We start from the raw sequence: 115,343 nt of genomic DNA on the forward strand, positions 1-115,343 counted from the left end.
GAGGTTCTGGACTCTGGCACAGAGCTCGCAACGGACCCAGAAGATGTTTCTAGCCCCGGTTCCCCTCCCATTGGCGGCCCGCCTTAAATGGCGCGAGCCACAGAGGCAACTCGTGCCCTATGGGCAAAGATTGAAAGGGAATTCGGGCTGTTCAAGGATCCGCCGACTAAAAGCGGCGTCTCGAACGAGAATTCTGAAGACGTCGACGCACAAAAATTCATAACGTGCCGCGTGAGGTCCGAACACGTTCTTCCGGGGTTTCAATTTGAGCCAGACTCAGGAACAGTACGCGCAGTCATGGCCGGGTGAAGGCCGTTGCGCATACGGCTGGCTGGGACGATGAGGACCTGACAGTGGCTTTGCACACCCAGCCGGTATTTCCATGGCCACCGACCGGTTGATCATTGATGATCTGAGCATCGTTGATAAAGCGAAAGCAGTAGCCGAAATCCAATGGTAGTAGCAGCAGTCAAGACATGCCCACCTGGCCCATGGTGGCGTCAAGACGACCTGACCTCTATGCGTCCTTGCTACAACAGTGTCATATAGGCCAGAGGAGCTCAGGCCATCATGGCTCTTGATGCCGGTGTAAGGGAGCGGGGGCTTTCCTCCACAGGCTACTGCCACACACACAACAGTTTTGAGGCAACGACATAATCGCCCTTGGCGATGCCTGGCAGACCGGCGCCCAGCAATTGAGCGTGGAACAGCGCACCGCCTTCGCCAACGACCCGCTGAACCTCCAGTCCGTCGACGGGCCCACCAACCTGCAGAAGGGCGACGGCGACGCCGCCACCTGGCTGCCGCCGAACAAGAGCTTCCGCTGCGATTACGTCGCCCGGCAGATCTCCGTCAACGTCACTTTGGCAGATAGCTTCTGTTGGTACTGCCGGTCTGGGTAGTTGGTACTAGGATTCCGGGAACTTGGTACCGGCCCTTTGCTTGGCTGCTCGGGGCCGGCACCACGTCCTGGGTGGGGTCTATTCCCAGTGATCCGGTTGGGCACGGGCCCTGTCGTCGCGGAGCTGTCGCATGTCCACGTCGCCGAGGTTGAGTTGGCGGGCGTTGTTGGCCAGCCGGTTCACAATCGAGTCCGCGGCCACCCGGTCCGGTAGAGCCTCGACCCAATAGGCCGGGCCGGACTGCGAGGCGATGAGCGTGGGCAGGCGGTGTTCTCGGTTGGCCAGGACCGCGAAGAGGTCGTTCGCCGCTTCGGGGTCGATGCCCACGGTGAGGAAGTCATCGATGACCAGCAGATCCACGTCAGAGAGCTCGTTGAGGAGCTTCTGGTGGCCGATGCCGTCACCGCGGGCGATGACCAGCCGGCGGGCGAGGTCGTCCATCCGGGTGTAGGCGACGGTGTGTCCGCTCTGGCAGGCGGCGATCCCGATCGCGCAGGCCAGGTAGGTCTTGCCGCCACCGGTCGGCGAGATGACCAGCAGGTTCGTGGGGTCCTGGCGCCATTGGTGGGCGGCATAGCGCTTCATCCGCACCGGGGTGATCCCGCGTCCTTCCTGGTAGTTGATCTCGGCGACCGAGGCTTGCGGGATGGGGAACCTGGCGGCCCGGATGAGCTTGTCGATCCGGTGGGCCCGGCGCTGTTGGAGTGCGTCGTCCACTGCGGAGAGGAAGATCTGCTCGGGAGTGAACTCGTCATTGGCCTCGTCGGTGATCAGTTCCTCGAATCGCACGGCCAGGTGCGCGATGCGCAGGGTCCGGAATTTCTCGTGGTCCTCGCTGGTGAACATCAGCCCTGCCCTCCCTGGCCGCCACGCCGGTAGTGCTCGGCCGAGCGCACGTGCACCGCGGCCCCGCCGGGGTCGGCACCGCCGGCTGGTTTGCGGGTGGCCGCCGCCGGTGTGATTGTTCTGGGCTTCTTGGTGTCCGAGTCGATGGTGGCCATGATCCGCTTGATCGTGCTGTAGGTTCCCGGGCCCTGACCGGTGTCGAGCAGGACCTGGCAGGCTGCCTCCAGGCGGGCCTTGTTCCGCTTGCCCAGGGACTCCAGGATGTTCTGGCAGTCCAGATAGCCTTGGGCCTCCACGGCGTGTCGGTCGATGATCCCGGCGATGACCGCCTCGGTGGCCGGCCCGAAGCCCCGGGCCCGGTCCGTGAACCACCGCTTGGACCAGAGCCCGTCGATACCCCGGTGCCGGGTCGGGGCATGCGCGGCATCGGTGGAATATTGGCCCTTCCGGCCCTGCCGCCGGACGTGCTCGCAGACGACCTGGTCCCCGTCGAAGACGGTCACCGTCGTGGAGGTGACCCGGACCCGCAGCAGCTGTCCGGCGTAGGTGTAGGGCACCGAGTAATGCTGGGAATCGCAGCTGACGTGGTAATTCCGTCCGACCTTGAGCTGCTTCCATTCCACCGAGTCGAACCCGTCGGCCGGCAGCGCCTGGAGCAGGCCCGACTCATCGGCGGTGAAGCGTTCCCACCGGGTGCTGCCATCGGCCCGGGGGATCTGCTCGTTGATCTCGACCAGCCGGACCTCGATCGCCGCGTTCAGGGCCTGCACCGTGGTGAAGACCTCCTCGGCCAGATAACCGATCACCCGCTTGTTCACCACGTTCACCGCCGACTCGGCCGCAGCCTTGTCGCGGGGACGTTTCGCCCGGGCCGGCACGATCCCCGTCGCATAATGCTCCGCCAGCTGCTGGTACCGGGCATTGAGCACCCGGGCCGACTCGCCCCGCTTCGGCCGGTGGGTCGACGTCGCCGGATTATCCGGGACCACCAGCTGAGGGACCCCGCCATAGAACGAGAAGGCCGCCACGTGGGCGGCAATCCAGGATACCGATGTCATGTCCGTGTACCCATGGCAGAACACCACCCCGGAATACGGCAGCACCGCCACGAACAGGAAAACCGCGGTCACCTCCCCGGTGACCGCGTCCACCACCTCCAGGGTGTCCCCGGCCCAGTCCACCAGCATCGCCCGGCCCGGCTCGTGGTGCAGCGTCGCCACCACATCGCTCACCCGGGCATGCTCGGCGAACAAGGCGCAATACTGTGAATACCCGTACTTCTTCCCGCCGTTCGCGGCGCCCGAGGCCAGATACCTGCTCCAGGCCTGCTGGAGGGTGAAGTGCCGGTTCTCCCTCATCGAGGCCAGCACCCGATCGAAGTCCGGGCGCTCGTATGACTCCGTGACCCTCTTGCGGCCATCGGGAAACAACCGGGCGATCTCCTGCGGGGACATCGCCCCGATCTGTCCTGCGTTGAAGCCGTAGGCCGCAATCATCTTCTTCGCCGCGGCCACGTCACGGCGTGAACACCCCGCCCTCGCGACGATCTCGTCATAGCTGCGACCAGCAACGGCCAGGGTCATAATGGCCTTGAAATCGGCCATGCTGCCTCCTCACATAGGAAAAGGCGGCGCCCAGTGCACCGCCTCACCCACAGCGAAGCACCCACAAGCCACGACAGTACCAACTCACCGGAACCGCAGTACCAACAACCCAGAACGCCAGTACCAACTCACGCTATCTGCCATCACTTACAACCTGTGGGTCACCCAAGCCGAACATGACGCCATGGCACGCGTCCTGGGTGACTGCCCGAACGAGACGGCCCCCACCAACCAGAAGCCACCGGCAACACCTGAACCCACCCCTGCCGCCTCGGTCGCCACCGCCCAGGACGACGCACCTGCACCCGAATCACCGGCGCAGGTTCCGGTACCAGCACCTGCCGCGCCCGCGGTACCGGCACCGGCACCGGCTCCTGCAGCGCCAGCGGCACCCGCCCCGGCAGCTCCTGCGCCCGCCCCGGCTGCGCCAGCCCCGGTTCCTGGTGGAGGAGCGACGGCACTGTGCAAGGACGGATCGCTGTCCTACTCGGCAAACCACGGCGGCACATGCCCACACCACGGCGGTATCGCCGTCTGGTAAAATAGCCGCCCAGGTCCGCCATGGCAAGAACGCCCGACGACGCCTGCACACCTCACAGGCTGCGTCGGGCATGGCCGCGGGTCCCGCATGCCATGATGAAAGGGAGCGCGGGTCGGAAATGTCCCGAATGGGTCAGGACCAATAGGCTTCGATTAGGAACGCCGGGAGCCGACCGATCCGGCGGAGCATGTCCTGTTCACTGCTGTCCAGAGGGCAGCGAATCCCTGCGGATCAGGCTCGGATCGGTCATGGCTGGGTGACTACGGTGCCATGTCTGCAGCTAGGAAGCCGCCGCATTGAGCATCCCGACCTGCCGGGCGCTGCGGATCTCGACCGCGCAGCGAGCCAAGGCGCAGGGAGGCACTTCCGATCAATCAGCTGGGCACGAGAGAGGTTTGACTACTTGAAGCTCATCGATTTGCTGTGGGGACCGACAATCGGTCCTGACAGAGTTTCGTTATCTGGGGCCCAGGCAAGAAAATTCGAAGCCTGTACATAGTATGTGGCCGGCCATGGCGCACCAGGCGTGACCTGGGACGGATCCGGTGAGATCAGCAGGACGGATCCGACCCAGATGGGTTCCTCCAGAGCTTCCATCCATGCGCGCTGAAGGTGTCCGAAGCGGTTCCAAATAATGGTGATCCAAGCTCCGGTGGGTTCGAGGGCATCGATGCTGAGGACTGTGATTTCCGCCGTCGTCCGGTGAGCTCGCTTGGCCTCCTCGAAGTGGCTCCACCTTGCCTTGGCATCTGCCAGCCAATTGCGACGGCGGTGGGTCCGAATCAACCAGATGATGCTGACGATGAGGACGGAGGGCAGCACGGCAGCCCAGCCAAACATTTGGACTGCGTCTGGAGGCCAACTTACCGTCAGATTCTGTAAAACGAACACCGCGCATAGGGCAACCCCTGCACTGGTGAGAATCAGTGCGGGCGTCGCAACTTTCGGCTTGATGACTGGGTTTGAGACCATGGGATGCCTTCTTGCCCAGTTTAGAGCTGCCAACCGACATTGATAAGGTCCGCCTCGCCGTAGACGGAGTCTGCTCCCCAGAGGCCAGCCTGCTGAGGTTGGATGTGGTGTGGCGCTGTCCGGCTAATGAGGCGTTGGATGGGTTGGTACTGCGATGCCCGTTCCCATTCATGCTCACCGGGAACAGGCCCGAGGGGGAGGGGCGAGTCATCGATGCCCCATCTGTCTCGGTAGATGGCGACCCTGCCAATCATGGAAGGCGTGTAGTCCTGCGGCGACAGATCCTGCAGGAGATTTCGCTTCCACTCGGTGTCATGCATCAAGGCCGTCGCCGTGACCTTGGCAGCCCTGCGCAGGATCCGCTCCGATACCTGGTTGATCATGTCGGCGAGGTCAGGCCGATCAGTATGAACGGGCTGCGGAATGAGGGGCGGATCACTCGCGGGCATTGTGGACACAAAGCTGAGGAGCCGGGAATGAATTATCGAAGTCAGATCCCTGGCTGACCCGCTCGTTTCCAAAGCCTTGGCAACGGTCCGCTGGGCGCCTAGCCGACTGATCCCCGAGGATCGCCGCCATGCTGCCACGGTTGCACCCCAGGACGGGGCACGCTGCAACTCGTCGAACCTCGAAGGGAGGCGCGTCTTGAGAAACTCTTCCAGATCCTCGGCGGCAGCAATTTGCGCGAGGTAGTCGTATTCGGCGCTGAGCCGTTCCAGGCTATCGGCGCGTAGGTGCTCGGCCTCTCGCACTTCGTGGGCGGTCCGTTCGGCACCTTCGGCCTCCAACACTTCACCCAGGATCTCCCGCCACGATGCCTGAAGGGATGGATCCAGAGGTTCGTGAGCCGCGGGGTCGTTCTCGCTGATATACGCATAGTTTCCTCCACGGCCTCGAGTCATGCTCACGTACAGCAGCTCACGCGTCAGGCCGCCCTGAGTCACGACGGTATGGCCGGCGTCGACTGTGATCCCCTGGGAGCGGTGGGCCGTCGTCGCGTATCCCAACTCAACGGAAGCCTCAACGTAATCGCGCCGCAGCGAAACAGTCGCGCCGGTATCCCGTCGGACCGCCACAAGGGTGCCATCGCGCCTCCCGACGCGTATGACGTCGAGCAGGGTGCCGTTGCGGATGAAGTCACCGTTGCTGTCCGCAACAGTGCGGTCGTTGCGGCGCGCGATGACCGTGTCACCGCGACCAGCGCGCAGACCATCGCTTAGAAGAGTCGTGTGTTCGGCGTCCACAAGCCCTTGGATGACGCGGTCTGCTTGGGCGCGTTCGTTGAGCATGCTGACGGTGTCGTTGTCCGCGGCAATCAGGATGGACGACTTACCGGCCCGGATGTCCGATTGCCAGTCCAGGTATGCCTGATCGACCATGTCGATGTAAGTGCCGTGCCGAATACGCTGGCGCCGGTCGTAGTCGCTTATGGCCGCGAAGTCTCCGCCCCGCAGTTTCAGCGAGGCCTCCCGCTCCCAAGCGTTTTCGAAGCGCCAGATCGTACTCAGCCGCACCGCTTTGCCCTGACGATCAAACCAGCCGAGAACACCGCCGGCGTCGATGGCATCCAGCTGGGCCGGGTCACCCACCAGCAAGACCTTGGCCCCGGCGCCCCGGGCCTGTTGCACGAGCGCGGCGAGTTGAACGGTGGAGACCATGGAGGCTTCATCGACGACGACCAGCTGGCTCGGATGGAACCGCCATCGGTCGTGCTCGGCGGCCAAACGAGTCGCTTCCTGTGCCAACGCGGTCCTCGTAGCCACGGCGCTGCTCAGGCGCTTCTCCACGTCAAAGAAGCGCTCGGCCCGACGTATGGCCCCCTGACCGACCGACTCGTAGACCCACTTCGCGACATTCTCTGTCACCATGGACAGCCCCCGCCCAAGGACCTCGGCGCTCGCCGCCGCGGGTGCCAGCCCGATCACGCTGCCGGCACCGAACTGTTCCTCCCACGCGGCCTTGATCGCGCCGAGCGTGGTGGTTTTGCCTGTCCCGGCAGGCCCGACGACGGCGTCTAGCCGGTTGCCACTCAGCAGCACCTCAGCGGCGGCGGCCCGCTGGTCGGAGTGCAAACCGAACTTGCCGTGGTGTTTGTATGAGGCGAGTGCCTCCATGGCGACGGTCGCGCGGACGACCGGGGCGCCGTCGTCGTTCCTTGCCGTCATGACGGCCTCCTCGCAAGCGAGCGTGCCCGCGTCGGTGTAGAGACGCGACCCATGGAAGTCGAAGACGCTCTGTCCGCCGAGGCGCAGATCGGGGTGCGCGTCCGCGGGGACGCTGTATCGGTATTCGTTCAGCGGGACGGATTGGGCTTCAGCCGCGGTGGCAACGGCGTCGATCAGGGCGTGGCGGTCACCCGGCGTCTGGCAGCGTATCGCGGCGCAGACGCGTTCGGCCTCGCCCAGCAGATTCCAGCGGTTCCAAGTCGCGCGCTTGGCTGCCACCAGGTCCCGGGTCAGGGAAGCTACAGCCTCCACCCAGTCGGCGGCGAAGTCGGACGAGCGGAAAGGAGACGTTCGCGATCGTCGGATGGTGGATTCCAGCACGAGGCGGGGGTCGAAACCCTTGGACGAGGCCCTTTGGCGCCAATGAGCCGAGAGCTGATGGAGAGGGGCAATGGTTTCCGGCTTCGCGGTTCGCGTGGAGAGGGTTGCTTGTTGTCGGAGCTTGACGGTTTGCGTTGGGGTTGGTCTCGTGCCGCGGTTCTTGGTCCATTCGGCGACGAGGCGGTCGGTTTCCTGGTCGATGAGACGGGAGCGGTTGGAGAATTCGCGGACTAAGGCGTCGTCGATGCCCGTGAGCTGAGCGCTCGGATTGCGGGTGTTCGCTAGGGGATTGCGGATATCTGTATCGGTGCCGAGGTCCCGTTTGAGGGCATCGAAGAGGAGACCGTTGTAGTGCTCGCTGGCGGCGACGGTGGCCTTGTAGAGCGCCCGCGAATCGAGCGTGACCCAGGCGCCGTCCGTGATCCGTTGGACCCGGTTGGCGATGACGACGTGCGTGTGGAGTTGCGGGTCTCCCGAGCGTGATTCCCAGTGGTCGAACGCCGCGGCGATGACGCCGCGGGTGCCAACGTGGGCGACCCCATTGCGTCCGGCCCGGGTGTGGATGACCAGCTCTTCCAACCAGTCAAGTGTGGCGTCGATGGCGTCGTGGTGGGTTTCAAGGATCTGGTCCTGGAGGCGCCGCGGGCTCAGCGCCCATAGGACGGACACAGATTTAGGGACGCTGAAGGCTAGATCGAAGCCGGCGACGGCGCGGCGCACCTCGGTTTGTCCTTGTTTGGTTTCGACCACGGTCGGCTGGCCGTGTGAACGGCCCAGAGGAGCGCCCGTGTCCGGGTGGGTGGCACTGTCGAACATCGCCTTTGCGTCGGATTCGGTGACTGGATCCCCAGCTGTGCGGTTGATGCCGCTCAGGCCGGAGCCGAGCCAACGGCCTTGCGGTGTCCCGGCCTTCATGTAGTAGGTGGTCACGTCAGGGGGAGTGGCCGTTAGGTCGTCCATCATCGTGGTCTTCAAGAGGTATTTCAGGCCTGACTGTGCGGAGAGTCGGGCGATGGACATGGTCATCGCTGTTTCGTTTCTGTCTTTCGGGCGGCATTGATCCAACCGTGACTGCGGAACAGTTCCATAACGGTGTTGTCGAGTTCGGCGCCGGTGGCCTTGGCGAGAGCTAGTAGCCTGCTGGCGAGATAGACCAAGTCGTGGGCGCCGGCTTGCTGGATGGCCTTAAGGCGGCCGATCTCAGTTTGGAGGCTTTTGATGGTTGCGCGTTGCTCAGCATTCTCGGCTTCGAGGTGATCGACGGCGGCGGACTGGGAGCGGAGGTGGGCTTGAAGGAAATTTTGAGTCTGCTTGCTGGCGGCGAGATCGGCGATCAGTCTAGCTCCCAAGTTTCCAAGATCAGCTTCAGGTTCGATGACCCTGTCCCGGGCCGCAGCGAAAGGCAGGGCTGGACTCGCTCCGGCAGCCCAATTCCGCCGTCGACGGTCCCGCTTTCTGTTGGCACACCGGGCTGAGCAGAACCGCTGCGATATGCGCGACGGCTCGAATGTCGCCTTACACTCCGCGCAATTCTTCACACTCACGACCGTTCATCAGGGTGGACCCGAGCGACAACATGACTTCGCCGTGAGCCAGTACTCACGGCGATACTGGCGGAGGGGTCGTATTCTGCTGGGTCGAGTTCAGCGTTGCGCGATGTAGGCGTTCCAGTTCCGGGAGGAGAGTGCGGCCCAGCGGAGGGCGGTGGTCGTGGAGATGCCGAGCAGCTCTGCCAGGATGGGCGTCGGGATTTCGGCGGCGAGTTGGAACAGGGCTGCTTTGCGGGAGTTGTAGGGTTTGATGCCGCGGTCAACGAGTTGTCCGCGGATGTTTTCGGTGGCCAGGTGGTTGCCCGGGATCCCGCCCGGAAAGAGCCAGCGGCTGTTCCGGCTGGCGTAGGAGGCCTGGCCGCGCCGGTTCATGTGCTCGATGATGATCCGGTCGAGGGGTTCGGGCATGAGAATCGGCGTGCGCTCGAACGTGACGGTGACCTGGCCGTCGTCGGTGAGGGTGACTTGGTCCGCGTGCATGCGGCAGATCGTGGTCAGGGGCTGGGCGAACAGGAGCATGAACAGGCCGCCGATGCGGGTGTAATGGCGCATCGTTTGGTCGTGGAGCAGGGTCTGGACGTGGCCCCACCGTTCTTCCTCGCTCATCGTGACGGAGGAAAAGCGCCGGGGCTGCTTGGGGATACGCAGGCTGGTGTTGATGCCGCTGGTACGGACCCAGCCGATGAAGGCATGCTGTGATGTTTCGCTGCCTGGGTGGGTGATCAGGTAGCGTTCCAGATCGGCCTGGCCCATGCCGGTGAGCGTGGTGTCGTGGCGGGTCAGCCAGTCCAGGAATCGGGCCGCACCTTTGATCTGCGCACGGCCTTGCAGGACCATGGATTTGGTGAGTTCATCGCGCGCGGCCTTTTGCCGCAGGTGGCGCAGGACACGCCATTGGGCGAACCGCCGGACGATGTCCGCATCGGCTTTCGGGATGGTGTCCAGCTGGTCCTCAAGCCAGGGCAGCATCCGCTCGATCCTGGCCTCGTAGTGGGGGAGGACCCCGAGCGCGGTGAGGAAGTCGCGCAGGTAGTTGGTGGTCTTGTTCGAGGGCAGCAGTTGGAACGTTTTGTGGCTGATCTGCAGTTCGCCGGTCGCCATCCGGTGCAGGATTAGGGGTCCTTCGGAGCGGCGGAACCAGTAGAGCGTGGTCTGCGGGCGGTCCACGGTCATGAGCGCGTTGAACACCGGCTGCAGTTGCTGGTGGATCTGGGCGGTGTCCGGGTCGGTGAGCAGCTCGGTGGCACGCTCGGCGAGCGTGCAGGGGCCGCAGTTGCGCCCGTAGCAGTTGTCCTCCCGGCCGCAGCGCTGGCAGGAGTAGGTGGGCTTTTCTCCGGCACAGCCGGCGCAGATCTGCCTCTTCTGCCGGTCGTGGAACGCGAGCACCCGGTGTTGCTGGCAGCCCGGGCACGGCCCGGGGTTGCGTTGCAGCCGGGTGCGGCAGCCCTGGCAGATGTTTTTGCCTTGCACGCTGATGGCCGCGGGCCGGTTGATACCGCATCGCGAACACGGGGCGGGCGTCCGTGCGGGGCCGGTCACTGTGGCTCGTGGGGCCTGCGGATCCTCGCCCGGATCGGTCGGAGCTCACCGATGCCGGGCCCGGCCTCGCCGGCGACGTGGCGCAACTCGCGGACTTCCTCGATGCGGAACTCGAGCAGGTCAGCGGCGGTGCATCCGAGGATGTCGCAGAGCGCGGCGAGCAGCTCGATGTTGACCCGTTGCGGGGGCTTGGTCACCAACCGGTGGACGTATTGCCTGCTCAGGTGGACGTCCCGTTCTTCCAGCAGCGGGATCAGGTCGCTGGTCTGGAACAGGCCCTTGGCGGCCATGAGCTGGCGCAGGTTCCATTGCATGCTCAGTTTCCGTGCCATCTACGGCTCCTTTGTCGGGGTCGGGGTGTAAACGCGTTTCAATGCGGCCTGGAGGGCCTTGTTTTTGAAATCGTTGCTGACCGAGGTGTAGATCGCGGTGGTCGAGGCATAGGAATGGCCGACCTGTTCCTGGACGAAGCGTTCCGGGTAGCCAAACTCGATCAGATGCGTCACGTAGGAGTGCCGCAGGCAATGCAGCGTCAGCGCCTCATCCAGGCCTGCCTCGGCACGGAGCCGGCTGAACCGTTTGTCCAGGTGCTTGGCCGAGACCCGGCTCAGCCGCTCGCTCACCCAGAGCGCGGCATGGTTCCTCGGGCGCACGATCGGGCGGCCCTGCTCGACCCACTGCTTGAGACCCTCGATCGCCCAATCGAACTCGGGAACGGCCAGCACCGTGCGTCGCTTCGGGGTCCCGCCCTTGGACGATTTGCCGTGGCGGACGTGGATGGACCCGTAGGTTCCCCAGTGCGGCATGTGCGGATTCGGCCGCAGGTCCGCAACATCGAGCTGACACAACTCGTTGCGGCGCAACCCGAACGCGTAGGTCGTTTTGATCATCTGCGCATCCCGTAACGCGGCCAATGCGCCCTTGCGGCCCGAGCGTGCCACCTGCTCCACCCGGGTGTCCAGGAAATCGAACAGGTGCTGCAGCTCGTCATAGGTGAACGGACGCCGTTCCGGCCGGCCTTCGTAGTCATGCAGATGCGCGACGGTATTGAAGTCATGACATACCTGGGAGGGGATCTGCTCGAACCGGTCCGCGCATGCTTGGATCCACCCGTAGCGCCCGTCGATCAGATAGTCACAAAACAGCCGCAAGGTGAAGTGGTAGCCGCGAATCGTCGAGGGGGCCAGGCGGGCGCTGCCGGACATCAGCGAGACCGTGAAATCCTCGAGATCGCCGGCGGTCCACTCCCACGGATAGGAGCCGGAAAATTCCGTGAACCGCCGCAGCAACGCCATCCGGGGAGCAATCGTCGTATCTGCCAGCAAGCGGGACTTCTGCTGCCGCTCCCACCCGGTCAGCATCGCCTCGAACACGGCCATTTCCTCGTCAAGGTGGGTGATTCCGTCCACGAGGATCAACCGCGCCGATCCCGGAGCCTCGGTCACTCCTACCCCCAATGGTGTATACGTAAATCTTACGATGTCACCTTTAAGTTACCATGATCGAGGAAGGCCTATCACCGCGCGGGCCCCGCACCAGGACATAAGAGAATAGACCCCAGGCCCCGGTGCTGGGCTGTCACTTTTCCGTCTATAGGCGTGAGTCAGACCTTTGGTGCCAGAGGTGTAAACAAACGGGGAAGTTCCTTCCGCGTGCAGGGGGATGAGAATTGTAAACAAACGGGGAAGTTCCTTCCGCGTGCAGGGGGATGAGAATTGTGGTGCCGCTTGGAGACGTCTATTCACATTGGTGCGGGTGAGCCCGTAGAGGTGTATGATCCGGGGTTCGTGGGTGTGCCGGATTGTTGCGGGGCCTCCACGGGACTGTTGGCGGTTACGTACGTGGAGACCGTCCGCGATTCCAGTTCAGGAATGCTGTGGACCGCACCGATGGTGAGAAAGTGTGGGGTCTGGCGGTGCAAGCCGAAATCCTCGGTCGTGTGGTTGCTCTCATGAATGACGATCTTGCTGTCGTCCTCGACGCCACGCGAGAACTCGTATGAGATGTTGCCCGGCTTATTGCGGGTTCCAGCCGCCATGTTTTCAAGATGGCCGAGGACCTCATCTGTGGTTCCGGCCTTTGTCCGGTACCTGGCCACAACGTTGAACGTAGCTGGTCGTAGTAACTCCTTGTGTGGTTTGGGTCCGCCAACGGCTATTCTGGCCCCGGCGGGCATGGTTGGGCCCCGTTAGCAGTCCAGCGTCTATGCGATAGCTAATTGGTTTTCTTGCGTCCAGTTTTCCCAGTAGCGTTTCGGCGTCATGCCGTTCAGGGATCCGTGGGGCAGTTCTTCACACGCGCGGAAGCGCGCTAGGACGTCGGGATCGTGGCCGGCGATGACGGTGAGACCGCGTTCGCGGATTTCTTCCCGGATGATAGCGAATGCCTCGTACATCGCGGGCAGGTCGCTGATGGCGGTGAAGGGCATGTCGCGTTCGAACTCTTCGTAGAAGTGCACCGCGTCCGATGCCAGCAGCACTTACCCTTCCGAGGTGGGGATGTAGACGATGGCCTGTCCGGGCGTGTGCCCGCCACTTCCACCAGCCTGAGTCCTGGGGCCGGTGTCGTTTCGCCGGAGAACAGCTTGAGGCGTCCGTCGGCTTCCGCCAGGCAAAGCTGGTCGATTTCCTCTTCTTCGGAGTAGAAGTTCGGAGTAGAAGGAGAACTGAACGTGTCCGGCAGTGGGTGAGGTCCAGAACCGGTATTCGGCCTCGGCCATGTGAAAGCGTGCGTTGGGGAACAGCCTGAGGTTTCCGATGTGGTCGTAGTGGCCGTGCGTGATGATGACATCGTTGACGGCGGCCGGGTCTATGCCGAGCCGGGCGAGGGCATCGGCGGGGTGCAGCAGCAGGATCCGGCCACGTCGGCGGCCTGCTTCCTCACCAAACCCGGTGTCGACAACAACCGTTTCTTCCGGACTCTGAAGGATCCAGAAGTAGTAGTCCACGGTTGCTCCTCCGTCGCCTTCCCCGTTGAGTTCGCGGCGTGCCAGGTGTTCCTTCCTCCACGACGCCCGGAGTGTCGGAGGGACAACATGTTGGCAGGGGGCCAGCCGGTCGGCCGGTTTGTCAGGTGCCGGTTGCTGTTAGCGATCGGCACCTGTAGCGGAGTCGAAGACCCGCGCCTTGGGCGTTTCCTGATTGATCAGGGTCCATTCACCGAATTTTGATAGTATGTAAGGACAATCTATCAAAGGAGTATCGGTGCCTCTAGTTCGTATCGACGTCAACGCAGGACGCAGCCAGGAAGTCTTGCAGAGCCTCAGCCAGGGAATTCATGACGCCATCGTTGCTGAGTACGGAATTCCGGAGCGCGACTACTTCCATATCGTCTCCGAACACCCGGGTGGCCAGATCTTTGCCCAGGACGCTGGCCTCGGCTTTGAGCGGACCGGTGATGTGGTGATGATTCAGATATTCACCCAGGGTGGCCGGAGTCTCGAAGCCAAGCAATCTCTATTCGCCGCCATTGCAGCCCGACTGGGCGAACGTGGAGTCGGGGGCGAGAACGTCTTTATCGGTTATGTCGAAAACACTCCCGGCGACTGGTCGTTTGGGTTCGGCCGCTCGCAATATGTCACCGGAGAGCTGGCCATCCCCACGAAGTAGTCGATCCGGGGAGCCGCACGAACCTGAGGATGGACCTCATCCTTCAAAACTACTGGGCCCAGGCCTGGGTTCGTCTGAATATGTAATGACGTATATACAAAACAGTTCTAGACTGTAAAGGTCTTGTTTGTCCGGTGTGGGGCCAATGGAAACGCCTTCAGGCCCTTGTCGATAGGAGATAGATCTCATGAAGCTTGGTCTGGTTGGATTCGGTGTCGGCGGCCGTAGCTTTCATGCTCCGTATATCGAAGCCGCTGACGGAGTCGAGCTCGCTGGAATCGTGACCCGGTCCCGGGACCGTCGCGCACTGGCGACGGCGGAACATCCGGGTGTTCCGCTTTTCGAGTCCATGGCGGATTTGATCGACCACGGGGTTGATGCCCTGGTTATCACGACTCCCCCGGAGACTCGCAGGGAACTGGTCCTGGAAGCGATCGCCGCGGGAGTTCACGTTATCGCCGACAAGCCCTTTGCCCCGAGCGCTGAGGTCGGGCTCGAGTTGGTTGCTGCGGCGGAGGATGCTGGTGTCATCCTCAATGTCTTCCACAATCGCCGCTGGGATACGGACATCCGCACTCTCCGATCGGTCATCGACTCCGGTGCTTTGGGAGAAATCAACCGATTCGAATCCAGGTTCGACCAGGACCAGCCCGAATCCCTGACCGTGGGCCCCGCGGGAGGGTTGCTTCGTGATCTGGGTAGCCATCTTGTGGATCAGGCTCTCTGGCTTTTCGGTCCTGCAGCCACGGTGTACGCCTCTCTTGATTGGGTGAATCTACCGGAGGGTCGCACGGACTCAGGCTTCTTCGTGACCATCGCCCACCAATCCGGCGTCCGGTCCCACCTATCCAGTAACAAGACCAGTCATCTCGATGCTCGCGAACTGCGGGTCCTCGGGTCGGATGGAAGCTACGTCTCGGAACAGACTGACGTGCAGACGCGTGATATCTTCGCAGGAAAGCGGCCCGTGGATGATTTGGCTTCCTGGGGGTACGAGAATGAGGACCGCTGGGGAACACTGGCGACGGCATCAGGCTCAGTGCGGGTGCCATCCGAGCAGGGCGCCTATCATCACTACTATGAGCAATTCTCACTGGCCGTAGCCGGCAGGGCCCCCGAGCCGGTCCCCGCTTTGGAGGGAGTCCGGACCCTGCAGGTCCTGGACGCCGCCCGATTGAGCGATGCCGAATCCCGCTGCGTTCAGGTTCTCGAGTTCTGACCTAACGATGCTTCATCCTTTACCCTGTACCCGGGTGAACGGCGGGCTCTCACGGTTGACAGCCCTGTGGATCCGGAACAGTCCCACGACCGGAGACACGTCAGTAACACTTCCGTTGTTGTAGGACGCCACCGGCAAGGGCGAGGCGGCCGCGTCGGCGGCGGAACCGAAAACGACGGCGCAACGGAACTTCACGGACCCTGACGCCCGGATCATGAAGACCGCGGACGGTTCCTACCGCTACTGCTATAACGGGCAGGCCGTCGTTGATAAAGATCACCAGGTCATCGTTGCCACCGAGTTGAAGAACACCGCGGTGCATGTGCAGCAACTGGCCCCGATGGTCAAGCACACCCAAGACACCCTGAAGGCCACGCCCGGGAAGTGGAGCGCCGATGCAGGGTATTGCTCGGCATCCAACCTGGAACACGTCAAAGACCTTGAAGCCAGTGGCGCGACCGAATTCTTCATTTCCACCCGGCGGATGAACCACGGGCGCCCCGTCCCCGAATCACCCAGGGGCAGGATCCCGGCGAACGCCACCCTACCGAGCGGATGGCCCGGAAACTGAAAACGAAGAAGGGCCGGGCGGTCTACGCCCGTCGCAAAGCCATCGTGGAACCGGTCTTCGGACAGATCAACAGCCGTCAAGGCAAACATGTCCTGTTGCGCGGGCTGGAGAAGGCATCCGGGGAATGGAAGTTGATGGCCGGCTGCCACAACCTGCTCAAACTCTTCAGCTACGGCACCGCCACTGCCTGAACACGGCCGGGGAAGGTACCCGGGATCGAACCCGCACCACCGAACCGCTCCCAGTAGAAGCCTTCCCGGCTTTCTCCCACAAAAACGCCCAGAGGCCGGCCCCCATTCCAGAACAAGGAGACCGGCCCCTGGGCCGTCACGGTGCAAACCTGCGGAACCTCAAACCACTACCGACAGCGATGATCGTATTAGGTCGTTGGGCCGGTGTGACTCCACTACCGACTCAGGCACCTAGTGTTCCGTGTTAATGGCTTGTTTGCGCTTCATCTTGCCCAGGAGATGGTCCGATGATTTGGTCCAGGTGAATGGTTTGGCGTCCTGGTTGTAGTTCTCGATGTAGCGCTCCATGGTTTCTTCCAGCTCTTTCACGGAGCTGAATGCCCCGCGTTTGAGGCACTGTCGGGTGATGTCCCCGAAGAAGATCCCCACGATGTTCACCACCACCGCGGTTTCCGGCGGGGACATGTACAGGCCCACCACGCCCCCGAGCTTGGACTCAAGGGCGGGGTCGGTGGAGAATTTGAACGTCTCGATCCGGTGTGGCTGGATTTTCCAACGTCGCCAGATTCGGGCCACGGAGGGAAAAGAGATTCGGTGGCGTTCGGCCATGATGCGCGGACCAGTGCAAGATCCCCAGCTCGGCTGGCGGGTCCCCGTCGTTGGTCAGGGTGTCCGCGATAAGGGCGAGATCGTCGATCTCCCGGCCCGGGCGCTGGACATCGGACAGGGCCTCGATCCCGCCCTCGGCATAGCGGTTGCGCGACTTCAAAACCGTGGGCGCCGAAAACCCGGTGATCTTCTCAATCTGGATATTCGCCACCCGTCGGCAGCCAACAAGACCGTGCGCGCTCGCAGGGCCAGTGTCGTCGTGGTCGCTTTCCCACGCGTCTGCGCCTCCAAGGCTCCTCGGTCTCCGTCACGCAATTCCAAGGCCCTCGCCGGATAAACCGTGGATCAGGTCTGACAAACAATCAGACCAAAAGGGATCAGCGGCACGCCACGCTAGAGGGGCTTTCCTTCGCGGAAGCGGCGGACGCCCTCGGCGCCCTCAACGACGGCGGCGGTGAGTTCCTCGACGCTCGTGTCTTCGCGACGCACGTCAAGGATCTTGCTGCCGTGGTTCATTACGATGTGACGATCGCAGACCTGGAACGCGTGGTGCAGGTTGTGAGTGACGAGAACCGAGCTCACTCCCTCGCCCTTGAGCTGGGTGAGGTAGGCGAGCAGTGCCTCGGTGGCGCGGACCGCCAAGGCGGACGTCGGCTCGTCGAGGATGAGCAGGCTGCGCTTGAAATGCACGGCCCTCGCGATGGCTACCGCCTGGGCCTGGCCGCCCGAGAGGGATTGCACCAGTTGGCGGGAGCTCTTAATGCCCTCGATCGTGACGACGGTGTCCAGGATGTGGGTCGCGATCTTGTCCATTTCTTTGATCTTCATGAAACCGAGCTTGTTGGTGATCTCGCGGCCCATGAAGATGTTGCGACTTATCGACATTCCCGGTACCAGTGCTGAGTCCTGGAAGATCGTCTCGACACCAAGCTTCTCGGTGAGGGAACGGTTCACGTTGTCGTACTTCTCGCCGTCCCAGCTGTAGGAGCCGCTCGTTTTGGGCACGACTCCCGAGATGATCTTGACCAGCGTGGACTTGCCTGCGCCGTTGTCGCCGAGGAGGCCGACGACCTCGTTCTTGCCGATGTCGAATGAAACATCCTTGAGTACGGTGTTCTGGCCGTACCTCTTGGTGATCCCCTCGACCCGGAGGAGGTAGTCATCGGTTGTGGTTGCGGTCGTCATGATGCTTTGCCTTCCATGAGCTTGTTGAAGATTGCGGCGACGACAATGATGATGCCGACGAACAGCTGGATGTAGAAACCGGGAGCCTGCGCCAGGATGAGTCCGTTCTGAACGACCTGGATGAGAGCGGCCCCGATGACCATGCCGATCACGCTTCCGCGACCGCCGTTGAGCGAACATCCACCGACGACGGCGGCAGCGACGGCCATGAGTGTGAAGTCATTGGTGGTGCCGGGCTGAACCGAGGTGGTCTGGACGGCGATCAGGATGGAGGTGAAACCGACGAGCAGTCCAAATATGGCGAAGCTCATCAGCTTGACGAACACCGGGTTGATCGAGATCGCCTTGGCGGCCGCCTGATTGCCGCCGACAGCGAAGATGTGGTTGCCGCGACGGTGACGGTGGAGGAAGATCCAGGCCGCCAAGCCGATGACAATGAGCCAGACGAGCTGGGAGCGGAAGAAGCCGTAGTCTCCCGCAAATAGGGCGACGAGCGTGGTGTCCGTGCCCTGTCCCTCGGTGAGAGAGGGGCGATGGTTCCGTTGACGAAGATGGCCCCGCCCACCCAGAAGAACCCCATTCCCAAAGTCGCGATGAACGACGGGATGCGCGTGATGACCACGATGAGTCCGTTGAGAAGGGCGATGCCGATTGCGGTCAGCAGTGCGGCAGGGATACCCCAGCCCCAGCCGAAGGACTCGGAAGTGCGGATGAAGACGATCGCGGAAAAGCCGACGTTCGCGCCGAGCGACAAGTCAAATTCGCCGGCGACCATGAGGATTCCGGCGCCGATTCCCAGAATGCCGAAGACCGGCACGGCCTGAGAGATGACGGCCGAGAGGTTCTGCTGCGAGAGGAAGGGGAATGTAGTGGGCGAGGCCAGGCTCGCGATGGAAAAGGCCGCGATCAGTACGACGAAAATGATGCCGATTTCGAGGGCGCCACGGCCTCGGACATATTGGAGGTTGTCGACGGTCCGGGCGAGGAATCCGCCTGAACTCGCGGGGGCGGAGCGAACGTTGGCAATCGCCCCCGTCTCGAGCGGCGCCCCAAGGATGGATCCCTGCGGCTCGTTGGTTGTATGGGCCATGATGTGCTCTTTCCAGCGCGTGCCGTTGCTCTTGCAACGGGGCGCGCAGTTACCTAAGGAAGGGGTGAACGGGAAGGGGGCCGACCGGGGAAGTCCTCGGCCGGCCCCTGGTTGCTCGAGGAGACTCGAGGGATTAGTACCGAACTCCCTGGAGGTTTTTCGCCTCAAGGTTTCCGACGTTGTCTTTCGTGATGAGGGCATTTCCACCGGAGTTGATGTTTGCGGCTGAGAGGCCGAAGTCCAGGTTCAGGGTGCCCTGCATGACGGACTGGAAACCCTGCACGTAGCCCTGTTGGTCAGCTGTGCCGAGGATGCGGCCACTCTTGATACCGGCGATGACCTGCGGCGACGTGTCAAAGCCGATGATCGGCGCCGTGACGCCGGCTGCGTCTTCTGCTTTTACGAGCATGCGGTGCGGGGTTCCACCGAGAGGAACGATCGCTTTGACGTCCTTGTTCGCGACCAGCCACGAGGTCAGGATGTTCAGCGTGTCAGTCTCGGAGTCCTTCGTGGTCAGGAACGTTCCCTGGTTGAGGCCCGCGGCGGTCAACGCGTCGTTCACGCCGCCACCTCGTGCGACGGCGTAGGGCTGGTCGGCGTGCTCGGCGGGCAGGAGCACCTTGTCGCCGGGCTTGAGGTTGACCTGCGAGATGAGCGACTTGCCAATGATGTTGCCTACGGCGCGGAAGTCCTGGCCGACGAATCCGAGCACGCACTTGGTACCATCGGCGGGCGGCGGAACGTTGTAGGCCATGACGGGGATGCCGGCGGCCTTCGCGTCGCACGCTGCCTTGACCCAGGCCTCACCGGCGTTGAACGGCATGACGATCATCGCGGGTTTCGTGGCGATGGCGGTCTCGACCAGATCGACCATCTTAGTGTCGACCGAGGCAGCCGTCTGGTGAACCAGCTTGAGGTTGCCGATCTGGGCCGCATCCTTCGCGCCGGAGTAGATGTCGTTCCAGAATGGGTCAGTGGACGGGTCGTAGTAGGTCAGGAAGTAGACGGTGCGGTTCTTGGCGTTGCTGCCGAGGCCATCAGCTAGGCTCGACGAACTGGTCGAGGTGCTGGCGGACCCAGAGCATGCCGACAAGCCGAGGACGGCCACGGCAGCGATGGCCACGGCAGCCAGTCCGCTCTTCTTGAATGTAAGTTTCACTTCGTTGTGTCCCTTTCGTAGGAACCGGCCTGGGGAGGGTCCGGCTTTTAGCGTTGCTGCTGGAGCGAAGATGACAATCCGCGACAGACAAACGACTAAGTAAACGGTATTGCGTAGCCGATTTCGAATGCGGTCATGTGACCAAGAATAGTGAGCTAAGTCATAATGTCAATACATATGGAGGTTAAGATTGGCACGAGCCAGAAAATTTCCTTGGCACGCCCATATATGTCGTCAGCTTCATGTTCTTCCACCTTGTCCTGTCCCTGAAGCCGCCGGAGCCGCCGGGCAGTACTCCGCAATGCATGTCGCTGTCTTTCCGGAGACATTCAAACGTCCCCGCCCTGCCGCCTTCACCGCGGCGGCGATAGCCAGGACACCCGAAACACGCACGCCTGTCGCCCCGCGGTCCAGGAGATATAGCCTCGATAGGTGCCGGTAAACGACCTCGATTCCCGCCTCCTCAAGGGGGCGGGGCTCAATATCGTCAAGGCAACTGGCTGCGTGCGGAGACGATACCTCTTATAGGATCGGAACACGAGGGTTTAGCAGCAGGAACAGGGGTGGGCAAGATCGGCACAGAGCAACCAAGGCCGCTCGATCAGCGTCGCCGCGCTACAATGGCAGACGTTGCAGCGCACGTCGGTGTCTCCCGCCAGCTCGTCGGGCTTGCTTTCAGTAATGAACCGGGAGTAGCCGCCCAAACCCGCAAGCGCATCCTCGACGCCGCTGACGAACTCGGGTACAGACCCAATACGGCGGCCCGCTCGTTACGGAGTGCGTCGACGAAGACGATCGGCGTCATTTTCCACCCGAATGAGTCCGCACCGCTGGAAATCCTGGAGTGGATCTACGAGTATGGCCGCCGTGCCGGATACACGGTGATCGTCAGCACGGCTTCCCCTTCACGTGCAGAGCGGCGCGCAATCGACGAGCTGATCGGCTACCGGTGCGAGGCGCTGATCCTCATTTCCCCGCGCGAAGATCCTGACGTCCTGCGCTCAGCAACCGGCCATACCCCCGTCGTCGTGGTCGGTCGCGACATGCCGAACAGCGAATTCGATGTGGTACGTTCTCGGGGCGATGAGGGTATCGAGACGATCGTGCGCTACCTGGCCGACCTTGGTCACACGGACATGATCTACGTCCACGGCTCCGACATGTTCGATTCCGAGCTGCGTCTCGCGGGATACCGCAAAGCGATGTCGTCACTCGGGCTCGATGAACAGGTGCTTGAGGTACGCGGCGACTACACCGAGGAGTCCGGCGCAAGCGCCGCACGGCTGCTGCTCGAACGCGAACTGCTGCCGACGGCGATCGTCTGTAACAACGATCAGGCGGCCTTGGGGCTCTCGCATGTGCTGCAGCAGGCGGGGGTTTTGATTCCTGAGCATGTCTCGCTCACAGGTTACGACGACAGCCGAATCGCAAGCCTGTCTTTCCTGGACCTTACGACGGCCAGACAGGATCCCGAGGAAATCGGGGCTTCAGCGATCAGTGCCGCCGTGGCGCGGATCACTGGATCCGCCTCCAAGCCGACGCAGCGCTGGACAAGTGCGCCGCTCGTGGTCCGTGGGAGCACCGCACCGCCGTCTAGGTGAGGGGGTGCTCCCGCGATGTTGCGGTGGCGCCGTTCAAACGAACAGGGGAAGAGAGTGCGACCAGGTGACCGCGGCGTCGTTCGGCAGCGATCCGTCGGCCGCGTCATGGCGGCCGTATTCACCCACCCGCTCGGCACCGAGTTCGGTGAGGACACGGTCGATGTGTTCGCTGCCCTGGCTGTAGGTTTCATAGCTTGAATCGCCCAGCCCGAACATGGCGTACTTCACGCCGGAAAGATCGGGGCTTGCCGCGGAGAGCGCCCCGTGAAAGGGGCGGGCGCTCGTGGGCAGTTCGCCGTCGCCGTGGGTGGAGCAGATGATGATGTAGAAGTCCTCCGGAGAGAGCTCTGCCACATCGAAATCCGACAGGTCGGAAATGACGACCGCAGAGCCGCCGTTGAGCTCTTCGCCGATGTCTTCGGCGACCAGTTCCGCGTTGCCTGATTCCGTGCCGTAGAGAATGACTGTCTTGCTCATGCTGATTCCTCCATGTGTCGGGTGTTGCTAAGGTTGTGTGCCAGTAAGGCTGGAAGTCCGGGCTTGCCTGGAACCAATTGAGCGGTGTCCACCGCTTCAATGATCGCGTCGGCGACCATCTTGGAGTCCACCCGGTTTTGGGGGATGGTGCCACGAGGTCCGCGACGGAGCCAGCCGGCGCAGTACAGCCCTGGTGAGAGATATCCTTTGTCCAGTTCGCTCTCTGCTGACTCGTGGTGGCCGCGTCTTATCGGGGACGTGGTCAGCTCTTCGAATCCGATCGCGGTGAGAACTCCCTCGACGTCAAGCAACAAGGTCGAGTTTTCGTCTCCGGTTGAACGGAATGCGATGCTCTGGACCTTGTCTTGGCCGATGACGCGCTCGGGGGTCCAGCCGAAGTGGAAGTGCACGCTGCGGGCCGCGCGGGCCGGCGAGGCCTCGGCAATTTCGGCCACGGCGTCGCGCTTCGCGATCCCCTCGGCGTCGGCGGTTCCTTCATCAGCAAGGTCCTCGGCGACGAAGCTTACGTCCGGCAGCTTTGTCAGCTCCCGCAGCATCGCAAGGTCGAATTTCGCGTCATGGGCAGCCGAGCGGCCGACGATGTCGATGCGTTTGACGGATCCCGGCCCCAGCGCGCGGACGACGTCCTCGGCAACGCCGAGCTCGAGAAGCCGTTCCGGGGGAGTGAGGAGCAGCCTCACGAGGTCCATCGCGACATTGCCGTTGCCGACGATCGCGATGCGTTCCCCGCCCCTTAGGCCATCGACCTGCTCACCTGGGTGGCCGTTGATTAGGCGTGTGATGCGGCCTGCGCCGTGTACCCCCGGCAGGGTATCGCCGGGGACGCCGAGTGCGCGGTCGCCGTGCAGTCCGCTCGCGAGCACGACGATGTCGAAGGCATCCCGCAGCTCCTGGAGCATGAGCCCGTTGCCGATTTCCGTTTCGCCGATGAATCGCACGCCTTCGCGTTCGAACAGCCGGTCAAATTGGCGGGCGACGGCTTTGGTACCGAGGTGGTCCGGTGCGACCCCGAAGCGGACCAGCCCATAGGGGACCGGGAGGCGATCGAAGATCACGATCTCGGCTTCTTTCCAGCGCTTGCGCAGATACTGGGCGAGATAACATCCCGACGGGCCGCTCCCGACGATCGCGATCGTCGGGGACTGCGACGGAAGGTCTTTGATCTCGTTCATTCCGGCTGCTCCCTTGCAGATGTTGGCTGTAACTCCCCGGAGGGGTGAGCCGTTTCTAGCACGTGCTAGTAAATTGCTATGAGAAAACTCTAGCACGTGCTAGGGTTTCCGCAACACCTAAATTTGAGACCCGGCAACTGCCTTCATCTCGAGCCCTACTCGGTCAGGCTCCGGTTCCAATAGATATCGAAAGTGGGTTTACCAATGCCGTTAACTCGCGACACCTCAGAATCCCCGGTTCCCGGGCTCACATCCCCGGTTCCCGGGCTCACATGCCCGGTCACCGGCGCACAGCTCCCGCCTGACTCGCCCTTGGCTGCGGCATTCGGGGCCGAATCCACCGCGGCTGCGCCCATCACTGGACAGGGATCCCCCACCACAGCGGATTCCGCAGCCGAGGCACGCGGCGACGTGGTGAGCACCGAAGATCAGGATCCGGCGAAGCGGAACGGTCTCGGCACCGAAGCCAACGACGATCCCCAGACGATGCCCGGGGATCTGGCGGTGTTCTACGACCCGCTGTCCTTCTCGGCGTACGAGAACCCGTACGAACTGTACAAAGTACTGCGCGAGAAAGCTCCGGTCTACTTTAACGAACGCCGCAATCTTTGGGTGGTCTCCCGTTATGAGGACGTGCGGGAGATTCTGAAGAACCACCAGCAGTTCTCAAGCGCCCTGGGCAACGACATGGACGGTACGCACGATTCATATGGTGCCGGCAATATCGTGGCCTCCGATCAGCCCGAGCACACCTCCTTGCGCACTGCCGTCAGGCGGGTGTTCGCGGCCCGGGAGATTCTTGAGAAGGAAGATGGCCTCCGCGCTTTCGCCCGCGAGTTGCTCGGCAGACTCCACGATTCAGGCGGCGGTGACTTCGCCGAGGATGTTGCTCTGCCGCTGGCAATCGCAGGTGCGATCATGCTCGTCGGTCTGCCGAAAGGGGACGGGCCCTGGATCCATGACCACTTGCTGCAATCGATGGAACGCGTCGTCGGCCAGTACGGCATCCCCGAAGCCGCCGCCGCCTCCAACATTGAGGCGGAGGAACACATTGCCCGGTGGATGGAGGAACGCTATGAGCGGTTCAGGTCGGGTGAGGAGGACGCCAACTCGTCAGAGGCGATCGCGCAGATCTATCAGGCAGTTGGCAAGGGCAAGGTCGAATCGCAATATCAGGCTGGGCTTGCCCACCTGATCGAGTCGGCCGCCGTTGATGCGCCATCCGCTCTGGTCACCAACATCATCACCCACCTCGACAAGTTCCCGGCGTTCCACTCGTATCTTGCGAGCAACCCGGATCGCATCACGGACTTTCTCGAGGAACTGCTGCGCTATGACGCCCCCGCGCAGAACCTGTGCCGCCAGACAACCGAAGAGGTTTCGGTTGCAAACGTGACCATTCCCAAGGACTCGCGTGTGATGGTGCTACTCGCGTCAGCCAACCGCGATGAGAGCGTTTTTGCCCATGCGGACTTCTTTGATATCGACCGTGAAATCACGCCCAAGAACAAGATCATGACGTTTGGCGAGGGGATTCATGCCTGCATGGGCTCCCCGCTCGCCCGCTTGGTAGGCCGTATTCTGCTCGAAGAACTCGTGCAGGGCCCCGCGATCCGCGTCGTCGGCGTACCTGAGCGCTGGGCAAAGCAGATGGTCCGCGGCTTCTCCAAACTCCCGGTCAAGGTCATCGCCGTCGACCAACCTTAACCCCTTACCCAGCCCTAAGCCCTGACAAAGAAGACAAGGACCCACAACGCATGGAATATCGCACATTTGGCCGCACGGGATGGAAGGTCAGCGAGATCGCCTTTGGCGGCTGGCAGATCGGCGGGACGTGGGGTGAGGTCGACGATAATGAATCGGTCCGCACCCTGTTGTACGCCTACGAACAAGGAATCAACTTCGTCGACACCGCCGAACTTTATGGAGGAGGCCGCAGCGAACGCGTCATTGGTGAATCCCTGCGCCGGTGGAACGGCGACAAGATTTACGTCGCCACCAAGATCCAGCCCGTGCGTTGGCCCGATGCCGACGAGGACAACCCGGTGATGGCGGGCCGTTACCCCTCCTGGTACCTCCGCGAAGGGGTCGAGAAAGCGCTGCGGAACCTCGGCGTCGAGCGCCTGGACCTGCTGCAGCTGCACTGCTGGCTCGACGACGGTACAAGCTCGCTCGATTGGCTCGAGACCCTCAATGAACTTCGCCTCGAAGGCAAAATCGACCAAATCGGCGTCTCCATCCGCGACTACCGCCCCGACGAGGGAATCGCACTCGCCGAACTCGGCCTCGTCAGCTCCATCCAGGTCATCTTCAACATGTTCGAACAACGGCCCGCGGAGGCACTGTTCGCGGCGGCGGCGAAGACCAACACCGCGATCATCGCGCGCGTACCATTCGATTCGGGATCCCTATCGGGCACTTGGACCGAGGACACCTATGCATCGTGGGAGCCGGGTTCCGTGCCCGCCGAGCTGTTCAGGGGCGAACGCTTCGGTGAAACCTTGAAGAAGGTCAATGAGCTCAAACAACTCGTCGAACCGCACTACCCCTCGCTCGCGGAGGCCGCGATGCGCTATTCCCTCAGCGCACCCCAGGTGGCAACCGTGATCCCCGGCATGCGAAATCCACGGAATATCGACCGCAATGTTGCTTACTCCGATGGGCGCGGGTTTCCGGCCAGCCTGCTCGATGAGATTGCACCGTTTAACTGGCCCAGGAACTACTACAAGTGATCCAGTACCCACACGTACAGGCCGAGCTGCTCTCGGCCGCTGAACTTGAACACGCGGTGGGCAGCAAGCCGATCGCGTACGTTCCGCTCGGGGCATATGAGTTTCATGGGCCCCACTTGCCCATGGGTCTGGACGCGCTGAACGCCCACGGCGTCTGCCGCGTTGCGGCAGCCCGGAGCGGCGGCATCGTGCTGCCGCCCCTGTACTACGGCACGGGCGGCGGTCACATGGAGTACCCGTGGACCATCATGATCGCCGAGCAGGAGCCGATCCGGACGCTGTTGAACACGACGCTGGGGCGACTGCAGGACTTCGGTGTCCGGCTCGCGGTGCTGTTCAGCGGGCACTTCGCCGACGAGCAGCTTGAGATGATCGAACGTCTCGAGGCTGAATGGAACGACGCCGGCAACGCGATGCGTGTGATCGCAAGGGCGGTGAATATGCCGCTCGGTGCGGGCCTGCCCGTACCTGATCATGCCGGGGTGTTCGAGAGTTCATTGCTGTCGAACTTTGCACCTGAACTCGTCCATATCGACCGGCTGCCCTCCATCGAGGACGCGCCGTCGGCGGACCCCGGCGGGGACGAGAGCGGGCCGCACCGGCACGAGCCGCAGCATCCGCTCCGGGGAGTCTTCGGCGCTGACCCGCGTCGTCTCGACCCTGCTCAAAACCTGCGCTTGCTCGACGCCCTGGTCAGCCGGCTCGTCGCAGATGTGAACGAGGCATCTGCCTAGGCCGCCGGTCAAAGCCGGGACTGCACCGCCGAAGCCGGATTTCGACTCCATGAATCCGGTTTCGGCGGTGCAGTTCGTTCCGGGGCAGTCGCGGACTTCAGAGGAGAGGTCCGCTGAGAGCCACTGCCACACTTTCGGCACGAGGCGGCTCCAGAGCACCGAACGGGTCACAGTATGGTGCCGGTACCTGTAGCCGGAGCCGGGGCGAATTTTGGAATCGCGCCAGTACTCGGCGCCAGTGACTGACAAGGTTCTTCCCGAAGGGCGTCCTGATTGGGCTTGAGCACACGGACATGTCGTTCGCCGGGCCGGCCACGGAATCCGCGTCGCATCCCGTCACCGCTAAGTTACCGGCCCGGGCCTGAGACTGAACCTCTAGCCCGGAGCCCCGCCTGACGACGGCTACCCCGCATGCTTGTTCCCCTGCAAAGCACCCAAGGTGTGTCCACAGCCGCCGACTAGACCCATTCAGATCGGACAGGACGAGACGTCCGTGCAGTCCCTATTGCACCACATCCGCTCCCTGCACAGCTTTGCTCCAGCGGACCACGATCACGTCTTGGCTTGGTGTGTGGCGTTAGGTGTGGCGCTGCCATCCCTGGTACTTCTGGTCTTAGGACGCCCGGACCTCATCATCTACAGCGCCTTCGGCGCCCTGGCCGGAATGTACGGTCGCTCGGAGCCGCACCAGCTCAGGCTCCAACACCAAGGCCAGGCGGCCTTCCTGATCCTCTCCGGGATAGGGGTGGGAGTCTTCTCTCCGTCAACCACATTCATTTCTGGGCGTTTGTGATCACTGAGGCCGTTCTCGCCGGCGTCGGATCACTCTTCTCTGACAAGGGTGGGACTCAAACCCAACGGCCCCTTCTTCGGGATCCTGGCCTTGGGCGCCTGCGCCTCCATGCGGGCCGCTACGTGACCGCGGTGGGGACTGCCGGATCGATGGCGGCCCTCAGCGGAAGCGGCCACGCCCACTGGGCAATGGCCGCAGCAGCCGTACCCCTTGCGGACGGCGACATGCCCAACAGCATCTACCGGGGGATCCATCGCATTGTCGGCACACTCGGGGGCCTGGTCGTGGTCGCAATAGTGCTGTTCCCGTGGGAATTGTCGCTACTCAAGGCTTTCCCCGGCTATGAAGCCGCGATCTTGGCCCTTCTGGTGATCGTCCTTCAATTCACTACGGAACTGTTCATGGCCAGGCACTATGGCCTTGCCATGGTTTCCTTCACACCCGTGATCCTGATCGTGACCCAACTCGCGGCGCCCTCCGACCCCCACGTACTTGTCGCCGAGCGTGCCGTCGAAACCTTGCTAGGAGCCGTCATCGGGATCCTCACAGTGGTGCTGATCCACGGCTGGCGGCGACCCGCTTCCGGAATGTGAGCCCCGGAGTCAGCCGGTAATCCGCCCTCACGCACGGCGCCTACTACTCCAGACGTCCCCGGGTGGGCTTGCCATCAGTTATGCCGGCAGCAGCCGGGTAGCCGCAGTCAGGACATGGTGCTTGCCCGGATGGAGACACTCTCGCGGGTGGCCCGGGGAAATGTGGCGGCTAAAACGTGACTTCGAATTCATAGTGGCTGGCGAGAAAGGAATACCTGCCAAAGCCGACCGGGTTACCGATCTCGTCGAAGACAGTCCGCTCAAGCACAATCAGTGGCGCTCCCGCGTCGACCTTTAGTGCTTGAGCAATGCCGACGTTCGCGCCCACTGCTTTGATCTCGTGCGACGCCACGCTTACTTTTCCTTGCACATAAACGAGCATCGCTTCGGTGCCGTCTTCATAGGAGCTGGAGGGGTAGTGAGATCCGGCTTCGCTAAAGTTGTAGTCCTCAAAGATTGCGGTAGGCCTATCACTAATCATCTCCAGGCGGACCATGCACCACACGCGCCCCCCACTCGTCAGGCGAAGGCGTTCTTCCACGATCCGATCAGGGACCGTCTCACGGACGGACACGACCGAATGCGCCGGCTGGTTCGCCCTTTGTTCAATATGGCGGACAACGCGGAAGGCGCGTGAGCTGACTTTGCCTGCGACAAAGGTGCCGAGACCAGGCTTTCGGAGGAGAACGCCCTCTGAGCTAAGAATTTCCATTGCTCGACGCACAGTGTTAAGTGAGACATGGAAATCCTTGGCCAGACGTAGTTCTGGTCCGATGATGCTGCCTTCTTGAAAAGATCCCGATTGGACGGCGGTCCTGATCCGCTCGGCTAGCTGGTGATACAGCGGAACGGGCGAGGCGGCATCCACGGGGAGCAGACCGGGAGTTAGCACAGGATCATGTCCCGATGCCTTTGGGGGTTGGTACCTGCTTCAGGCAAGACCCCAAGGCTTCCATCGCGGTGACCGGGCTCGCGCCCGCTAAGCAACCCCAGGAGACGCAAAAGTGGGCGGTCCGCCGTCTGTGCCCGGGCGCCCTCCAGCCTTACTCGCAAGCCAACCCACTTTCGCTTCAGACAGATTTCCGGGGCCCGGTGAAGTCGAGGAGCTGATTCTTTACTTCTGGGGGAGGACTCGCCGAAGCGGAAGTCTCCTCGATCCGCTCGAAGCAGGTCGCTCATAGATTCGGGGGCCTGAAATGACTACAGACTAGCACGTGCAAGGTCTTGGGTGAATGGGGTATTCAATAAACCCTCTCGGGTCCAAAGGGCGACGCCAGGCTCCATTGCGCCCTCCTTGCGGCGCCATAAAGCAACACCCTCTGGTGACGGGTAGAGGTCACTTGGTACCCGGGGCCCCGCCGGATTCCAAGGCCTGGATTGGTAGATCCGTCAATGCCCGACCAGGCGCCTCACAAAACCGGCACGTGCCAGAAACTTTTGCAGAACCCCTTGCGCTTGCCAGCCCGGAGGCGTAGAAATGTCCTGACAATAAGTCTTAATTACAGTTCATCGAAGAGCGTCAGAACATCCCCCTTACCGGGAACGTACGGCCTTCCTGCACGGGACAGCGCAGTCCTCCACGGATGCGATGAGGCCCTTCGGACCGATTCAAGGCTCCCGTCCCAACCCGAAAGACATTCCACCCCATGCGCCACGCCGACACTATAGAAAGGTCCGCGATCACCGTGACCCACGAACTGCTCACCATCGGGCGCATCAGCGTTGATATCTACCCGAACGACATCGGTGTGGGGCTGGAGGATGTGCAGTCCTTCGGGAAGTATCTTGGCGGTTCGCCGTCCAATGTGGCTGTTGCCGCTGCCCGCCACGGTCGCCGTTCCGGCGTGATTACGCGCACGGGTGATGACCCTTTCGGCATTTACCTGCACCGCGAGCTGCGCAAGTTCAAGGTCGACGACGCGTTTGTCACCGCGGTGCCGGGCCTTCAGACCCCTGCCACGTTCTGCGCGATCCAGCCTCCGCACGACTTCCCGTTGTATTTCTACGGACGGTTCCCGACGGCGCCGGACCTGCAGATCAAGGCCGAGGAACTGGACTTGGCTGCCATCAAGGACGCCGGCATCTTCTGGTCTACCGTGACCGGTCTCTGCCAGGAACCGAGCCGTTCCGCCCACATCGCAGCGCATGAAGCCAGGCCGCGCACAGGCCTGAAGGAGGGCCAGTACACCATCCTGGACCTGGATTACCGGCCGATGTTCTGGGCTTCCGAGGACGAGGCCCGGGCCGAGGTTGCCAAGATCCTGCCGCACGTCACGGTGGCCATCGGCAATGACAAGGAATGTGCCGTCGCCGTGGGCGAGGGAACTCCGGACGAGCAGGCCGACCGCCTGCTGGCGGCCGGTGTCGAGATCGCGGTCGTCAAGCTCGGTCCCGAAGGTGTGATGGCCAAGACCCGTACCGAACGCGTTGTCTCGGCTCCGGTCCCCGTGGAGACTGTCAATGGCCTGGGTGCCGGCGATTCGTTCGGGGGTGCCTTCTGCCACGGACTGTTGTCCGGCTGGCCTTTGGCCCAGGTCTTGGACTACGCCAACGCCGCGGGGGCGATTGTCGCCTCCCGGCTTTCTTGCGCCGACGCGATGCCGACGCCAGGGGAAGTCACCTCGTTGCTCGCCGAACGCGGCCGCCTGACCCCGGCCGGCACCGAAGCAGCAGCTTCCCACGCAGCAGTTTCCGAAGGAGCAACACGTTGAGCTTCAATGATGACCCCCGCCGTTACGAGCACCTGAGTGCCATTCGGCTTGAAGATCCCGACGCCGTTGCCCGCGCCGCCGCTGCACGTCGCCGCCACCCGGGGCTGAAGTACGGGACGCAGAACTTCATCGTCGCGGCCGACCACCCGGCCCGCGGCGCCCTCAGCGTCGGTGCCGATCCGGTGGCCATGGCGGATCGCCGGACCCTGCTGGACCGTTTGCAGATCGCTTTGGCCAATCCCGCCGTCGACGGCGTGCTCGCGAGCCCGGACATCCTGGATGACCTGCTCCTGCTGGGTGCGCTCGAGGGCAAGCTCGTCTTCGGTTCGATGAACCGCGGCGGCCTCGCGGGGCTGGTCAACGAAATCGACGACCGCTTCACGGGCCACACCGCGGCTGCCCTGGATGCCCTTGGCGCCGATGGCGGCAAGATGCTCACCCGCATCTGCCTCGGGGATCCGGACACGGCGTCGATCCTGGAAGCCACGGCCAAGGCGGTGGATTCCCTCGCAGCGCGCAAGCTCATTGCGATGGTGGAGCCCTTCCTGTCCGTCCGGGAGGCAAACGGCAAGGTCCGTAACGACCTTTCCCCTGACTCCGTGATCAAGTCGGTCGCAATTGCGCAGGGCCTGGGTTCCACGAGCGCCTACACGTGGATGAAGCTGCCTGTCGTGGCCGAGATGGAACGTGTCATGGCGGCCACCACGCTGCCCACGGTTCTGTTGGGCGGGGATCCGGACGCAGGCCAGGATGAGGTCTTCGCCAGTTGGCAGGCCGCGCTTGCCTTGCCCGGGGTCCAAGGCTTGACCGTGGGACGGACCCTTTTGTATCCGGCCGACGGAGACGTGGCCGGTGCAGTGGCCACGGCCGCCTCGCTGCTGAAGTCACCTGCGAAAGTATCGGAATAGACCCATGGGGAAAAATATGTCAACGCGCAGAATGACGGTCGCCCAGGCGGTTGTCGAGTTCCTGTCCAAGCAGTACACGGTGGATTCCGTGGGCGGGAGTGAGTACCGGGAACGCCTGATTCCGGGCACTTTCGGGATCTTCGGCCACGGCAACGTCGCCGGTGTGGGCCAGGCACTCAAGCAGTACCAGCAGCTCGATCCGAGCATCATGCCGTATTACCAGGGCCGCAACGAGCAGGCCCAGTCGCACCAGGCCGTTGGCTACGCCCGGCACACGCGCCGTCGCCAGACCTTCGCGATCAGCACCTCGATCGGGCCCGGTTCCTCGAACCTGCTGACCGGCGCTGCGCTGGCCACCACCAACCGGCTGCCGGTCCTGCTGCTGCCGAGCGATACCTTCGCCACCCGTGCAGCTGACCCCGTGCTGCAGCAGCTCGAGCTGCCCTACGCCTACGACATCACGGTCAACGACGCCTTCCGTCCGCTGTCCAAGTTCTTCGACCGGGTGTCCCGTCCGGAGCAGTTGTTCTCGGCATTTCACCACGGCCTGCGCGTCCTGACGGACCCGGCCGAGACCGGCGCGGTGACCATTTCGCTGCCGCAGGATGTCCAGGCCGAGGCCTTGGATGTTCCGGCGGAGTTCCTCGCCGAGCGTGAGTGGCGGATCCGCCGGCCCGAAGCGGACGACGACGACATCCGCCGCGCCGCCGAGGCCATCCGTGCCGCCAAGCGTCCGCTCATCATCGCCGGCGGCGGCGTCCTGTACGCGTTCGCCAACGAGGAACTCGCCAAGTTCGCCGAACTGACCGGCATCCCGGTGGGCAACACCCAGGCCGGGGTCGGCGTCCTGCCGTGGGACCACCGGTTCTCGCTGGGAGCCATTGGCTCCACGGGCACGACGGCGGCGAACGCCATCGCGGCCGTTGCTGACGTGATCATCGGCATCGGTACCAGATATGAGGACTTTACGACGGCGTCGCGCACTGCTTTCCAGAACCCCGACGTGAAGTTCATCAACATCAACGTGGCCGCGATCGACGCCTACAAGCACGGCACCACGCTGCCGATCGTCGCGGACGCCCGCAAGGCCCTGGTCAAGCTGAACCAGGCCGTTGGCGGATACCGTGTGGGAGCGGACCTGGAGGAGAAGATCGCGGCGGAGAAGAAACGCTGGAACGCGATCGTGGACGAGGCCTTCGACACCCGCCACACGCCGCTGCCGGCGCAAAACGAGATCATCGGCGCTACCAGCCGGGCCATGGAAAAGCAGGACGTTGTCATCTGCGCCGCCGGTTCCCTGCCCGGCGACCTGCACAAGATGTGGCGCGTCCGGGACCCCTTCGGCTACCACGTGGAGTACGCCTACTCCTGCATGGGCTACGAGATCCCCGGCGGCCTGGGAGTCAAGCGTGCCGCCCTGGCGGAGGCAGCCGCGGGCGGCGAGAAGCGCGACGTCGTGGTCATGGTGGGGGACGGCTCCTACCTGATGATGCACACCGAACTGGTCACCGCCGTCGCCGAACGCATCAAACTGATCGTGGTCCTGATCCAGAACCATGGCTACGCCTCGATCGGTTCGCTTTCCGAGTCGCTGGGCTCGCAGCGCTTCGGCACGCAGTACCGGGTCCTGGACAAGGAACAGCACTCCTTCGACGCCGGCGCGAACCTGCCCATCGACCTGGCCCTTAACGCCGAGTCCCTCGGCGCGAAGGTGATCCGGATCGAACCGGGGGAGAAGGTCATCGCCGAACTCGAACAGGCCATCCGCGACGCGAAGGCGGCGCCGGAGGAGTCCGGGCCGATCGTCATCCACGTCGAATCGGACCTCTTGCTGGACGCGCCGAGCTCCGAGTCCTGGTGGGACGTTCCCGTCTCGCAGGTCTCCGAGCTCGAATCCACCCAGCAGGCCTACCAGACGTACACAGGCCACAAGAACCGCCAGCGCAAGCTGCTCGGCTAACCCCCTCAAGCTTTAGACCCCCTCAAAGCCACAGACAAGGAAGTCCGCACATGTCGACGACCACACTGACCACCATCAAGCATTTCATCAACGGTGTTGAAACCGCCGGCACCGGCGATCGCAGCCAGCCGGTCTACAACCCGGCCACCGGCGCAGTCTCCGCGGAGCTTCGGCTCGCGAACCGGGCCGATCTGGACGCCACTGTCGCGGCCGCCAAGGCCGCCAGCGAAAAGTGGGGAGATTTTTCCCTGGCCAAGCGCACCGCGGTGCTGTTCAAGTTCCGCGAACTCGTCGCCTCCCACGTTGACGAACTCGCGGCCCTGATCACGGCCGAGCACGGCAAGGTCATTTCCGATGCCAAGGGCGAGATCGGCCGTGGCCTGGAAGTCATCGAATTCGCCTGCGGCATCCCGCAGCTGCTCAAGGGCGACTACTCGGACCAGGTCTCCACCGGCATCGACGTGTTCTCCTTCCGCGAGCCCCTCGGCGTCGTCGCCGGCATCACCCCGTTCAACTTCCCGGTCATGGTGCCGCTGTGGATGGCACCCATGGCGATCGCCACCGGCAACGCGTTCATCCTCAAGCCCTCCGAACGGGACCCCTCCGCGTCCATGCTCCTGGCTAAGCTCTGGAAGGACGCCGGCCTGCCCGACGGCGTGTTCCAGGTCCTGCACGGCGACAAGGAAACCGTCGATGGCCTCCTGACCCACCCGGACGTGGACGGCATCTCCTTCGTCGGCTCCACCCCGATCGCCCGGTACGTCCACGAAACCGCGACCGCGCACGGCAAGCGGGTCCAGGCCCTGGGCGGCGCGAAGAACCATGCGATCATCATGCCCGACGCCGACCTGGACAACGCGGCCGACCACCTGGCCGCAGCCGCCTTCGGTTCCGCGGGCGAGCGCTGCATGGCCATCTCTGTCGCGGTCGCCGTCGGCGATGCCGCCGAGCTGCTGGTCAAGAAGGTCGAAGAGCGCGCCCTGGCCGTGAAGGTCAAGAACGGCACCGAGCCCGACGCCGAAATGGGCCCCGTCATCACCCCTGCCTCCAAGGAACGCATCGTGCGGATCGTCACCGAAGCCGAAGCCGCGGGCGCGGCGATGGTCGTAGACGGCCGCGACCTCGTGGTTCCCGGCCACGAAGAAGGGTTCTGGGTGGGCCCCACCGTCATCGACCACGTCAAGACCGGAATGACCGCCTACACCGAGGAAATCTTCGGGCCCGTCCTGGTGGTGGTGCGCGTGGAGGACCTGGATGAAGGCATCAAGCTCATCAACTCCAACCCCTACGGCAACGGCACCGCCATCTTCACCTCCTCCGGTGCCAACGCCCGCAAGTTCCAGCGCTCCGTCACGGTGGGCATGGTGGGCATCAACGTGCCCCTGCCGGTGCCCGTGGCCTACCACTCCTTCGGCGGCTGGAAGGCCTCCCTCTTCGGCGACAAGCACATCTACGGACCCGAAGGCGTGTCCTTCTACACCCGCGGCAAAGTGGTCACGTCCCGCTGGCCCGAACCCACCCACGCCTCCGGCGCCTCCTACAACTTCCCCTCCAACTGACCACCGGCCCGGCGAAAAAGACTCGAGAAAGACGACGCTGTCATGACTGAGGTAGAGAACAAGCTGATCATCGGCACCGCACCCGACTCGTGGGGCGTCTGGTTTCCGGATGACCCCCGGCAGACCCCGTGGGAGCGATTCCTGGACGAAGTGGCCGAGTCCGGCTACAAGTGGATCGAACTTGGTCCTTACGGCTACTTGCCGAATGACCCCGTCCGCCTCGCCGAGGAACTCAAGCAGCGGGACCTGAAGATCACGGCGGGAACGGTCTTCACGGCCTTCCACCGCGGGCTGGACCAGTGGGAAACAGCCTGGGAGCCGGCACGCAAGGTCGCTGAGCTGACGGCTGCCATGGGCGGCGAGCACATCGTGGTCATTCCGGCGATGTGGCGCGACGACGTCACCGGCGAGGCTGTGGAGAGCGGTCAGCTCACCGAGAAAGCCTGGTCCGACCTGTTCACGGGCCACAACCGCTTGGGCAAGGTGCTGCTGGAAGACTTCGGCCTCAAGCAGCAATTCCACTCCCACGCGGATTCCCATGTCGGCGCCCAGGCGGATATCGAGCACCTGCTCGCCGCCACTGACAGCAAGTATCTGAACCTGTGCCTGGACACCGGACACGCGGAATACTGCGGAGCGTCCAGCCTGGAGTTGATCAAGAACTACCCGGACCGCATCGGTTACCTGCACCTGAAGCAGATCAACCCGGATGTCCTGAGACAAGTCAATGAGGAGAACATGACCTGGGCGGCAGCCAACCTGGCCGGCGTCATGACCGAACCGCCGAACGGCCTTCCGGACCTGCGTGCAGTCATCGAGGCCGTTGAAGGACTTAATCGCCCGATCTTTGGCATTGTGGAACAGGACATGTACCCCGTGGCCTTCGACGTCCCCATGCCCATCGCCAAGCGCACCCGCAACTACCTGCTCTCGTGCGGCTCCCGCACTACCGTCAACTGACATCACCCCTGCAACTGCTCCACCAAAGGAAAGAACAATGACTCAGACCCTCCGCGTTGCCGTCATCGGCGCAGGCCGCATGGGCGCCGACCACATCAAGCGGCTCAGCACCCGCATCCACGGCGCCGAAGTAGCCGCCGTCGTCGACGTCGACCTCTCCCGCGCACAGGCCGCCATCGCAGGGATCGACGGCGCCGTGGCCCTCGCCAGTGCCGAAGAGGCCCTCAACAACGGCGACGTCAACGCCGTTCTGATTGCCACCCCGGGGTTCCTGCACGAGGAAATCCTCTACAAGGCGCTGGAGAAGGACTTCCCCATCCTCTGCGAAAAACCGCTCACCCCGGATGCCGAGAGTGCCTGGAAAGTTGTCAAGGCCGAAACGGCGCTCGGCCACAAGCGCATCCAGGTGGGCTTCATGCGCCGCTTCGACGCCGAATACGCCGCCCTGGGCTCGGTGATCCGCGACCATGAACTCGGCGAGCTGCTCATGCTGCACCACCAGCACCGCAACCCGACCACGCCGCCGGGCTTCACCAATGAGATGCTCATCAACGACTCCGTGGTCCACGAATTCGATGCCATCCGTTTCTTCACCGGTGAGGAAATCACGTCGGTCCAGGTCCGTCTGGGCAAGGCAACGCGCAACGCCCCGAGCGGCCAGCACGACCCCCAGCACGTCCTGATCGAGACCGAGTCCGGCGTCCTGGCCGACGTCGAAATCTACGTCAACGCCAAGTTCGGCTATGAAGTCGCGACCCAGGCGTCCTTCGAGGACGGCATCGTGAACATCGGTGGCGACGGCGGTCCTTACGTCCGCAGCGCTGGCCGCTGGGGCGGCAAGGTCACGCCCGGCTTCGAAGAGCGCTTCGGTGCCGCGTACGACGTCGAGGTCCAGGCTTGGGTGGACGCCGCCCGCCGTGGCGAAATCGGCGGTCCTACCGCCTGGGATGGGTACGCCACCGCCGCTTGCTGCGAAGCAGGCGTCGAGGCCCAGAAGTCGGGCGAGAAGGTCGCGGTCAAGCTGAACACCAAACCTGAACTGTACAAGTAATATCTCAGCGATCGCGAGGAAGGGTGGCTAGCCGGCAGCGCAGCGGCCGGCCACCCTTTTTCGCAGAATCACCACAAAGGAGTGACCATTGAAGATTGCCCTTGATCCCACCCCGTTCCACCACAGCCACAGCCTGCTGGAGTTTCCGCGGCTGGCCGCTGATCTCGGCTACAAATACCTCCAGCTGACCCCGCACGCCGACTTCATCCCGTTCTTCAACCACCCCAAGGCCGACGACGAGCTCGTGGGCCAGCTAAAGGAAGCCTGTAAGGATGCCGACGTCGAGATCGCCTCGGTGCTTCCCGTGCTGCGTTGGTCCGGGCCGGACGAAGACGCCCGCGAGGCTGCCGTTCGCTATTGGAAGCGTGCCATCCGGATCACGGTCGATCTCGGCGTGCAGACCATGAACACCGAATTCAGCGGTCGCCCGGAAAAGGCCGAGGAGTCCGAAAGGGCCTTCTACCGCTCCATGGAAGAGCTCCTTCCGATCATCGAGCGCGAGGGCCTGGACGTCCTCATCGACCCGCACCCGGACGACTTCGTGGAGGACGGCCTCGCCGCCCTGCGCGTCATCCGTGGCGTGAACTCGCCCAACATCGGCATGGTCTACGTTGCCTCCCACACCTTCCACATGGGCAACAAGCCGCTCGACATCATGCGGGCCGCGGGGGACAAGCTGCGCCTCGTCCACGTGTCTGACACGATGGACCACCACGCCTCCCACGGCCTGCGCTACATCACCAACCCGCCCGGCAACGCCATACGCGTGCACCAGCACCTGAAGATCGGCGACGGCGACGTCAACTGGGACGAGTTCTTCGGCGGACTGAAGGAAATCGGCTTCCTGGACAAGGGGAACACGGTCATGGTGTCCAGCGTCTTCGCCGAGGACGACAACGCCAACGAGGTCTCCCGGTACCAGCTGGAAACCATGGGCAAGTATCTGCAGAAGGTCGGCCGCTAACATCACTAGCCGTCTCCCTAGCGGATCGTTCTTTAACTGTTCGGAGCACCCTGATACCATCAAATCAAAGAAGTATGTCTTATCAATCAGACATGCCCCGCAGACGAGGTTGCTGCCCAGCGGTCTCGAGGACCGCAAGGGAAGGGCCCGTGATGAGCCAACTCAATCTCAGCATCGACCGTTCTTCGCCGGTGCCCTTGTACCACCAGGTGGTGCAAGGCATTGAGACGGCCATCCACACTGGTTTGTTGAAGCCCGGAAGCCGGCTGGACAACGAAGTGGATCTCGCCGCACGGCTGAACCTGTCGCGCCCCACGATGCGCATGGCCATGGATGAGCTGGTCCGTTCCGGCCTCCTGATCCGAAAGCGTGGCGTAGGCACGCAAGTGGTGTCCAGTCAGGTCCGGCGCCCGCTTGAGCTGTCCAGCCTTTTTGACGATCTCAGCAACAACGGCGGCAAACCTACTACGAAGGTGCTCACGTTCAACCACGTCCAAGCGGACGGCGCCACCAGGGAAGCCCTCCATCTTCCGGCTGGGGCCACCGCGTTTCACTTCACCAGATTGCGCAAGATCGACGGGAAACCCCTGGCGCTGATGGAAAATTGGGTCCGCGATGACATTACGGAAATCAACGCTGACCTTCTGGGCAGCCAGGGCCTGTATGGCATCCTTCGGAACGGCGGGGTGAATTTCCGGCTCGCTACCCAGCGCATGGGCGCAATGGTTGCCAATGAGTACCAGGCGCGGTTGCTGGAAACAACGATTGGTTCCGCACTGGTCACCATGGAGCGCACTGCCGTGGACGATAAAGGCCGGAACGTGGAGACAGGCCGGCACGTCTACCGTGCCGATTCCTACAGCTTCGAAATGACACTGGTTCAGCGCTGACTCCCTCAATGCCGGCCTGCTAACCACCGATCACCGAAATTTCGCTTGACCTTTTCGTACCTGACCTCGCGCGCTGTTTCTTATGTGACGCGCGTCACTTGCCTACCTGACAAAGGAGTCCTGATGGCAACTATCCAAGCCCACCGCGGAGCACCCCGCCCGGCACCGCTCCCGCACCTCACCGACGGGCCCCATCGCAAGCGACTAGGCCAGGTGGCCCTCACCGCGACGTTCGGCGGCCTGCTCTTTGGCTACGACACGGGTGTCATCAACGGCGCGCTCCAGCCGATGACCGCTGCGCTCGGCCTTACCCCGATCACCGAGGGCATAGTGACCAGTTCGCTCCTGTTTGGTGCTGCCGCCGGTGCAATCGGCGGCGGCCGGCTATCCGACGTCTGGGGCCGCCGAAAGACCATTATCCTTCTTGCCCTCATGTTCCTCGTGGGAACTCTCTCGTGCGTCTTCTCGCCGAACTTCGAGGTAATGGTCCTCGGCCGGATCATCCTCGGCCTAGCCGTTGGCGGTGCCTCCACCGTTGTACCCGTGTTCCTCGCCGAGCTTGCCCCCTACGAGATCCGCGGCTCGCTCGCGGGGCGCAACGAACTTATGATCGTCATCGGCCAGCTGGCCGCATTCGTCTTGAATGCGATCATCGGCAATGTGTGGGGAGAGTTCGGCGGTGTCTGGCGCATCATGCTCGCCGTCGCAGCCCTGCCCGCTCTCGCTCTGTTCTTCGGCATGCTGCGGATGCCGGAGTCCCCTCGCTGGCTCATCTCCCAAGGCCGCTCTCAGGAGGCCCTTGCCGTCCTCACCTCGATCCGTTCTCCTGAGCGGGCGGCTGCGGAGCTGGCCGACGTCAGGCACCTCGCCGACGAGGAGAAAGAAATCAAGTGGTCGGGCTGGAGTGCGCTTCGCAGCAAGTGGCTGCTGCGCATCCTGCTCGTAGGCATCGGCCTCGGCGTCGCCCAGCAGCTCACCGGCATCAACTCGATCATGTACTACGGCCAGTCCGTGCTCGTCGAGGCAGGCTTCAGCTCCAGCGCCGCGCTGGTCGCCAACATCGCTCCCGGAGTCATTGCAGTCATTGGCGGCCTGACCGCACTTCGACTCATGCAGACCATGAACCGCCGCAGAACCCTGCTGACAGGGTTCGCTCTGACCACCGTTTGCCATTTCCTCATCGGGATCGCCTCAATTGCCCTTCCCATCGGCAACCCGGCCCGTCCCTTCGTGATCCTCTTCCTCGTGGTCGCGTTCGTCGGATCCGTGCAGACTTTCCTCAACATCGCCGTGTGGGTCATGCTCTCCGAGATCTTTCCCCTTCACATCCGCGGGTTCGCGATCGGCGTCTCGGTCTTCTGCCTCTGGATCGCCAACGCTTTCCTGGGCCTTTATTTCCCCATTCTCGTCGCCGCCGTCGGCATCACGGGATCCTTCTTCCTGTTCGGCGTGGTCGGCCTCCTTGCCCTCGTGTTCATCTACACACAGGTCCCGGAGACCCGCGGGCGCACGCTCGAAGCGCTTGAGGAAGACGTCACCACCGGCACCATCTATCTCGCCCACAAGACGAAGTAGACGGATTCCGGCGGCATGCTGGGGCAGGCCCGCTAGTACTTGGCCGCGAGGGAGGGCTGCCGGGGGATTAGCACCATCTACGACTCCACGTCTTTCAACATGCGGGTTGCAGGATACTCCTACGCATACCGGTCATTCGAGTCAACGTGATTGTGGAAGCCCCGTGGCGGGAGGAGTAGCTCGGCTCCAGCCGCCGAACCGGGTGCCCGAGAACAATATGGAAGGCAGCGGTAATGAGTGCATCGCTGTGGATCCTGGCCGCTATCGCGATTGTTTCTTCATCGGCGGGATCGTGAAGGCTGTCGGCTTCGGTTATGGATTTGCCCCGATCCCGCTCGTGGTGGGCCGTGGTCCCGTTCTTCGTCGACCGCGGTCGAAGCGTTTGACAGCGTTCCCCACGCGATCGATTGTTCTACGTGCATGCTCCGGCAAGTCCTGAAAGGCGGAGGTGTCGCCGAGGCGATTATGTGATATACATCACATAATCGCTACTAGCACGTGCTAGATTTATTTGGCACGTGCTAGTAGTCTTTAAGTAACGAACAAGAGGTGAGTTCACATGAAGAACATCCAGCGCGTCCACGACCGGCGAATGCAGTGGGAGCGCACCCATCCAAAGCCAGAACCCAAGAAGGCCTGACATCTAGAGCGGCTCACGGGTCCCAAGCGCTCTCTGAATCGGCGTCTGGGTTGTGTGTTCATGTGAGTTTACAGAGCTCCCGGCGTGTCCGCCGGTCGAGTGATTGGCTATCAGGCCGGTCCGGCCGGTGGCCTGTTGCAGGACCTCGGCAGCCACCTCGTGGACCAGGCACTGTGGCTCTTCGGCCTGGCCGCCAGCTTCTACGCCAGCCTCGACTGGGGGGACATGGACGCCGGCCGCACCGACTCCGGCTTCTTTCTCACCGTCACGCACCGCAGCGGCGTGCGGTCCCACCTCTCAGCCACCAAGATCAACCGGCTCATCGCGCGGGAACTGCGGCTGCTCGGCTCCCGCGGAAGCTACGTCTCGCAACAAACTGACGTGCAGGCCCAGGCCGCCATCGCCGGTCGACGCCCGTGGACGATCCCGCTTCATGGGGGTACGAGGAAAAATCCCGCTGGGGAACGCTCACGACGGCGGCCGGCGCCACCCTCGTGCCGTCCGAACAGGGCGCCTACCACCAGTACTACGAGCAGCTCGCCCTGGCCGTTGCCGGGCACGGACCCCAGCCGGTCCCCGGCATCGAGCCCGTGCATACACTCGAAATCCTGGACGCCGCCCGGCTCAGCGATACCGAGTCCCGCACAGTGGACATCACGGCCCAATCGCCTAAAGTCCCTGTGGCCTCGGCCGCGCGGCGGGCCGGCCCGGGGAGAAGCTGACGCCCGCGTCGGCGAAGGTCGCCGCATAGGAATCCTGAACGTCCCGGACGGCAGCGGCGTACAGGTCGATCTTGTCTGCCCGGCGCAGGAAAGTCGCCACGCCCTCATTGAGGAGGTCACGGCCGCCGAGGCGCGAAGGCCAGCCCGAGGGGGCGGTCCTGGATGTAATGCTGCACAATGGAGGCCTTGGGGAAAATCAAGTAGGGTCCACTGGTGGGCCCAGTACTCCTGAAGCTGTCATAAGGTGCCAAACCCCACAGGCGTCGCCGTACTCGTGCCGCCAAATTTTGTCTAGTTCCTAGGGTCGGCCTTACGGATGTATTCGTAGACGGTTTGGCGGCTGATGCCGTACTCGCGGGCAAGGGCCGCTTTTGGCTCCCCCGCTGCGGCGCGCCGGACCAGGTCTGCCGCCCGTTCGGTGGTTAGGACTTTCTTCCGTCCCCGGTAGGCTCCGCGTCGTTTGGCCAGGGTTATCCCTTCTCTTTGGCGTTCACCGATTAGGGCACGCTCGAATTCCGCGAAGGCGCCCATGACGGAGAGCATGAGGTTTGCCAGGGGTGAGTCGTCCCCGGTGAAGGTGAGGTTTTCCTTTAGGAACTCGACGCGTACGCCCCGGCCGGTCAGTTTCTGCACCACGGATCGCAGGTCATCGAGGTTGCGTGCCAGCCGGTCCATGCTGTGCACGATCACGGTGTCCCCGTCGCGGGCGAACTTCAGGAGTTCTTCCAGCTGGGGCCGTTTCGTGTCCTTGCCCGATGCCTTGTCGGTGAACACCCGGCCCAGCTCGATGTCCTCGAGTTGACGCCGGGTGTTCTGATCCAGGCTGCTGACCCTGACGTATCCCAGACGCTGGCCGTTCACGCTACCTCCACGATCGAAACTGTCAGGATGAAATCTAAGACCCCCGCCAACGCATGTCAATAAATAGAAATACGGACTTCATTCTGACATGCGGCCGGAGATCATGCCTGACGTCAGTCTGGGGTGTACTTCAGGCCGAGTCCCGAGCACGATGCGGGGTGCCCGGGACCGCCGTCCGGGCGAAGGCTGAGGCCGCTGTTACGGCGCGGGGCCGTTACGAGGAAGGCCCCCGTCGTGGAACGAAAGCCTCCGTGCCCCGGGAAGCTCGCTGCCCACTCGACACCCGTCCGCCCGGACGGCATTCCGCCGGATATACCAGGGTCGCTGGGCCGGGTCGGCGGCTAAAGTGCCCCAGGTCCTAGCTGGCGTGGGAGGGCACCTGGGCGAAGCTGTTCGCCGCCACGATCGGGGCCGCGGCCCCAGAGGCGAGGAACCGCAGCACCTCGATCGCTGCGGCAGGATTTCCTGAGACAGTCGCGACCGCGCCGCCAAACACCGTTTCGATCGCGCAATCGGGCGGCAACACCCCGAGGATGCGGACACCGGGTTGGCCGACCAGTTCGCTGAGCTGCTGGAAGCCCAGATCGACCTCGCCCTCGGCGAGGGATCGGGCCACCGGAATGCCCGGGCGGGCCTGGACGAGCCGCCCCCGAGCTCCTCCACCATCCCCCAGCCCTCGATCATCTTCACGAGCGCGACGCCGCTGGGCCCGGTCGAGTAGCCGATCCGGCCCGCCTGCTGCAGTGCGACGCGCAGGCCCACGGCGTCGGGGAACGCGTACCCGCCGTCATGAGTCGCGGGCGCGTTGGAATCGGACGGGGCGGCCACCGCGACCTGGGAGAGCATGAGCGGTGTGACGGACCCGGCCAGGACGTGCCCGCCGTCGGCGAACCGCTGGAGCGCACCCTGGGCGAGGAACACGAGATCGAGCTGCTCGCCGTCTGCGACGCGCTGGGCAGCTGTCACGCCGCCGACTGACTCCAGTTTTACCTCAGGCAGGCCAGCCGCTACGGCCACCGAGTTCAGGTCGGCGAGCACGTGGCGGATGGCCATCGAGGAGATCGCCCTCATGGGGTGTTCTCGAAGGGCTCCGCATCGACCTCGCGGGACGCGGCCTCCGCGTAGCGCAACCCCGACACCGTGGAGGTTCCGATGAGCTCGCCCGCGCGGGCGAGCAGCCCGGCGTCGACCGTGAGGTCTGCGGCGGCCTGGTTCTCGCGGAAGTGGTCCACGCGTGTCGTCCCCGGGATTGGCACCACGTGGTCCCCGCGGGAGAGCACCCACGCGAGCGCGAGCTGTCCGGGGCTGCAGCCGGCCTCCGCGGCGAGTGTGCGCCACTGCGGCAGCAGGGACGCATTGGCGGGCCAGTGCTCTGGCTGGAACCGGGGCATGTTCCGGCGGATGTCCTTGGGCGCGAACTCGTCCGGGCCTCCGAGCCCGTCGCCGAGGAAGCCCCGCGCGAGCGGCGAGAACGCCACGAGCGCTGTCCCGCTCTCACGAGTGGCCTCGAGCATGCCGAGCTCCGGGTTGCGGCTCCACAGCGAGTACTCGTTCTGGACCGCGGCGATCGGGGCGACCGCCTGCGCCTCGCGCAGGCGGTCCATCGACACCTCCGAGAGGCCGATGGCGCCGATCTTGCCGCTGGCCACCATCTCGGCGAGTGCGCCAATGCTCTCCCCGATGGGCACCTGCTTATCCCAGCGGTGTAGGTAGTACAGGTCGATGCGATCTACCCCGAGACGCCCGAGCGACGCGTCCACCTGGGCGCGCAGGGTCTCGGGGCGCCCATCAATCCTCTTGACCCCGTCGACGATCGCCATGCCGCACTTGCTCGCGAGCAGCACCTCGTCGCGGCGGCCCGCGATGGCCTGCCCGACCAGTTCCTCGTTGCGGCCGCCGCCGTAGAGCGTGGCGGTGTCGAACATGCCCACGCCCTCGTCTAACGCCGTGCGCAAGAAGGCCAGGCCGGTCTCGACCGACGGCGGCACGCCGTAGGCGTGGCTGAGCGACATGCAGCCGAGACCGATCTTCGGCAGGCTCAGGGTCATCCGAGCTGCTCCTCGAGCGCACCGAGTACGCGGTAGCAGTCGATGACCTGGCGGATCGAGGAGTTCGGCTCACGACCCTCGCGGATCGCGCTGACAAACTCGCGGTCCTGCAGCTCGATACCGTTCATGCTCACGGCTACCTTCGACACGTCGATCTGCTCGTCCTTGCCGTTGTACAGGTCGTCGTATCGCGCGATGTAGGTCTCGGTGTCGCCGATGTAGCGGAAGAAGGTGCCAAACGGCCCGTCGTTGTTGAAAGACAGCGACAGTGTGCAGATCGCCCCGGTTTCGCTCTTGAGCTGAATTGACATGTCCATGGCGATGCCGAGCTCGGGGTGGATGGGGCCCTGGATGGCGTTCGCCTGCACGATCTTGCCGGCCTGGTAGGCGAACAGGTCGACGGTGTGGGCCGCGTGGTGCCACAGGAGGTGGTCTGTCCAGGAGCGGGCCTCGCCCTTGGCGTTGGTGTTGGTGCGGCGGAAGAAGTACGTCTGGACGTCCATCTGCTGGACATTGAACTCGCCGCCGAGGATACGGTTGTGCACGAGCTGGTGTGAGGGGTTGAAGCGGCGCGTGTGGCCTACCATCGCGATCCGGTCAGAGGCCTCGGCGGCGGCGAGGGTTGCCTCCGCGTCAGCGAGGGAGTCCGCGAGCGGGATCTCGACCTGCACGTGCTTGCCCGCCTTGAGTACCTCCTGGGTCTGCGAGGCGTGCAGGCCGGTCGGTGTGGCGAGGATGACGGCGTCGACGTCGTCGCGCTCGAGGACGCCGTCGAGCCCAACGACGGCGTTGGCGATGCCGTACTTGGCGGCTACCCTGTCCGCCTTCTCCTGCGAGGTGGCGCTAACGACCGTCACCTCGGCGTCATCGATGTTCTTCAGTCCGTCAAGATGCTTCATTCCGAAGGCGCCATTGGCGCCGACGACTGCGACGCGGGTCTTATTAGTCATTCGTTTCTCCTTTGAGTGAGGCTGTGGCAGTTCAGACGCTCACAGCCGGCTCGGCCAGCTGCGCGGTGGAGTCGGTGCACTGGGCGACGGGGTTCGAGATGACGAGGTGGCCGACGGCCGTATTCGACGCCGGCACGTGGTAGAACCGGTGGTCGACGGAGGGCGACCCGCCGCCGAACTGGTCGTCCATGGCACCGCGAGCGATCAGCCAGTCAACGAGCTCAATGCCCTCGGAGCCCGCCTCGTCGACGTACTCCATGTGGTCCCACGCGGTCAGGCCCAGAGGGTCGGCGATGAGATGATCGAGGAAGGCGTTGTCCCACTCCTCGTTGATGAGGCCGGCGCGCGGACCCTGGAGCTGGTGGCTCATGCCGCCGGTACCCCAGATCTGCACGTTGAGCTCCGGGCCGTCCCATTTGTCGAGGGCGCGGCGCAGAGCCTTGCCGAGCTCATAGCAGCGACGGCCGGAGGGCACCGGGTACTGCACCACGTTAACTGCCAGGGGGATAACCTTGCATGCCCATTCCTTGACGTCGCCGAAGACGAGCGAGAGCGGCACGGTGAGGCCGTGGTCCACGACCATCTCGTTCACGAGGGTCAGGTCGAAGTCGTCCTGGATGACCGACTGCGCGATGTGCGCGGCGAACTCCGGGTAGCCCTTGACGTCCGGAACCGGGCGGGGGCCGTAGCCCTCGTCCGCGATCGGGTACTCGGCGCCCGTGCCGAGCACGAAGGTCGGGATGATGGAGGAGTCGAACGCCGTAGCGTGGTCGTTGTAGACGAGGATGACGACGTCGGGCGTGTTCTCCTTGGCCCATTTGCGGGTCCACTCGTAGCCGTCGAAGACCTTCTTCCAGTACGGCTCCTCGGTCTTGCCGAGGTCCATCGCGGCACCGATAGCGGGCACGTGCGAGGTGAAGAGCGCCGAGGTGAACTTTGCCGGGGCGTTCTCGCGCATCGTCGCGGACTTCTCGCGTGGTGCCGGCGGCGTCCAGCCGTCGAGGTCCTTTGCACGGACGCCCTCTGCGCGACGTCCGCCCCCGATCATCATGTCGCGGTAGGCAGCTTCGGACATGCCGGTCATTGAGCCGGCCATCTGCTGGAAGCTGAGGCCGTGGGTAGCACCGATCTTGCTCAGGAAGTAGATGTTGCCGCCCTCGGCCATCATGGCGTTGAGGTCCATGTCGAGCACGGCCTGGCGCTGCTTGGGCGAGAGAGGCCATTCGTCGAGGTACGCCTCGCGGCCGGCCAGGTACCGCTCGCGGTTCTCGGGCTTCATCAGCGACATGGAGAACTGGTTCAGGTGGTAGCCCTTGCGGGCCATGTCGGCGTCGAAGATGATCGTGCCGGGAACGTTCTTGTAGGGCTTGTCGAGTGCCATGTCATGCTCCTTCGGGCCAGTAGAGGCGCTGGGGGTTGTCCACGAGCAGCGCCTGCTGGAGTTCCGCCGTCGTCGCGATCTGGGGGATGTAATCGACCAGAAGCCCGTCATCGGGCATGTGGTCCTTGAGGTTGGGGTGGGGCCAGTCGGTACCCCACAGGACGCGGTCGGGGAATTCCTCGACCACGCGGCGGGCAAACGGCACCACGTCGGTGTAGGCGTGCTGCTCGCCAGTCAGGGCCCGGGGCCCGGTGACGCTCAGCCGTTCGGGGCAGGAGACCTTGGTCCAGACGTTCGGGTTCTCGCGCATGAAGCGCAGGAACACTTCGAATTCCGGGCCGTCCGGGTCCTTTGTCACGTCAGGCCGGCCCATGTGGTCGACCACGACGTCAGTCTTGATGCCGGAGAAGAAATCGTAGAGGCCAGGCAGATCCCCGGCCTCGAAGTAGATTACGACGTGCCAGCCAAACGGCGCGATCTTCTCCACAATCTCCTCAAGCGAGTCCGTGGGGACCGCGTCAACGAGGCGCTTGACGAAGTTGAAGCGCACACCGCGGACACCGGCCTCGTGCAGCTCGTGGAGCTGCTCCTCCGTTACGTCCCGGCGGACGGTCGCGACGCCGCGTGCCTGCCTTCCGCTGCGACGCAGCGCGTCGACCAGCGCCCGGTTGTCGGCGCCATGGCAGGTCGCTTGGACGATCACGTTGCGCTCGAAGCCGAGGTGGTCGCGCAAGGCAAAGAGCTCATCAGCGGAGGCGTCGCAGGGGGTGTATTTGCGCTCCGGAGCGTAGGGGAATTCGGCGCCGGGGCCGAATACGTGGCAGTGCGCGTCGACCGCGCCCGCAGGCAGGCTGAAGGTGGGGTTGGAGGGGCCCTCGTACCAGTCGAGCCAGCCGGCGGTCTTGTCGAAGCCGCCCGTGGTCTTTCCGTTCGCCATGGTCAGTTCTCCACGTACTCGAGGCCGGCGGCGGCAAGCGGCTCGCGCATGCCGTAGAGGTCGAGGCCGAGGACGCCTTCGCGGAACTTCTGGCGCTTCGACTCCTCGTTGTCCTCGCGCGCCTGGCTGGCATCAGCGACAGCGGCGACGAGCTCGCGGGGCACGACCACGACGCCATCGATGTCCGCGACCACGACGTCGCCTGGGTTGACGAGCGCGTTTGCCACGACGACCGGGACATTTACCGAGCCCAGCGTGGCCTTGACCGTTCCCTTGGCGTTGATAGCACGGGAGAATACCGGAAAGTCCATCCTCTCGAGGTCGGCCACGTCGCGGACGCCGCCGTCGATGACGAGGCCCTTGCAGCCGCGCCCGGTAAGGGAGGTGGCGAGCAGCTCGCCGAAGAAGCCGTCCTCGCTCTCCGTGGTACAGCCGGCGACGATCACGTCCCCCTCCTGCACCTGCTCGGCGGCCGCGTGGAACATCCAGTTGTCGCCGGGCTGCAGCAGCACGGTAACCGCCGGCCCGCAGAGCTTGGCGCCGTTGTAGACGGGACGGATGTAGGGGCGCAGGAGGCCGACGCGGCCCATGGCCTCGTGGATCGTCGCGACCCCGAACTTTGATAGGCGTGCCACGTCCTCGGGGTCCGGGCGGCTGATGTTGGTGTGGATGAGTCCGAGGTTGTTCAGTCGCAATGTAGTTCCTTCTCTTAGAGCCCGCGGGCGGTCAGGGCGCGGTCAAGGCGCGGGTATACGCGGCGGGCATTGGCTTCGAAAATCTGCGCGCGCTGCGCGTCGGTCAGGCTCTCGCTGGCGTCGACGTACCGCTTCGTGTCGTCGAAGTAGTGGCCGGTGCGCGGATCGATGTCGCGGACGGCGCCGATCATCTCGCTGGCGAAGAGGATGTTGTCCGTGGGGATGACCTTGGTGAGCAGGTCGATCCCGGGCTGGTGGTAGACGCAGGTGTCAAAGAAGACGTTGTTGAGCAGGTGCTCTTCGAGCTCCGGCTTGCCGAGCGCCATGGCGAGGCCGCGGAACCGGCCCCAGTGGTAGGGCACCGCACCGCCGCCGTGCGGGATGACGAGCTTGAGTCCGGGGAAGTCGCGGAAGAGGTCGCCCTTGAGCAGCTGCATGAAGGCGGTCGTGTCGGCGTTCAGGTAGTGGTCGCCCGTGGTGTGGAACACCGGCTTGCAGGACGTACTGACGTGCACCATCGCCGGGATCTCGTACTCGACGAGCTTCTCGTAGATCGGGTACCAGGACCGGTCGGTCAGCGCCGGTGCGGTCCACTTGCCGCCGGACGGATCGGGGTTGAGGTTGACCGTGACGGCGCCGAGCTCCTCGACGGCCCGGGTCAGCTCGGCGACTGTGGTGGCCGGGTCCTCGGCCGGCGACTGCGGGAGCATGGCCCCCATGAGGAACCTGTCGGGGAAGAGTTCGCTGACCCGCGCGCAGAGGTCGTTGCAGATCCGCGCCCAGGTCTTGCTGACCTCGAGGTCGCCAATGTGGTGGGCCATGAACGAAGCGCGCGGGCTGAAGACGGTGATGTCGCTGGCCCGCTCGTTCATGAGCTTGAGCTGGTTGGCCTCGATCGTCTCGCGGATGTCATCGTCCGAGATCCGCAGCGTGGCCCGATCGGGTGCCAAACCCTGTCCTTCGGAGAAGGCGATCTGCAAATCGCGCCAGGCGCCGAGCTGGGCCGGGGCCGTCGTGTAGTGGCCGTGGATATCGATAATCAACGAGTGTCGTCCTTGTCACTAGGTAGTCACCTCAAGGGTAGGGAGGCCCGGTTCATAAAGTCGAATAGATTTTGAGCCAACGCCGCATAGATAGAATCAATCCATGACGATCACCGACCTCAACCAGTTGCGCACCTTCGTGGTGCTCTATGAGCTGCGGAGCGTCACCGCCGTCGCCGAGCGCCTCCACGTCACCCAGCCGACCGTGAGCTACACGCTTAAACGGCTTCGCGCGCGGTTCGGCGACGAGCTGTTCCGGCGCGAGGGGCGGGACATGGTGCCAACGGCCAAGGCTACCCAGCTGTTCGGCCCGCTCCACGAGGCCCTCGCGCAGATCCACGCGACTGTGAACGAGCCCGATAAGTTCGAGCCGGCCGAATTCAGCGGCGAGCTGGTGCTAGGGCTTACGTCGATCGGGGAGCAGACGTTCCTCCCGCCGATCATGACGGCGTTGGCCCGCCAGGGCGCACGGCCTCACCTGCAGGTGGAGAGGCTCGACTCGGACCAGGTCGAGGACGGGCTCACGCGGGGGATGATCGACCTGGCGATGACCGTCTCGATGCTCGGCGGCCCGGGGCTGTGGCGCTCATCGGTGCGCGAGGTCGAGTACGTGGCGCTCGTCTCGGGGGCGCACCCCTTGCCGGAGACCGGCCCTGACATGTTCGCGGGCCGTCACTTCCTGCGCGTCTCGGCCCGCGGCGGCCATATCTTCCCGCTGCAGCTGCTCACCGACCAGGGGCTCATGCAGCGCGTCGTGCTGACGGTGGAGGAGTACTCGACCGTGCCCGCGGTGCTCGAGGCAACGGACCTCGTGGTCCTGCTGCCGCGGCACGTAGCCCAGGTCTTCTGTGGATGGTTCTCCGGCCTGAGCATCGCCGACCTTCCGTGGCCGGGACACAGCACCCCGGTCTCGCTCTACACGCGCAGTGATGCGAGTCTGACGCCCGCGCAGCGCTGGTTCCGCTCGCTCGTCCTGGGCGCCGTTCGCGAGTAGGCGGGTCAGCTGTTGCGCTTGCGGTTCCAGCTGGCCTTCGCCGGAGCAAAGGGGCTGCGCACGTGGATCGACCACGAGGAGTGCGGGTGGATGGAGAGGATGCACCGCTCGTACCAGGCGCGCGCTTCCTCGGAGAGCTTCGGGACCACGGCGTCCTTGTCGACGTCGTCCTCCGGGCGCGGCCGCAGGGCCTTCCAGACCAGTTGAACCTCGGGCGCGCCGGTCGGGATGCCGCCCATGTCGAGCACCGCACGGTCCCAGGGCAGCTGCAGCCGGGGATCGCGCTTGTAGACCCAGGCGTGGGGCGTGCCGTCCTCCGCGTTGATCCGGAGCACCCATGCGTCCTTCTCGACGTCGCGGACGAGCACAGGGTGCACCTCTTCGCCCCCCTCTGCCTCGGCGAACGGCACGAGGTCCTCCTCGTTGCGCAGCGCCCACGCGTCGTAGCCCGCTGGGAGGCGTGCCACGAGCCGCGGCAGGTCGCCGTACACCACGCTCACATCGATGTTAGGACGTTCGCGGATGGGCTCCCCCAGCCAGCGGTCGAGGGCAACTCCGCCCGAGAGCCACCAGCGGACCGGTGATGCAGCGAGCACATCAGCCACGGCCTGCGGTGAAAGGGGATCCCAACTCGTCTCGGGAGTCGGCACGGAAGCAGCCATGCGATCAACGTTACTCACCTGCAGTCACCGAATTTCAATTCTTAGTTCTTCGAATTTTGAACATCGCCGCCGTGCTGGGCGTTTTCGTACCGCACTCCGGGCATTCCGGTCAGAGCCATGTCCCCCCGCACCTCGGGACGATATGGCTCTTCTTGCCGCATCCTGGCCAGCTTGGCTACCGCTGGGGAAGCCTTGCGGAGAGTTCGATGGCTGCTTCCCGGAGGACGGGCAAGTGCGTAAGCAGCTCTTCGAGGTCGATGCGGAACACATACAGGCTTGCGGCCGATACGGTCCGCCAGCATGCCGAACAGGGGCTGCGAGGCGATACCGAGGGCTGCTGTGGTGATATTCACGGCGAGCATGACGCTGCCGGGGACGAACTGGCTGTTGGTGGCATAGGAGAGGCTGAAGGCGGAGACGATAGAGGAGACGATAGAGGAGACGACGGCCCCGAGGCCAAAGACCATCACCTTCAGCACTGTCCGCCAGTTGTCACGGAACACCACGGGGTTGTCGTCGGCGGAATCACTGTGCAAGACCCACAAATCCGAGGTAAACAAGGAAGTGACTGGGTGATGGGCTGGGGTCACAGTTCGGGGATGCTCCCAGCTGCCCTGCCTACCCTTGAGTAGATCCCTCCGGCGACCATTCCGCCGTCGACCGGGATGTCGGTGCCGGTGATGTAGCTGGATTGCGGGCCCAGCAGGAACATGACCAGGTCAGCGACTTCCTCAGGGTGTGCGCCGCGGCCGAACGGCGTTGACTGTCGGCATTCTTCATAGAAGGCGGCTGCCTGCTCCTCGTCGTACACGGCGTTGGGCTTGCGGGTCATGTCGGAATCGACAAGGCCAGGGCAGATTGAGTTGACTCGGATCCGGCGTGAGGCCAGTTCGATTGCCGCTGCCTTGGTCACGCCGCGGAGGCCCCATTTGCTGGCACTGTAGGCGGCCCCGAAGTAGCCCACCAGTCCTGCGGAGGATGAAATGTTCACAATAGAGCCGCCGTCACTCATCACCGGCGCTAAGGCGCGGATGGCCAGGAACGAACCGGTCAGGTTGATGCCGATTAGCCGGTCCCACTCTTCGGGTTCAGTTTGGGTAAGGGTCTTGCGCAAGGTGATGCCGGCGTTGTTGACCAGCCCGTGGACCGGAACTTTCCGGGCAGCGATCTCAGCCTTCAGGTTGTCCCAGGCTTCTGCGCGGCGGATATCAGCTGTGTAAGGAACCAGTCTTGGCCGGTGTTCGCCTGCCGCGGTCTGCAGCCTGTCCCAGCTTTCATGGCTCAACGCCAGGACGTCGACGGCGAACACAGTTCCTCCGGCCTGCAGGATACGTGCAGTCTCCAGCGCGCCCATGCCACCGGCAGCCCCTGTGATCACCGCTGCTTTGCCCTTCCAGAAGGCGCCAGTGGGGTCAGAGTTGGATACGGGGTATGGCTGCTCAGAACTCTCTAGGCCGGGACAAGGCAGTGCCGCTGCAGGGCTGGGTGTGGCTGCGATGCTTGTTGTGGGGTACTCGGATGTCATTATCCGCGTCCTTTCGAAGAAATGAAGGGAATGGTTTGCTGGTAGGTTCGCCCGCGGCCAGATGCGGCACCAGGGCCGCCTTTCGTCCGGTCGACCGCAAGTTTCAGGCCCTGGGCATAACGATGCCGGGGCCGTCTTCAATCGTCCGGGATGGTTGATCATGAGCACGCCGGCGGTGAGGCCAACTGCCAGCCGCACAGCAGCGCGAAAAGATGCCAACCAGCTGCCGCTGACATCGTTCAGGACTTCGAAGAGCAGCGGCCCCAAGCAGTCCAGGGAATAGCCGACGCGTTGGGCGAAGCCGGACAGAGCTCTGGAATCGGCGGGGGTGCGGGTGTGTTTGTTGATCATCAAGAGGGCAAAAATTAGTGCCCTGGCCCGGTTCGGCCTTGATGACCCGGGAAGGGGGCACTGGTGGCAGGTGCCAGGAGCAGTCCTGCATAGCCGGCTGTGAACATCACAGTGAAGGACATGGCGATGGGAAACGACCGGAGCACCCGGGCGATGAGTTAGGACATGGCGAGGCTGGTGGGCAATCCGGTGATGGCGTAGAGGGCCAGCATGGAGCCTGTGGTCGCCGGTCTCATGCCCCGGTCGATGAGATCTGCCGGGAGCAGCTGACGTGCGACCCAGGGTGGGCGTGTTCGGGCGATGACGGCCACCTCAATCCATTCGCCTTCTGCGGGCGGCGGGACGTTTACGGTACGCGGAGGTCGGTCCAGTAGTGACGGGCGGGCACGCGATTCCCTGCGGCCCACCCGTCTTGACCGGTTCCTAGCGGACGGGGTTGCCCAGTTCTCGCAGGGGAGTTTTGTGGGTCTCTCGGGCCCACCACGCGCCCGCAACTGCAAAGACCGAAGAGGCTGCCACGATCCAGGCCGCGGGTGCCCAGTTGGCCTTCTCTGCCCCGACGAGGGCGGTTCCGAGCAGGGGAGTGAAGCCGGCGCAGACGATGCCGATCTGCAGCCCAATGGCCATGCCTGAGTAGCGGACCTTGACGTTGAAGAGTTCGGAGAACCAGGCAGGGTAGATGGCGTTGGACATCGCGTACGTTCCGGCTGTGATCAGGGTGCTGGCGAGGAAGATCATGGGGACGTTCCCGGTGGAGATGACGGAGAAGTACACGAAGATCATGGCGCCTGAGCCCAGGACGCCGGTGATGAAGACCGGGCGCCGGCCGAACCTGTCTGAAAGGCGGGCCATCAGAGGTTGGCTGGCCACCGCCAGGAGGTTTCCTACAATGCTGACCCACAGCATGGTGGACGCCGGCACTCCGACCGAGACGGCGTAGGCCAGGCCGAAGGACTGCATAAAGGTGTTGGTCACCGTTTCGAAGGACATGAGGGCGACTTGGAAGAACTGGGCCGGGTGGGTCTTGAACATCCGGGTGAAGGGGAGCTTGACCAGTTCGCCGTGCTCCTGCTTTTCCTCGAAGACTTCCGGCTCGTCGAGGGAGCGGCGGACGAGGAACGCGACGATGAGCACCAGGACCGAAAGCCAGAAGGGGATGCGCCAGCCCCAGGCCAGGCGTTCCGCTTCGCTCATGGCGGCTACCGGGAGGAAGGCCAGGGAGGCCAGGACGATGCCGGCCGAAACACCGCTCATGGCGAAACTGGCGAAGAATCCGCGGCGGCCTTCGGGGGCTTCTTCCGTGGACAGGGCCGAAGCGCCGGCTGTTTCAGCACCTGCAGAGAGTCCCTGCATGAGGCGAAGGAGCACCAGCAGCGCCGGCGCCCAGTAGCCTGCGGTGTTGAAGTCGGGCAGGACACCGATCAGGAAGGTGGAGGATCCCATCAGCACCAGGGTCATGACCAGGGTGTTCTTCCGGCCGATTTTGTCGCCCAGGTGCCCGAACACCACTGCACCGAAGGGGCGGGCGACGTAGGCGACGCCGAACGTGGCGAAGGAGGCCAGCAGGGCAATGGTGGTATCGCCGGCGGGAAAGAAGATCTTGGAGAAGACCAGTGACGCGGCGGTGGCGTAGATAAAGAAGTCGTAGTACTCCAGGGCGCCACCCAGGAAGGCGGCGAGGGCCGCCTTTTTGGCGCGTTTGAGGTGGCGTTCGTCCGTGGAGACCACGGTACCGGTGGTGAGGTTGGTCATTCTAGTGTCCTTCTTCGTTGAAAAGACGGGGGCTTCTGTGCCCGGAATGGTTGGTTGGTCACTCAGGCGAAGGACGGTGTGGCCGCCGCCTGCGGTGCCAGGGTTTGTGAAAGGTGCTCGCCCACGGCGAAGGCCCTGGTGATGGCTGAGCCGAGTGTCGCGCCGCCGCCGGGGTAGTTGTTGCGGAAGACCCCGGCGGAGACGTTGCCCGCAGCGTAAAGCCGGGGGATCGGTTGGCGGTGACGGTCCAGGACCTGGCCGTCTAAGTTGGTGTCCAGGCCGCCGGAGGTGCCCAGCGTCCCCGCGTATATCGGCACTGCGTAGAAAGGGCCGGTCGCCAGCGGTGCGAGGCAAGGGTTTGGTGCCACGCCGGCGTCGCCCAGGAAGCGGTCCTGCGGGGTGGATCCGCGGTGGAATTCGGTGTCCACGCCTGTTGCCGCGTCGGCATTGAAACGGGCTACCGTCTGCTCCAGTCCCGCCGGGTCGATCCCCAACGCCGTCGCGAGTTCCTTGAGAGTCTCCGCCTGCGTCATCCACTCCGCGGGAGTTCCGGGAGTGGAGCCGGCTACCGGGTACTTCGACATGTAGGTGGAGTCGAAGACGAGCCAGGCGGGATTGTTCTGCTGCCCCAGGGTGTGGGGGTCGATGGAGGCAAACAGCCGGGCGGCGTCATGGTAGTTGAGCGCCTCGTTGACGAAGCGTTTGCCGGCGGCGTTCACCGTGATGGATCCGGGCAGGGTCATTTCCACGTTGCCCATCCGTCCGGACTGGACGCCGTCGTACTGGTGGGCAGGAGTGCTGATCACCGGGACCCCCCAGACGGCGGTCATGTCAGCCACGCTGGCGCCGGCTTTGAGTCCGATTTCCAGCCCGTCGCCCTCGTTGGAGGGTGCGCTGATGGGGGTAACGGGGAACGGCAGGAATGACTTTCGGAGGCGGGCGTTCCACTCGAAGCCTCCGGAGGCAAGGACGACGGCGGCCGCTGCGATTGCTTTGGCGCCCTGGCCGGCGCCGATCGTCACCTTCCAGCCGTTGTTGGCCCCGCCCCCGATGACTGCCAAGTCCTGCAGCGGTGCAGCTGTGGCGATGTGCACGCCGCGGTCCAGTGCGCTGGCAAGCAGCCTGCCCACCAGAGCCCCGCCCATGGTCCGCACACCGGTGGCGGCCCTACTGGCGAGCAGTGCCGGATCGGCCGCCCGGCCGTTGAGTTCGTCGCGTTCGGTCATGGTCAGCAACGGAAAATACGACGACGGGCGGATGAGTTCCGCCATGCCGGGATAGTCCGCTGGGTCAAAGGCATCGTTGTCCAGCCCCCTGCCGCCGTTCACAGCACCGGCCCACTCCATGTGGTAATCGGGACGGGCGATGGGCGTCATGGACACCTTCGTGTTGTCCGTCAGGTATTCGACGGCGCGCGGGGCGGTGCTGACGTACCACTCGATTTCCCCGGGTGACATCACGTGGCCTGCAGCCGCCGTCAGGTACGCGATGGCATCGGCGTGGCTGTCCGCGTACCTGGCGCCGCGTGCAAGGTGGTTGTTCGGTGCCCACATCACGCCGCCGCCGGCCGCGGTGGTGCCGCCCAGCCGCGCAGCTTTCTCAGCCACCAGCACGCTGAGTCCGGCGTCGGCTGCCCGGACAGCTGCCACCAGCCCTGAAGCGCCGCTGCCCGCCACCACAACGTCGTAGGAATCGCTCAGTTTATCGATCGGGGTGGTCACGGTGTTCATGCCGAAACTTCCTGCTGGGATGATGCGGCTGCTCTGGCAGCCTGCGCGGCGGGCATGTCGATAACTATCTTGCCTACCTTCTCGGTGCGGTTTCCCATCAGGGCGTACGCCTGCGGCAGGTCCCTGAAGTCGAAGCGGTGGGTCATGAGCGCCCGGGCCTGGTCCGGGTGGCGCGCGAGCAACGCCAGGCCGTCGGGAATGAGGTTCAGGCTGTTGCGGCTGCCCATGATGTCGACCTCTTTGAAAGGAAGGTCTTTCATGGAAATGCTGGCGCTTCGCGGCGAAATTCCTACCTGGACTATGCGGCCGGCGCTGGCCACCAGTCGGACGGCGTTTTCAAACGAGGAGGGCACGCCGGTGGCCTCTATGACCAGAATGGGGCCGTTGCCATCCGTGAGGGCATTAAGCCGGGCAGCCTGCACGGTGTCAGGGAAGGTGGAGCGGGGATCGACGAGGAGAGTATCAGCGGCGCCGAAGGCCGTGGCGAGCTCCAGCCGGTCGGCTTCGGTGTCCGCGCAGACTACCGTGACTCCAAGATCCGTCAGGTACAGGGTTGCGAGCAGCCCGATGGGCCCGCTGCCGAGCACCAAGGCGGTTTCCCCAGCTGCCGGTCGGCCCCGGTTGACAGCCTGCATGGCGATGGAGGCGGGTTCGCCCATGGCAGCGATTTCGAGGGGAAGTTCCTCTGGAACAAGGCAGAGCTTTTCTATGGGGACGCTGAGCAGTTCCACCATGGCGCCATCAGAGTAGCAGCCGATGCAGCCAATGCTGAGGCAGACGTTGGGCCTGCCCAGCCGGCAGGGCTGGCACTGGCCGCAGTAAATCATGGGGCTGATGGCCACCCGGTCGCCGGCGCGAAAAACACTGTCATCCTCGCCAATGGTCTCCACGACGCCCGAGCATTCGTGGCCCTGGATGATCGGAAGTTCGGTGGGGTAGTCGTCTTCGAAGATATGCAGGTCGGTTCCGCAAAGGGCTACATGGTGCATACGGACCAGAGCGTGTCCGGGTTCCAGGGAAGGCTCTGCCACGTCTTCAAAGCTGATGGTTTCTTTGGCAGTGGTGCGTGCTGTCAGCATGGGATATCCAGGCCCTTTACTTATCGTTGGCGCCGAAAAAGATGTTCCACTGCCTGATGCTGCGTTCCTCCACCAGGTTGTTCTGGAAGAACGGGTCCTGGTTCATGAGGGCTTCTACCTCCGCTTTGGACTCACCCTTGATGAGCAGCAGGGCACCGGGTGCTTCGTCCGGGCCGAACGGGCCGCTCTTGACCAGTCGGCCGCCGTCGAACTGCGACTGCAGGAACTCGACATGGCGGGGGCGGTGCTGGTCGCGGCCAGCGGCGGTTCCATCTGCGTATGAATAGGTGACGGCGAAAGTAGGCATGGCAATTCCTCTGCATTGAGTCTGAAATTCAGGTGGAGACCTCACCTTGTATGAGGCCAGTCACACCGTCTTATCCAATGGTGAGGATCTAATTGAGACTTGTCCAATACCTACTGAGTCAATGACATTGTGCAATTTCTACATAGTGGCGGGGTGGGCGCAGAGTCGATTCTTATGATGCAGGCGTGGGAAGCACTTCTTCGGCCACCTGCAGGGCCAGTCTCAGCGCGGGGGACACTAGGGCGGGGTTCCAGGCAATACCGGATTCCAGCTCAGGTGCATGACCCGAGAGCGGAATGAACACTGTTCCGCCTGGCATGATCCCGGCAACGGAGTCAGGCATCAGGCTGACACCCACCCCGCCGGCGACGAGTGAGAGAGCGGTGTAGGGATCGGACACTTCCTGGACAACGCGCGTGCGGAACCCTGCAACAGTGCAGGCCGAAAAGATGGCTTCCCGCAAGGTGGAACCCTGAGCCTCGCGCATGGTAACGAAGCCGTCCTCAGCCAATTCGCTCAGGGCGACGGTCGGCCGGGCAGCGAGCGGGTGATCCACCGGCACGGTGGCCCCCAGCGGTTCTATCGCGATACGCCTGGTAGCAAGGGATGGCGCATCCACCGGCAGGCCAACGAATGACAGATCAAGGGAGCCGTTCCACAGATGGGCAAGGGCATCCTGGGTCAGAAGTCCGCCATGAAGGGTCAAATCCAAGTTTGGGTAACGAGACCGCAAAGCCCGCGTCAATGGCGGCAGCGTTTTGTGATTGAGCGCCCCTGAGAACCCAATGGCGAGATGGCCATAAACCGTTCCGGCCTCAGCGGTGGCAGCCCGGCGCGCAAGGTCCAGTTCTTCAATAATCTTCCGCGCATGGGGCAGGAGTGCAACCCCCGCCGTAGTCAGGGAAACGGCCCGTGTATTGCGTTCAAACAGCTCCGCACCCAGGTCCTTTTCCAGCTTTTTGATGGTCTGACTCAACGGCGACTGGGCCATGCGCAGGCGGCTGGCAGCCCGACCAAAGTGAAGCTCCTCCGCCACTGCCAAAAATGCCTCAATTTGCCGCAGTTCCATGTGCCTCCTCATCCGCCTGTTCCGGCCGTCGTCCCAAGGCTACTTCGCGCAGGCTGCCGGTCCCCTGTCGACCGCGAATGCTACTCAAACCGTGGACCACGATCACGTAACCCTTGACTGGGATGTGCAGCTGCGCCAGTACCTCCCGGCACCCCCGCTGCCAGGCACTAGATTGCCTCGGATTCCTCCAGACTGGTGGCTGCCCTGGCTGAGGCGGCGGCGTGGCGGGCGGCCTGCCAGCCGAAGGTCATGCCCGAGCCCACCTGCACGCCTGCCCCGGGGTACTCAGAGCCCATGACCGAGGCGGCGTCGTTTCCAGCGGCATACAGCCCGGCCACCGGTGTGCCGTGTGCGTCCAGTGCCTGCCCGTTTCTGTCGGTGATAACCCCGTAGGCGGTGGCGAGAGGTGTGGGCACCACGGCCATCGCATAATACGGAGCCTTCCGCAGCGGCCCGATGTTCGGGTTCGGCCCATGGTCCGGGTCCCCGGCCGCCTGGCCGAAGAGCTGCTCTCCCTTGTGGAAGTCCTCGTCCACACCGGTGGCGGCAAAGCCGTTATAGCGCTGCACGGTCGACTCCAAGCCCGAGGGGTCCACGCCGATTTGCGACGCCAAGCCGGCCAGGGTCTCTGCTTCGTAAAGGTAGCCGTCCTTGATGTAGCGCCGCAGTGCCACCCGCGGCAGGTGGGGCATCGTGATCATGCCCAGCCCGTATTTCGCCAGGGTCCGCGAATCCACGATCAACCAGGCGGGCACCGCAGCAGCATCCGGGGAGGCGAACATGGCCCGCACGAAGCGGTGGTAGGAACAGGATTCGTCCACGAAGCGCAAGCCGTGGGAGTCCACGGCGATCACGCCGGGGCGGGCACGGTCCCAGATGTGCGGGAACACCACGCGGGAACCGTCCCGTCGTCGTCCGATGGAGCTGGGGAACCACAGGGCGTTTTCCCCGTTGTCCCGCCCCAGGGCTGCACCGGCCGCCTTGGCCAAGGACAATGTGTCTCCGGTCGACCCTTCCCCCGCCCGCGAGAACTGAGGAATGGGGGTAGGCAGCATTTCCTCGCGCATTTCGGGGCTTTGGGCGAAGCCGCCCGCGGCGAGCACCACGCCCTGCCGCGAATGAATGCGCAGCCGCTTGCCGTTATGCACTACCACCGCACCGATGACGCGGTCTCCTTCTTTGAGCAGTTCTGTGGTTTGTGCACCGAAAAGGAATTCCGCGCCGCGCCTGCGAGATTCGTGGAACATCCGTGCCACAAGCCCGTGGCCCATCACTAGACGCGTGCCGCGCGGACGGGTGAGCCGGTCGAGCGCCCACCGCAGACCGAGTTGTGCAGCCAGCATCACGGCCTTGCCACGCTCGGCCAACGAGCCGTTGTAGAGCTTTAGCAAGGCGGACACGTCCGCGCGGCGCAACATCAGGGTCCCGCCCATGAGGGCGAATTCGGGCACCGGCGGACGGACACGTTCGAAGTCGGTTTTATCCAGCAGGCGCCCGTCGAAGGGGTCCGGTTCCAAGGCGCGTCCGGTCTTGCCGGTCTCGGGCAGTTCGGAGTGGTAGTCGACCACCGCGGGGGAGCGCCGGAAGGTGACTCCGAGGTCATGCATCGCGTCCAGCATCTTCGGTGCGGCGTCCAGGTAGGCGAGCCAGCCTTCACGCGGGGCCTTGCCCCCCACCACGGCATCCAGATAGCGAACGGCGCGGTCGTGGTCGTCCAGGGTTCCGTCTTCGCGCTGGAATCGGTTATTGGGGACCCAGCAGGTCCCGGCAGAGTAGGCGGTGGTTCCCCCAGGAATTCGGTTTTTTCCAAGACCAGGACTTCGGAGCCCTGGGCGGCGGCGGTCAATGTCGCTGAAAGCCCTGCCGCTCCGGTGCCGAGCACCAAGAGGTCGACTTCGCGATCCCATTTTTCCGTGAGGGGCGTTTTCATGGTTCTCCTTCGCGCACTTCTGCGTGCGTCACATGCTGTATGTCCTCCTCATTATGGGCGCAAGACAATGTAGCGTCCATGACTAATTAGGTTATTCATTGTGTGCAAAACAAGAATAGTCGAGGCCAGCGGGTAGAGGTCATCATGTCCTGGCAGCTCAAGCCGCTTCTTCAGTTCAATGCTGAGGTAAGGGTACATTTTGAAGACATGACAGAGATCCGCTGGCTGGAAGCGTTCGTTGCGGTTGCCGAAGAACTCCACTTCGGCCGTGCTGCGCAGCGGCTGCACACTTCGCAGTCGCCGCTGAGCCAGACGATCAGGAAGCTTGAGGGGGATCTGGGAAAGCGTCTCTTCGAGCGCAACACCCGGAGTGTGGCACTTACGCCGGCGGGGTATGCCCTCCTGCCGCGCGCATACCGTGTACTTCAGGAGATGCGCCTGGCGCGCGAGGCGGCCCAGGCCGAGGTTGAGGGAATCCGGGGCAACATCAGAATCGGATTCTCCGGTGCCGTGAACCACCTGACCCTCCCGCCACTGACCCGTGCCGTGCGCCGGCGTCACCCTGACATCAAGATGGATCTAACCAGCCGCGTGCGCACGGCGGACGGCTTGGCCAGTGTCGCGAACGGAACGCTGGACCTTGCCTTCGTGGGCCTTCCGGAAACTCCGGTCCCCAGGGTGATGACCCGACTGGTCGCAAGCGAGGAAATTGGCGCAGTGCTGCCGTTGGATCATCCGCTGGCGCAGGAAAGATCCATACCGTTGCAGGCTCTGGCGGGCGATGACTTCATCTCCCCGCCGCTGGACGGATCGTCCTCCATGACCGAAGTGATGCTCGCGTCCTGTATGGCGGCCCGGTTCCGCCCGCGCATTGTCCAGGAGTTATCGGACCCCTACATGGTGCTGACCTTCGTGGCCGCCGGTGTGGGGGTAACCCTTATGAGCAGCGGCATAGCCGGGATTATCCCTTCCGGTGCAATTTATGTGGCCTTGGAGCACCCGCAGCACTTCATGAATCACGCCATCGCGTGGTCCGAGGAAAATGACTCCTCAGTGCTCGCAGCTGTGCTCGCTGTCGTCGAGGAGATCTTTCCCGAGATCCCCAACTAACCCCGCCTCATATAGTCGAATCACAGCATAGTGCTAGATCATTTTAGTCGTGGACTAACTAAGTGATGGCAGCCACACTGGATGGAGAAGCCGCATAGCGCGGCAAACCGTTTCACACTCAGCCCGCCCCAAGGGCGCCCGAGACGGTCCCGTTACCTGAAGGGAACACCATGTCAGTGCCGACATTGGCGCCAGCACGACCCAAGAATAATGCGAAGATCGCAGCCGTTTCGGGATTTGTGGGCAGCGCACTTGAGTACTACGACTTTTTCATCTTCGGCTCCGCCGCAGCGCTGATATTCGGAAAGCTGTTCTTCGCCCCTGGTCCTTCGGCGATGCTGTTGTCCTTCGCAACAGTCGGCGTCGCCTATATCGCCCGTCCGCTCGGGGCTGTGATCTGCGGACACCTCGGTGATAAATTCGGCCGCAAGAAGGTCCTGCTGATCACCCTGCTGCTGATGGGCACCTCAACATTCCTCATTGGCTGCCTGCCCACGTACACCGACATAGGAATGGCAGCACCGATCCTCATCGTGGCTCTCCGGCTCCTTCAGGGACTCTCCGCCGGCGGCGAATCACCGGGGTCCAGCTCCCTCACCCTCGAGCACGCACCTGAGAGGAAGCGCGCCTTCTACACGAGTTGGACGATGAGCGGCATCATGTTCGGCATCGTGCTCTCCACGCTGGTGTTCATTCCCGTGGCGTCCATGCCCGAAGACCAGCTGTTCGCCTGGGGATGGCGTATCCCGTTCCTGGCCAGCGCTGTAGTGACCGTGATCGCGTTTGTGCTCCGTCGCCTCCTCGAAGAACCGGCAGTCTTCGCGGAAGTCAAAGAGCACCATGAAGTGGTTAAAGTCCCGATCCTCAGCCTGTTCCGGCACCACTGGGTCACCGTCCTCCGTGTCACCGCCATGTCGCTGTTCACCATCATCAACACCATCATCAACGTCTTTGCGCTGTCCTACGCCACCTCAGTGGTCGGCGTGGAGAAGGGGCTGATGCTGACAGTGATCGCGGTTGCCAACCTCGCCGCCGTGGCGATGGGCCCGCTGGCCGGCATGCTGTCAGACCGGATCGGCCGCAAACCCGTCTTCGTCACCGGGCTCGCGCTCCAGATCGGCATGATCTACGTGTTCTTCACGGCCCTCTCCGCTGACAATATCGCCCTGATCTTCATTACTGGCATCCTGCTGATCGGGCTCGCCTACACCGCCACCAACTCGATCTACCCGGCCTACTTCCCGGAGCAGTTCCCGGTAAAGGTCCGCTACTCCGGCATGGCCATCAGTCTCATGTTGGGCCTGCTCCTGGCAGGATTCGCCCCGGTCATTTCCGAGCTGCTGATCGGTGGCGACAAAGCCAACTGGGTTCCGGTTGCAACATTCGCCGCCGTAGCGTGCACCATCTCCGCCGTGGCCGCTCTGCTGGCACCCGAGACCTTCAAGACTCCGACGGCCCTGCTGGGACTGAAGAAATCCGACCCACGCCGCAACGCGGCGTCGCCCACTTCCGCTCCTGTCGACGCCGACGCCACCACGGCAAAGGCCCAGGCATGAGCCAGCAGACCATGCCTGGCACCTGGGCGTTCCGGCCGGGAGAAGCCGACATTAGCCACCGGTTTGTAGTTGGTTTGCTCGGTTCCGGCATCACTGCGTCCCTTACCCCGAGCCTGCACGAAGCCGAAGCCGACAGGCTGGGCATTGCCTACACGTACCGTGTCATCGATCTGGATATCATCGCGCAACCTGCCGAAAGGTCCGCGGCGCTGGTGCGGCATGCAGCGGACCTCGGGTTCGACGGCCTGAACGTCACCCACCCGAGCAAGCAACTGGTGCAGGACGGCCTGGACGAGCTTTCCTCCGAAGCCCGGATCCTCGGCGCCGTCAACACCATCACCTTTCACGACGGCAGGGCTGTGGGCCACAACACGGACCACACGGGTTTCACCGGCGGCCTCCGGGCTGGCCTCCCGTCGGCCGCGACTGAGTCCGTGGTGCAGATCGGGGCCGGGGGAGCCGGCGCTGCGGTCGCGTTCGGGCTGCTCAGCACCGGGACCCGGCACCTGGTCATCGCCGACATCGAACCGGCCCGGGCCGAGACCCTGGCCGCCCGGCTGGCCCCGCACTTTCCGGGCAGCCAGCTCTCCGTGGCCCGGACGGATGCTGTCGCCGGAAGCATCCGGGACGCCGACGGGTTGGTGAACTCCACACCGATCGGCATGACAGGCCACCCCGGCACCCCCGTGGATACCGATCTAATCCACTCCGGGCTGTGGGTAGCGGACGTGATCTACCGACCCCTCGAAACCGAACTGCTCAAGGCAGCCCGCGGCAAGGGCTGTGCCGTCCTCGACGGCGGACGCATGGTGGTGGGTCAGGCCGCCGCCGCCTTCGAACTTTTCACAGGAATCCCCGCCGACGCCGAGCACATGCTCGCCACGTTCCGACAGGCGGTCAACTAGCTATGGAGTCCCAAGCGCCAGGCACCATCGCCGACTCCCGCTGCCTGGTCGTGGGAGCAGCAAGCGGCATCGGGCTTGCGACGGCGGCACGCCTCAGAGCGTCCGGCGCCACGGTGGTCGGAGGGGACCTGCCCTCGTCCACCTGGCCCAGCGAATCAGGCACCCTATCACTCACCCTGGACGTCACCGACCCGGCATCGGTGGCTGCGGCCGTTTCTGCAGCGGCACGGGAGATGGGAGGGCTCGATGCAGTGGTGAACTGCGCCGGCATCCTAGGCCCCGTGGCCCCCGCAGCCGCCACATCGGTCGAAGACTTCGAACGCATCATGAAGATCAACCTGACAGGGGCGTTCATTGTCTCGCAAGCCGTCCTGCCGGGGATGGCCGAGACAGGGTACGGACGGCTGCTCCATATCTTCTCGACGGCGGGCAAGGAAGGTGTGGTCAATATGCCCGCCTACTCTGCGAGCAAGGCAGGGATCCTGGGCTTGGTCAAGTCACTCGCCAAGGAGTTCGCCACCTCCGGCGTCACCGTCAATGCCCTCGCCCCGGGCAATGTAGTGACCCCGCTTTTCGCTGAAGTGCCGAAAGAACAGCAGGCGGCCCAGGCCGCCAAGATCCCGATGGGCCGGTTCGGGACGCCCGCCGAAGCGGCCGCCCTCATCGAATTCATCGTTTCACCGGCGGCCTCCTACACCACGGGCTCCGTCTTCGATCTGTCCGGCGGCCGGGCTACCTACTAGGCCCCCGCACCAGCATTTGCCGGACTGCACGAAACTTTCCTACCAGCACTAGAAAGATGGCACCTGTTGATGATCACCCCATCACCTGTCACCTCCCGCCCCCTTCGCATCGGAATCGCAGGGTGCGGGGCAATCTCCCGCAACCACCTGGAGGCGTTCCGCGCCCTTGACGACGCGGTCATCGTGGGAGTCTGCGACATCGACCTCCAGCGCGCCCAGGACACCGCGGACGCCTGGGAAATCCCGGCAGCAGTCAACACGGTCCAGGAACTCCTGAACCTGGACCTGGACATCGTCTCGGTCTGCACCCCGCACCCCACCCACGAGGATGTGGTGCTGCAGGCCGCTGCTGCAGGAGTCCACGTACTCTGCGAAAAGCCCATCGCCACTGACCTGGCGTCCGCAGAGCACATGGTTACAGCCTGCGCCGACGCCGGCGTGAAACTGGGCGTCCTCTTCCAGCGCCGGTTCTGGCCGGCCGCCCAGCGGATCCGCGCCGCGATCGAGGACGGCACCCTGGGCCGTCCCATCATGGGCCAGTGCTCGGTGATGCTTCACCGCGACCCGGAGTACTATTCCCGCGACGCCTGGCGCGGCACCTGGGCCAGCGACGGAGGCGGGGTCCTCATGACCCAGGCCATCCACTACATCGACCTGCTGCAGTGGTTCATGGGAGACGTGGCCGAAGTCTACGGAAAGATCAGCACCTACAAACACGGCGAGCATATCGAAGTGGAAGATTCAGCGACGGCCATCATCACGTTCACCTCCGGGGCCATGGCCACGCTGGAAGCATCGACAGCGGTGTCCCCGAGCCTGGGCGTACAGATTCGGGTTACGGGGGAGAGCGGCGCATCGGGCTCTCTTACCGAGTTCCCTGAAGGCAGTGATGGACGCGTGGACCTGTGGGCCGTGTCCGGGTCAATCAGCACCGAGCCTGTGCACCCCGAGGGAGTTGACCCCAACGTCAGCCTCGCAACGATTAACAGCCAACTCGTCCCGCACCACACCGCCCAAGTCCGTGATTTTGTCCAGACCCTCAGGGACGGCAACGATCCGGCGGTCACAGGCCAGGACGCGACGAAGGCCCTGCGGATACTACTGGCGGTTTACGAATCATCCCGGTCCGGTCTGCCGGTCCGCTTCGACCAGTCATCTGAACGTACCGCTTCCCCCGCCCACGTCTCGGGCTGAGGGAGATTTATGGAGAACAACAAACATCACGCCGCCCGCCCTCAGACAACCCAACGGATCGCCGCCCTGTTGGCCTCGGACTCTACGGACAACAGGAAATTCGGCTTGAACGGAGCACAACGATGACACCCAACCAGCCCCGGCTCGTTGGCCTTGCCCAACTCTCACTGCTTACCACCGCCCCGCCGAACCTCGTCGGCATAGCCGCCCAGGCGGGCTTTGATTTCATCGGCGTCCGGGTCCGCCCCGTGACGCCCTCGGAACGGCCCTATAACCTGCAGCCGGGGTCACAGATGCTGAAGGAGACCTTGGCGCGGATGCAGGACACCGGGATCACGGTACGGGACATCGAATTCCTGCTGCTGGATGGCAGCGACCAGCGGGACGCCTGGCTGCGCATGATGGAAGCCGGCCAGGCCCTGGGCGCGAACTCCCTCACTGTTGCAGGAGCGGATCCGGACAGCGCCCGGCTGCTCAACACCTTAACGAACATGACCGAGGATGGCCGCAACTTCGGTATCACCCCTACCCTGGAAGCCATCTCCTATCAGCCCGTCGCGTCCCTCGCCCAAGCGGCGAAAATCGCCAGCGACGCCGGCTGCCAAATCGTCGTGGACGCGCTGCATTTCAACCGCTTCATCGGTGCTCGCGGCGCAGGACAGTGGAGCGAGCTTCGCGCCCACGCAGACATAGTGCCACTGCTTCAACTGTGCGACGGCCCGGCCGGCCGGCCAACCAGCCGCGAGGCGCTCGTCCTCGAATCCCGATCGGAGCGGGAGGTTCCCGGCGAGGGCGGGTTCGAGCTTGCGGAGGTGGTGGCCTCCCTTCCGGACGGTCTTCCGGTAAGTGCGGAAACACCGTCGGACCGACGCGTCGCTGAACTCGGTGAGCTCGGATGGGCACGGCGGCTCAAGTCCGGCGTTGACGCCGTGCTGGCAGATGCCGACACCCTGCGGAAATTACGGGCGCTCACCCCCGCGGGCACGAAATGAGCGCGACCACCGAGGAGAGAACGACGGCGGAACTGATGCCAGGTGTCCAAATCCCGCTCATCGGCCTGGGAACCTGGCCCATGATGGGTGAGAATGCAGCCGCCGCCGTCTCCCAGGCGATCACGAATGGTTACCGGCACATCGATACTGCCGAAAACTACGCCAACGAGACGGCGGTAGGAGAGGGAATCCGCCGCAGCGGAATTGAACGCAGGCAACTGTTCCTCGCCACTAAGTTCAACACCCAGTGGCACAGCAGGTCCCGCGTCCGCGAAGCGTTCGACAACTCGACCAGGCGGCTCGGCGTGGATTACCTTGACCTGTTCCTGGTGCACTGGCCCAACCCGGCGCAAGGACAATTCGTGGAAGCCTGCGAGGGGCTACAACAGTTGATGGAGGACGGGTGCATCCGGGCATGGGGTGTTTCCAACTTCAAGCCAGCACATCTTCAGCGAGTGCAGGCTGCCGGGATACCGGTCCCCCTGAACCAAATACAGGTCGACCCCGAACACGGCCAACCAGAACAACTTGCTTATCACCGCGAGCATGGGATCCTGACCGCCGCATATAGCCCACTGGGCCGCAACGGCGGCTTCCTCTCCCACCCAGCCATTACCGGCCCAGCCACGGACCTTGGCAAAACCCCGGCCCAGATCGTCCTGCGCTGGCATATCCAGCACGGCCGCGCCGCCATCCCCAAGTCGGCGAACAAACAACGCCAGCGTGAAAACCTGGACGTCTTCAACTTCGCCTTGACGCAGCCGCAGATCACTGCAATTAACGCGCTCGAGACCGGGACGCCACCCCGTCTGGACTCCGACACCTACTTCCACTGAGAAAGCTCTCTGACATGACTTCACCCTCGCAAACTCCTTCTAAACTCACGGATGTGGACTGTGACGTCCTCGTGATCGGTTCCGGTGCCGGCGGACTGTCCGCCGCCGTTACCGCCGCGTACCACGGACTGAACGTTGTGGTTGTCGAAAAGGCCGACGTCTGCGGCGGTGCCACCTCCTGGTCCGGCGGCTGGGTCTGGGCCCCCGGCAACCCCCTCGCGAAAGCCGACGGCGTCGAAGAAGACCGCGAACTTTTCCGCACCTACCTGCGCCACCGCCTTGGCCGGCACTACCAGGAAGACCGGGTGGACGCGTTTCTTGAGGCAGTTCCACACATGGTCGGCTTCTTCCATGACAAAACCAGCCTCCAGTTCGTGCCCGGAACCAAGATCAAGGACATCTACGGAGACACCCCTGGCGCAGGAACCGGGCACCGCTCCGTAGGGCCCAAGCCGATCAACGCGCGCCGAATCAAACCCGGGCTCCGAGCCAAAATGCGCCACCAGCTCTACGAAACCTCATTCCTGGGCATGGGCATCATGGCAGGGCCGGACCTTACCAAGTTTCTGTCCGCCTCCCAAGGTGACATTCGGGGCATCATCCACGCCGGGTGGCGGGTCGGACTCCACCTCCTGGACCTCCTCACCCACCGGCGAAACATGCAGCTGGTCAACGGCACCGCGCTCACCGGCCGACTGCTCAAATCAGCAGACGACCTGGCAGTGGATATCCGCGTCTCCACCCCGGCCAGACACCTGCTCACCGATGACGCAGGAAAGGTAACCGGCGCGGTCGTAAATTCTCCGGAAGGCGACCTCCAGATCAATGCATCCCGCGGCGTCGTCCTGGCCGCCGGCGGCTTCCCCAACGACATCTCCCGCCGCAGGGACCTGTTCCCCAAAAGCCCAACCGGCTGGGAGCACTGGACGCTCGCACCAAAGCAAACCACGGGGGACGGCATCACTATGGCCCAGGAAGTGGGTGCCCGCTTTGAGACCGATGTGGCGTCCCCTGCCGCCTGGTGCCCCGTCTCATTGGTACCGTATTGGAACGGACGCACGGGAACGTTCCCGCACATCATGGACCGGGCCAAGCCCGGCAGCATAGGGGTCCGCACGAACGGCAAGAGGTTCGTCAACGAAGCCAACGGCTACTATGATTACGTACAAGGCCTTCTGGCTGCCACTCCTGAGGGAGAACCCGTGGAGGCGTGGCAAATCGCCGACGCCGCGTTCGTCCGCAAGTTCCCGCTCGGCATGGCCAAGCCACTGCCCGTGCCGCTCTTCCCATACCTGCGCTCCGGGTACCTCAAGAAGGGCAACACCCTTGAGGAATTGGCCGCAGCCTGTGGCATCGACCCTCAGGGACTAGCCGCCACTGTCGCCTCATTCAACGACAACGCCCGCAAAGGCATCGACCCCGACTTCAACCGCGGCGCCACCGAATTCAACAGGTACGGCGGCGACCCAAAGAACGCTCCTAATCCCTCATTACGTCCGTTGGAAAAGGGCCCCTTCTACGCAGTAAAGATTGTCCCCGGTTCCTTTGGGACGTTTGCCGGGCTTGCGTCCGACTCGCGGGCGCGCGTTCTAGACACTGACGGCCATCCTATTGAAGGCCTTTACGTGGCTGGCAATGACCAGGCCTCAGTCATGGGCGGGCACTACCCGGCCGGTGGCATCAACCTTGGCCCCGCCCTCACATTCGGCTTCATCGCCGGACGCGACCTCGCAAACGCAACCCACTACGAAGACGACGACTCAGCGGCTGTATTGCAGGTCCCATAAGCCGACCTCCACCTCGTCGAGCCCCCCGCAACCGGACCACAACTAGCACCGTGTTATCCAGAGCTGAAGTGGGAGCCGATCGGATAGCTCCTTGGCCAGCAGCAGTTGTGGATAACCTGGGAAGAATTGCCCACCGGCATTTGTCGGGTTGGGTGTGTCCTAATCTGCAAATCTAAGACGGGGCCGAGCTGGCTTTGTGGCAGTCCCATCCATGCGTGGCAGGTCGTTGGCGGTAACACCGTTCGTGAGCCGGTGGATCGCGGGAAGGTGCACCAGCTCTGCATCCATTGCCTTAGTTTTCCAGGGCCGCGACTGACGGGGAAAATCGCATAGGTGACGTGACAAAATACAGCGTGCCTGAGGGAGTCGTCCCGGCTGAGCTGGGGATGACACCAAGCTTAGATGTCTTCGAGCATGCGGGGTTGGTTGATCATCAGAAGCCCGGCGGTGAGAGCCAGCAGACAAGCGCAGAGCAGGGCGAACGATGCTGTCCAGCCGCCGCTGAGGTCGTGCAGGAGTCCGAACAGCAACGGACCGAGGCCGGCGAGGGAGTAGCCCACGCCTTGGGCAAATCCTGAGAGGGCGCCGGAGCCGGCTGTTGTTCGGGTGCGTTTATTGATCATCAGGAGGGCATAGGAGTAGGTGCCTTGGCCAAGTCCGAACACGACGACCCAAAAGGGTGAGCTGGTCGCGGGCGCCAGGAGGAGTCCCGCGTACCCGATGGCGAACAACAGGGTGCAGAACATGCCGATGGGGAACGGCTGTCGCATCCTGGCTACGAGCAAGGGCACGACAAGGCTGGTGGGGAGTCCAATGATGGCGTAGAGGGCGAGCATGGAGCCGGCTTCTCCCGGCGTGGAACCGCGGTCAACAAGAACGGCCGGAAGCCAGGTGAAGATAGCGAACGTGTTGCTGGAACACCCGGCGAAGATCAGGGCGAGTCCCCAACCGACAGGTGATCTCCACGGACGGATTTTGGGTCCGGGGACGGGCCGTGAATTTCGGGTCAGGCGTTCCATGGCCGGTCGTTCTGCCCTGTGACGTAGGAGCACGATGATCCAGGGCAGCGCGGCTGCAGCGCCGACGAGTGACCAGACGCCAACTGCCACCCGCCAGCCTGCTGCCTCTGAAATGGGAACCGCCAGCTGTGGGGCCACGGCTGTGCTGATCGCAAACAGCGTGACGTACAGGGCGGTGAGGAGCCCAATCCTGTCTGGGAAGTACTTTTTGATCAACGGCGGCAGCACGATGTTGCCCAGGCCCAGCCCGATCATGGTCAGCAGGGAAAGCAACAGGAAGACGGCAACGCTCGTTCCCAGGGCCCTGCCCAGCTGTCCGGCAACGGCCAGTAGTATCGCGGCCAACATCAAAGGCTCAAGCCGGGCGCGCCGTAGAAACTGGGGTGTCAGGAACCCCATCAGGGCGAATCCTGCCGTCGGGAGCATCCCGACCATGCCGATGGAAACTGCATCGAACGGCAGGTCCGTGGTTACAAGCGCGATGATGGGTGAAACTCCTGCCACGGCGAGCCTGGCACTTAATGCCATGAGAAGGATGCCGAGGAACACCATCCCTCGGCCTGCAGTCAGCGGACGCTTTCCCGCGCGCTGATTCCGGGCCTCTGCTCTGTGGCGTGGGGTGCTCGTGATTGCGATGATGTCATCCTCGGTATTTATTTGGGACGTCTTTCCCCTTGCCGCGAACTGCAAACTGGATGCCCGGGGCCGGGGAACCGGTTTTGTTCGGTTCCCCGGCTTGTACCGCTGTTGGTGCGGCTTGTTCCTAGGGGACGGGGTTGCCCAGTTCACGCAGGGGGGTCTCGGATGTTTCCTTGGCCCAGAGTGCGCCGGCCACGGCCAGCAGCGAGGATGCTGCCACGATCCAGGCTGCCGGGCCCCAGTTGGCCTTGGTTGCGCCGACAAGTGCGGTGCCCAGGAGTGGGGTGAAGCCCGCGCAGAGGATTCCGATCTGGAGGCCGATGGCCATGCCGGTGTAGCGGACCTTGACGTTGAACAGTTCCGAGAACCATGCCGGGTAGATGGCGTTCGAGGCCGAGTATGTTCCGGCGGTGATCAGCGTGCTGACGAGGAAGATCATGGGGACATTGGCCGTGGAAATCACGAAGAAGTAGACGAAGATCATGATGCCGGAGCCCACGACGCCGGTGATGAACACCTTGCGCCGGCCGAAGCTGTCCGAGAGACGTGCCAGGAGGGGCTGGGTGGCGATGGCGATGACGTTGCCCAGGATGCTGACCCAGAGCATTGTGGCCGCGTCCACACCGACCGAGACTGCATAGGCCAGGCCGAAGGACTGCATGAAGGTGTTGGTCACCGTTTCGAAGGACATCAGGGCGACCTGGAAAAACTGGGCCGGGTGTGTGCTGAACATTTTGGCGAAGGGAAGTTTAACAATTTCGCCCTTGTCGTGCTTTTCCTCGAAGACCTCGGGCTCCTCCAGTGAGCGCCGGACCATGTACGCAACGAAAAGAACGATGATGGAGAGCCAGAACGGGATCCTCCAGCCCCATGCGAGGCGGTCCGCTTCGTTCATCGCGGCCACCGGCAGGAAGGCCAGGGAAGCGAGCACGATGCCGAAGGAAATACCGCTCATAGCGAAGCTGGCAAAGAACCCTCGGCGGCCCACAGGAGCTTCCTCGGTGGTCAGGGCCGAGGCTCCGGCCGTTTCTGCCCCTGCTGAGAGGCCTTGCATGAGCCGGAGCAGCACCAGCAGAGCGGGTGCCCAGTAACCGGCGGTGGTGAAGTCCGGCAGGACACCGATCAGGAACGTCGCTGCCCCCATCATGACCAAGGTCAGGACCAGGGTGGACTTTCGGCCCATCTTGTCCCCAAGGTGGCCAAAGAGCACCGCCCCGAAGGGCCGGGCCACGTAGGCGACGCCGAAAGTGGCGAATGAGGCCAGCAGGGCGGTAGTGGGATCGCCAGCGGGGAAGAAGATCTTGGAGAAGATCAGCGACGCCGCGGTGGCGTAGATGAAGAAGTCGTAGTACTCCAGGGCGCCACCGAGAAAAGCGGCAAGAGCCGCCTTCTTGGCGCGTTTAAGCCGACGATCGTCCGCGGAAATCGTCGGGCCGGCTGCAAGGTTGGTCATCGGGATGGTCCTTCCACGCTGAAAGACGTGCTTTGAGAGGATAGGGGGACTAGCTTGCTGTGCGTATAGCGAACAGCTGTGCGATATGCGACTATGGATGAGCATACTCCCTCGTGAGCTGACTCACAATCGTTTCCCGAAAGGTCCCGTCATAATGGAAAGCCCCCCAATTGGTGCCCGACTGTTCCTTATCGGGTCCGACGCTTCGCATGCCATGTCCGCCAGTCTGTGGAATCCGGTTCTGCAGGAACTGGGAAGCACTTGGCGTTACGAGGCCTGGGACGTACCGGCCGGGGCGAGTATGTCCGGTGTGCGCGCGAGGTTGCTTGAGGGCGACGTTGTGGCGGCCAACATCACCATGCCTCACAAGCAGTGGGCGGCGCGGGCTGCGGATACAGTTTCTGAGCCGGTGCGCCTCAGCGGTGCGGCGAATCTGCTCATCAACCGGGGAAGCGAACTGGCCGGGTTTAATACCGACGTCGCCGCCGTCGCAGCACTTCTGGGCGACCGTCCCCAGCGCCACGCCGTCATGCTGGGGGCCGGGGGAGCGGCCCGTGCCGCCCTGGCCGCACTGCGTGGCAGCGTTATGCGTGTCACCGTCGCAGACCGTGATACCCGTGCGGCGACTGAACTTGCCGCCTGTGCTGTTGGGCTGGGCATGGCAGCCGAGGCGCTTCCCTGGGCTGAAGCCCAGAGCCAGGCGCGGAACGCCTCACTCATCGTCAATGCAACCCCCGTTGGCAAAGGACCGGACGACGGCCCAGTGTGGGGCGACGGCGCACTGGCGGAGGACGCCGCGGTGTACGACTTTGTCTACGCCGGGCATGTCACCGCATCAATTGCCGCCGCTCGAGAGCAGGGACTCACCTGTGTGGACGGGTGGGACCATTTACAGGCCCAGGCTGCTGCGATGGTGCCGCTGCTCGGCCTGGCATCCGAAGCATGCCTGCTCCTCACACAAACACTGGCGCAAATCAGAGCACGCCACTGACCTGCAAGGCCCCTCCCGGTGAAGTAGAAGATTCCGCCGTGGATATGATCAAGACAGGCCGCCTCGGGAGTGACGCGGCACATCACGTGCACTGGAGGAGGCAGAACGTCCATGGAGGACAGCCCTGAATACTACGTCAAGTCCGTCGAAAAAGCCTTCGATGTCCTCCGCGCTTTTGACCCCGAACATCCCCGGCTCACCGTTACTCAAGTCGCTGCGCGATCCGATATGACCCGGGCGTCGGCGCGTCGGTTCCTCCTGACGTTGACGGATTTGGGGTACCTCCGCACAGACGGTGCCCTGTTCGAACTGACTCCTCGCTCACTGGAAATCGCTAACTCCTACCTTGCCAACCTGGCCCTGCCCCGCGTCGCAGAACGACACCTCAAATCCCTGGCCGCCGACCTCAATGAAACGACAGCCCTCTGCATCCTTGATGGACAAGACATCGTCTACGTCGCCTGCGTGCCCTCGCCACGTCTTCTCAGCGTTTCGATCAGCGTCGGCACCCGGTTCCCAGCCTGGGCCACCTCCATGGGACGCATCCTGCTGGCAGCACTGCCGGAGACCGAACTGGAAAGCTACCTCGAAGGCGTCAACCTTGAACGCCTCACCCAGCAGACCATTGGTAGCCCCGAAAAACTTCGGGAGGAAATAGAACTCGCCCGCAGCAGGGGATGGGCGATGGTGTCCCAGGAACTGGAAGACGGACTGCGCGGCGTCGCAGTACCCGTCAGGAGCGGCAACAAAACCTTGGCCGCGGTAAACGTCTCGCTTCAAACCCACCGCGCACCGGCAGACACCATCGAAAAAACCGTTGTCCCACACCTACAAGACGCCGCCCGCCACATAGGCCAAGACTACGGCGGCCGCACCCCCTGACAGCACAGCAGAGCACAAGGCCGAGATCCGCACCGAGCCAGCGAAGAACGCATCATCACCTCCGCGTGACTATGTCAACTCCTTTTGGCCCCGTCCCACCGGGGCCACCCACGCCTGTCAGAGTGACCATGGGAGGCTCACCTGCCCATATCCCGGGCGGGGCGGACGCGCTCGGACAGGCAGAATCAGGTACAGCACGGGGTTGGACCGAATCAAAATGTCAATGGTCTCTGGCAAACGTTGCGGCAAATGCTCCAGGGGCGGTGGCGAGCCAAATCTGGTTCGTTTGGCTGCTGTCCTCGGTTGGTAGTAGCGGTCGTCTTGGATAAGGGCTCGAGCTCGTAGAGCAAGCAGCGGCCCGCTGGGCCGAACGTGCCCGCAGTGAGTTACCACGGCGGGCACGTCTTGGCCGTCTTCCGCGCACCGCATCTTGGAGCGGCGGACAGAACGGGATGGATTACTTGGGATCCCCCTTGCTCACAGCGTTGTTGCGGCTAGGATTCACCGCCTGTGAGCTGTGATTTGCCTGGGGCATACCACCGGGTGTGGTCCGGTGTGTAGTGCTTGAGGCCAGCCCAGTCGTACTTATCATCGAATATTTGCACCGGAGGCGATTTAGTGAAGTTTGACGCGTCGTCCCTGCTTCCAGTGCCGTCATACTTGGCGATGGCCGGGTACGGGTATACCGGTCGTGTCTTAGCCACTGTCTTGTCGGTGGCGCTGGTTTGGTAATTCACGACGACTTTGTCGGGGTGGGTGCCCGTTTCTGTCCATTCCATCATCGAGGTCAAGTAGTCAGCGGTCGCCGGCGTCGGGCCGGCGCCGCAGTGGTAGACGCCCGGGACCATGTAGAACGTTAGGAACTTGTCGGCGTTCTCAGCACCCATGTAGTCACGGACCGCGTTGTAGTAGTTCAACGCCATATACGGGGAAGCTCCAGGGTCGGCAGCGCCGGTCCATATCAGCAGCTTTCCCCCACGGGCAGCGAATTTACTGAGATCGGGATTCGTTGGATCGTAAATGCCAGAGAGCTCGTTAAGCTTGTCGAACTCCTTCTTGGTGAACTCCAGGTTCTTGTACGTGATTCCCGTCGGGGCGTCAAAGCTGCTCATGTAGTTCGGAAAATCAAAAGACCACTGCGCGTCCCCTACCGTGGCGGGGGAAAGGATGACAGTAGGGTCGCTCGGAACCATTGACCCTATCCAGCCCAATTCCGATCCGTATGGCATGTCACCAGCAGAGAGGTGCATGCCCTTCGAATCGACCGGACCTGACCACAGCTTATTGACGACATCTGCTTGCCCGGCGGTAAGACATTCTGGGCCATCGGCCCCTTTGCAGATCAGGGTACGGGCATCAAGACTGCAGGCGCGCGGGTCCTGCACCATGTCGCCCTGCCCGCCGGCAAGGGTTCCGCAGGCGCTAAGGACGGACTGGTGCAAGGCGGGGATCTTGTCTGCAGTTAGGATGGCCCGTCCGGAGGGATCAGTGTTTACCCGCACGTTCCATGCGTGGTAAAAGGTGTTCGTGGCAACCTCGTCGATGACCGGCGCCCCGACGACGACACCGTCATAGTCGTCGGGGTAGCGCTGGACTTCCTGCAGTCCCTCACGTCCGCCATCCGAACAGCCAGCGAAATATGAGAACCGGGGGCCCTTATTGTAAAAGGCCTGAATCAGGGCTTTGGTGGCAAGGGTGGTCTTGTGCATCCCCTGGTAGGCGAAGTCAGCAACAGCTCCGGGATTGCCCACGGCCCATAGCCCATCGGCAAACAATGTCCCCGATTTGGTGTGCCCGAGATCGGTCGACGCGGTAACCATTTCACCCGAAGCCGCCGGCTCACATCCCTGAGTCGATGCCGGAGACGTCGCGGTCGAGACGCGGCCGCAGTAACCACCGCAACCGAGCATAAGGAAGCGCTGGGTCCAGCCGGAAATCGGCAGCTTCACTTCAAAACGTACCTGGGAACTGACATAGCCCTTGACGAGGCAGTAGTCCTGAGGATTAGTGTCGCTCTTTTGGACAACGGTCGCCGAATCAAGACGCGTCGGTGCGCCTTGAACGGCGGTGTAGTCTCCGGACAATAGATCGGTGCATGCTTTCTCAGCCGGAACAGCCGGAAGGCTTTGAATACCGGTCGTCATTGTAGCGGTCGAAACAGAGGAAGCTGACGCAATGCTTTGGTCTGCGGCTGCCGGAACAATACTTCCGGCTGCCGCAAGGCATAGTGTCGTGAAAAGAATTGTGCAACGGAATATATCTACAGGTCTAAACACCGGATATCTCCTTTTACTGGCGTTGCGGTGAACAAGGTGGCTCCTTTTCATAGTTCCGGCTAGAGGTTTTCCTGAGAGTCGCTCCCCATCAGGTGCTCGTGCATCATTTGAGGCGCACGAGCTCCAGGGTCGCCAGAAAGCGTTCCCGGGTGGCAGGGGGCCCCTGCAGGGGCGGCGGTGCTGGCGGCAGTCCAGGTCACCGCTTCTTGTGCAAGTGGCATTCTTTGGGGCCGCCAATTTGTCCTTCATCAGAAAGGTCGTCGTGGGCCTTTCCGCGATGAAGGGTGATAGTGAGCGCCACGGCAGTTGTGCGGTAAGCGCACACATGTGCGGATAGCGGTAGTTGCGAGCCTACTAGGCGGTGAGACAGATCACAACCATGGTCCATTGGCTGTAACAGCGAAAGGCCATACCGCCACAGCGGCGTAGCGCATACCGGAAGACCCGGGACCTACCTCGCCCGGGTTCACCAGCCCGTTCATTCAGGCAACCGCAAACGACATTTGACGTTGTCCTGTGCTAGATCACAGGGCTATCTCGGTGCTCAGTACCCCGCCTGCGGCCTTTCAGATGGACCGGTTGGGGTGATGCCTTCGGTGACGCTGCGGACTGTAACCCTTTGGTGTTCCAGGTCATCGACTAAAGCCAGCGGGTTGCCGCTGCGAAACCTTCATCTCGACGATGTAGGTCTGTCATGGTCATCCGTCTTTGTTGGACCATGGGGGCTTCACGTCCGGTGCTGGTCATGGAACAGGCGGTGGTGCGTGGGTAAGCTCTTGGGCTAATTTCAGGACGTTCTTGAGGGCGGGAGTCTCTGTGCCGGTCTTCCAGACGATGCTGTTCTGCACGATGTATTCCTCGGCCAGGGGCCGCATCACGAGTCCTTGGGCCGTGGTATGTCCGGCGCCAGTGGTCGCAAAGGCGAGACCGACTTTGGCATTGATGAGCGCGGAAAGTGTCATGCCGTCGGCTACTTCGATGATTTTTGCGGGGGAAAAGCCTGCACGGTCGCAGGCTTCCTCTGCCATGCTTCTGATGGTCCAACCCGGCGCCTGGAAAATCAGAACCAGAGTCTCATTCTTTAACGCCAGGGTTGGCACCTTGGCCAGGTGCGCCAGCGGATGGTCCTGCGGCATCAAAACGCCAAGGTGTCCGGGCCAAATTGTCCGCCAGCTGATGCCCTCTCCCCGGACTGGACCTCCCACCAGGCCGATGTCCAGATCCTGCTTTTCCACCTTTTTGATGACTTCAGGATTTCGCCTGGAGCTGTCAATAATGAGCTCCATATTCGGGTAGTGCCTGTCAACCGCGCGGACGAGGGTCACGAGATGGTCCGACGTGAATCCGGAGTTGAACCCTATCCGGATTTTACCGAATTCCCCCGTACCTGCGTTGCGGGCTTGGCCGCCGGCAGCTTCAATCGCCCGTAGTGCGGCGCGGCACGGCTCCAGGAATGCATCGCCGGCATCCGTGAGCCTGACAGTGCGCTTGTTGCGTTCGAACAGCTGAATGCCAAGGTGGCGTTCCAGGTGGAAGATCTGTTGACTTACGGCAGGCTGCGCGATGTGAAGCCGTTGAGCGGCCCGTCCGAAATTGAGCTCCTCCGCCACCGCGATAAACGCCTTCATCCATCGTATTTCCATCCGGCCTCCGTACGGCATCCCCCGACTGATAAGCGTAGGTTATTGCTCTGCTCGGTTTTTTGTCTTGGACACTTATCTTCGCATTGGTGAGGCTTATCTGTACAAGAGTGATGGATGACACATGAAGGCAGGAAAGCGTGAGCATGACAGCTACCACAGAACCCGGGCCGCTGAGCGATGGCAGTGCCGCCTTTCCGCATCCGGGCCCGGTCAGGGGATCCGGCGGTGAGATCCGGCACGAGAGCATCGTCTATTCGTGCGAAGCCGGTTACCGGCCACTCTTTTTGGATCTGCGCGTGCCAAAGTCAGCTACCTCTGACTACCCGTGCCCGCTGGTGATTTGGGTTCACGGCGGGGGCTGGATGCACGGCTCGCGCCGTCGGCAGGCCCCAAACCTACACCGGAACCGCGTGATTGAACGCATCGTTGAAGCGGGTTTTGCCGTAGCTCTGGTGGACTACCGTCTGGCCAAAGAAGCTGCCTTTCCCGCTCAAACTCTGGATTTGAAAGCTGCCGTACGGTGGCTGCGGGGGCACGCCTCCGAGTTCCACCTTGATCCCCGCCGGTTTGCCCTTTGGGGTGAATCCGCCGGCGCACACCTGGCGCTCATGGCCTCATTCTGCGACACGTTCGACGACGAGCGGAGCGGCGAGTTCCGTGGCGAATCCGAAGCGATACAGGCAGTCATTGACTGGTATGGCCCCGCAGACCTCACCACAGCTATCGGTACGACGGGGGCTGCCGACTCAGAAGAAACAGGTGCCTCGGGCGAACACCCGGTGGGGACACTCCTGGCAGGAAGCACTTGGACGGCGGAGGATCTGTCCCCGCTTCGCCATGTCCGCGCCGATGCTCCGCCAGTCTTCATCGCCCATGGCCGGGACGACCGGCAAGTGGACGTGGAGCAGAGCCGGCGCTTTCACGAAGCCCTCGTAAAAGCCGGGGCCACCACGGAATATCTGGAGACGGCAGGAGATCACGTCTTTGTAGGGGCGGAGGTACTTTCCGAGGTAACTGACAGCTCCCTGGACTTCCTGCGGAAGCACCTGGGTCCAGGCACCATCAGCGGTCTTGACCCGGCCATTATCGCAATGGAAAAGGCCATGGCCGATTCCGGAGACTACCCGATATTCGTTGATTCCCGGAGCAGCCCCGTGGACGCCGCCACGGCACGCGCCAGAGGAGTGCGCCTGCGTGATAGTTTTTATCCCCCGCAGTTCTTCGACGTTGAAGCCGTCACCGACGAGACGATCACGGGACCGGCCGGAGAAATCCGCATCCGGATCCAAAAGCCCTTGGGCGGCAGTGATGCCACGGTGATCTATTTTCATGGCGGAGGGTGGATCATCGGTGACCTCGATTCACACCAGGCCAATGCCAGCAGGATCGCCGCGCAGTCCAAAGCGCATGTCATTCAAGTGGATTACCGGCTGGCGCCGGAGCATCCCTTCCCCGCAGGAGTCGAGGACGTCCTCGCTGCCCTCGATTGGGTGATTACGAATATTGAACGGTTCGGCGGCAACCCGGCAAAGCTGGTGGTGGCAGGTGACAGCGCCGGCGGGAACTTGGCGGCCGTCGCTGCCCAGCACTGCAGGGAACAGGGCATCCGGTTGGCCGCCCAGTTCCTCATTTACCCCGCCACCGACCTGTCCGTCAGCATGGATGGCGGGGTTGAGAGCCAGTATCTAGGCCCAGAAGCGCCGTCTCTGGCTTCGAACCCGCGAGTGTCGCCGGCGTTGGCGGGGCGCCTGGATGGCTTGGCTCCCGCGGTCATCGGCGTCGGAGTCCACGACTTCCTGTACCAGGACAACGTCCGATACGCCCGAAAGCTGGCAGACGCTGGCGTAACTGTCGTTTTCCGACAGTACCCGACCCTGAATCACGGGTTCTTCAGCTATGGCAACGTCTCGACCGCCGCGGACAAGGCCGCTGAACAGATGTGCCAGGACCTGTACCGCATCCTGCATTCCTGACCTGCGCGGCCGGCGTTGCCCATGACTTCCGTTCCAGTTACTCAAAGAAGAGGAAAAATGAAACAGCACACATCCCTCCGGCTGCGCCGGGCAACTGCAGCCCTCGCCGCCCTCGCGGCCTCGGCCCTGGCGTTGTCCGGTTGCGGCGGAAGCGCAGGTTCTCCGGGCGGTACCTCTGGGGCCGGTAGTGGGCAGGTTCTGACCGTGTCCAATACCTTCGCTCCGATCAGCATGGATCCTGCCCTCAGCGGCAACGGTCGTGCCGGAACCATGCTCCAGCCTGCCTACGAACCACTTGTGCGCACCGGCGCCGATGGCAAACTTGAGCCAGCGCTTGCCGAGTCGTGGAACGTGGCACCGGACAATATGTCCGTGACCTTCAAACTGCGGGACAATGCGAAGTTCAGCGACGGCGAGCCCGTCACCGCTGAGGCAGCCAAGAAATCCATCGAATACTGGGTCTCGAAAAAGGGTCCCTTCGCTGTGAACCTGGCCACCCTGGAGTCCGTGACAGTGAACGGGGAATTCGAGTTCACCGTCAAAGTGAGCGCACCGAACCCGGATCTGGCCAGCATCTTCAACACCTACTGGCTTGCAGGAGATTTGATCAGTCCCAAAGCGCTGGCCACACCGGATGTCCTGGGCACCGAAACCCATGGCGCCGGCCCGTACGTGCTCGATACCGGCGCTACCATTACCGGCAAGTCCTACACCTACCTGCCAAATAAGAACTACTACGATCCGACCAAGATCCATTGGGACAAGGTTGTCATCAGTGTTTACGAGGACCAGAACTCCGCCGTCCAGGCCTTCAAGGCCGGCCAGCTAAAGGTCATGGTCAGCGACCCGATCACTGCCAATGCCAATAAGGCCGGCCTGGCCCAGGGAGCACGCATCGTCTCGGATCCGGTCCAGTGGACCGGTCTGATCATTAACGACCGCACCGGGGAAGTCAACAAACCCCTGGGGGACGTGAAGGTCCGACAGGCCATCAACTACGGCATTGACCGTTCTCTGGTGACTCAGGCCCTGTTCGGCGATTTCGGCACCCCTACCTCGCAACTGCAGGTCAAAGGCTTCACCGGCTATGACGAGACCAATGACAAGAAATACCCCTACGACCCGGAGAAGGCCAAAGCTTTGCTGGCCGAGGCCGGCTATCCGGGCGGAATCACCATCGATGTCGGCTATGTCAAAAACACGCTGAACTCTACACAGGCCCAAGCCATTGCCGGGCAGTTGGAAAAGATCGGCGTGAAGTTGAACATCACGGAGGTCCAGAACTTTGGTGAGCTGAATACCCGAATGGCACAGAAGAAATTCGGAGCGATCATCGCCCAATCGAACTCCGGAACGCCGTTCATGGCGAAGTTCCAGACCCTCGACCCGAACGGTTCCTACAACTACTACCACTCACAGGATCCGGAGCTGACAGCCCTGATTAACGCCGCGGCGGCCAAACCGGCCGCCGATTCCGAAGAAGCCTGGAAGAAGGTTCAGGGGCGGGTCGCCGACCTGGCCTGGTTCGCCATGACCTCTGCCCTGAATGTGAGCTACTTCGTGGCTCAAGGCGTGGACGTTCCGCAGCCTGGCCAGAGCCTGATCATCGACATGGCACTCGTCAAACCGGCCACCTAACGGGTCGCCACCCCTAACTTAGGCCGTGTGGGTTCCGGCCGCGAAGTCTGGCCGGAACCCACAGCACCGGCACCATATTTTCCCTGGCAGCCCGCTGCAGAGCCTGGCTTCCCGAAGGAGACACCACATGCTACGCCTGATACTCCATCGGCTTCTGTTGTCGATTCCACTGATTTTCGTTGTCACGTTCCTCACGTTCTTCCTTAACGCGCTGGCCCCTGGCGATCTGGCCCAGACGATACTTCAGGGCCAAGGTTCACCGGAGCAAGTCGCTGCGCTCCGGGCCCAGCTGGGCCTGGATGAGCCGCTGTTGTCCCAATACGGTGCCTGGGCAGGACAGGCGCTGCAGGGCAACCTCGGTAAGTCGATTTTCACGGGGGAAAGCGTGGCGCACCTGCTGAACAGCAGGATCGGGGTGACCTTGTCCATTATGGCCGGTGTTTTCGTCATCTGCCTGGTGGCGGGGGTTAGTCTCGGGGTGCTCAGTGCCTTGCGCGGCGGATTCATCGGTCGTTTCATCGATGTGTTGTCCCTGGGCGGCCTGGTCTTTCCTTCCTTCTGGGTGGCGCTGGTGTTCATCTCTTTCTTCGCCGTGACACTGCGCTGGTTCCCTGCCACCGGATATACCCCGTTTGCGGACTCTCCGACCAAATGGTTGGCGGGTTTGGTGCTGCCGGTCTTCGCAGTGGCCCTGCATTCCATCACAGGGGTGGCCAAGCAGACCCGTGACGCCATGTCAGATGTTCTGGCCCGTGACTTCATCCGCAGCCTGCGGGCATCCGGCTTGTCCTCCGGCACGATCATTTTCAAGCATGCGCTGCGCAACGCGTCGTTGCCGCTCGTCACCGTAATGGGCCTGGTCATGGTGGGTGCAATCACCGGCACGGTCTTTGTGGAGCAGATTTTCGTCTTGCCGGGGGTGGGCAGCCTCGCAGTCCAGGCCACACAGCAGTTCGACATCTACCTGCTGCAGGGCGTGACTTTGTACTTCACCGTCCTGACCATCCTGATCAATCTCATCGTCGACCTCAGCTACGGCTGGCTCAACCCCAAGGTGCGTGTGTAATGAGCGAAGCAACCCGCATGGAGGGAACGCTGTTCGCGGCCAAGCTGCCTGTTGTCCAGGACAAACCGTCCCGCTTCATGAACCGACTCTTCAAGAAACCCCTGGCCATCATTTCGATTGCATGGCTGATGATTGTTATCACCGCTGCTGTCCTGGCACCCACAATTGCTCCATTCGATCCACTGGAGCAGAACTTGTTGGACATCAAGAAATTACCGTCGGCGGTGCACTGGCTCGGCACTGACGCTTTCGGCCGCGATGTGCTATCCCGGCTGCTGCACGGTTCGCTGCCGACGATCATTGGTATTTTCCAGGCAGTCGCCGTCGCCTGTGTGCTGGGATTCATTCTGGGCCTGGCCGCCGGCTACTACGGTGGGTGGCTGGATAAGACCATCGGCCAGATCACCGACCTGCTGATGGCCCTGCCAGGATTGGTCATCCTGCTCTCGATCCTGGCGGTCTTCAACCGTGACATGACGGCAGCAATGGTCACCATGGGCATCATGGGCTGCGCCGGCATCGCCCGGGTCATCCGCAGCTCAACCCTGAACGTGCGCGAAGAACTGTACATCGAGGCCGCGAAGATTTCAGGCCTGGGAGATAACGCGATTATCTTCCGGCACGTGGTGCCCCGCATCGTGGGACCCATGATCGTCCAGCTCTCAATGTTCGCTGCCATGGCCGTACTGACCCAGACCGGTATCAGCTTCCTGGGCCTGGGCGTCCAGCCCCCGGCACCTACCTGGGGAGGCATGGTGTACGAGGCGGCCGCCGCACTGAACGACTTTCCCTGGCTGCTGGTCCCGGCAGGAGCCACTATCGCAGTAACCGTCCTCGCCTTCGGGCTCCTCGGGGACGCAGCGCGGGACGCCGCTGCCGAGGGCTGGACCAGGACCGCCCGCCGGCGGTCCCGACGGACGAACACCCTGCACGCTGATGCCGCCACTGACGTGACCAAGTCCGCAGGCACGCCTGCTGTGCCGGAAGAACCTGCGTTCCTAACCGTACGCGGCCTGACGATAGTGGCCCAGAATGCCAGCGAAGAGCGGGTGCTTGTACAAAGCCTGGATTTGGATCTCGATCGAGGCGAGACCCTCGGCATCGTCGGGGAATCAGGCTCCGGCAAGACCCTCTCCAGCTTGGCGCTCATGGGGCTGTTGCCGCTGGGAACCCGGGTCACTGCAGGCACTATGGTGCTGGATGGGCGCACTTATGACCTAAGCCGGGTCGATATGCTGCGCGCGCTGCGCGGCGCCACCATCGGGATGATCTTTCAGGAACCCATGGCGGCCCTGGATCCGTGCTTTACCGTGGAGCACCATTTAGTCGAAGTGCTCCGCCGGCATACGAAGCTCTCCCGGACCGCGGCCAAGGCCCGTGCGGTGGAACTGCTTGAGCAGGTCAAGATCCCCAACCCTGCCGATGTCGCACAGCGCTACCCGCACCAGATTTCCGGAGGTATGGCGCAGCGGGTGGGCATTGCCCGCACGCTGGCCGCCAAGCCGAAGGTATTGCTGGCGGACGAGCCGACCACGGCCTTGGACGTGACGGTGCAGGCGGACATTTTGGACCTGCTCCGCGAACTGAGCACCACCGACAACATGGCCGTCATCCTGGTCACCCACGACTGGGGTGTGGTGGCTGACATCTGCGACCGCGCGCTCGTTCTGTATCACGGCGAAACTCTGGAATCCGCTCCGGTGCGGAAAATCTTCAGTCATCCGGAACACCCCTACACGAAGGCACTGCTGAAGGCGAACCCACACAACGCCGTCGTGGGCCAGCCGCTGCCCACCATCCAGGACTCTCTGGAAAACCTGCTGGCCGCCACGGGCGGACGCACCGAAGTGAAGGAGACCGTCGTATGACCGGGAGCGGAGACCAGAACATCCCACTGCTAGAAGTAAAGGACCTGCAGGTCATATACAAAACCCGTCGGCGCGAATTCCATGCCCTCAAGGGTGTGAGCTTGTCCATCGCCGCCGGTGAAACGGTTGGCTTGGTGGGCGAATCCGGCTCCGGGAAAACCACGATCGGCAAGGCGGTCCTGGGCCAGGTGCAGGTGACTGCCGGACAGGTCCTGTTCGACGGCGAGGAGATCACCACCGCCTCGCGCAGGCGCCGCCAGGAACTGGGGCGCGAACTGCAGGTCGTTTTCCAAGACCCGTACTCCTCGCTGAACCCCGCCCGGACCGTGGGCCAAACCCTTGCCGAACCACTGAGCCGTGACAAGTCGCTAGGACGCGACGCCGTTCGGCTTCGGATCGCGGATATCCTCAGGCGTGTCGGCATGCCCGAAGACACGGCCGAACGCTACCCCGGACAATTCTCCGGTGGCCAGCGCCAGCGCATCGCCATCGCCCGCGCCGTCATCGGCCGGCCCAGACTCGTGGTCTGCGACGAACCGGTTTCCGCCCTAGACCTCTCCGTTCAGGCCCAGGTACTGAACCTGCTCAACGAGCTCCAGCAGGATATGAAGCTGAGCATGCTCTTCATCTCCCACGACCTGACCGTGGTACGGCATGTTTCTCAACGCACCGTGGTCCTGTACCGGGGCGAAATCGTCGAAGAAGGCGATGCCCAACAAGTCCACGACCATCCGCGCCACCCCTATACCCGGGCCCTCATCGACGCCTCACCGGTGCCGGACCCGGACCTGCAACGCCACAAGCGCGAAGAACGCCGCGCCCGGCTCCACATGGAAGCATCAGCCTGAGAAGCCGCGCCCCATCGTGGCGCAACCTCGGTCTGACATCTTCGACGATTCTTGAGAGATTTTGAAAGAGAGCACTATTCATGGCATGGATCGACCTCCTAGGCAACGACATTCACTACACCGACACCGGATCAGGGGACCCCGTCGTCATGATCCATGGGCACGGCTCATCAGCGGCGTGCTGGGAACCCCACATCCAGGAGTTGTCCAAGCGGTACCGTGTGCTGGCATATGACAGCTATGACCACGGTTTCTCCTCCAATTCGCCCCGGAACGGTGGTGGCGGCCCCGACCGTGTCAACGAACTCGAGAACTTCCTCCGAAAACTTGGCATCGAACGTCCGGTCCTCATGGGGCAGTCCATGGGCGGCATGACGGTCCTGCGCTGGGCCATCCGGCACCCGGCTGAAGCGGAGGCCCTGGTGGTCTGTGGCATGGGCTGGCCCATAATGGCCAGGCCCGGCAACGTCATGAGCGCACTGGATGCCCAGGAGCGGATCTGGCTCAGCGTGGGTGAATCCTTTACTCCCGAATGGGTTGAAGCAAACCCGATGGAATATGAGCGCTACATCCGGATCCGGTCCACCGCAACGGCAATCGAAGCTGCCCGGCACCCCCGTCCCACGGATTTGTCCAAGACAGGCTGGGACCGCCAGGACCCGAAGGTTGAGGAAGGCCTGCGGGCTGTCGCCAGCGCGCTGCTGCTGTTCGTTGGGTCGAAGGAAGCCCCGGCCATCGCCGAGGGGGTGCACAACGTTCATTCACTGGTTCCGCACAGCAGGATGGTTGTCGCCGAGGGCGCCGCGCACAACGCCTACTACCAGCAGCGCGACCTGCTACTGAGGTCACTCGAGGAAATCCTTGCTGCCAAACCCTCCGTTCTCGACAGTACAACGCCTGTATAGGCCTACCGTGATGCCCAGAGCCAGGTATCCGGACCGGTCCTCAACCGCAGGCAGACCAAACGATGGACTTCGAAAGGGCGAGTGCATAAAAACCCACGGCAGGGGTGGGCGCCGGTTGGTGCTCATAGGCTCCAACGCGTCCAGGGACATGTCGCCTGCGTTGTGGAACTTCTCAAGCACCTCGGAAACGACTGGACGTATGAAGCATGGGACGTCCCCGCAAACAACGACATGTCAGCCATCCACGAAGGGATGCTGGCACCTGACGTTGTGGCAGCCAACGTCTGCTGTGCAGTGCATCGCGGGCCGTGTGTCCGCCTAAAGGAGGCGTACAACGCGATCGACGAGTGGATGGCGGCGAATCGTCGAGAGTCTGCCGGGTACTCCTGGGAGATTTACGGAGATCCAATGCCGGACCCAGCCCAAACTGAGCCGACAATCGTGCGCCTCCTTAAGTAGGAGTCAACGGGGGACAGCGCCGCCAATCCCTGTTGCCTGCTTGAATCCGGAATTCTACGGGTCGGTCTCCGACAGCAGTGCACGGAGACAGCCCGATGAACGGGCCGGGATTCTCTGACGGCCTGGGGCTAGTTTTGGTCCGCGGGGTAATCCCCAGCCGGTTATGGGACAGGGAGCAGAAACCCTAGGAGACTGCTGAACTAAGTGCTTTGTAGGGCTGGTCCGTGGCGTTCGCTGTCGGGCCAGCCCTTCCTTTTGTGGGTTGGGGTTTCTGGGGTTGAAGTATTTTGGGTGGTTCCGGGCTTTTGGTGCCTGTGGCCGGGTAGTGGGTGTTGTTTTGGCGGGCTGTGAGAGGCCTGGTCCTGGTTTCCGGTTCAAGCGATGGCCCAGGACCCCTGTTCGCTGGTGAGTCCGAGCTTCAGGAGGCGGCGGAGGTTCAGTCCGGCGATCCGTAGCTGGAGCCAGGCGTTGTTCCGGTTGATGCCGCGGTGGGGAACCCGTCGGTTGCCGCGGGTGAGCCATGCGATGGACCGTTCGACCATGGGCCGGTGGGTGCGGTAGTCGTCCTGGAAGGCCGGGTTCTTGGCGCGTTGGCGGTGTTGCCGTTGCAGCGCGTCATGTTCGTGGAGAACGATTTTGTGTCCTCGCGGTGAGGCGGTGCATCGGTGCCGGAGGGGGCAGCCTGTGCAGGCGGCGCCGAACGTGACCCGTCGTTTGGTGGTGATGTTGCGGGTGAGTCCGTGCGGGCAGGTCATGGTGCCGGCTGCTTCGTCGACGGTGAAGTCATCGAGGGTGAATCCGCCTTCGACTGCTGGGCGGAGGGGCCAGGGTTTGATCACCGGGGTGTGGCCGGTGCCGGCCAGAGCGGCGAGCATGTCCCCCGTGCCGTAGGCCGAGTCGGCCAGGACGTCCAGGCTGGTGCCGGCGATCGTGGAATCCATGCCGATCAGCCGGGCACCGACGGCCCCGTCGCTGTTTTCCGGGCCGGAGGCCTTGGTCAGTTCCGCGGCGGTGATCAGCCCGGTGTCGGGTTCGATCACGATGTGGGCCTTGTATCCGTCCTGCTGCCGGGACTGTGTCTTGTGCGCGTGCCGGGTGTCGGGGTCAACGGTGGAGATCATCCGGTCCGGGGCGACCTTCCGGGCGATCCGCCACCGCCCGTCGGTCCCGTCGGAGTCCTCGGCCGGTTCCACGTCCTGCCCGGCGACCAGGGCCAGCAGAGCGTAGGCATCAGCAGCCTTTCCGTCCAGCGTTTCGGGATCGACCGCGGCCAGCAACGCCAGGGCGTCGGTGACCAGCGCGGAGATCAGCCCGTCTTTGGCGTCCTGGTCATCCCAGGCGATTCCGGCTTACCCGTGCGGATGTAGTCATAGCCCGTGGCGTGGGCGGTCACGAGTTCTTGTCCGCCCGGGATGTCCCGGCCGAAGCGGCGGACCGCGGCGATCAGCTGCGTGATCGTGTCCTGCCTCGCGACCGCGTCATCCAGGACCGTTGAATCCACCGCTCTGCGGCGCTTGCCCGTCAAAGCCCCGGTTTCCGCGACGACTTTGGCGATGGCTTCCATGATCCGGTGCGGATCCGACGAGGCGGCCAGCCGCTTTCGCCAGTACGTCAACGTGCTCGGATGGAACGCGGTATCAGTCAGCCCGTACCCGCACGCGGCCTTCCACCTCAGATCGAAGGTCAGTGCATCGGCTGTTTCCCGGTCAGAGAGGCCCTGCAATGCCTGCAGCACCCGCACCGACCCGATGACCGGCGACGGAACCGACGGCCTGCCCCGCCGCGACGGAAACAGATCCTCCATCATCGAATCCGGAAACAACCGCCCCCGATGCTTGGCCAGAAAAGCGAAAACACTGCCCGGAGCCAACAACTCCCCGGCCAGTGCCTCCACATCCAAATACCCGCGTTGCGCGTCCTCGCGTCCCTGCATAAGACCAGTCTTAACCACCAGACCCATCAGTCCAGTCGACGCGCCCCACATCCGCCGATTAGTTCAGCAGTCTCCTAGGGCGGCGCGATATTCGCCGCGCACATCATGGTTTACCGGAGGTTGCCTCTCCGAATAGCCGCGTGGGACCGGCGCCAGCGCGGGGCCATCTGCGTCGCCGGTCGCTCATGATGTTCTCAGATCTCACCCTGACACTCTGAGGGCCATAAAACCGGCGCGGGGGGCCCGATAACCATCGAAACAGTCCGAAGAATCGGGATTCATTGGACCTCGCTCGTGGCAGGGATGGCTAAATCACCTCTCGCGGCGCGGCAGGTGGCTGAAGAAGATTTAGGGCTCGGGCGACGAGCGAATCCCGCCTGGTCAGGCGCCCCGACGTCAGATTGGGCTGTAGGTCAGCAAGGCAACGGCGACATGGAGCTGTGGAATCATGGTGGCCGCCGAGAAGCCTCACGGTACAGATCGATCTGCTAGCGGGCGAGATTTCAGCATTCGGTTCAGCATTCGGTGACGTTGACGGCGAGTCCGCCGCGCGAGGTTTCCTTGTACTTGCTCTTCATGTCCGCGCCGGTTTCGCACATGGTCTTGATGGCGGTGTCGAGGGAAACATGGTGGATCCCATCGCCGCGGAGGCTAATCCTGGCAGCGTTGATGGCTTTGTTGCTGGCCGCGGCGTTGCGCTCGATGCAGGGGATCTGGACGACTCCTCCCACGGGGTCGCACGTGAGGCCAAGGTTGTGTTCGATGCCTATTTCGGCGGCATTCTCCACTTGTTGTGGAGTACCGCCGAGGATTTCGCAGAGTGCGCCGGCCGCCATGGAGCAGGCTGAGCCGACTTCGCCTTGGCAGCCGACTTCAGCGCCGGAAGAGGCGTTGGTTTTGAACAGGGCGCCGATGGCTGCCGCGGTCAGGAGGAACCGGGCGACGTGTTCTTCCGGCCGAAACCTGAGCCGGTCTCCGGGTAGGGGTGCACGAAGCCGAGGGTGGCCCGGCCGTTTTCGTCGATGAGCCTGCCAAGGTGTTTGCTCATCCCGAAAACCACGCTTCGATCCACGATCCTGGCGCTGGGGACGGCTGCTTCCAGGGCTGCTTCGAACCGCATGACGTCGGTGAGCTCCCGCAGCCAAACGGCGACCACCATGTTGTACTGGCTTGCCACGGCCAGTGCCGTCCGGGCCTCGGGAATCCGTGCCATGAGCCCATGCATTTGCTCGATGTGTTTGGCCGGGGTGCGGACGAAGTACCAGGCATAGACGGGCCACCCGGTGCCGCTACGGGCCACGTCGGTCCGGATCCGCACTCTGCCCTCGGCGCGCATCCTGGCCAGGCCGTCAGCCACCCGCTGTTCGCTGAGCCCGTGTTCGGCAGCGATACGGCTGATGGGGCGGCGACCGTCCTCGATGAGGCAATGCATGAGGGCCATTTCCACATCGGGATGTACTGTCCGCGGCGCCCGCGCCCGGGGCGGCTTGGGCTTGGCGATCTTAGCCGCCTCCTGCGTCGAGAGGGCGCGCAGCCTCCAGTCGGAAGCTTCCATGATCAGTTCGGTGACCAGGTGCGTCTGGGTGTTCCGGACTCCTTCCAGTGCGCCGATTTGATTGGTCACCACATCCCAAACAGCCCTGGGGTTCTCTGCCAGCACCGTGGCTAGCAGGTCCCGCCCACCGGAGGTGTGGTCAAGGGTCATGACAGCGGGTAGTTGCGCCATCTGCTGTGCTACTTCGCCCGTGTGCTGGGGCATACAGGTGATATCCACCAACGCTGAAGCACCTGCGGGGAAAATTCCAGTTACCCACGCCAGACCACGCTCCCGAAGGGACTCCCAGCGGCGGGCAAGCGTCACGGCGTCGACGCCAATTACCGGGGCCAACTCACTCCACGATGCCCGGCCCTCGATCTGCAAAGCATGGATAATGCGCTCCTCAAGGGGACCGAGCATGTATTCCTTCATAAATGAAAGACTATCCTTAGAAAACTGCGACTTCATCGGTCGGAAACACGCTGCCGCCATGATTGTGTGATCCCGTTCACTACTCATTAATATCGGAGTGCATATGCGTTCACTTGCGCAGACCTCAAAGCCGGCTGGGGGAGTTGTTGGCTTCTTGGTCGTCATGGAGCTCGGCAGCGGTATCCTGCAGGGCTGGCTGAGTCCGCTGTTTTCCTCGATCGGACAGCATTACGGTGTGTCGGCCGCAGCCCTGAACTGGATCAGCGCGGCCTACCTGCTGTCGACGGTGCTGGTGGTCCCTTTGCTTTCGAAGCTGGGAGACATCTTCGGCCACAAGCGTCTCCTGATGATCTCCACAGCAATCGTTGCCGGGGCGTCGGTCCTGGTGGCGCTGGCGCCGAGCTACGAGCTGTTCCTCTTGGGCCGGGCCATCCAGGCGCCGTTGGCTGTCTTTCTTCCCCTTGAATTCGCAATCGTTCATCAGCGCAACTCGGAGCGTTCAGGCCGAAGCATCGGCAGGCTGGTAGCGGCCTTGACGTTGGGGGCGACGCTGGGCGGGTTGCTGTCCGGCTTTGTCCTCGACGCCACAGGCAGCCTCTCGGTAGCGCTGCTCATGCCGGCCATCTTCGTTGCCCTCTGCGTTCCAGGTGTCGCGATCTTCGTGAAGGAGAGCCCGCTGCGGACCCAGGGCCGGGTTGATTACCTCGGAGCACTACTGCTTGGCGGTGGCTTGGTCGCCGTACTGGGCAGCGCCTCCAATCTTGCGACATGGCCTCCGCTGGCCACAGCCGCAGCAATGCTCGTGGGCGGCATCCTGCTGGTGGCCTGGGTGGTGTCCGCCCGCCGCATCCAACATCCACTTGTGGACCTGAACATGCTGCTCCGCGGCGGCATTGGACTGCCGATCTTCGTCGCGTTCCTCTACGGCGCACAACTGTTTGGCGCCCAGGCACCCATCTCGGTCTACCTGCGCTCCGATCCTTCTACCCAAGGCTTTGGTTTCGGTGCGTCCGCGTCCACTGCCGGGCTGGTACTGAGCGTCCTCGCCGTATCCGCTTTCGTCGGAGCTTCGCTGGGTGACCTCGTTTCCAAAGTCTTGGGCGGTGCCCGCACCGTTGCCTTGGGCGGCCTGCTTGGGGCCATCGCCTTCGCGTTGATGATCCTGGTTCCGGGAAATCTGCTGACCTTCGGAGTGTGGCTCGCCATCTCCGGCCTCGGGTCGGGCCTCATCAGCAGCTCGCTGCCAACCCTGGTAGTCCAGCGCGCCAAGGCCGATTCCGTCGGCATCGCTTCCGGGCTCTACAACACTGCACGCACTGCCGCAGGCGGCGTTGCCGGAGCGCTCTTCGCTCTGCTGATGTCCGCCCTTTCAACACCCACAGCAACCGGCGCCCGCGCGGCCACGCAGTTTTCCTTCCACGCCGTGTGGTGGATCTGCGCCGGACTCTCCATCGCTTTCGCCGTCGCCGTCCTCTTCATCAAGCGCGCACAAGTCGACGCTCCAGCCGCCCAGCCGACCGCCGTTGTCGAAGCCCTCGAACCCATCAACTAACCGGATAAAGGAATACGATGACCATCTCCATGGACACCACGATCACCAGCCAGCAACTAACCGGATAAAGGAATACGATGACCATCTCCATGGACACCACGATCACCAGCCAGCAACTCCGCGAAATTGTAAGGACCTCCGTTGAGGACGCCGGGCCGTCACTCCTGGAACTCAGCCACAAGATCCATTCCCTGGCCGAGGTCTCCTGGGAAGAGCACCAATCAGCCTCGCTCGTTGCCACCTTCCTGCGTGAAAACGGCTTTGATGTTACCGAGGCCGCATACGGGGTACCCACTTCCGTCGAGGCCGTGTACGGCACCGGTGAGCTGACAGTCGTCGTCTGCGCCGAGTACGACGCACTGCCGGAAGTCGGCCACGCCTGCGGCCACAACATGATCGCCGCCGCAGGAGTCGGCGCCGCTCTGGCCCTCAAACCAGTGGCCGACGCCGCCGGAATGCGCATCAAGCTCCTGGGCACCCCGGCCGAAGAACACGGCGGAGGCAAAGTATCACTGCTACAGGCCGGCGCATGGGAAGACGCATCCTTCTCCCTCATGGTCCACGGTGCCACCGGCCCCGACCGCAGCGTCGCAGCCATGGGCGCCGCCGCCGTCGAACGATTTCAAGTGCAGTACAAAGGCAGCGAAGCCCACGCAGCCGGAGCACCAGACAAAGCCATCAACGCTGGAGCCGCCGCAAGCCTCGCCATGGTGAACATGGCCATGCTCCGCCAGCACCTCCCAGCGAACGCCAACATCAACGCCTTCATTTCCCACGGTGGAGGAGCCACCAACGTCATCGCCGGCGAAACCACACTTCAAGTGGAAGTCCGCGCCCGGGACATCGACGTATGGCGGGACCTCAAGCGCCGAGTGCTGGCATGCTTCGAAGGCGCCGCCATCGCCACCGGATGCACCTGGACGCACCACCAAACTGAACACCCCTACGCGCCGCTCAACACCCACGAAGGGCTGGGTAAGGCCTGGGACAGCAACATGGAGGAAATCGGCCGACCGGTCGACACGACCCCGATCTTCGGTGGCGGTTCCACGGACATGGGCAACGTCTCCCAAGTACTCCCTGCCCTGCACGGCATGGTCTCTGTCCGCAACAGCACCGCCGTGCCGCACCACCCAGACTTCACGGCGGCAGCATCGTCGCCCGAAGGCGACCAAATGGTTCTCGACGGCGCGACCGTCATGGCCCTGACCGTCTTGGACGCCGCCCTCGACCCGGCACTCCGGGCTGAACTGCTGGAATTGCAGGCCGCCCGCGAACCGGGCGCCACGACAAGCACATTGGAAGCGTGAGCTAAGGCTTCCCAGCCGGAGTTGCGACGCAGACGCAGGGCTAGGGCCGTTTCGATGATCTGCAGGGTTCCTTCTCCGAGGCCGATGATCTCGGTCAAGAGGTCTTCCCTTGACCGGGTGATCAGTTGTCCCACGGAATTAACTCCGCCGCGCAGGAGGGCATTTGCGGCCCGCGATGGCAGCGCCAGTTCAGTGATGGGACGAGCGCGGTTCAGTTCGCGTTCCCGGAGCATCCGGGCAGTCGGGCGCCTGTGGGTTGTCTTGACAGACGGGCCCGGCGGCAAGGCCCGGGATACTGACGGGGCGCCCGGATGTGTCGATGTGGCGTCGGGGCGCCCGGATATGTCGTGAGGGTCTGGTGTCATGGTGCTTCTCCAGGCGCGGTCGGGTGCGTCAGTGACTGCGGGGAGGTTCGTATGCACTGCGGGCTGGGGCGGCGCGCCGATGCGACCTTACACCGGCTACTGGGAGTGCGTTCGGGCTAACCTTCCGCGGCTCTGGACACCAGGTCTTCGAAGGCGCCGGTCTGGGCGTGTACGGGCCCACACCGCGAGGGTTTTGGTCTTGGATGCGCGGCAGCGTTCTTGGCGGATGTGACCAACCCTACAGAAGACCCGTCAACGCGAAAAGCAGTTCCGACGAAGACCATTGCCACAGCCTGCCCGGGGTACCGGTGGGTTGCCGCGGGGTGGGGCGGCGGGCTTCACGATCAGCCAGTGAAGTTTCAGGCGTCCGTGACCAGGATCATGGTGCGCCCGCGCCCGCCGCCGCTTGCGTGGGCGGGGCAAAAAATTACGTGGTTGAAACGCATCCGCAACAGCGCCGAGGGAGGCTTAGCGCATGGCCTGAGCTAAGAGTGCCTCAGCTGACAGGACCAGTGCGGGGGTGTGGGCCGGGGTGCTGCGTACTGCCAGGGGAAGGAGGGACCAGCGGTGATAAGGAAAAAGACGCCGGTCAGGGCGGGCCGGCCGCCGAGTTGGGGTGTGAAGTGTGCGGGCGGTTGCCGGAACCGCCTAAACACCGGCTTACCCTGGCGAGTATCGCAACGATGGTCCCTCTGGAACTGGTCGTGAACACCTTGGCGGTGAACACGGAGTTGCCGTTCGCGGTGAAGGTCCTGGTGTTGACCGTGGCTACGAGCCTGCTGGGCATCTGGGTGGCGGAGCCTTCCGTGCGGCGGCTCCTGCGCGGATGGCTGCACGCGCCGGCGCTGCGCCACCGCAGGCGCCTGACGGAGGCGCCGGCTCTCTGGCGCGCCCGGACCTACCTTGACGATCAGCCCGGCGCCCTGGAACGGGTGACCGGCGCCCTTGCACACCGGGGCGTCAATATCCTTAGCATCCATGTGCACCTCCTTCAGGACGGGGTCCTGGACGAACTTATCCTCTCGGCTCCGGACGGTCTCACCGAAAGGCGGCTGCTCGCCGCCCTGCAGAGCGGTGGCGGCCGGGAGTCCAGGGTCTGGCCGACGACCGCCCTCGCCCTTGCTGACGGTCAGACCAGGGCTTTGTCTCTGGCCGCCCATCTCGTGGCAAACACGGATGAACTTCCGCTCACCGTCGCTGAGCATCTCGGCGCCACGGTCCTTACCGACGCCCCGCAGCGGCCCGGGCAGCCAACAGCCGAGATTCCGGGCACAGTGTTGAAAATCCCTTCATCCAGGGGTCCGCTCTTCTTTTTCCGGGCTGCCGAGCCGTTCACCCCGGCAGAGTCCGCCCGGGCGCACCGGCTCGCGGAACTCGCCGAAGTCGTCGAACTCACCGCGCTGGCCAAAGAACGCCCCGCAGCCAAGGCGCGTACCTGACCACGCTCTGTGCTCGGTGATAGGGGAGGGGCACCCTGACAGGTTTTCTCAGTTCAACCGTATGAAGGGGCCAGTGATGAGGGTAGGACTTATCAGGGCGTTGACGACCTCGGACCGGCGGATACTTCACGCGCACGCGGACCTGCTGGCCGGAAGTTTCGGGTTTGACGTGCTCACCCGTTGTATCCCGGACCAGCCGTTCGGAGTATACGATGATGCCTCATCCCGGACCGCGGCCCCGAAAGTGGCGGCCCTGGCCCAGCAGATGGCAGGCGGGGTTGATGCGTTGATCATCAGTTGCTGCGCCGACCCGGGGCTGACCGAAACACGGGCCGTCCTCGATATACCTGTCATTGGCGCCGGGTCCGCCGCGGCGGCTGCAGCCCTGGCATTCGGGGGCCGGGCAGGGGTCCTTGGCCTAACACACCAGGCGCCGGGCCCGATCGCTGAAGCCCTCGGGGAGACCATGCTGCTCATCGATGGACCCGACAGTTCCGGGATCCCCGAGGGGTTTCTCACTCCCACGGGGATCTTCGATGCCTTGGCCCAGGCGCACATGCTCGTTGACGCCGGCGCGGAACTTATCGTCCCAGGCAGCACCGGGCTGTCGAGCATCGGGATGACCGCCGTCCTCCGGGACAGGCTCGGGGTGCCGGTCATCGATCCGGTCACCGCGGCCGGATCTGTCCTCCTTTCCGGAGCGGCCGCCCGAACAATGCAACTGGTCTGAAAACACGACCCCGCGCACGTAACGCGCATGACCATGAACCCGCACTGCTCCAGGTCCACCCGGCCGGTGCCCCCTGGGCCCCTGAGTACACCCGTACCCGTTGGTCTCCTATACAAGAAAATGACGTCAAAGAAACAGGACGGCAACACCGGTGGAGCATCCTAATCTCAACGTGCAAAGAAGGGAGCCAGCCGTGGCTGCAACCGAGGAATCAACCATCCGGACGTGCGAGGATCTACGCTACGGCGACGAAATTGAGGCGTGGCATGAGGGCAGGCTCTTACACAGAGGAACGGTGAGCCAGACCTTGCCCACCATGGGAAATGTTCTGGATCCTGTGCTCCAGAACCGGGACGCGCAAACTCGTAGATGTGGAAGCATCCGAGATCATCCGGATCTCCGCTCCCACAAACCCGGGTCCTGGCAGACTTGAAAGGGCGCTGGCCGGGTGACCCGGAACGCGCCGCCGGCCCGCATCAGGGCAAGCACCGACCAGAAATCCGAACACCTCAAGAGTATGTACCAGAAACAAGGCCTGCAGCCCGTCCCGGAGCGACCTCGCCGTCTCCTTGTGAATGCGATTGCCGGGCTGGCAGGGATGATGGCCGGATCTCTATACGCAGGAGATCCACCATGAACACCGTCCTGGGCAGACCGGCCGGCTTCCTCCCGGCATCGAAATGGCCCACACTTGTGCACAAAAGAGATTTCTCTCCTACATCGGCGGAAGGCGGGTCAGGTGGCGGCCTCTTTGATCTCACTTGCAGCACTCGTTGGGCCCCAGGACCTCAAACCCGCAGCCCATGCCCTGCGGAACATCAAAGCCACGGACCTGCCCCCACTCGCGGAACTCTATGTCCACTCCTACGGCGACGGAACATCCCCTCGGGACAGGGAAAAAGCCGCGCACAGGATCAGCGCCGTCCTCAAAGGCTCCCACGGAACCCTCATCCCGCAGGCCTCCCTGCTAACTGCCGACGCGGAAGGCCGTATCATCGCCGCCATCCTCACCACGGCGCGGGACTTTGGAACAGCCGGACCTGGCACGGCTTTCATCGCAGAACTTTTCACCGACCCCGATCACCGCAGACAGGGCCTCGCAGAAGAACTCCTCAACCACGCCCTGCAGGCCCTTCACGATACGGGCCACCGAACCGTGGCCGTCACCGTTGACAGCACCAACGCTGCCGCCGTCGCCCTCTACCTCTCCCGGGACTTCCGCCGCCCCACCCAGCCCGCAGAGAACAACTAACCACCCTTCCCCTCCACACGGATGAAGACCTGCATGAGCAGGACTTCATCGACCTCACCGACCGTCTGACCTCACAGGAAACCGGCATCGTCCCCGCACCCTCGCTGCCCCTGCCTGGACGAGCAGTGCGATTTAACCGCTACCTGAAGTAACAGTCACAGACAGTTGCTTGCCGGCGCCGTCAGGCGGGGGTGCACTGCAACTACGGGTTCAGGTTTTCGGGATTGAGTACAGCGGCCTGGCCGTCGGTGAAGAACCCGTCGCCGGTTGGGTTGTGTCCCTGCTGGGCGTCCACGACGTGCACCAAGTGGGGCTGTGCCACTTTCAGCGATTGCAGGATGTATGCCCTTTCCGCGTCGATATTCGGGTCGATGTGGTGGGTTGGCAATCCTGATTTCGTTCCTATCCCGATGCCGCGGTCGAAGCTGGCCGTGGCGACCCACACGGGTTGGCCGCCGATGGTGAAATTGGTTCTCCAGATCCTTGTGTGGTGCCGCTGTACGAGGGTGTTGGCGTCGGTGGGTTTTTCGAATGCCACTGTCTCGGGCCGGGCATCCAGATAGGACGGCGTGACCGGAGCGGTGAGGTACTGCTCGTTGCGTACTGCGACGAGGATGGAACGCAGGGTGTTGCCCAGGGTCGAGGGGTCGGCTTTGTACCATCCGGCCCTTTTGAACAGGTCCTCGATCTGCTGCTGGCTGCCGAGGTAGATGAAGTTTATCGGTTCCATTCTGGCCCCGGTCAACGTTTCGCTGTAGATGGGCAACTGCCTGATGGCGGCCGCGTCCAACGCAGGCAACGCCTGGGCTGTCTCCTGACGTTCAAGGACGGTCAGGGGCGTGAGCTGGGCGCCGAATATTCCGGCGAACAGCAAGGGAGCGGCAACGGCGATTAACAGCGGCTGTTTGACCGCGGCGCTGAGTCTCACCGGTTGGACCAGGTGCAACCGGTCGTTGATCTCCAACGGTGTGATGATGCCGGCGAGAAGAAACAAACCCAGGCCGAGACTGCCCAGGATGTCGCTGGGGTAGTGGACGCCCCCAAATATATCCGACTGATTCCGACCAGCAAGACGGCGGTTAGCGCTGCCAGGACGATCAGCAGCCTGGCTATGGAGGACTTGATGGCGCGGCACAGCAGGTAGGCGGTGAGTCCGCCTATGACGGTCGCTGTCAGGGTGTGTCCGCTGGGAAAACTGAAGCTGTTTCGGTCAGCAAGCCCAGGGAGCGGTCCGGCCGGGGCCGTGCGACGATCTGCTGGATCACCGTGGAGGTGGCGCGTTCCAGGCCAAAGGCGGCCGCCAGCAGGACCGGTACCCACCATTGCCGCCGCCGCCAGGACGCCAGGCTCAGGATGATGAGGAACACGATAACCGACGTCGAACTCGCGGCAAAGGTAACGAAAATGAAGAACGTGTTCTGTCCGTCGGTGCGGATGTCCGGCACGAGATTGAGGATCCGCTGGTCGATGCCGGCGAACGAGGTCTTCAGGACGACCGCTCGTGTGACGCTGATGAAAAGCCAGAGGGCCGCGGCCGCGGCCGCGGCGCCGATGGTTAGGACGAGCCCGGTTGGCCGTTTCATCGAGAGCCGGCGGCCGGCCCAGCCGACGAGGCGCGGGCGGCGTCGGCGGAGCCGTACGACGTAGGCGTTGGCCGAGACGCCTTCCCAGGCGGAGATCAGTATCGACCACGCGATTTGCAGCGGTGTGCGCAGGACCATGATCAGGCTGAAGACGAACAGGATACATGGCAAGGAGATGCAGTGTCTTCGCGGCGCGGCCATATTCAGCGAACGCTGCCCCGAGCGGGGTGGGTTTGCCGTCGCGGCCGAGCAGCACACCCATCGCCGTCGTTTTGGTGCCGTATCGATTGCGCCTCTTCATGAGCAGGTCCTTTGTCCGGTCGTTCCGATGGCGGTGCGGGAAGGATGATGAGGACCCTCCCCGCACCGCCGGGTGGCAGATTACGCACTGCCATGTCGGTGAACGCCTTCCACCTGATCGTGTCCGGCAACAATATGCTCACCGAAAGTCCGCCAGCGTCTGACGCAGGAGACCGAAGACTGCTGCTCTGGGCCGGCGAGACGCTCTCGGACCGCGGTTTCGCCTCGACAACCCCACCGGCAAGCTGCAGGCGGCGTGGAACGTCAAAGAAGAGTTGCGCGCTCCGCTGCGCACCGGCTCGATCCAGGACGCCCACGCCGCGAAGGACAGGCGCGGGGAACTCGTTGAAATAGCCGCCCGACCCAAGGCGACACGGCTCTGGCGCACTGTCTGCCGCTGGTGGAAGGAAATCGAGGCCCCGCTATCAAACACTTGAAACGGTCAGGACGCGGATTCGTCAATAGCCGGAACTACACCACCCGCATTATGCTCAGAAGCGCCGCCAGAACGGCGGCCTGAACATTCACCGCACGGTGGAATTCGCCACGAACCGCGGAGAACCGGCTTAGACGCTCTGCATTTCAAGTTCGTTTTGGTGGGCGCCGACTTTTGCACGGCGGATCGGTGGCGCCAGGACGTCGTCGGGGATCGGGCAAATATAAGGAGTTTCTGCCGTGATTGCGTCGAACTCAGATTTGGCGTGGGCAATCAGCGCAGGGTCGGACAATAGGGAGACAGCGGTTCCGGCCATCGCTTTTGCAGCATAGATCATGCCTTTGTGGGCTGCAGGCAACTTGCCTTGGGCGACGACTTGCCAGGTGTGGAACGGGGTGCCTAGGGCGAAGCCCGCAGCCATGATCTGAACGGTGGGCACTGACCAGCTGACGTCGCCAACATCGCTTGATCCGGTCAGTTGCAGGCGCGGCAGCGTGTCCGGGGCCGGTATTTCGTCGTGGAGGGCCTTTTCCTCGTTTGGGCTCCATCCGATGGAGGTCTTGGCGTTGCGTACTTCCCGGCGATCCAGTCCTGCAGTGAAACGGGCGGCGGTAGCCTGGTCCGCGGCGTCGAACGGTACGCCGCCGAGGGCCTTTACGTTCTGATATAGAACCTGTTCGAGGGCATCGTTGGGAAGAATTTCGGAGCACGCGCCGTCAAATTCGACAGTAAGTTCGGTTTCGGTCATTAGGGCAGCTCCCTGTGCCACCTTGAGCACCCGTTCGTAGAGGGCGCGCATTTGCTGCCCGTCCGTGGCCCGAATGATGTAGTACGCCGAGGCCTGGGGCTGCACGACGTTGGGGGATAGGCCGCCGGCGTCAGTGATGGCGTAGTGGATCCGTGCGGTGTCGGGCATGTGTTCCCGCAGGAAATTGGTGCCCACGTTCAGGAGTTCAACAGCGTCAAGCGCGCTGCGGCCCATGTGTGGTGATGCGCCAGCGTGCGCCGCGACACCTTTGTAGTGGAAGTACACCTGGGTGTAGGCCAGCATCAGGTTCTGTTTCCACAGGGTGCTGGCGAATGGGTGCCAGGTTATTGCGGTGTCGACCCCGGCGAAAGCCCGGCCTTTGACCATGAAGCTCTTGCCGGCCGCTGCTTCCTCAGCGGGGCACCCGTAGTACCGTACCCGGCCTGGCAGGCCGTTCTTTTCCAGATACCGGGCGGTGGCGACGGCCGCAAGCAGCGAGCCGGCGCCCAGCAGGTGATGGCCGCAACCCTGCCCGTTTCCGGAGTGGTTGCCCGGGGCCGGGCAGCGCTCAGGGTTTCCACTGTCCTGGCTTAGCTCTGCCAAGGCGTCATACTCTCCAAGGAATGCGATCACGGGGCCTGTAGAACCCTTTTCGGCAACGAACGCGGTGGGGATCCCTGCGACATCACGCGTGATGGAGAACCCGTACTTCTGAGCCACTGTAATCTGTCGGGCGACCGCGGTATGTTCCTCCCAGCGCAGCTCGGGCTCGTCCCAGATCGCGTCAGACAAGGCAGTGAATTCCGGGGCCAAGGCCTCGACGTCGGCAATTAGATGATTCAGGTGCTCCATAATTTGTTTCCTTCCGTAGAACTTCAGAGGGGTCATGAGGTAGGCAGGCGGTCAGGGGAAGCCTGGTTGCGGATGAACGCGCCATCGGGAGAAGGTGCACATCCCGGGCATGGCGCAACCACCCGAGGGCAAGTGTTGTAACTGTTGAGGGCATCAGTTGCCGGTCAAGATAGTGGCCGCGGACTAGCCGGGCGCTCTCAGATGGCCTTCCACGCTAACGGGGGAGTGGCTGACTTAGCCGATTCGGACGATTTTAGTGCGGGACGGTTGTTGTCGTGGGGACTCCGGTCTCGCTGATCGGCTGCTTTTTTGATCGGGTAAACCAAGCGACGGTTATGGTCAGGATTACTGCGATTGCGGTGGCAAAGAAGGTGATGCCCGGTACCAGTGGCAGTCCGATGAATACGACCAGCCCGGCGATGACCACCGCGACGATGGTTGTGCGGGGGCTTTTCAGGGCAAGAACGCTTTGGAGGACGACTGCTCCGAAGATGGCCGGCAGAATGTACAACCTTGCAGTACTGATCACTGCCGGTGGCAGCAGTCCAACTATTAACGTGCCCAGGACGCCTACAAAGAGGATAAGTGTCGTGATGTGCACTAGAACTGCCCCGATGATGGCGCTTCCGGCGATTAGCTCCGCCCGGCGGGTGCCTGGCTTTTCATTCAGTTGGGTCTGGGCGACGATTGCGGCAGGAAGGAGCTTGTTGGAGATGTTTCCGATCAGGAAGGCCTGATACATAGCGGAGCGGCCAAGGATGGGAAAATACGATACAGGTTCAACGATTGCGAAGAGGCCGAAGGTAGCCACGACGGCACCGACCGCTGTCCACAGTTCCAGGCCTGTGATACCGAGCCCTGTCCCGAAGGTTGCGTATAGCGCAGAGACCAGAGATATCAAGAGTCCGAGCCCCAGGGTTATCGGGCCCCAGATTGAAGTGGTGCGGTCAAAGGCAGCGAGGCCGCTGCGGGTTTGCGTGGAAGCTGACATCGAATGCTTCTTTCTACGGATCAGGCGACCGGCGCGGAGCTGGTCACGAGGTAGGCGACGGCAAGAGAGACGAAAATTGCGATACCCAGGCCCCATTCGCGGAGCCATGGGAGATGGAAGCGCCTAGCAACCAGGAGGCACAGTCCCATGGCTGTGGTTGAAGAGATCACCGTGAGCAGGTGCACCGGTGACTTGAGGGTCTCCTGGAATGTCAAGGTAAAAAACGCCGCCAACAGTGCCGCAGCAGGAACAATGGTCATGACCGCAGGGTTGACTTGGCGGAGCTTGGCGTCGCCCTTGCTCAGAATCGGCGTCAGGATCAGGGTTGCGAGCATCCAGAGAAGACCGCCCATTGTCATGGCAGCAAAGCCCAAGGCGAAGATCTTTTGCGTGTATGTGGGGCCTCCGAGCTGCGCACCTTGCGTTCCCGCCGCCAGTCCTGCTGCCGCGACGTCGAAGGCCGCGGAGCCGACCAAACCAATCCTGGTCAGCACTGCGGGAGTTCCGAACAACGGCAGCAGCGAGATCGCGATAAGGGCCACAGCCAGTGACGGGCCGATCGCCGCCACCGCTCCGGTTCGTACAGAACCTCGAACCTGGGACCGGCTGAGATCGGCATCGCCGGCGGCTCGGTTGATCGCCCTGAAATAGATCACGGACTGAAGGATGATCACCGAGAAAACACCGGCGGCGCAGATCCACAGCACCGGGTGATTGATCAAGGGCTGGATATCCGTCGAGCCCGGATCGACAACTGTAGTAGCCACGCTACTCCTCATAAGTTTGAAAATGGGAACGGAAATTGAGGAAAGTCGGAAACCCCGAGATTCCCGAGGCGTTAGATAAGCACAACTCCCTGTGCCCGCGCCGCTGTTCGGTGGCTTTGGGCAGAGGAACGCCAGAATCGAAAAGGACTGCGCCGCGTGGAGGCGGCATTCTGCAACGACTCAACCAGGCTGGCAACCGTGGTCGGGGCCAATCGTTGACGCTGAATCAGCTCCTCCGTCCTGGGCGCGCAAGTCCTGCCGCCAGCAAACGGTGCCCGGACTCATAAGTACCGGATCGAGTGCTTCAGTGGATTGCTTATGTTGTTTCGTCCATGCGGATTACTTGCGGTGCCAGCCCAAGCGCTAGGTGCGGATGAGTGACTTCGATCATGTACCGCCTGACTGCTCCAGAGTACGATTAGCGTCTAAGAAGAAGTACTGATGTGCAGCAAATGATGCGTAGGAATGATATCCGTGCAGGAATTGGTCTTTGATGAACTTGATTTGGGGCTGATCAACGCCTTGCAGATTCAGCCCCGGGTGTCGTGGGCTGCCTTAGGACGCGTCCTGGACGTAGACCCCGTAACTTTAGGGCGCCGCTGGGAAAGGATTACGAACGAAGGCCTCGCATGGGTGACCGGATACTCCGATGCCAAACTGCAGGCCGGGGCCATAGTGGAAGTCGAGGCGATGCCCGGCAAGCTCATGACGCTCGCCGAGGCCTTGCTGGAGCACCCTGAGGTCGCGACGCTTGACATAACCGCAGGTTCGCGTGACCTTGTGCTCTCGGTTATAGCTCCGACGAGCGACGCCCTCTACCACTACGTGCTGGACCGGCTGGAAAGGCTGGATTTTGTAGCCAAAGTCCATTCAAATCCGATTTCCGATGTCCTCGCAGAGGCAAGCCAATGGCGCCTCCGTGCGCTCGACATGAAGCAAGTGGACGCCCTGCATGCGCTCAAGCCGGAGGCGGGGCGTATGAGGCGTCCGAATGAATTTGACGGAGCTGTGGCTAAGGAGCTGTTTCGTAATGGACGCGCCACGGCGCAGGAGATAGGGACATCTATTGGGGCAAATCCGCGAAGAGTCCGTGAATCCATAGCCAACCAATTATCCTCAGGGACTATCAGGCTAAGGACGGACATCACTCGCTCAGCTTCCGGCTGGCCGGTCAATGCCTGGTATTTCTTGTCCCTTCCCGCCGCCCAAGCAGAACGGGTTGCAAGGCAGTTAAGCCGGCTGGATGAGATCCGCTCCGTGGTGTCAGTAGTTGGTCGGTACAACATCGCCATGACCGTCTGGATGCGAACGCTCAAAGACATCTCAAGGCTCGAGGCTGCCATAGAAGAACAGTTGCCCGGCGTGCGCATCACCGACCGATCTGTGGTCATGCGCACCGCGAAACTAGTGGGCACTCTCCTCGACGAAAACGGACGCCGACGAGGCTACAGCGCGACCTATCTACAGGGCGCCGGCCAAAACTGACAACCAAGGCAGTAAGGCGGCCGGCCGTCAGTTCCCTCGTTGTGGAGACCCACAGCGACGTCCCAGCCGTACAGCCAGCTCAGGAAACGGTGCAGGTCAAGGTGCGCCGGCAGGGGAGGCGCAAAACAGTGTTGTGCGTACATCGGACTCAGCGACGAAGGCAAAGCCGCCGTCGGGGTCTGCCGCGTCACAAGCTTTTCTCCGCATCAAGGCTCCCCGGTCCAGAGCCGGTCCGGATTGACAAGCCGTCCGCGCCAGCCCGCGACCGGTCGGGCTCGACCATCGCCGTACCAGAGTGACTGGACCGACACCGAGAAACTGCACTACCTGCGACAGAGGTGGGCGCGGCCAGACCTGAAGGGCGTGCAAGGGCTCCACCTCTTTGCTCCGAAAGAGCCATATCCTGCAACGAACCAGCGATATCGACCAATTTCTTCATTCCAAGCCTTCCAAGGAACAAAGAGCTGCAATCTATTGCTGATTCAGCGTCCATATTTCAATAATTGTGTCCTCCGTATGCAAGTCGCTGCATACGATGCCGAGATGTCGTCATCTCGGGCAAACAAAATCTGGAGGACTTATGGAACCGGCGTCCGAGCAAGATTTCGCGATCAGTACCGTCCGACACAACCTCGACAGGATCAACGAGCAGGAGCCCGAGCTGGCAGCGTTGATTACCCTCCGCGACGACGAGGCACTGAGCGAGGCGCAGCAACTGGACGAGCTGGCAGGCCGTGGTGAATGGCCGGGCCCTTTGTACGGCATGACCTTGACCGTCAAAGACAACTTTGACGTTGCGGGAACCCGCACCACCAACGGAACGTCGTTCGCCTACTCCACTGATGCATTAGAAGACTGCTTCCTCGTCGAGCGCGTAAAACGCGCCGGAGCGGTGGTGCTGGCCAAAGCAAATCAGTCGGAGTATTGCCTGGCGGTCACCAATCAGAACATCCACCACGGGACGTGCCGTAACGCATGGAACCGAGAGCGCATCTCGGGAGGCTCGAGTGGGGGTTCGGCGGTCAGTGTGGCGGCGGGCTTCGCGACGGCTTCCATCGGGACAGACTCGGGCGGGTCGATTCGTATCCCGGCAAGTCTGAACGGATTGGTCGGTCTGCGCCCCTCCGCGGGGCGCTTGTCCAACCGCCGCACGGGGACGAACAGGATCGCAACCTTCACGGCAGGCGGGCCCATAGCTCACCGCGCGACAGACGTTGCCCGGCTCTTTCAAGTCATGGATGAATTCGACCCGGCGGACGTGACGTCCGCCAACCTGCCGCGGGAGAGGCGCCCCGTGCTGCGTCCGGAAACGCTCGCGGGCCTCAGAATCGGAATTCCGACGAACTTCTTCCTGGACGGCATCGACAGAGAGATCCTTTCCGCCGTTATGACCGGTCTCGACACGCTCGTCGCCTTGGGGGGACGGGTCATCGAAATCAACGTGCCGAGCTCCGAGGTATGTCAGGAGTATATGACTCCGATGCTGACAGCCAATTTCCATGCCCTCTACGGGGAATATCTCGACAGACCTCGCGCGGATACAGACTCTGAGGTCGTCTCCTTTCTGGAGAAGGGTCGATCGGTCACGGCCCGAGAATACTGTGAAGCTGCGATGTTCCGCCAGCAGTACCGTAGGACTCTTGAGGGTGTCTTCGACGAAATTGATGTTCTTCTGTCGCCGACTGTCCCGTCGCAGACTCCGCTGATCGGATGGAAGCCGGACTACGAAGAGTTGTCAGATTTCGTTCGCCTGACCTACCCGCAGGCATTCGCAGGGGTGCCGGCGATCTCGATCCCATGCGGCTTTACATCCGAGGGTATGCCGATCGGGCTCCAACTCACGGGGGGCTATTGGAAAGATGCAACCCTCATTGAGGCTGCTATGGCCTATCAAAGCGTAACCGACTTCCATAAGGCCCGACCGCAGCCCGTCCCATCCGGCACGGGCGCGACGTTGTGACTCCACCTCAATTGTGCAGCCGGTGTCCGGACAATTGGGTTCCGATTGCCAGCAGGCCCCGGCGAAGGCCTGCTGCCAGCCCACCGCGGTCCTGGTAAGACCACTTCAGAAAGCAATACTGGCGGCGAAAGCCTGAGGCCTACTAACGTCCATTGAAAAGAAAACTGTCAGGAAGGCATGGCAGTTTGTAACCGATAACCGCCCGCTGGAACGGCATGATGTTCCCGACCGGGTCCCCGGCACGGGCGAACTGAGTGATGGACGTGAAGGGGGCATCTGCCACAGCTATCGCAGGGTACTCGAGGGGATCTTGTCCGGGCTCCTTCCCAGGCGGCCCATCCCGCTCGGCCACGAGATCCCGGGCGCCGTCACGGCCCTCGGACCCGACGAAACCGGGTTCACGATGGGCCAGAACATCGCCACCCCCTGTGACATCCCCACGCCCGGGACCAGCATGGACGGCAGATTCGCCTAAAGGTCAAAGTTCGTTATTCCGGTGCCGGAAAAGGGGGTGTGAACCGTCCCGGAATCATGCCGCCAGTTTGTTGGCGGCGTCCTCGGGTAACGGGCCGGTTTGTAGAACGTAGTATTTGGCTCACTTTTCGACCGTCACCGACACCTCCTCTGGGTACGAAGCCGCAGAACGTTCAAATTGACCGGGCCGGCAGTGTCCGTTCTCAATGTAGTTGTCAGTCGCGACGTGGGAACTGACAGGTTGGATGAGAGAAATCTGGCGGATTCTTTCTCATTGAATCTGTCAGTTCCGTAAGTGGTTTACCGCTCGCGGCGTGGGTGGTGAAGGCCTTAGGCGAGCCACTCGATTCCGCGACGGGCTAGTCTTCGGAGCGTGTTTTCGATCCGGTGCGCAGCCCGGCGTCGGTGGCTCTCACCGGTGCGGAAGATCGTGCGCGCGATTTCACCGGCGACGCGATCGCGCCTTTGCTCGGCTGGGTGTGCGGGATTCTGGATCCAGTCTTTGAAGGAGGGTCGGGTGATGAGTCGGGCGATTTTCACGGTTTCCGGATAGATCAGCATTTCGTACTCGTGTCTTCCGGCCCGTGCCCTGCGTTCTTCGAGGGTGGCGAGTGCGATGCAGGCGCTGGCGCATTCGCTCGCGGCCAGCATGGCGGGGGTGCTGACGTGGATTCCGCGGGAGACCAGGGTGGACCTGAAGAGGCGTTCCGCGGCGAGGAGTTCGGGCAGTTGTCGTATGTCGAGCTGAACTCGGCCGAGCCAGCGGCGGTGGCGGAGGCAGACCCAGCCGATTGATGGAGTCCGGCCGACTCGCAGGTTTCCATTGCCGCAGCGCAGACATAGCTCCCGCTCGATGACAGGGTGGCCGCCGATCGACAGCAGCGGGTCGAAGGCTCGGTCGTGGAGTCCGCCCAGCTCTCTCCATGTTTGAAGGCGTCCGGGGTGCCGTCGGGCACGGGATTTGGGCAGGATACCGGCTTCCCGGAGGGCGTTTTCGATTTGGTCGACGCTGGTGCCGTTGCGTTGGGCGTGGCGAGCGGCGTAGTTCTCGATGCCTTCGCCGTGGGTGAGTCGGGTCGGGACCGGGAGGGGTCCGAGGATCACTGGGCCATCCTGAGTCCATGTTTCTTGGACTTTGAGGCGCCGGATTTGCTGTGTGATCGGTGGTGCTCCTGGGCTGCGTAGTCCGTGGCTGTTGCTTCGAGCCGGTGCCGGTCAATCTTTTCGGTGCCGTCGAGGATCGCCCCGATGGCTGCGTCCGAGAGAAGGCCGCGAAGGGCGCCGATGCTCCCGCCGGTCCGGTCCCAGAGGTAGTGAGACTCCTCGACAAGGGACTCTGGGATGTGCGCGGCCAGCGGTAGGAGGTTTTCGACTCCGAGCACCAGGTCGGCCCACGATTCACGGCTCGCTTTCGTCCCGATGGAGTATGGGGTCATCTCGTGGAGGATCATGCGGGCTTTGATCTGTCGGCCCATTTCGCCAGCGAAGAGGTCGGTTGTCGGAAGGTCGATTCCGGCGTAGAGGAAGGTCGCGTCCAGTCGGTCCGCGAACTGTTTAAGGGTGCTTGCGGCTTCGGCCCCGGCCTGCCTGTTCGTCTTGAGGTTGTGCACTTCATCGACGATCACCAACGACGTGCCCAGAGTGCGCAGTATGGCTACGACCTGCTCGGCGAGCATCGGTGCGGTGGCCCTCTGGAGCACGGGCAGTCCGAGCCACTGCGCGAAGGCCTGCATGAGCATTTTCGGCGTCGTGGCAGGCGGGACAACGGTGTAAACCACGGGCGCGAACTGTCGGTCGTCCTCGCGTCCGAGTCGTTTGCGCTCTGATCTGTCGTGGCGTTTGCCTAGAAGCAGAGCCGACGTCGATTTCCCCATTCCTGCAGCGCCTGAGATGGCGATGCCCCGCCTGGCGGTCGCCGTGCTGGCCGCGTTGCGGGCTATGGCGATTCGGGCTTGCCGGGAGAGTGCTTGTGTGTCTGTGGTTTCCAGGACAGTGTCTGCTGCGAGCCATGCGAACCGGGTGCGGTCGTAGGCAGACTTCGCCTCAATGGAGAGTGCCTGCACTTCTGACAGCGTCAGACTCAGGGGCTCTTCGGGTAAGTGCGCGACGAAATCTCGCCAGGCCGTCAGGCTGTCCGGGATGGCGATGTCTCAGTCCTCCAGAAGATCGATGCGTCGTCCGTGGCGGCGCCGGGGAAATTCGACGATGACTGGGTCCGGCGCCGGCGCCGGTGGCGTCGCGGCGGGTTCGGTGATCGGGTCCGGCCAGGCCTCCGGTTCCGGGACGGCCGACGGTGTTGTGTGAGTGCGTTGTGTGGCTTGGCGCTCGGCGCGTCCCGTGGGGGCGGTCAGGATCCGGTTGATCTCGGCAAGAAGATCCCTGCCGGCGACCGTCTCGCCTCGCCTGTCGATGGCCTTCTTCGCGGCGGCAAGGACATCGCGGGAAAAGGGTCCGACAAGGTGCGTGGACAGGGTCCACTTCGCCTCGATCCACTGACCTTTCTTGTGGTCACGGACGTAGATCGACTGGAGTCTGTAAGGGTCATACCGAACTTCCCAGCGTCCGCTGGCCGGAGAAGGGAGCCCGGAAGGGACACCACGGTACGGGTGAAAGCCCGGATTGTCGTAGTGGAGGCCGTGGAGGTTGATCCCGTAGGCCTGGATCGAACGCCATTCGACAGGCAGGAGCGCGATGTAGTCGTCCCGGGTGAGTGCGACGGGGATCTGTGGCGCGACGCTGGCCAGGGCGGCAAAGGCCTCGTTCGGAGTGAGGTCCTTCTTCGGCATGGCGGGGTGCCGCAGTCCCTCGTGCGGACGGTTCTGCCAAACGGCCACGAGCCACCAGTCCAGCAGGTTCTGCACTTCGGCGAGGGTGAACCTCGCCTCGGCGGCGGGGTCCTTGCCCCGCCGGACCACGTTCGGTCCGGTGTAGCCGGCCAGATACTGGGTGAACCCTGTGTTGACGCCGGCAAAGAACCGCTCGATGTGGGGTTTGTCCGTGGGCGTCCGAGGGGCCGCTTTGGTGATGCTGATCTGCAGTCGCTCGCAAGCTGCCGTGAAGGTCGAGCCGACAAAGACCTTGCCGCGGTCGACCGTGATGGATTCGGGCACAATGACCGGCTTGGCGGCGATAGCCGAGCGCATATCCTCGTCGCGCGGAAGCATCCCGGGCGGGAGAACGGATCGTGAATAGCCTAACGATGCATCCCATCCGGGCTGCATCGGCAGGGGAGTCATGGCACGGGCAAGCAGCACAGCCGCGTCCACGGCTTTCGTAGCCACCGGCCGAAGGATGGCCGCCAACGGGGTGCGCGTGGCGATGTCCAGTGCGACGGTCAGGTCCACGCGTCCGCTGCTGCCGTCCGGATAAACGACCATGAGGTCCATCGGCGTCGAGTCGATCTCCACGAGCTCTCCGGGGCGGGATGGGCTTTGGCGTCCCCAGGGCCTGTCCGGTCGGTTTCCTTGGGTCCGGCGCGTGGTCGCGTTTCCGAAGGGGTGCCTTGAACCCTCGATTTTCTTCAGAATGCGGTAGAGCGTTGCATCGGATGGCACGGCGAGATCCGACTTGGCTGCGGCCGCCCGGACCCGAGCAATGACGCGGGATCGCGTACCCGTGGAAGCATTCTTCTGCCCTGACACTTCAGCCTCGACCAGTGCAAGAACTCGGGAGTCGGTTCGCCCGGCCACGCTCATCTGGCGGGTGGCTCTGCCGTCCGCGAGGCCCCCAATGCCATGCGCTCGGTATTCGGCGATATGGCGGAACATTGTCCGCTCAGTCATGACCATCCCACGGGCAGCGAGTTCCGTCAGCTTGGCTTCGATCCGTACTTGCAAGGGGTTGGCGAGATCGTATTCGGGCTTCGGGTTCGTGCCGGGCAGTGAACCTGGCGGAATCCCGTGGAGCACTTCGTGGACGTGCCGGTGAAGGGCAAGGACACCCTCACGGGCGCCGGGGGAGAGCGTCTCCAGAGCAGCAGCATTCTCCAGCGAGGGGAGGGACGGGGGATCATCCGGCAAGTACGAATCGGCGATCAACAGATCGGCCACCGGAACTCGTCGGATGCGATTGGTAGCAAGATTCTTCAAGGCCAGCTCGGGCCCGTCCTGGGCTACAACCTGCCAGGATCCTCCGTCGAACTGGATGAAATCGAAAAGGCGGACGGACTTCACGACGCAACCGCCAGTCTCGGCATCGGCGACTTTTCGCGGGCCGGCGCTATCCAAGTCTCCATCGACAAATGCTCGTCCAGGCCGACTTGGAGGACGCCAATGAAGGCCAGATGCAGCAGATGGGCCTGAACAGTGGAAGGTTCGAGCCGCAGCATTCGCGAAGCGCGCCGCACGCCAGCGGACACAGAGATACCCGAACCGACTGCTTCGATGATCGCGGGCACGATCGTGCTGGCCGGAGCGTATCTGTGAAGACGGTATCCAGAGAGCCACCGAAGATTCGAAGCCGCCGGCTCTGCCATCCCGGAGAACACCTCGTACTCCCAGCCAGCCTGCTGGCACAACTCCCGGGTCAAGGAAAACTGACGTTCCTCGCCCGCCAGAAGGTCCGGGTGCCGCACATCCACGACTCGTCCGCCGCCCTCACGAAGTCGCAAAAAGAAGTCCGGCACATGGCCACGGGCGCCATCAGTCCCTTTAGGCCATAGCACCGCAAACGGCGGACGCGATGCCGACAACGTCCCTGTCATAGTCGGCAAGCATCAGGAAATCCCGCTCCAGCAGACTCTCAAAGCCCACATGCGAGCACATCGTGCTGGACCACCACGAACCCTCGTAATTCCGCTTGCCAGGCCAGGAATAGAAGGAACGGACCGGCCGCGAACATTCCAAGCGCAGCGATGTCCAAGCCGACACCACCGGCTCATCCAGCATCCGTCCATCCAACCGTGCGAGAATCCGAGCCGAGTCAGTCACATTCGCCGGCAGGGACCTCAAAGCCTCACATTCAGCCACGCTGACAACTTAACTGAGAATCGCCTGAAATCCGTTAACTGACACGTTGAATGCGAAAACTGACATCTGGAATGAGAACGGACAAACGCCGCCAGTGCCGTCTCCTCAGGCGAAATTCGGAAGGCCGATAATGGACGTTTCGTCAATCCGACGTTCCGAGCCCCCGCGTCCGGTATGCCGTGTTCTTGTCCATGTTCCAGCCAGCGAGCATTCCATAGCTGAGGAGTTGATCGCTGAGTTTGGCTAGGCGGTAGCCGGGGTCTGCCTCCAGGGCGAGTTCCATGTATTGGTGGGCTTTGCTTCCCCGGCCCTCCCACCAGTTGATGTAGCCGATGGCAGTAAGAAGAGGCGCCGAGTGCTTTGTGCTGCTCAGCGTGTAGGCGTGGAGCAGGATTTGCTGCGCCCATTCGACGCGGGCCCACTGCGGCTTCCCAGGAGTTTGGGCCAGAAGGATCTTTTCCATGGGGCCGTCGACGCCGGGGATGTCCGCCATGAGTTGGTCGCGGATGGCTGCGAACTGGAAGTTTGCGATCAAAGCCATGGTCTGATCATCGGTCGGGTAGGTTTTGGTCTCGAGGATCCCAGACCAGAGCGTTCTCGCCTTTTCGATCGCGCTGTGGTCATGGCATTGTCCGATTGATTTGACGCGTTCCTCGACGGCATCAAACGTGGCCTTCTTATTTGACGGCGGCAGACTGATTCGGCCGGTTCGTGCGACCGAGCTCCCGCGGTACACGAGTTCGGCGTTGATTTCACTGGAGTCAATCATCGATAGGGGTAGCGCGCAGTTGAGGTTGGGGTCGTCGTCGTACGGCGAGACTGTCTCGTCGTCGACGAGTAGGCCGTCCCGGATGGTGATGTGTCGCGCGGCCAGCGCCCCGGTGAGGGCGGCGATGACTGAAGCATACGGTTTGTCCTGGCTGGCGGTTGGACTGGTTGAGGTGTAGACGGCAAACAGGGCGCTGGTGGCGTTCGTGTCGTTCGCTAGGTAGCCGGCGACTGTTCGCGCATAGGCGCTTTCCGCGCCGTCGTGCTTGGGGAGATCCACGCGGAGAGTGACGCCGATGTGGTTGGTGTCCAGGGTGATGCACACGAGGCTTTCCTGCGGCCAGAAGCCGAGGGTGTGGCCGATGAAGCTGAGGACATCGGCAGGGGTTTTGATGGTGAGCGTTTCCATGATCTTTCTTCTTCAGAGGCGGCGTCGGCCGTGGGCGTTAGTTTTCGGCGTCGTTCTGATAGAGGATTCAGTGCTGGGCATGAGGGGCCGGAGTGCAACTTGGGGAACCGGGAACGATCCAAAAGTTCGCGAGGAAATAAGCGGAGCGCCGAGCGAAGTTTTGGATTGAGGTCGGCGCAAGGCGCCCCGGTTGCGCGGAGGACCCGCCCAGCGATGATCGAGCATCAGAACGACAAACAGCGAAGATTCTTTTGCCTCTTCATGGCTGGGTTGTTGCGGCGCGGCATGACCCGGGGCGTCTTGTTACTTCGACGCGGAATCTATGTTGTGAGCCGTGCGCCGGAGCGTCTCTCGAGGGAGAATTCGGCGCGTTCGACGATGGAGCGGTCGTGTGCGTCGAGGTGCGCGCTGGTCGCGAGGCTGGCCATTTCGCAGTCGCGGATTTCGACCAGACGGCGATGGAGTTGTGTTTCGGCGTGCGGGCTGAGGATGATGAGCGCGCTGGCCCGTCGCTTCTCGAGGATCAAGTCGTGGTGGGTGAAAGCCACACGGTTCCAGATCGGCCTGATTTCCAGGAGCAGGAGCCGGACATGGAGTAGGAATCTGCCGTGTTTGAGGTGGCCTGCGAGCCGGGGGAGAAGCAGCCCGATGCTGACAAGTAGAACCGCGAACGTTTCGCCCACCCAGTAGAGGACGGTCAGAACGGCCGCAGATGGGCTGGCAGCGCCGTCGATCTTCGTGACGACTCCATAGACCAGACG

97 protein-coding genes and 9 pseudogenes (1 of these 106 running past the window's edge) are annotated in these 115,343 nt (G+C 63.1%); 48 read left to right on the forward strand and 58 right to left on the reverse strand.

The window, feature by feature from the left end; genetic code table 11:
• Positions 1–701 precede the first annotated feature (701 nt).
• The gene (locus OW521_RS17445; RefSeq protein WP_268020843.1) at positions 702–902 is read left to right on the forward strand and encodes a GmrSD restriction endonuclease domain-containing protein; all 201 of its coding nucleotides are present in this window, start codon (positions 702–704) and stop codon (positions 900–902) included.
• Between the two features lie 78 nt (positions 903–980).
• Here OW521_RS17445 and OW521_RS17450 read toward each other — a convergent pair whose 3' ends face one another.
• Both OW521_RS17450 and istA read right to left on the reverse strand, forming a co-directional pair.
• Positions 981–1,748: an ATP-binding protein gene (locus tag OW521_RS17450; RefSeq protein ID WP_268020844.1), complete on the reverse strand. Its 768-nt coding sequence runs from the start codon at positions 1,746–1,748 to the stop codon at positions 981–983.
• Positions 1,748–3,352 (reverse strand): IS21 family transposase, encoded by a 1,605-nt coding sequence (istA, locus tag OW521_RS17455; protein WP_268020845.1) that lies wholly within the window; start codon positions 3,350–3,352, stop codon positions 1,748–1,750. The genes OW521_RS17450 and istA overlap by 1 nt, the downstream gene beginning before the upstream one ends.
• A gap of 184 nt (positions 3,353–3,536) precedes the next feature.
• Here istA and OW521_RS17460 point away from each other — a divergent pair, with 184 nt between their 5' ends.
• A complete protein-coding gene (locus OW521_RS17460; protein WP_268020846.1) occupies positions 3,537–3,893 on the forward strand; it encodes a DUF3761 domain-containing protein in 357 nt (118 codons plus the stop codon).
• Between the two features lie 399 nt (positions 3,894–4,292).
• On the opposite strand, the gene OW521_RS17465 is transcribed toward OW521_RS17460, so the two are convergent.
• A complete protein-coding gene (locus OW521_RS17465; RefSeq protein ID WP_268020847.1) occupies positions 4,293–4,865 on the reverse strand; it encodes a hypothetical protein in 573 nt (190 codons plus the stop codon).
• Between the two features lie 20 nt (positions 4,866–4,885).
• The gene (gene mobF, locus OW521_RS17470) at positions 4,886–8,437 is read right to left on the reverse strand and encodes a MobF family relaxase (RefSeq protein ID WP_268020848.1); all 3,552 of its coding nucleotides are present in this window, start codon (positions 8,435–8,437) and stop codon (positions 4,886–4,888) included.
• Between the two features lie 134 nt (positions 8,438–8,571).
• On the opposite strand from mobF, the gene OW521_RS17475 reads away from it, so the two are divergent.
• Complete coding sequence (locus tag OW521_RS17475; RefSeq protein ID WP_268020849.1) at positions 8,572–8,886, forward strand: hypothetical protein; 315 nt, start codon at positions 8,572–8,574, stop codon at positions 8,884–8,886.
• A gap of 168 nt (positions 8,887–9,054) precedes the next feature.
• On the opposite strand, the gene OW521_RS17480 is transcribed toward OW521_RS17475, so the two are convergent.
• From OW521_RS17480 to OW521_RS17505, 6 genes are all read right to left on the reverse strand, one after another.
• Complete coding sequence (locus OW521_RS17480; RefSeq protein ID WP_268020850.1) at positions 9,055–10,431, reverse strand: hypothetical protein; 1,377 nt, start codon at positions 10,429–10,431, stop codon at positions 9,055–9,057.
• Between the two features lie 65 nt (positions 10,432–10,496).
• A complete protein-coding gene (locus OW521_RS17485) occupies positions 10,497–10,832 on the reverse strand; it encodes a helix-turn-helix domain-containing protein (protein ID WP_268020851.1) in 336 nt (111 codons plus the stop codon).
• Complete coding sequence (locus OW521_RS17490) at positions 10,833–11,879, reverse strand: tyrosine-type recombinase/integrase (RefSeq protein ID WP_268025690.1); 1,047 nt, start codon at positions 11,877–11,879, stop codon at positions 10,833–10,835.
• 362 nt (positions 11,880–12,241) lie between these two features.
• Positions 12,242–12,676 carry a putative quinol monooxygenase gene (locus OW521_RS17495; RefSeq protein ID WP_268020852.1) on the reverse strand — a complete coding sequence of 145 codons (435 nt, stop codon included), beginning with the start codon at positions 12,674–12,676 and terminating at the stop codon, positions 12,242–12,244.
• Positions 12,677–12,703: 27 nt separating this feature from the next.
• Entirely contained in the window at positions 12,704–12,979 is a 276-nt protein-coding gene (locus OW521_RS17500) for a hypothetical protein (protein ID WP_268020853.1), read from the reverse strand.
• A complete protein-coding gene (locus OW521_RS17505) occupies positions 12,980–13,447 on the reverse strand; it encodes an MBL fold metallo-hydrolase (protein ID WP_268020854.1) in 468 nt (155 codons plus the stop codon).
• 256 nt (positions 13,448–13,703) lie between these two features.
• On the opposite strand from OW521_RS17505, the gene OW521_RS17510 reads away from it, so the two are divergent.
• The 3 genes and pseudogenes from OW521_RS17510 to OW521_RS17520 all read left to right on the forward strand — a co-directional run.
• Positions 13,704–14,108 (forward strand): tautomerase family protein, encoded by a 405-nt coding sequence (locus tag OW521_RS17510; RefSeq protein ID WP_268020855.1) that lies wholly within the window; start codon positions 13,704–13,706, stop codon positions 14,106–14,108.
• Positions 14,109–14,295: 187 nt separating this feature from the next.
• Entirely contained in the window at positions 14,296–15,327 is a 1,032-nt protein-coding gene (locus OW521_RS17515) for a Gfo/Idh/MocA family protein (protein ID WP_268020856.1), read from the forward strand.
• A gap of 136 nt (positions 15,328–15,463) precedes the next feature.
• Positions 15,464–16,089, forward strand: a pseudogene (locus OW521_RS17520) (transposase); the annotation flags it as partial.
• Positions 16,090–16,320: 231 nt separating this feature from the next.
• On the opposite strand, the gene OW521_RS17525 reads toward OW521_RS17520, so the two are convergent.
• The gene (locus OW521_RS17525; RefSeq protein ID WP_268020857.1) at positions 16,321–16,698 is read right to left on the reverse strand and encodes a hypothetical protein; all 378 of its coding nucleotides are present in this window, start codon (positions 16,696–16,698) and stop codon (positions 16,321–16,323) included.
• On the opposite strand from OW521_RS17525, the gene OW521_RS17530 reads away from it, so the two are divergent.
• Entirely contained in the window at positions 16,697–17,035 is a 339-nt protein-coding gene (locus OW521_RS17530; protein WP_268020858.1) for a hypothetical protein, read from the forward strand. The genes OW521_RS17525 and OW521_RS17530 overlap by 2 nt on opposite strands.
• A gap of 56 nt (positions 17,036–17,091) precedes the next feature.
• Here OW521_RS17530 and OW521_RS17535 read toward each other — a convergent pair whose 3' ends face one another.
• The 4 genes and pseudogenes from OW521_RS17535 to OW521_RS17550 form a co-directional block, all read right to left on the reverse strand.
• Positions 17,092–17,883 carry an ATP-binding cassette domain-containing protein gene (locus OW521_RS17535; RefSeq protein ID WP_268020859.1) on the reverse strand — a complete coding sequence of 264 codons (792 nt, stop codon included), beginning with the start codon at positions 17,881–17,883 and terminating at the stop codon, positions 17,092–17,094.
• A complete protein-coding gene (locus tag OW521_RS24215; protein ID WP_326494041.1) occupies positions 17,880–18,572 on the reverse strand; it encodes an ABC transporter permease in 693 nt (230 codons plus the stop codon). Before OW521_RS24215 ends, OW521_RS17535 begins: the two co-directional genes overlap by 4 nt.
• Positions 18,476–19,174: pseudogene (locus OW521_RS24220) on the reverse strand (ABC transporter permease); the annotation flags it as partial. The pseudogene OW521_RS24220 and the gene OW521_RS24215, both read right to left, overlap by 97 nt.
• Complete coding sequence (locus OW521_RS17550) at positions 19,107–20,132, reverse strand: substrate-binding domain-containing protein (protein ID WP_268020862.1); 1,026 nt, start codon at positions 20,130–20,132, stop codon at positions 19,107–19,109. The gene OW521_RS17550 and the pseudogene OW521_RS24220, both read right to left, overlap by 68 nt.
• A 620-nt stretch (positions 20,133–20,752) precedes the next feature.
• Here OW521_RS17550 and OW521_RS17555 point away from each other — a divergent pair.
• Positions 20,753–21,733, forward strand: coding sequence for a LacI family DNA-binding transcriptional regulator (locus tag OW521_RS17555; RefSeq protein ID WP_268020863.1), 981 nt, complete (start codon positions 20,753–20,755; stop codon positions 21,731–21,733).
• 33 nt (positions 21,734–21,766) lie between these two features.
• Here OW521_RS17555 and OW521_RS17560 read toward each other — a convergent pair whose 3' ends face one another.
• Positions 21,767–22,210 (reverse strand): flavodoxin domain-containing protein, encoded by a 444-nt coding sequence (locus tag OW521_RS17560; protein WP_268020864.1) that lies wholly within the window; start codon positions 22,208–22,210, stop codon positions 21,767–21,769.
• Entirely contained in the window at positions 22,207–23,403 is a 1,197-nt protein-coding gene (locus OW521_RS17565; protein ID WP_268020865.1) for an FAD-dependent oxidoreductase, read from the reverse strand. Before OW521_RS17565 ends, OW521_RS17560 begins: the two co-directional genes overlap by 4 nt.
• Positions 23,404–23,607: 204 nt before the next feature.
• Here OW521_RS17565 and OW521_RS17570 point away from each other — a divergent pair, with 204 nt between their 5' ends.
• The 4 genes and pseudogenes from OW521_RS17570 to OW521_RS17585 all read left to right on the forward strand — a co-directional run bounded on the left by OW521_RS17570 (position 23,608) and on the right by OW521_RS17585 (position 28,255).
• A complete protein-coding gene (locus OW521_RS17570) occupies positions 23,608–25,110 on the forward strand; it encodes a cytochrome P450 (RefSeq protein WP_268020866.1) in 1,503 nt (500 codons plus the stop codon).
• A gap of 50 nt (positions 25,111–25,160) precedes the next feature.
• The gene (locus tag OW521_RS17575) at positions 25,161–26,135 is read left to right on the forward strand and encodes an aldo/keto reductase (RefSeq protein ID WP_268020867.1); all 975 of its coding nucleotides are present in this window, start codon (positions 25,161–25,163) and stop codon (positions 26,133–26,135) included.
• Positions 26,132–26,869, forward strand: coding sequence for a creatininase family protein (locus tag OW521_RS17580; protein ID WP_268020868.1), 738 nt, complete (start codon positions 26,132–26,134; stop codon positions 26,867–26,869). The genes OW521_RS17575 and OW521_RS17580 overlap by 4 nt, the downstream gene beginning before the upstream one ends.
• Positions 26,870–27,362: 493 nt before the next feature.
• Positions 27,363–28,255 (forward strand): annotated as a pseudogene (locus tag OW521_RS17585) (FUSC family protein).
• A gap of 169 nt (positions 28,256–28,424) precedes the next feature.
• Here the strand turns inward: OW521_RS17585 and OW521_RS17590 are convergent.
• A complete protein-coding gene (locus tag OW521_RS17590) occupies positions 28,425–29,123 on the reverse strand; it encodes a GntR family transcriptional regulator (protein WP_268020869.1) in 699 nt (232 codons plus the stop codon).
• 817 nt (positions 29,124–29,940) lie between these two features.
• On the opposite strand from OW521_RS17590, the gene iolC reads away from it, so the two are divergent.
• From iolC to OW521_RS17640, 11 genes and pseudogenes are all read left to right on the forward strand, one after another.
• On the forward strand, positions 29,941–30,966 hold the full coding sequence (iolC, locus tag OW521_RS17595) for a 5-dehydro-2-deoxygluconokinase (protein ID WP_268020870.1): 1,026 nt from the start codon (positions 29,941–29,943) through the stop codon (positions 30,964–30,966).
• The gene (locus tag OW521_RS17600) at positions 30,963–31,874 is read left to right on the forward strand and encodes a Cgl0159 family (beta/alpha)8-fold protein (RefSeq protein ID WP_268020871.1); all 912 of its coding nucleotides are present in this window, start codon (positions 30,963–30,965) and stop codon (positions 31,872–31,874) included. The genes iolC and OW521_RS17600 overlap by 4 nt, the downstream gene beginning before the upstream one ends.
• 31 nt (positions 31,875–31,905) lie before the next feature.
• Positions 31,906–33,834 carry a 3D-(3,5/4)-trihydroxycyclohexane-1,2-dione acylhydrolase (decyclizing) gene (gene iolD, locus OW521_RS17605; RefSeq protein ID WP_268025946.1) on the forward strand — a complete coding sequence of 643 codons (1,929 nt, stop codon included), beginning with the start codon at positions 31,906–31,908 and terminating at the stop codon, positions 33,832–33,834.
• A gap of 50 nt (positions 33,835–33,884) precedes the next feature.
• Positions 33,885–35,393 carry a CoA-acylating methylmalonate-semialdehyde dehydrogenase gene (locus tag OW521_RS17610; RefSeq protein ID WP_268020872.1) on the forward strand — a complete coding sequence of 503 codons (1,509 nt, stop codon included), beginning with the start codon at positions 33,885–33,887 and terminating at the stop codon, positions 35,391–35,393.
• A 42-nt stretch (positions 35,394–35,435) separates the two neighbouring features.
• Entirely contained in the window at positions 35,436–36,353 is a 918-nt protein-coding gene (locus OW521_RS17615) for a sugar phosphate isomerase/epimerase family protein (RefSeq protein WP_268020873.1), read from the forward strand.
• Between the two features lie 37 nt (positions 36,354–36,390).
• Positions 36,391–37,404 carry a Gfo/Idh/MocA family protein gene (locus tag OW521_RS17620; RefSeq protein WP_268020874.1) on the forward strand — a complete coding sequence of 338 codons (1,014 nt, stop codon included), beginning with the start codon at positions 36,391–36,393 and terminating at the stop codon, positions 37,402–37,404.
• Between the two features lie 88 nt (positions 37,405–37,492).
• Complete coding sequence (locus OW521_RS17625) at positions 37,493–38,368, forward strand: sugar phosphate isomerase/epimerase family protein (RefSeq protein WP_268020875.1); 876 nt, start codon at positions 37,493–37,495, stop codon at positions 38,366–38,368.
• Positions 38,369–38,520: 152 nt separating this feature from the next.
• Entirely contained in the window at positions 38,521–39,258 is a 738-nt protein-coding gene (locus OW521_RS17630) for a GntR family transcriptional regulator (protein ID WP_442781171.1), read from the forward strand.
• A 123-nt stretch (positions 39,259–39,381) separates the two neighbouring features.
• Positions 39,382–40,833: a sugar porter family MFS transporter gene (locus tag OW521_RS17635; protein WP_268020877.1), complete on the forward strand. Its 1,452-nt coding sequence runs from the start codon at positions 39,382–39,384 to the stop codon at positions 40,831–40,833.
• 799 nt (positions 40,834–41,632) lie between these two features.
• A pseudogene (locus OW521_RS24430) lies at positions 41,633–41,839 on the forward strand (gfo/Idh/MocA family oxidoreductase); the annotation flags it as partial.
• A gap of 50 nt (positions 41,840–41,889) precedes the next feature.
• Positions 41,890–42,195, forward strand: coding sequence for a hypothetical protein (locus OW521_RS17640; protein ID WP_268020878.1), 306 nt, complete (start codon positions 41,890–41,892; stop codon positions 42,193–42,195).
• Positions 42,196–42,486: 291 nt separating this feature from the next.
• Here OW521_RS17640 and OW521_RS17645 read toward each other — a convergent pair whose 3' ends face one another.
• From OW521_RS17645 to OW521_RS17685, 8 genes and pseudogenes are all read right to left on the reverse strand, one after another.
• The gene (locus tag OW521_RS17645) at positions 42,487–43,056 is read right to left on the reverse strand and encodes a recombinase family protein (RefSeq protein ID WP_268020879.1); all 570 of its coding nucleotides are present in this window, start codon (positions 43,054–43,056) and stop codon (positions 42,487–42,489) included.
• Between the two features lie 358 nt (positions 43,057–43,414).
• Positions 43,415–44,127 (reverse strand): annotated as a pseudogene (locus OW521_RS24225) (substrate-binding domain-containing protein).
• Positions 44,124–45,104, reverse strand: coding sequence for an aldo/keto reductase (locus OW521_RS17660; protein ID WP_268020881.1), 981 nt, complete (start codon positions 45,102–45,104; stop codon positions 44,124–44,126). Before OW521_RS17660 ends, OW521_RS24225 begins: the two are co-directional and overlap by 4 nt.
• On the reverse strand, positions 45,101–46,054 hold the full coding sequence (locus OW521_RS17665; RefSeq protein WP_268020882.1) for a Gfo/Idh/MocA family oxidoreductase: 954 nt from the start codon (positions 46,052–46,054) through the stop codon (positions 45,101–45,103). Before OW521_RS17665 ends, OW521_RS17660 begins: the two co-directional genes overlap by 4 nt.
• Before the next feature lie 31 nt (positions 46,055–46,085).
• A complete protein-coding gene (locus tag OW521_RS17670) occupies positions 46,086–47,435 on the reverse strand; it encodes a protocatechuate 4,5-dioxygenase subunit alpha/beta (protein WP_268020883.1) in 1,350 nt (449 codons plus the stop codon).
• 1 nt (position 47,436) lies between these two features.
• Positions 47,437–48,372, reverse strand: a complete 936-nt coding sequence (locus OW521_RS17675) for an amidohydrolase family protein (RefSeq protein ID WP_268020884.1) — start codon at positions 48,370–48,372, stop codon at positions 47,437–47,439.
• 2 nt (positions 48,373–48,374) lie between these two features.
• Entirely contained in the window at positions 48,375–49,067 is a 693-nt protein-coding gene (ligK, locus tag OW521_RS17680) for a 4-carboxy-4-hydroxy-2-oxoadipate aldolase/oxaloacetate decarboxylase (RefSeq protein ID WP_268020885.1), read from the reverse strand.
• A 14-nt stretch (positions 49,068–49,081) separates the two neighbouring features.
• A complete protein-coding gene (locus OW521_RS17685; RefSeq protein ID WP_268020886.1) occupies positions 49,082–50,110 on the reverse strand; it encodes an amidohydrolase family protein in 1,029 nt (342 codons plus the stop codon).
• A gap of 103 nt (positions 50,111–50,213) precedes the next feature.
• Between OW521_RS17685 and OW521_RS17690 the strand changes: the two genes are divergently transcribed.
• Positions 50,214–51,104, forward strand: coding sequence for a LysR family transcriptional regulator (locus OW521_RS17690; RefSeq protein WP_268020887.1), 891 nt, complete (start codon positions 50,214–50,216; stop codon positions 51,102–51,104).
• Positions 51,105–51,109: 5 nt separating this feature from the next.
• Here OW521_RS17690 and OW521_RS17695 read toward each other — a convergent pair whose 3' ends face one another.
• The 11 genes and pseudogenes from OW521_RS17695 to OW521_RS24435 all read right to left on the reverse strand — a co-directional run.
• Positions 51,110–51,784 (reverse strand): nucleotidyltransferase domain-containing protein, encoded by a 675-nt coding sequence (locus OW521_RS17695; RefSeq protein ID WP_268020888.1) that lies wholly within the window; start codon positions 51,782–51,784, stop codon positions 51,110–51,112.
• Positions 51,785–51,807: 23 nt separating this feature from the next.
• Positions 51,808–52,302, reverse strand: a complete 495-nt coding sequence (locus OW521_RS17700; protein ID WP_268020889.1) for a hypothetical protein — start codon at positions 52,300–52,302, stop codon at positions 51,808–51,810.
• Positions 52,303–52,352: 50 nt separating this feature from the next.
• A complete protein-coding gene (locus tag OW521_RS17705) occupies positions 52,353–53,291 on the reverse strand; it encodes an SDR family NAD(P)-dependent oxidoreductase (protein WP_268020890.1) in 939 nt (312 codons plus the stop codon).
• 509 nt (positions 53,292–53,800) lie between these two features.
• Positions 53,801–53,953, reverse strand: coding sequence for a hypothetical protein (locus OW521_RS17710; protein ID WP_268020891.1), 153 nt, complete (start codon positions 53,951–53,953; stop codon positions 53,801–53,803).
• Positions 53,954–54,065: 112 nt separating this feature from the next.
• A complete protein-coding gene (locus tag OW521_RS17715) occupies positions 54,066–55,394 on the reverse strand; it encodes an MFS transporter (protein WP_268020892.1) in 1,329 nt (442 codons plus the stop codon).
• A gap of 62 nt (positions 55,395–55,456) precedes the next feature.
• The gene (locus OW521_RS17720; RefSeq protein WP_268020893.1) at positions 55,457–57,124 is read right to left on the reverse strand and encodes an FAD-dependent oxidoreductase; all 1,668 of its coding nucleotides are present in this window, start codon (positions 57,122–57,124) and stop codon (positions 55,457–55,459) included.
• Entirely contained in the window at positions 57,121–58,203 is a 1,083-nt protein-coding gene (locus tag OW521_RS17725) for an alcohol dehydrogenase catalytic domain-containing protein (RefSeq protein ID WP_268020894.1), read from the reverse strand. The genes OW521_RS17720 and OW521_RS17725 overlap by 4 nt, the downstream gene beginning before the upstream one ends.
• A gap of 16 nt (positions 58,204–58,219) precedes the next feature.
• On the reverse strand, positions 58,220–58,510 hold the full coding sequence (locus tag OW521_RS17730; protein ID WP_268020895.1) for a YciI family protein: 291 nt from the start codon (positions 58,508–58,510) through the stop codon (positions 58,220–58,222).
• A 172-nt stretch (positions 58,511–58,682) separates the two neighbouring features.
• Positions 58,683–59,579: a LysR family transcriptional regulator gene (locus OW521_RS17735; protein WP_268020896.1), complete on the reverse strand. Its 897-nt coding sequence runs from the start codon at positions 59,577–59,579 to the stop codon at positions 58,683–58,685.
• 167 nt (positions 59,580–59,746) lie between these two features.
• On the reverse strand, positions 59,747–61,426 hold the full coding sequence (locus OW521_RS17740; protein WP_442781280.1) for an FAD-binding protein: 1,680 nt from the start codon (positions 61,424–61,426) through the stop codon (positions 59,747–59,749).
• Positions 61,417–61,509: pseudogene (locus OW521_RS24435) on the reverse strand (hypothetical protein); the annotation flags it as partial. The pseudogene OW521_RS24435 and the gene OW521_RS17740, both read right to left, overlap by 10 nt.
• A gap of 144 nt (positions 61,510–61,653) precedes the next feature.
• Here OW521_RS24435 and OW521_RS17745 point away from each other — a divergent pair.
• From OW521_RS17745 to OW521_RS17780, 8 genes are all read left to right on the forward strand, one after another.
• Positions 61,654–62,619 (forward strand): LysR family transcriptional regulator, encoded by a 966-nt coding sequence (locus OW521_RS17745; protein ID WP_268020898.1) that lies wholly within the window; start codon positions 61,654–61,656, stop codon positions 62,617–62,619.
• A gap of 170 nt (positions 62,620–62,789) precedes the next feature.
• Positions 62,790–64,175, forward strand: a complete 1,386-nt coding sequence (locus tag OW521_RS17750) for an MFS transporter (RefSeq protein ID WP_268020899.1) — start codon at positions 62,790–62,792, stop codon at positions 64,173–64,175.
• On the forward strand, positions 64,172–65,080 hold the full coding sequence (locus OW521_RS17755; RefSeq protein ID WP_268020900.1) for a shikimate dehydrogenase: 909 nt from the start codon (positions 64,172–64,174) through the stop codon (positions 65,078–65,080). The genes OW521_RS17750 and OW521_RS17755 overlap by 4 nt, the downstream gene beginning before the upstream one ends.
• Before the next feature lie 2 nt (positions 65,081–65,082).
• Entirely contained in the window at positions 65,083–65,823 is a 741-nt protein-coding gene (locus OW521_RS17760; RefSeq protein ID WP_268020901.1) for an SDR family NAD(P)-dependent oxidoreductase, read from the forward strand.
• Between the two features lie 69 nt (positions 65,824–65,892).
• Complete coding sequence (locus tag OW521_RS17765; protein ID WP_268020902.1) at positions 65,893–67,017, forward strand: Gfo/Idh/MocA family protein; 1,125 nt, start codon at positions 65,893–65,895, stop codon at positions 67,015–67,017.
• Positions 67,018–67,139: 122 nt separating this feature from the next.
• Positions 67,140–68,009 carry a TIM barrel protein gene (locus tag OW521_RS17770; protein WP_268020903.1) on the forward strand — a complete coding sequence of 290 codons (870 nt, stop codon included), beginning with the start codon at positions 67,140–67,142 and terminating at the stop codon, positions 68,007–68,009.
• Positions 68,006–68,845, forward strand: coding sequence for an aldo/keto reductase (locus OW521_RS17775; protein WP_268020904.1), 840 nt, complete (start codon positions 68,006–68,008; stop codon positions 68,843–68,845). The genes OW521_RS17770 and OW521_RS17775 overlap by 4 nt, the downstream gene beginning before the upstream one ends.
• Positions 68,846–68,859: 14 nt before the next feature.
• Positions 68,860–70,632 (forward strand): FAD-dependent oxidoreductase, encoded by a 1,773-nt coding sequence (locus tag OW521_RS17780; protein ID WP_268020905.1) that lies wholly within the window; start codon positions 68,860–68,862, stop codon positions 70,630–70,632.
• 398 nt (positions 70,633–71,030) lie between these two features.
• Here the strand turns inward: OW521_RS17780 and OW521_RS17785 are convergent, their stop codons facing one another.
• Together OW521_RS17785 and OW521_RS17790 are read right to left on the reverse strand one after the other, a co-directional pair.
• A complete protein-coding gene (locus OW521_RS17785) occupies positions 71,031–72,203 on the reverse strand; it encodes an MFS transporter (protein ID WP_268020906.1) in 1,173 nt (390 codons plus the stop codon).
• Between the two features lie 211 nt (positions 72,204–72,414).
• Positions 72,415–73,743 (reverse strand): MFS transporter, encoded by a 1,329-nt coding sequence (locus tag OW521_RS17790; RefSeq protein WP_268020907.1) that lies wholly within the window; start codon positions 73,741–73,743, stop codon positions 72,415–72,417.
• 154 nt (positions 73,744–73,897) lie between these two features.
• Between OW521_RS17790 and OW521_RS17795 the strand changes: the two genes are divergently transcribed.
• Together OW521_RS17795 and OW521_RS17800 are read left to right on the forward strand one after the other, a co-directional pair.
• Positions 73,898–74,734, forward strand: coding sequence for a shikimate dehydrogenase family protein (locus OW521_RS17795; RefSeq protein WP_268020908.1), 837 nt, complete (start codon positions 73,898–73,900; stop codon positions 74,732–74,734).
• Between the two features lie 111 nt (positions 74,735–74,845).
• Positions 74,846–75,616, forward strand: coding sequence for an IclR family transcriptional regulator domain-containing protein (locus OW521_RS17800; RefSeq protein ID WP_268020909.1), 771 nt, complete (start codon positions 74,846–74,848; stop codon positions 75,614–75,616).
• A gap of 494 nt (positions 75,617–76,110) precedes the next feature.
• Here OW521_RS17800 and OW521_RS17805 read toward each other — a convergent pair whose 3' ends face one another.
• Together OW521_RS17805 and OW521_RS17810 are read right to left on the reverse strand one after the other, a co-directional pair.
• Positions 76,111–77,943, reverse strand: coding sequence for a tannase/feruloyl esterase family alpha/beta hydrolase (locus OW521_RS17805; RefSeq protein WP_268020910.1), 1,833 nt, complete (start codon positions 77,941–77,943; stop codon positions 76,111–76,113).
• A 692-nt stretch (positions 77,944–78,635) separates the two neighbouring features.
• On the reverse strand, positions 78,636–79,520 hold the full coding sequence (locus OW521_RS17810) for a LysR family transcriptional regulator (protein WP_268020911.1): 885 nt from the start codon (positions 79,518–79,520) through the stop codon (positions 78,636–78,638).
• A 158-nt stretch (positions 79,521–79,678) separates the two neighbouring features.
• On the opposite strand from OW521_RS17810, the gene OW521_RS17815 reads away from it, so the two are divergent.
• The 6 genes from OW521_RS17815 (at position 79,679) to OW521_RS17840 (ending at position 87,833) form a co-directional block, all read left to right on the forward strand.
• Positions 79,679–81,508, forward strand: coding sequence for an alpha/beta hydrolase fold domain-containing protein (locus OW521_RS17815; RefSeq protein WP_268020912.1), 1,830 nt, complete (start codon positions 79,679–79,681; stop codon positions 81,506–81,508).
• A gap of 57 nt (positions 81,509–81,565) precedes the next feature.
• A complete protein-coding gene (locus OW521_RS17820; protein WP_268020913.1) occupies positions 81,566–83,146 on the forward strand; it encodes an ABC transporter substrate-binding protein in 1,581 nt (526 codons plus the stop codon).
• Positions 83,147–83,273: 127 nt separating this feature from the next.
• Entirely contained in the window at positions 83,274–84,212 is a 939-nt protein-coding gene (locus tag OW521_RS17825; RefSeq protein WP_268020914.1) for an ABC transporter permease, read from the forward strand.
• Positions 84,212–86,080 (forward strand): dipeptide/oligopeptide/nickel ABC transporter permease/ATP-binding protein, encoded by a 1,869-nt coding sequence (locus tag OW521_RS17830; protein WP_268020915.1) that lies wholly within the window; start codon positions 84,212–84,214, stop codon positions 86,078–86,080. Before OW521_RS17825 ends, OW521_RS17830 begins: the two co-directional genes overlap by 1 nt.
• A complete protein-coding gene (locus OW521_RS17835; protein ID WP_268020916.1) occupies positions 86,077–86,928 on the forward strand; it encodes an ATP-binding cassette domain-containing protein in 852 nt (283 codons plus the stop codon). The genes OW521_RS17830 and OW521_RS17835 overlap by 4 nt, the downstream gene beginning before the upstream one ends.
• Before the next feature lie 80 nt (positions 86,929–87,008).
• Positions 87,009–87,833, forward strand: coding sequence for an alpha/beta fold hydrolase (locus OW521_RS17840; RefSeq protein ID WP_268020917.1), 825 nt, complete (start codon positions 87,009–87,011; stop codon positions 87,831–87,833).
• A gap of 833 nt (positions 87,834–88,666) precedes the next feature.
• On the opposite strand, the pseudogene OW521_RS17845 reads toward OW521_RS17840, so the two are convergent.
• The 3 genes and pseudogenes from OW521_RS17845 to OW521_RS17855 form a co-directional block, all read right to left on the reverse strand.
• Positions 88,667–90,225: pseudogene (locus OW521_RS17845) on the reverse strand (IS1182 family transposase).
• 515 nt (positions 90,226–90,740) lie between these two features.
• Positions 90,741–91,178, reverse strand: a pseudogene (locus OW521_RS17850) (L-serine ammonia-lyase, iron-sulfur-dependent, subunit alpha); the annotation flags it as partial.
• A complete protein-coding gene (locus OW521_RS17855) occupies positions 91,151–92,182 on the reverse strand; it encodes an Lrp/AsnC family transcriptional regulator (protein WP_268020918.1) in 1,032 nt (343 codons plus the stop codon). The pseudogene OW521_RS17850 and the gene OW521_RS17855, both read right to left, overlap by 28 nt.
• Before the next feature lie 115 nt (positions 92,183–92,297).
• On the opposite strand from OW521_RS17855, the gene OW521_RS17860 reads away from it, so the two are divergent.
• On the forward strand, positions 92,298–93,746 hold the full coding sequence (locus tag OW521_RS17860) for an MFS transporter (RefSeq protein ID WP_268020919.1): 1,449 nt from the start codon (positions 92,298–92,300) through the stop codon (positions 93,744–93,746).
• Positions 93,747–93,823: 77 nt separating this feature from the next.
• Positions 93,824–95,056, forward strand: coding sequence for an amidohydrolase (locus OW521_RS17865; RefSeq protein ID WP_268020920.1), 1,233 nt, complete (start codon positions 93,824–93,826; stop codon positions 95,054–95,056).
• Between the two features lie 101 nt (positions 95,057–95,157).
• Here the strand turns inward: OW521_RS17865 and OW521_RS24440 are convergent.
• Positions 95,158–95,421 (reverse strand): annotated as a pseudogene (locus OW521_RS24440) (DNA-directed RNA polymerase subunit alpha C-terminal domain-containing protein); the annotation flags it as partial.
• A gap of 704 nt (positions 95,422–96,125) precedes the next feature.
• Here OW521_RS24440 and OW521_RS17870 point away from each other — a divergent pair.
• From OW521_RS17870 to OW521_RS17880, 3 genes are all read left to right on the forward strand, one after another.
• Positions 96,126–96,860: an ACT domain-containing protein gene (locus OW521_RS17870; RefSeq protein ID WP_326493973.1), complete on the forward strand. Its 735-nt coding sequence runs from the start codon at positions 96,126–96,128 to the stop codon at positions 96,858–96,860.
• Positions 96,861–96,936: 76 nt separating this feature from the next.
• Positions 96,937–97,590: an aspartate/glutamate racemase family protein gene (locus OW521_RS17875; RefSeq protein ID WP_268020922.1), complete on the forward strand. Its 654-nt coding sequence runs from the start codon at positions 96,937–96,939 to the stop codon at positions 97,588–97,590.
• 739 nt (positions 97,591–98,329) lie between these two features.
• Positions 98,330–98,842, forward strand: coding sequence for a GNAT family N-acetyltransferase (locus OW521_RS17880; RefSeq protein ID WP_268020923.1), 513 nt, complete (start codon positions 98,330–98,332; stop codon positions 98,840–98,842).
• Between the two features lie 202 nt (positions 98,843–99,044).
• Here the strand turns inward: OW521_RS17880 and OW521_RS17885 are convergent, their stop codons facing one another.
• From OW521_RS17885 to OW521_RS17905, 6 genes are all read right to left on the reverse strand, one after another.
• On the reverse strand, positions 99,045–99,836 hold the full coding sequence (locus OW521_RS17885; protein ID WP_268020924.1) for an LssY C-terminal domain-containing protein: 792 nt from the start codon (positions 99,834–99,836) through the stop codon (positions 99,045–99,047).
• A complete protein-coding gene (locus OW521_RS24445) occupies positions 99,767–100,018 on the reverse strand; it encodes a hypothetical protein (RefSeq protein WP_442781281.1) in 252 nt (83 codons plus the stop codon). Before OW521_RS24445 ends, OW521_RS17885 begins: the two co-directional genes overlap by 70 nt.
• Positions 100,015–100,596: a hypothetical protein gene (locus OW521_RS17890; protein WP_268020925.1), complete on the reverse strand. Its 582-nt coding sequence runs from the start codon at positions 100,594–100,596 to the stop codon at positions 100,015–100,017. Before OW521_RS17890 ends, OW521_RS24445 begins: the two co-directional genes overlap by 4 nt.
• Before the next feature lie 695 nt (positions 100,597–101,291).
• Entirely contained in the window at positions 101,292–102,761 is a 1,470-nt protein-coding gene (locus OW521_RS17895) for an amidohydrolase (RefSeq protein ID WP_268020926.1), read from the reverse strand.
• A 253-nt stretch (positions 102,762–103,014) separates the two neighbouring features.
• Positions 103,015–103,752: a hypothetical protein gene (locus tag OW521_RS17900; protein ID WP_268020927.1), complete on the reverse strand. Its 738-nt coding sequence runs from the start codon at positions 103,750–103,752 to the stop codon at positions 103,015–103,017.
• A 20-nt stretch (positions 103,753–103,772) separates the two neighbouring features.
• On the reverse strand, positions 103,773–104,531 hold the full coding sequence (locus OW521_RS17905; protein ID WP_268020928.1) for a DUF5058 family protein: 759 nt from the start codon (positions 104,529–104,531) through the stop codon (positions 103,773–103,775).
• Between the two features lie 462 nt (positions 104,532–104,993).
• Here OW521_RS17905 and OW521_RS17910 point away from each other — a divergent pair, with 462 nt between their 5' ends.
• The 3 genes from OW521_RS17910 to OW521_RS17920 all read left to right on the forward strand — a co-directional run bounded on the left by OW521_RS17910 (position 104,994) and on the right by OW521_RS17920 (position 108,439).
• Positions 104,994–106,004, forward strand: a complete 1,011-nt coding sequence (locus tag OW521_RS17910; protein WP_268020929.1) for an Lrp/AsnC family transcriptional regulator — start codon at positions 104,994–104,996, stop codon at positions 106,002–106,004.
• A 580-nt stretch (positions 106,005–106,584) separates the two neighbouring features.
• On the forward strand, positions 106,585–107,964 hold the full coding sequence (locus tag OW521_RS17915) for an amidase (RefSeq protein WP_268020930.1): 1,380 nt from the start codon (positions 106,585–106,587) through the stop codon (positions 107,962–107,964).
• Positions 107,965–108,274: 310 nt separating this feature from the next.
• Positions 108,275–108,439 carry an alcohol dehydrogenase catalytic domain-containing protein gene (locus tag OW521_RS17920; protein ID WP_268020931.1) on the forward strand — a complete coding sequence of 55 codons (165 nt, stop codon included), beginning with the start codon at positions 108,275–108,277 and terminating at the stop codon, positions 108,437–108,439.
• Between the two features lie 329 nt (positions 108,440–108,768).
• Here OW521_RS17920 and OW521_RS17925 read toward each other — a convergent pair whose 3' ends face one another.
• The 7 genes from OW521_RS17925 to OW521_RS17955 form a co-directional block, all read right to left on the reverse strand.
• On the reverse strand, positions 108,769–109,542 hold the full coding sequence (locus OW521_RS17925; protein ID WP_268020932.1) for a hypothetical protein: 774 nt from the start codon (positions 109,540–109,542) through the stop codon (positions 108,769–108,771).
• Positions 109,539–110,501: an ATP-binding protein gene (locus tag OW521_RS17930; RefSeq protein WP_268020933.1), complete on the reverse strand. Its 963-nt coding sequence runs from the start codon at positions 110,499–110,501 to the stop codon at positions 109,539–109,541. The genes OW521_RS17925 and OW521_RS17930 overlap by 4 nt, the downstream gene beginning before the upstream one ends.
• 87 nt (positions 110,502–110,588) lie before the next feature.
• Entirely contained in the window at positions 110,589–112,610 is a 2,022-nt protein-coding gene (locus tag OW521_RS17935) for a Mu transposase C-terminal domain-containing protein (protein WP_268020934.1), read from the reverse strand.
• Positions 112,607–113,062, reverse strand: coding sequence for a hypothetical protein (locus tag OW521_RS17940; protein ID WP_268020935.1), 456 nt, complete (start codon positions 113,060–113,062; stop codon positions 112,607–112,609). Before OW521_RS17940 ends, OW521_RS17935 begins: the two co-directional genes overlap by 4 nt.
• Before the next feature lie 25 nt (positions 113,063–113,087).
• Complete coding sequence (locus tag OW521_RS17945; RefSeq protein ID WP_268020936.1) at positions 113,088–113,324, reverse strand: hypothetical protein; 237 nt, start codon at positions 113,322–113,324, stop codon at positions 113,088–113,090.
• Between the two features lie 223 nt (positions 113,325–113,547).
• Positions 113,548–114,582 (reverse strand): DUF4192 family protein, encoded by a 1,035-nt coding sequence (locus OW521_RS17950; protein WP_268020937.1) that lies wholly within the window; start codon positions 114,580–114,582, stop codon positions 113,548–113,550.
• A 320-nt stretch (positions 114,583–114,902) separates the two neighbouring features.
• Positions 114,903–115,343: the 3' end of a hypothetical protein gene (locus OW521_RS17955; protein WP_268020938.1), read on the reverse strand. It continues 564 nt past the right edge of the window; only the last 441 of its 1,005 coding nucleotides appear in the window; its start codon lies off the right edge, out of view; the stop codon is at positions 114,903–114,905.

The sequence above is a fragment of the Arthrobacter sp. MMS18-M83 genome (assembly GCF_026683955.1).
GTDB lineage: Bacteria > Actinomycetota > Actinomycetes > Actinomycetales > Micrococcaceae > Arthrobacter.

Excerpts from the sequence above, each read along its gene's own strand:
- OW521_RS17450 (WP_268020844.1), bottom strand. The coding sequence starts at position 1,748 with ATGTTCACCAGCGAGGACCACGAGAAATTCCGGACCCTGCGCATCGCG.
- istA (WP_268020845.1), bottom strand. The coding sequence starts at position 3,352 with ATGGCCGATTTCAAGGCCATTATGACCCTGGCCGTTGCTGGTCGCAGC.
- OW521_RS17460 (WP_268020846.1), top strand. The coding sequence starts at position 3,537 with ATGGCACGCGTCCTGGGTGACTGCCCGAACGAGACGGCCCCCACCAAC.
- OW521_RS17465 (WP_268020847.1), bottom strand. The coding sequence starts at position 4,865 with ATGGTCTCAAACCCAGTCATCAAGCCGAAAGTTGCGACGCCCGCACTG.
- mobF (WP_268020848.1), bottom strand. The coding sequence starts at position 8,437 with ATGACCATGTCCATCGCCCGACTCTCCGCACAGTCAGGCCTGAAATAC.
- OW521_RS17485 (WP_268020851.1), bottom strand. The coding sequence starts at position 10,832 with ATGGCACGGAAACTGAGCATGCAATGGAACCTGCGCCAGCTCATGGCC.
- OW521_RS17490 (WP_268025690.1), bottom strand. The coding sequence starts at position 11,879 with ATGGCCGTGTTCGAGGCGATGCTGACCGGGTGGGAGCGGCAGCAGAAG.
- OW521_RS17495 (WP_268020852.1), bottom strand. The coding sequence starts at position 12,676 with ATGCCCGCCGGGGCCAGAATAGCCGTTGGCGGACCCAAACCACACAAG.
- OW521_RS17515 (WP_268020856.1), top strand. The coding sequence starts at position 14,296 with ATGAAGCTTGGTCTGGTTGGATTCGGTGTCGGCGGCCGTAGCTTTCAT.
- OW521_RS17530 (WP_268020858.1), top strand. The coding sequence starts at position 16,697 with ATGATGCGCGGACCAGTGCAAGATCCCCAGCTCGGCTGGCGGGTCCCC.
- OW521_RS17525 (WP_268020857.1), bottom strand. The coding sequence starts at position 16,698 with ATGGCCGAACGCCACCGAATCTCTTTTCCCTCCGTGGCCCGAATCTGG.
- OW521_RS17535 (WP_268020859.1), bottom strand. The coding sequence starts at position 17,883 with ATGACGACCGCAACCACAACCGATGACTACCTCCTCCGGGTCGAGGGG.
- OW521_RS17555 (WP_268020863.1), top strand. The coding sequence starts at position 20,753 with ATGGCAGACGTTGCAGCGCACGTCGGTGTCTCCCGCCAGCTCGTCGGG.
- OW521_RS17560 (WP_268020864.1), bottom strand. The coding sequence starts at position 22,210 with ATGAGCAAGACAGTCATTCTCTACGGCACGGAATCAGGCAACGCGGAA.
- OW521_RS17565 (WP_268020865.1), bottom strand. The coding sequence starts at position 23,403 with ATGAACGAGATCAAAGACCTTCCGTCGCAGTCCCCGACGATCGCGATC.
- OW521_RS17570 (WP_268020866.1), top strand. The coding sequence starts at position 23,608 with ATGCCGTTAACTCGCGACACCTCAGAATCCCCGGTTCCCGGGCTCACA.
- OW521_RS17575 (WP_268020867.1), top strand. The coding sequence starts at position 25,161 with ATGGAATATCGCACATTTGGCCGCACGGGATGGAAGGTCAGCGAGATC.
- iolD (WP_268025946.1), top strand. The coding sequence starts at position 31,906 with ATGACGGTCGCCCAGGCGGTTGTCGAGTTCCTGTCCAAGCAGTACACG.
- OW521_RS17610 (WP_268020872.1), top strand. The coding sequence starts at position 33,885 with ATGTCGACGACCACACTGACCACCATCAAGCATTTCATCAACGGTGTT.
- OW521_RS17615 (WP_268020873.1), top strand. The coding sequence starts at position 35,436 with ATGACTGAGGTAGAGAACAAGCTGATCATCGGCACCGCACCCGACTCG.
- OW521_RS17620 (WP_268020874.1), top strand. The coding sequence starts at position 36,391 with ATGACTCAGACCCTCCGCGTTGCCGTCATCGGCGCAGGCCGCATGGGC.
- OW521_RS17630 (WP_442781171.1), top strand. The coding sequence starts at position 38,521 with ATGAGCCAACTCAATCTCAGCATCGACCGTTCTTCGCCGGTGCCCTTG.
- OW521_RS17635 (WP_268020877.1), top strand. The coding sequence starts at position 39,382 with ATGGCAACTATCCAAGCCCACCGCGGAGCACCCCGCCCGGCACCGCTC.
- OW521_RS17660 (WP_268020881.1), bottom strand. The coding sequence starts at position 45,104 with ATGACCCTGAGCCTGCCGAAGATCGGTCTCGGCTGCATGTCGCTCAGC.
- OW521_RS17665 (WP_268020882.1), bottom strand. The coding sequence starts at position 46,054 with ATGACTAATAAGACCCGCGTCGCAGTCGTCGGCGCCAATGGCGCCTTC.
- OW521_RS17670 (WP_268020883.1), bottom strand. The coding sequence starts at position 47,435 with ATGGCACTCGACAAGCCCTACAAGAACGTTCCCGGCACGATCATCTTC.
- OW521_RS17675 (WP_268020884.1), bottom strand. The coding sequence starts at position 48,372 with ATGGCGAACGGAAAGACCACGGGCGGCTTCGACAAGACCGCCGGCTGG.
- OW521_RS17690 (WP_268020887.1), top strand. The coding sequence starts at position 50,214 with ATGACGATCACCGACCTCAACCAGTTGCGCACCTTCGTGGTGCTCTAT.
- OW521_RS17705 (WP_268020890.1), bottom strand. The coding sequence starts at position 53,291 with ATGACATCCGAGTACCCCACAACAAGCATCGCAGCCACACCCAGCCCT.
- OW521_RS17715 (WP_268020892.1), bottom strand. The coding sequence starts at position 55,394 with ATGACCAACCTCACCACCGGTACCGTGGTCTCCACGGACGAACGCCAC.
- OW521_RS17720 (WP_268020893.1), bottom strand. The coding sequence starts at position 57,124 with ATGAACACCGTGACCACCCCGATCGATAAACTGAGCGATTCCTACGAC.
- OW521_RS17725 (WP_268020894.1), bottom strand. The coding sequence starts at position 58,203 with ATGCTGACAGCACGCACCACTGCCAAAGAAACCATCAGCTTTGAAGAC.
- OW521_RS17730 (WP_268020895.1), bottom strand. The coding sequence starts at position 58,510 with ATGCCTACTTTCGCCGTCACCTATTCATACGCAGATGGAACCGCCGCT.
- OW521_RS17735 (WP_268020896.1), bottom strand. The coding sequence starts at position 59,579 with ATGGAACTGCGGCAAATTGAGGCATTTTTGGCAGTGGCGGAGGAGCTT.
- OW521_RS17745 (WP_268020898.1), top strand. The coding sequence starts at position 61,654 with ATGTCCTGGCAGCTCAAGCCGCTTCTTCAGTTCAATGCTGAGGTAAGG.
- OW521_RS17750 (WP_268020899.1), top strand. The coding sequence starts at position 62,790 with ATGTCAGTGCCGACATTGGCGCCAGCACGACCCAAGAATAATGCGAAG.
- OW521_RS17755 (WP_268020900.1), top strand. The coding sequence starts at position 64,172 with ATGAGCCAGCAGACCATGCCTGGCACCTGGGCGTTCCGGCCGGGAGAA.
- OW521_RS17760 (WP_268020901.1), top strand. The coding sequence starts at position 65,083 with ATGGAGTCCCAAGCGCCAGGCACCATCGCCGACTCCCGCTGCCTGGTC.
- OW521_RS17765 (WP_268020902.1), top strand. The coding sequence starts at position 65,893 with ATGATCACCCCATCACCTGTCACCTCCCGCCCCCTTCGCATCGGAATC.
- OW521_RS17770 (WP_268020903.1), top strand. The coding sequence starts at position 67,140 with ATGACACCCAACCAGCCCCGGCTCGTTGGCCTTGCCCAACTCTCACTG.
- OW521_RS17775 (WP_268020904.1), top strand. The coding sequence starts at position 68,006 with ATGAGCGCGACCACCGAGGAGAGAACGACGGCGGAACTGATGCCAGGT.
- OW521_RS17780 (WP_268020905.1), top strand. The coding sequence starts at position 68,860 with ATGACTTCACCCTCGCAAACTCCTTCTAAACTCACGGATGTGGACTGT.
- OW521_RS17785 (WP_268020906.1), bottom strand. The coding sequence starts at position 72,203 with ATGGTGTTCCTCGGCATCCTTCTCATGGCATTAAGTGCCAGGCTCGCC.
- OW521_RS17790 (WP_268020907.1), bottom strand. The coding sequence starts at position 73,743 with ATGACCAACCTTGCAGCCGGCCCGACGATTTCCGCGGACGATCGTCGG.
- OW521_RS17795 (WP_268020908.1), top strand. The coding sequence starts at position 73,898 with ATGGAAAGCCCCCCAATTGGTGCCCGACTGTTCCTTATCGGGTCCGAC.
- OW521_RS17800 (WP_268020909.1), top strand. The coding sequence starts at position 74,846 with ATGGAGGACAGCCCTGAATACTACGTCAAGTCCGTCGAAAAAGCCTTC.
- OW521_RS17805 (WP_268020910.1), bottom strand. The coding sequence starts at position 77,943 with ATGAAAAGGAGCCACCTTGTTCACCGCAACGCCAGTAAAAGGAGATAT.
- OW521_RS17810 (WP_268020911.1), bottom strand. The coding sequence starts at position 79,520 with ATGAAGGCGTTTATCGCGGTGGCGGAGGAGCTCAATTTCGGACGGGCC.
- OW521_RS17815 (WP_268020912.1), top strand. The coding sequence starts at position 79,679 with ATGACAGCTACCACAGAACCCGGGCCGCTGAGCGATGGCAGTGCCGCC.
- OW521_RS17820 (WP_268020913.1), top strand. The coding sequence starts at position 81,566 with ATGAAACAGCACACATCCCTCCGGCTGCGCCGGGCAACTGCAGCCCTC.
- OW521_RS17825 (WP_268020914.1), top strand. The coding sequence starts at position 83,274 with ATGCTACGCCTGATACTCCATCGGCTTCTGTTGTCGATTCCACTGATT.
- OW521_RS17830 (WP_268020915.1), top strand. The coding sequence starts at position 84,212 with ATGAGCGAAGCAACCCGCATGGAGGGAACGCTGTTCGCGGCCAAGCTG.
- OW521_RS17835 (WP_268020916.1), top strand. The coding sequence starts at position 86,077 with ATGACCGGGAGCGGAGACCAGAACATCCCACTGCTAGAAGTAAAGGAC.
- OW521_RS17840 (WP_268020917.1), top strand. The coding sequence starts at position 87,009 with ATGGCATGGATCGACCTCCTAGGCAACGACATTCACTACACCGACACC.
- OW521_RS17855 (WP_268020918.1), bottom strand. The coding sequence starts at position 92,182 with ATGCTCGGTCCCCTTGAGGAGCGCATTATCCATGCTTTGCAGATCGAG.
- OW521_RS17860 (WP_268020919.1), top strand. The coding sequence starts at position 92,298 with ATGCGTTCACTTGCGCAGACCTCAAAGCCGGCTGGGGGAGTTGTTGGC.
- OW521_RS17865 (WP_268020920.1), top strand. The coding sequence starts at position 93,824 with ATGACCATCTCCATGGACACCACGATCACCAGCCAGCAACTCCGCGAA.
- OW521_RS17875 (WP_268020922.1), top strand. The coding sequence starts at position 96,937 with ATGAGGGTAGGACTTATCAGGGCGTTGACGACCTCGGACCGGCGGATA.
- OW521_RS17895 (WP_268020926.1), bottom strand. The coding sequence starts at position 102,761 with ATGGAGCACCTGAATCATCTAATTGCCGACGTCGAGGCCTTGGCCCCG.
- OW521_RS17900 (WP_268020927.1), bottom strand. The coding sequence starts at position 103,752 with ATGTCAGCTTCCACGCAAACCCGCAGCGGCCTCGCTGCCTTTGACCGC.
- OW521_RS17905 (WP_268020928.1), bottom strand. The coding sequence starts at position 104,531 with ATGAGGAGTAGCGTGGCTACTACAGTTGTCGATCCGGGCTCGACGGAT.
- OW521_RS17915 (WP_268020930.1), top strand. The coding sequence starts at position 106,585 with ATGGAACCGGCGTCCGAGCAAGATTTCGCGATCAGTACCGTCCGACAC.
- OW521_RS17945 (WP_268020936.1), bottom strand. The coding sequence starts at position 113,324 with ATGCTGGATGAGCCGGTGGTGTCGGCTTGGACATCGCTGCGCTTGGAA.
- OW521_RS17950 (WP_268020937.1), bottom strand. The coding sequence starts at position 114,582 with ATGGAAACGCTCACCATCAAAACCCCTGCCGATGTCCTCAGCTTCATC.